Raw genomic sequence first — 112,549 nt, 5'->3', positions numbered from 1 at the left:
GCCTGGTACGCGAGAAACTGTCGAGCCGGGAGATCGAGTGCCTGCGTTGGGCGGCGGCGGGCAAGAGCAGCGATGAGATTGCCATCATCCTCGGCATCTCGGCCTATACGGTGGCGAGCTATTTCAAGAGCGCCACCCGCAAGCTGGACGCGGTCAACCGCATGCAGGCGATCGCCCTTGCCATGCGGATGAAGCTGATCTGACGGCGCCCACTGCATGTCTCCTTAAATCGACCTCGATTTAAGGACAAAGACATGCAGCGATTCAAAGTGCTACAGCGACCTTTGCGCGTCTGATAAGACGCGCGGCGCTGTAGTGCAGAAAGCACCGCACTTGCGGCGCGAAGCACAAGTTTCTATATGTCGCGGCACGTAAGCCCGTGGGAAAATGCCGTTGGCGAAAGCGCCTTACGGCCGCAAGCAAAGATTAGGGGCGGTGGCGGAGATCAGACCGCGCCCCGATGCCGGATTGGATCCCGTGAACAGTCTCGATTTTGATCGCAAGCCTGAAGATACGCGCGTCGTCGTTGCCATGTCAGGCGGCGTCGATTCCTCCGTCGTGGCAGGGCTGTTGAAGCGCGAGGGCTACGACGTGCTCGGGATCACGCTGCAGCTTTACGATCACGGCGCGGCGGTGCACCGCGCCGGCTCCTGCTGCGCTGGCCAGGACATCGACGATGCGCGCCGCGTCTCGGAAACACTCGGCATTCCGCATTACGTCCTCGACTACGAGGCGCGGTTCCGCGAAACCGTCATCAATCCCTTCGCCGAGAGCTACATCGCCGGCGAGACGCCGATCCCCTGCGTCGCTTGTAACCAGACGGTCAAGTTCGCCGACCTGCTCACGACCGCAAGGGAACTCGGGGCCGACGCGCTGGCGACCGGCCACTATATCCGCTCGCGGCCGAGCCCGAACCCGCGCTATGCGGGTCAGCGGGCGCTCTACCGGCCGACGGACGCCGAACGAGACCAGAGCTATTTCCTCTTTGCGACGACGCAGGAGCAGATCGATTATCTGCGCTTTCCTCTCGGCGGTCTCTCCAAGACCGAGACGCGGGCGCTTGCCGAAGAGATGGGCCTCGTCGTCGCCAAAAAGGCCGATAGCCAGGACATCTGCTTCGTACCGCAGGGCAAATACAGCGACATCGTCTCCAAGCTGAAGCCGAACGCGGCGCTCGCCGGCGAGATCGTCCATCTCGACGGGCGCGTGCTCGGCACGCATGACGGCATTTTGCACTACACGATCGGTCAGCGTCGCGGCATCGGCATTGCCACCGGCGAGCCGCTCTACGTCATTTATCTCGACGCCCGCTCGCGACGGGTCATTGTCGGCCCGAAGGAGGCCCTGGAAACGCGCCGCGTCTATCTCCGCGATGTCAACTGGCTCGGGGACGAGGAATTGCAGGCGGCGGCGGCCGGCGGTTTCGAGTGCTTCGCCAAGGTCCGCTCCACCCGCCAACCGGCGCCGGCGCTGCTGAAGAGCGACGCCGAAGGGCTTTATGTCGAACTTGTCGAAGGCGAGGCGGGCGTTGCGCCCGGCCAGGCCTGCGCGCTTTATTCCGGTACCGGCGAGAACGCCCGCGTCTATGGCGGCGGCTTCATCCGCAAATCCGAGCGCGAGCCCGCCGCCGAGGCAGCGCTCCAGGCGCTCCTGCAGGCGCCGGCGGCGGCCTGAGACTTGCAATCCGGCTCTCCGGGAAAAGTTCACGATTTCCCGAAGACATTGCTTGACACTAGCCGGAACAGCACCTTATAAGCCGCCCGACCAGCCGAAACGGCTTCGCTTGAGAAGCTTTGCGGCACAGGCGGCGGAGTAGCTCAGTAGGTTAGAGCAGAGGAATCATAATCCTTGTGTCGGGGGTTCGAATCCCTCCTCCGCTACCAAAAAATCAGTGTCCAGCCCTATCCAGCCCGGAGACATAGGTAACAGTTTGTACCTAAGACATGGGTGACAACCTCGTGTCGAAAGGGTTGTCGATGGTCTGCAAGGTTCTCTGCTCCAGGTCGATGTATCCCAGATCATAATGCATGAGGCTGACGGGCCAAATGCCGTCGTCGACTTCCTTGATTCCGAGTTTCTGTCCGGCCAGCACGGTCGAGATGTTGATCTTCTTGAGGTAGATGCAGATGCGGCCGCAATTGGTGACGAGCGCATCGTGAAAGGGGTAGTTGACGCCCGGCAGGCCTAAGCGCCAGCGCAAGGTCGTCAATCAACTTTTCGAGGGCTTTGAGGGCAAATTAACGTCGTCCAGGTGGGGTCAAGCTAACGCAGACCTCACCGGAAACCGCCCTGCGCGACTGATCTCGTGGGACGCGGAATTCTCATTCGGGAAGCAAGGGGAGGGCGAAGTATCAGCTACTCTCTGGCTGATGTTGAAGAGATCCCGGACTGGCCCTTGCGGATCGATCAGGAGGTTCTGGTTCCAAACCGTTCAACTGCACCATGCCAGTTCTGGCAGGCCTCCATGCTCAAGCGTTCCCGTAATCAGGTGGCTAGCTAAGCTACTTGACGGGATAGATCGCGGGCGGCATCGCTCCGGCGGTTCTACAGAGCACACACAGATGCACGCTCTACAAGTTTGCACGAGATGACACGACGATTCGCGCGCACCATTTCTTCAGAAATGATGCTGTTCAACCACTCGGCACCTTGGAAACCGAGATCATAGTACGGCAATGCCGCGGTGGTCAGTTCGGGCTTGAGTGCCAATGATACGGTTCTGAAATCGTCAAAGCCAACAATGCTGACGTCCTGCGGAATTCTAAGTCCCAACGTCAAAGCTGCAATATAGATTTGGATCGCCATTTCATCATTGCCGCTCATGATCGCGGTTGGACGGTCCTTTTGCTGCAATATTTCGGATGCCGCCGCAAATACATAATTCTCCTCCACTCCGACCGGTCCTTCCATTCCAAGGCGAATGGAGAGGTCGCTCTCGGCGAGGCCGAATTCCTTCGCAGTGCGGCGGAAGGCATCGAGGCGCAGTTCAGCGCCGAGCAGAATCGGGTTGAGCCTGACATAGCCGATCCTTCGATGTCCCCGTTCAAGCAAGTATTGGGTGAGGTCCCGGGCGCCCTGGAAATCGTCAGGCTCGATGGATGGCAAGAGTTCGCTCGTCTGCGGCCGGCAGTTGATCATTACTGTCGGTATGTTGACATCGCCGGCCTCGGGGTCCACGACGCGGTGGTACATCGTCACATAGAGCACCCCGTCTATACGGTGGGACTGGAACATCTTCCAGATATCCGCCTCCCTTTCGGGTAATCCGCCGGAGTTTGCCATCAGGATGCTTTTTCCATGCGTATTGGCCCAGTCCTGGATTCCGCGCACAATATCCACCGAATAGGGCGTCGTGGAAACATAGTCGGTGATAATCCCGAACGTGTTGGAGCGGCTTGAGCGTATTTGGCGCGCTGCCATGTTGGGAATGTAGCCGAGATCCCGAATGGCCTTTTCCACTCTTTCTCGCGTGTCCTCGGTTACATGCGGTTCGCCGTTTATTACCCGGGACACGGTCTTGTTCGATACCCCTGCCGCTTTAGCGACACTGACGATGCTGACCATATCGGAATCCTTTCTCTCCGAAGCAGTCTTACACCAAGGCAATGACAACGTCGACAATTTTTGTGACAACGTCGTCAATTGACGTTGACAACGTCGTCATGGCTCGAATATGGTGGCCTTCATCGGAGGCTGGAGTGAGAGCCTCACTGAAAGAGAGGAGGATCTCTATGAAGAATTTGCTTTCAGCCAGCGCGCTTGCGCTCATCTTCATGGCGGCGCCGGCGAATGCCGAAACCATCAATGTCCTGGTCGAAGGCGGTGGCGAGATGCTGCAGAAGGCCGTGGCCGAGAAGTTCACCGCCGAGACCGGCATCGAGGTGGAGTTCACGGTCGTTCCCTACCAGGGCGTATTCGACAAGTTCTCGGCCGAGATAGCCTCCGGTTCATCGGCGTTCGATGTTGTTACGATCGATGTTGTCTGGAACGCCAAATTCGCGGGCCATGTCGAGGATCTCTCACCCCTTTTCACCGACGCGGTTCGCAAGGATCTGCCACCAGCTTTGCTTGCCGACGCACAGGTTGGAGGCAAAATGATCGGAATGCCCGCCTGGGCGAATTCGGAGATCGTCTTTTATCGCAAGGACCTCTTTGAAAAACCGGAGGAGCAGAAGGCGTTCCGGGAAATGTATGGCTATCCCCTTGCTCCGCCGAAGACCTGGCAACAATGGCGCGACATGGCAAAGTTCTTCACCCGCGACACGGATGGCGACGGCAAAACCGACTTCTGGGGCACCGACACCATCGGCACCTTTTCCGAAGAATGGATGGCGCATGTGCTTCAGGCGGGCTCGCCCGGTGTGATCCTCGACAAGGATGGCAAAGTTATCATCGATAATGAAGCGCATAAGAAGGCGCTCGAATTCTATATCGCCCCGCACTGCACCGATCAATCGGTGCCGGAGAATGTGAATGAGATCGGTTGGGGCGAGGCTCAGAACCTGTTCTATCAAGGCAGGACGGCCATGATGAAATTCTGGGCCCACGCCTACAAGATGACGCCCGCGGATTCCAAGGTCAGCGGCAAGGTCGGCGTTGCACCGATGCTGGCGGGCGATGCCGGAATCGCCGCCATTCCGGGACCCTGGTACAATGTTGTTCCTTCGACGTCGCAGCACAAGGACGCAGCCAAGAAATTCATAGCCTTTGCGATCGCCAACAACGCATTGGGCATCGAAGCGCCGCTCGGCCTTGCCGCGACGAACTCCGCCTATCGCAGCTATTCCGGCAAGCCGGGATATGAACATTTCGCGCCGCTGCTTGAGACGTTGAGTGCGCCGGCGACCCAGGGGCGGCCGATGAATGAAAAATATCAGGAAATCGTCGATGAAGCTGTCCTTCCCGCCGTGCAGCAGGCCCTGACCTGTAAGGCGGATGTCGGCGAGGTGCTGACGGATGCCAAGGAAACGATCGAGGACATCCTCAACTAAGTCTATGTCCGCATCGCCGGCGGAGGAGAAAATCCTCCGCCCATCGTCAGCTTTCGGAGACAGCCATGTCGGGTGAAGACCGATTTGTGCTCTGCATGCTTGCGCCGGCGCTCGCCATCCTAGGGTTGCTGGTCGCATACCCGGTGGGGCTCCTGGTGTTTGATTCCTTTTTCAAGGTCGACACCATCACCCCTCACATAAGGGAGTGGGTCGGCCTCAAGAACTATATCGACGCGCTAACCTCCAAGCGCGTCGCCGAAAGCGCATTGAGAACGATTCAATATTCGGTGTTTGCGCTCTTCTTCGAGTTTGCCTTCGGCTTCTGCGCCGCTCTCTTGTTTTCGGCACTTCCTGGCCGATCGCGCTGGCATCGCACGATCTTCACGCTGCCGCTGATGGTGCCGCCGATCGTCGCCGGCCTGCTGTGGCGCTTCCTGCTGGTCGGCAACATTGGCATTCTCAATTATGGGCTCGTCCATCTGGGTATTATCAGAGACGCCGATGCGATCGCCTGGCTGTCCGACGAGGACATCGTGATCTATTCCGTTTCCTTCGCCGATATCTGGCTGACGACCTCCTTTGTCGCGCTCGTGTCCTACGCAGGATTGACCAACATTCCGAAAGACTTGCTCGAAGCTGCCCGGATTGATGGCGCGAATGCGTTCAAGCGGTTTTGGCACGTCACCTTGCCGCTGATGCGTCCGGTTATCGCCGTCATTGTCATCGTCCGCGCTGTCGATGCGGCCAAGACCTTCGACCTCATCTGGATACAGACGCAAGGCGGCCCCAATCACGCATCGGAAGTGTTCTCGATGAACATCTATCAGCGCATGGTTCGGTTTGGCGATCTTGGCGAGGCATCAGCATCCGGGACCCTGTTCCTGATCGTAATGATGGTTCTCGCCGCCGCGGCATATTGGAAGATATGGAGGCCGGCTCATGCGTAGGGCACGCCGCTTCAATATCAATGGCATGCTGGTCAACGCGGCAGCCCTCGTGCTCGTTCTGTCCTATGCGCTGCCATATGTCTACCTGCTCATGACCTCGATCAAGCCGGCGGCGGATGTCCAGCAGATTCCGCCAAGCTTCCTCCCTGCAGTGGTCTCGCTCGAAAACTTTCGCGAAGTGCTGCAATCGTCGGCTCTGCCGAAGGCATTCGCAAGCTCGCTCACGGTGGCGGTGCTGACAACCGTGCTGTCCCTAGCGGTGGCGGTCCCCGCAGCCTACGTCGCAACGCAGTACCGGCGTAGGATCACCACCCTGTTCCTGCTGTTTGCGCTGGTCACGCGCATGGTGCCGTCGGTGTCTCTCGGTGTGCCACTGTTCCAGCTACTAAAGGCTCTGGGACTTCTCGATACGATTCCGGGCCTGGTTCTCGCCCACACTTCGGCTGCCGTCCCGCTGGCGTTGTTGCTCATGTCCGCCTTCTTCGAAGGCGTGCCGAAGGAACTCGAAGAAGCAGCACGCATGGATGGCTGCACACGTTTCCAGGCATTCCGGAAGATTATCCTTCCGGTCATGACTGGTGGGATCGCAGTGACTGCGCTCTTCACCTTCATTACGAGTTGGAACGAGTTCCTCTACGCGTTGCTGCTGACTTCGGAGGCTACGAAAACGGCACCGATCGTCATCGCCGAATACAACTCAGTCTACGGGCTTGCCTGGGGAGCGATGACCGCAGCCGCGGTGCTCTATTCGCTTCCCGTGATCTTCGTAACGCTCGCACTTCAAAAACAGATCGTCGGCGGCCTGACATTCGGCGCTGTAAAGGGATGAGGGAGGCAGAAGCATGTCCGCCATAGAGTTGCACACTATCAACAAGGTCTACGGAAACAGCTTTCACGCTCTGCACGATCTGAGCTTCGACATCAGGGATGGCGAGTTCATGGTTTTCGTCGGCCCGTCAGGATGTGGAAAGTCGACGGCGCTCAGGATGATCGCCGGCCTGGAGAGCATTACTAGCGGTGAACTCAGGATCGGTGGCAGGTTAGTCAACGATGTCGATCCGAAGGATCGCGATATCGCCATGGTGTTCCAGTCCTACGCGCTCTATCCCCACAAGTCAGTGCGGGAAAATATCGCCTTTCCCCTGCATATGGCCGGGCTGCCGAAGGCCGAAATTGCGAGCCGCGTAGACGAAGTCGCACGCACCCTTGAATTGACGACTTTGCTCGACCGTCGGCCGGCACTCCTTTCAGGAGGCCAGCGACAGCGTGTCGCCATGGGACGAGCGATCGTCCGCAAACCAGCGGCCTTCCTGATGGATGAACCGTTGTCGAACCTCGATGCCAAGCTGCGCGTGCAGATGCGCGCCGAGATCGCTAGCCTCCAAAGAAAACTGAATGTCACTACGGTTTACGTGACACACGACCAGGTCGAGGCGATGACGATGGGTGACCGCGTAGCTGTCATGAAAGGCGGCGTGCTGCAGCAAGTCGACACACCGCAAAACCTGTACAAACGCCCTGACAATGTCTTTGTCGCCGCCTTTATCGGATCCCCCTCGATGAACTTGTACGAGGCCGTTCTGAATGGAAGGACTCTGACCCTGGGCAGCAACAATTTCGAAGTCCCGGAGCGAGTCTTCGAATATCGCCCCTCTCTCAACGGTGCGTCTCACCGTCAGGTGATTGTCGGTATACGGCCCGAGCACATGAACGACGCAGCAATCCGCCCCTCTTCGGCCGAAATCTCGGCCCCAGTCACTCTTGTTGAGGCGCTAGGTTCTGAATCCATGGTGCATCTGAATATCGGTGCACCTTGGGTGGATGCTGGCGACCCGGACGCCGTCGCCGATATTGGCGACGAAAGAGCTGCTGTAGCCCGTTTTTCTCCGAAGAGCACAGTACGAGCAGGTGACATTGCGCGAGTCGCTGTCGATGCCGAAGAACTTCACTTCTTTGAACCGGTCACCCGCACCAGCATCTGGTGATGGTATAGCCGGGAGAAAGCAAGAGTGACTAGCCCTCTGTCGCACCCATCGCCTGTGCTCCTTCGGATCTCCAGCCAGGAACTCAGACGGAGAGCTGGTTGAACGGGTTACACAGTCAAGCCAATCAAGAACATCAGTATACTGCCTCTCTGGAGTAAGAAATGTCAGAAAAGACATTAACAATGCTTAGCGAAAACTGTTACGACGTGACAAAGTATCCGGTAGGTAATCCCTATGAGGACATTGGAGCGGTCATCAATAGCATCATTGCGGATATTAAGGGCAGGCAAACTGTTTCCGATCTAAGTGATAGCGGGAAACCTGGCGCAGTCATCTATGTACCGCCGGGCGATTACCGTCTTGCCACACAAGTCGTTATAGACGTGAGCTATCTAAAAATTGTGGGCTCTGGACACGGTTTTACGTCTTCGAGCATCCGTTTCAACACACCCGCAAACGAGCTGGCACGCTGGCACGAAGTGTGGCCGGGCGGAAGTCGCATGCTTGTGGACCTTTCTCCAGAGGCCGCCGACGGTGAGGCTGCTGGAGCCGCTTTTTATGTTAAGCGCACTGGAAATCCTCGTATTAGCTCTGTGGAGTTTGCTGATTTTTGCATCGATGGCCTGCACTTCACTGGTGATGGTTCGGGGCAAAATGATGCAGAAAACACATACAAGAATGGCAAAACGGGAATCTATGTAGGTAGCGCCAATGACTCATTCCGAATAACGGGAATGGGTCTCATCTATCTGGAGCATGGAGTTATTGTTCATGATGCAGATGCGCTGGCGATAGATAACAATTTCATTGCAGAGTGCGGAAACTGTATCGAATTGAAAGGTATGGGGCAGGCCTCAAGAATAGCAAATAATTTTGTCGGAGCCGGATATAGAGGACATTCCATTTATGCTGAATATTATGGGGGCATTCTAGTATCCTCAAACAACGTATTCCCTAGAGGTGCCAGCAGTGTCTATTTTTCCGGCGTGGTGCGCTCCTCCGTCACAGGAAACAGATTCCATTCGTTTTATCCCGGAATGTTGGTTTTTGCTGCCAACTGTTGCGAAAATTTGGTTTCCTCAAATCACTTTTTGCGAGATCGCGAGCCATGGGCACCGATGCAGAAGTACGATAATGGCTTGGATGATCTGTTCGGTCTTTTGCAAATTGACGGCAGCAACAATTCGATAATTGCGAACCACATTTCAGAAACGATAGATACTCAATATATCAAACCTCTCGCCGTAAAGCCTGTGATAATTAATGTGGTTTCCGGTAGCGGTAATTACATCGCTAATAACCACGTCGTGGCGACAACAGAAATATCGCAAATCAATCATGCACCAAACAGCGCCTGTTTTTCTACACAAGTCGGCGCATTGCTTTCAACTAACAATTTGAACGCGCTAGAAGTAACTACTGTACTCGTGCAAAGGGGGTCTGCACGAAATATAGTCCTGGATTCAGGAAATGACGAACAGGTTGTAATGGACAAAACACTGAACGCATTTAGAGGTACTCCAGTTCCTGGGAAAAGTGGCGAAGTTTCAATATAGACTGAACGCATACTCCCGAAAGTCAGTGACTATTCGAAAAAATTATCAATGAGACCATCGAATGAAGAACAGGGTGCAATTGGATGCTGAGCACGGCGTGCGGTTGGAGATCTGGGCTCGGCAGAAGCCTGGAAAATCCGCTCCGGAAGAACACGCCAATGCCTTCGTACTGCGCGTCGGCGATTGGGTCGTTTACCGGATCGCGCGGCTGCCACCCTATTTTCAATTCTATTCCTATACTCATTATGCCGCCGGTCCGTTCACGGTAGAATGGGACGATGGCGCCATTGACATTCCACTGCTTTACAGCTTCAACCCGGATGATGTTGCTGAGAAAGGGGTGACTTTCCTGGAGTTGCGCGATGGCCGCGTCATCGCTCGACCGAGGACATCCTGGCCGGAGTGGTACGAGAGCGATGCAAATCGCCCGCAGCTCAGATTCTCGCCGTTTCAGGCCTGGATGAACGATCCGAACGGGCTGTGTTTCGTCGACGGCCGCTATCACCTCTTTTACCAGTTCCACCCCGTTGAATCCGAATGGGGACCCATGCACTGGGGCCATGCCGTCAGCGATGATCTCTACAGTTGGATCCATCTGCCGGTCTTCCTGCATCCGGAACAGAATCTTTGGTCGCTAGGCGCCACCGGCGGCGCCTTCTCGGGAAGTGCCTTCGTTGGCCCCGAGGGCAAGCTCAGCTTCTACTACACAGAACGGCTTCCGGCCTATGACCTGTTCAAGGACTACAAGGAGGTGCAGAAGCGAGTGCTGCCATCGGCCGATCTCCTGCGTCCGGATGCCAATAAGTTGGTGCTTGTCAACGGTCCCGACGGTAGCGCCCACGACAGCCGTGACCCCAAGGTGTGGTATGATGCGGCCCGCGGCACATATCGGATGGTCCTCGGCGCGGCGATCGATGGTGATCCGGCCGTCCTGCTCTATGGGTCCGAGGACGGAAAGGACTGGAAATTCTTGTCCGTCCTCTATCGCGCTCCCGAGCATTTTCGCCGGCACGGCGCACGCTGCGTGGAGTGCCCGGATTTTTTCCAGCTCGATGGTCATCATGTGCTGGTGATGGGCTTTGTAGGATACACTGAGCCGGAAACCGGCCGTCATAACCTGCTTTACGCTCAGGTCGGCACCTTCGAGAGCGACCGCTTCATGCCCGCGACTCCCGCTTTGCAGGAGTTGGATTTCGGCACGGATTTTTACGCGATGCAGAGCTTCCTGGCAAAGGACCGCCAGATCGCTTTTGCCTGGCTCTTCAACTGGGAATTCCGCAAGCCGGGAGGTTCGCCCTATAGCGGGGAGCTGTCGCTCCCGCGCGTGCTCGGCCTCGACACCCAACTCAATTTGACAATGATGCCGGAGAAGGGCTGTCAGCGCCTGCGCGCCCGCACTCTTCCACAGGCTGCACCTTTTCAATTCGCGTGCGAACCGGGGCGCCCCGTCGAGTTGTCTTTGGCAGGCGATCTGGATGGCGTTCAGATCATCGCGCGGGGCAGCGACGGGGAGAGCTTTAGATTGGCTCACAGCGCCCAGCGGCTTGAGCTGGCCGTGGCGGAGGATAATGGTGACATCAAGTACCGCTCAGCGCCGCTGACGCTCGAACGGTTGACGTTGTTCTTCGACCGCGGCGTCGTCGAGGTTTTCGCCAATGGGGGCGCGGTCTGCGGCACGCGCCGTACCTATAAGATCACGGACCTGACCTCGCTTGAAGTGAAGTGCGCCGACAGGGGCCGGATCGAAACGTATGAGGCATGGAGCCATGATTCCGCTTGGCGTAACTAGCATAGGCGGCGGCTGCTGAACCATATTCTATCGGCACGGCAGATGGTCCGATTCCCAAGGCGAAGGGCTGCCTGGCTCAAGGCTGTTCGCCTCGAATCCCGCAATGGCCGGCTTACTCCTCGATAAATCGCGGCGACCTGACGCACCGACAATGAAAGTCGCTGTCTCCGGAAGGAAGCTCATTTCCATAGGGAACGAAGAAGAAGTTCTCTGGTTGCTTGGCAGCATGCAGGGGTATTTCCAATTCGTGTCTCGTGGGCTTTGCCAGCGGCGTCACGCGCACGTTAGAAACAGTACATGGATATGCTTATGGAGTTGATTTGCAGCCAAAATGGGTTTGGCAGGTACAATCCGCTTGCATATTCGAATTTATGCTGCATCCACAAAGTGTCTTCGGTTGTATTCAGACGGAGACCCCGGCCTCGCGGAGTCCGTCCACCAGACGATCGAACAGATTGGAATTCCGGTAGGGTAAAGCCCGCTTGAGGTGATCAATGGAAAAGTTCGGGTTGACGTCAAGCATTTCACGCCAATATCGCCGCGCTTCTTCGTGGCGCCCGATACGACCATACAGGCAGGCAAGATAAAAACGCGTCATGTCCGATCGCGGCGCAAGCGCCAGCCGACGCTTGAAGGCGATCTCGGCCTCGTCAAAACGCCCGAGGCTCAATAGAGACCTCCCAAGGAAATGCAGCGACAGGTCGAATTGCGGGTCAAGCCGGTGAGCCCGCGTGTACAGTGCCAGGGCGTCCTCGTGCCGACCTTGGAAATCCCTTATGCTGCCAAGTGCTGTATAGGCGCTTGCCGAATTGGGGTCGAGCTCGATCGCCCGCTCTGCGGCGTCCTCCGCCTCGTCGAGACGCCGCATCCAGGAAAGGGCAAGCGAGAGTGCGTGATGGCCCAGCGGCTCGGTCTCGTCCGTATCAATTGCCTTTTGGGCCAGCTCGAGCGCCTGTTTGAGATTTTCAGGGGTTGCGCCGTTCCACCGATTGATAAAGTCCGACAAGGCAACGATCGAAAGTGAAGCATAGGCAGCTGCCATCGCCGGATCGATATCGATGGCGCGTTCCAGCATGCCGCGTGCGTCCTTGGACGATTGGGAGTTGAACTGCAGGATGGCCTGACGGGCGCGGACGAGCAGGTCATAGGCTTGCGGATCGACCTTGCCGCGGCCCTCGCGCCGCTGCTCTTCGCCGGCCGTCAGCTTCACTCTGAGCGCGTTGACGATAGTGCGGGTCACTTCGTCCTGAACCGCGAAGATATCCTCAAGTCCGCGATCGTAGCGCTCGGCCCATAGATGGCCGCCGGTCGTACCGTCGATCATCTGAGCATTGATGCGGATGCGGTCGGCGGCCCTGCGCACGCTGCCTTCCAGGACATAGCGGACGCCGAGTTCCCGGCTCACCTTGCGGATGTCCGGCGTCTTGCCCTTGTAGGCGAAAGAGGAATTCCGGGCGATCACGAAGAGGCCGGAAACCTTCGAAAGATCCGTGATGATGTCCTCGGTGATGCCATCCGCGAAATAGCCCTGCTCCGGGTCGCCGGACATGTTGTCAAACGGTAGAACGGCTATCGATGGCTTCTTTGGAAGCTGCGGCGGGGCTTCGACAGCAGCTTTGATGGGATCGTTGGTCAGGTCGGTCGGCGACCAGGTCCAGATGTGCACCGGACGTTCGATGTTCTTGACCTCGTGATATCCGCTGTCGACGAATTCGAGGCCGGTGCGACCATGCACATATTCATGAATTCCATCCGAAAGGGCCACGCCGCCAGGTTCGGCAAGCGCCTCGATTCGCGTAGCCACATTGACCCCGTCGCCATACAGATCGCTGTCGTCGACCATGATGTCGCCGAGGTTGACACCGACGCGGAGCACGATGGCCCGATCTTCCGGCATGTCTCTGTTCGCGGCCGCCATGGCGTGCTGAAGTGCTGCGGCGCATTCGACCGCGTTGACGGCGCTGCTGAACTCGACAAGCACACCGTCGCCAGTCCTCTTGAAAATGCGGCCCTGATGGTTTGCGACGAGCGGCTCCAGCACCTCTTTCCAGCGCGCCATGAGCAGCGTGTGGGTGTTTTTCTCGTCCCGCTCCATGAGGCGGCTGTAACCGACCACGTCGGCGGCCAAAATGGCAGCAAGCCGACGTCTGATGGATTCGTTGGCCATGCAATGGCGCCTTCCTAGCACCCATTGGGCAACTTTACTGCCGTCCTTCTTCCATGTCTATTCGGCGGGCCAAGCTGGGCTTGGTCGACATCCAACGTTCATTGCCGCGCGCGCAAGCAACCGTTGTATGGCGCATTGATGGCCTCAAACGCCGCAGAAGCAGACTTTGCGTGGCGCAGAGCTCAGCCGTGGTGCAAAAGTCCCCGCGCCAACTCTTCCCATTCCTCATCAAGCGTCAAGATCGACGGTGCGGCGCCGCAGCGGCGATACCAATATTCTGCGTTCGATTGATCACCTTCCTTGCGATGGAGGTAGGCATGTACACGCATGCCCGCCGCATCGTCGTCTTCCTGGGCGCGCTCGTGCGCCTTGTGCCAATCGCCCTTCGCATCCCACCATAGCGCTTGCAGCGCAGAGCTTAAACCGGCAGGCGGCTGTGGTTTCGCAAGCGAATCTCTGAAGGTCTGCAAATCCAAGCTCACCACCCTCGTAAATCCAAGGTTCCGATAATAATACCCGCGCCTGGAGCCGAGCGGTAGCGTGCATCGGGCGATATTCGGAATGACAGCGTACCTGTACATTTTCCGCCCTCCGCTTCCGAGGCTCCCGCTGCGGGCCGCGGGAACAAAACTTGGCCGAAATGGATTCCTTCGCAGTTGCAACCCATGGGAAACGAAGCTTGGTGTGGAAGAGCACACTTGCCGGAGGCGCGCGAAAGGGACGGCGCTCCGCCGTTCGGCCGATCATCAGAGAGGCGGAGAATGTCTGGCGCCGCGCGCTCGCCGAGCGGGTGTCGCTCCTTGTCGACGGGGCCGCCTTTTATGCTTGCCTGGAGCGTGCGATCGAGCAGGCGGAAGAACAGATATGGATCACCGGATGGGATTTCGACCCGCGCATCAGACTGCGGCCAGGGGTCCCGGACGCGGAGGCGCTCGGAACCATGCTGGAGCGCCTGGCCGCGCGAAAGCCGAACTTAAGGATCCGAATTCTCGTCTGGGCGATGGGACCGATCTACTCGGGAAAGTCCTTGCGGCTCTTTCGCAAACAGAAATGGTCGATGCATCCTCGGATCGAACTGCGCTTTGCGAACCACCGCGCCCTTCGCGGCTGCCATCACCAGAAGCTCGTCTCGATCGACGACCGTGTCGCCTTTGTCGGCGGCATCGATCTGACAGCGCGGCGCTGGGACACGCCGGATCATTCGCCGGAGAACGATCTGCGCCGCGATCCGGACGGAAAACCCTATGACCCGGTGCACGACATCGAGGTCGTCTTCGACGGCGAAGCGAGCCGCGCCATCGGAGATCTTTGCCGCTCCCGCTGGAAGTCGTCGATCGGCGAAGACGTCCTGCCCCCGAACTCGTCGAGCGTCGCATGGCCGGAGGGCATCGAGCCCGTCCTCACCAACTGCCGGCTTGCCATCGCGCGCACCGAGCCAGGCTTCGGCGAAAGGCGAGGACGCCAGGAGGCGCTGCGGCTGACCCTCGACGCGCTGCGCAGCGCCCGCCGCCACATCTACATCGAGAACCAGTACTTCGCCTCAGGCAGGATCGGCAAGCTGCTCGCTGAGAGATTGCAGGAGCCGGACGGCCCTGAAATCGTGGTGATCACCACGCGAAATTCGCACGGGCTCCTGGAAAAACTGGTGATGGGGGGCAATCGCGATCGCCTTATCCGACGGCTGAAACGGGCCGACCGTCATGGCAGGCTGCGGGTCGCCTATCCGGTGGTTCCCGCAATCGACGGATCCGAGCAGGAGGTGATCATTCATTCGAAGGTGGTCGCGATCGACGAGCGCTTCCTGCGCGTCGGCTCGTCAAACTTCAACAACCGCTCGGAGGGGCTCGACACCGAATGCGACGTTGCCGTGGAGGCTGCGGACGAAGAGCAGCGCGCGGCAATCGAGGGCATTCGCAATTGCCTATTGGCCGAACATCTCGACGCGGACCCGTCCGAGGTCCGAAGGATGCTGCGCGACACAGGCTCGCTCGTCGCCGTCATCGATGGGCTAAACGGCCATTCGCGTGGCTTGCGGCCCTTCAACGGGATCAAGGACAAGGGGGCGACGGCGCTAGTCTGGGGGACGGGCATCGTGGACCCGAACCGACCGCTACGGCCCCTGTCCGGCGTGCGCACCCTCGCCAGACGCTGGACGGGTCAGCTCTTCGCCTTGGTGGCGAGGCTTTTCGCTTCGTCGAAGCGGACGAATTCGGCAATCGAGAGCGACATCAATCCAAGCGGGAGTGGCAGGAAGAAATAGATCGCCCGGAACGCGATGAGCGCGCCGATGTTTGCGGCCTGGCCGAGCAGAAACGCGATCGTTGCTTCAAGGACGCCGATTCCGCCCGGCACGTGGCTGACAAGGGCAGCAACACTGGCGCCGACATAGGCGGTCGCGGTCTCCAGGTAGGCCGGGTTTCCGAATGCCTGCACGAGTTGGTGCAAGCAGGCGCTGACGCAAAGGTAATTGCTCGTACCGACGATCACCTGACCGGCCGCAATCGGAAGCGACGGCATTTCGAACGACCACCGCCAGATCCGAAGCGACCCACGCAGCACGCCCGCGAGCATGACGTAGCCGGTCGAGCCAGCAAGACAGGCGACGCCCAGAAGGAGGGCACCCGGTTCGGAAAGGCCGATGATTGCCGCGGCGCTCTCCGGCATGATCAGACAGCAAAGACCGGCGAGGGTGGCAAGGCCCAGGCCGACGGTGACGCCGCAGAAGAGAATGATCTTTGCGACCTCTTCACCGCTGAACCCCCAACGCGAGTAGAAGCGGTAGCGGACGGCGCCGCTGCTCAAGGCGGCAACGCCGACATTGTGGCCGATGGCGAGGCTGGTGAAGGAGGTGACAGCCACTCGGGGATAGGCGAGCTTTCGACCGACATAGCGCACCGCAAGCGTATCGAACAGCGTGAGGCATAAATAGGAGAGGAAGACGTAGCCCACTCCCGCCGCGAGGTGCCCGAGCGGAATCTGCATGACCGAGCGGGCGATCTCGTCCGGGGAGTATCGGTTGAGCGTGCGATAGATCAGCCACGCGGCGATGCCGATGGCGGCGACAATGAATAGTCTTGCAAATATCTTGGTGGGCATCTGCCGCGCTCCCATGTCCGTCATCGGAACGAAAAGCGGGTCCGACGTGTTCCCGATTGGAAGACCACAGCCCGGAGTGATTAAACAGGGATCATGCCTCGACGGCTGCGTTTCCTCACCTACAACGTCCATAGTTGTTTCGGCACCGACCGGAAGCTCGACCCTGGGCGTGTCGCGGCCGTCATCGGCGAATGCCAGCCCGACATCATTGCCCTGCAGGAGGTGGATGTCGGCCGCGCCCGCAGCGCCGGCATGGACCAGGCACAGATGATCGCCGCGCATCTGCGAATGGAGGCGGAGTTTCATCCGGCGCTCCACCTCAAAGAAGAGAAATACGGCGATGCGGTGCTGACGGCATTGCCGATGCGTCTGGTCAAGGCGGACGCGCTGCCGTCGTGCGGAGAGCCTCGAGGTGCTCTCTGGGTGGAAATAGACTTTGCAGGGGTCAAGCTCCAGGTCATCGACACGCATCTCGGATTGCGCGGTTCCGAGCGTATCCGACAGGCGACGGCGCTGTTGGGTCCCGGCTGGCTCGGGGCTATCAGGCAACCGGATTCGCGCGTGATCCTGGCGGGCGACCTGAACGCGATTGCACGCTCGACGACGTACAAGCTCCTGGCCGGGCAACTCAAGGACGTGACGAGCCTCTGCAATTTGAAGCCGCGGCCGACCTTTCCGTCGCGCCTACCGCTCTTGCGGCTGGACCACATCTTTGTCGGTGACGGGATCGGCGCCAGCGCCTGCCGGGTGCACAGCAGCGCGCTTGCGCGCGTGGCTTCGGATCATCTGCCGGTGCTCGCCGAACTTGAGGTCCAACCCAATGCCAGGCCGACCGAGAAAGGTCTTCAGCCCGCCTATGGAGAAAGCTTCCCACCGCTGCCGTGATTGCCCGACAGCGCCGCGCGTCCCATCAGACGCGCAAGGCTCGCTGTAGCGCCTTGATCTGCTGCATGTCATTGTCCTTTCAAGAAGACATGCAGGGAGGGCTGTCAGAGGATCGTGATGACCCGCACATTGCCTTTTCGCTCGATGACGTCGACGACCACCCGCGTGCCGGAGCGGTGTACCGCGACATGCACCGAGCCTATGCCGACCTTGAGTTGCTTTATCTCGAGCCTCTCTATGAACTCCGGCAGCACGGGAGTATCGAAGGTGATCTGCATGGATTTCGTGTTGAACTCCAGCCCAAGGCAGGACTGCACGAGCGAGAGGGGTGCTGCGGCCGCCCATGCCTGGGGGATGCAGGCCACCGGATAGAAGGTCGGCCCTTGCGCCCGCTGGCGAGGAAAGCCGCAAAAGAGCTCAGGCAGACGGCGCAGTTCGATATAGGTCGAGGCGGCGAACAGGCCCTCGAAGATCCGTGCGGCCGCGTGGCGAAAGCCGTAGCGCGCCAGACCGAGGGCGATCAGCGCATTGTCGTGCGGCCACACGGAGCCGTTGTGGTAACTCATCGGATTGTAGCGGCTTTCAGTGACGGGGATGGTCCTTATTCCCCAGCCTGAGAAGGAGGCGCCGGACATCAGCGTTTTTGCGACTGTTTCCACGCGGTCGGTCAAGGCGAGGCCGGTGAGAAGGGCATGGCCGGCATTGGAGGAGCGGACCCGACACGGCCGTTTGTCGCCGTCGAGCGCAAGCACGTAGGTGCCCAGCTCCTCATCGAAGAAGACCGAGTCGAACTGGCGTCTCAACTCCTCGGAGCGCCTGAGGAAACCGACGGCGCGGTCTTCCTGCCCGAGGTCCCGAAGCATTCTTGCCGCCGCCTCCCATGCACCGTAGACATAGGCCTGTACCTCGGCGATCGCGATCGGACCGCGGGCGAGCGATCCGTCCGAATGGAAGACGGAGTCGTGGCTGTCTTTCCAGCCCTGGTTGAGGAGGCCGTCCTCGGTGCGGCGGCCGTATTCGACAAAGCCGTCGCCGTCGCGGTCGCCATGATCGTCGATCCACGTCAGCGCCGCCTCGATGTTCGGCCAGATTTGGCGAATCGTCCCGATGTCACCGGTGCGCTGCAGGTATTGGCCGGCGAGCATCACGAAAAGCGGCGTCGAATCCACGCTGCCGTAGTAGCGCCGGAACGGCACTTCCCTGAGCTCGGCCATTTCGCCGAAGCGCACCTCATGGAGGATCTTGCCCGGCTCGGCGTCCGACAGCGGGTCGAAACCCGTCGCCTGGTTCGCAGCCAGATGCGCCAGCACGCCCCGGGCGATCTCCGGATCGAGCCATAGCGTCTCCATGGCGGTGATGATCGCGTCGCGACCGAAGGCCGTGCTGAACCAGGGGATGCCCGCATAGGGATAGGGCCCTTCCGGAGTTTCGGTGATGAGCATGTAGAGGTCGGACATGCTGCGTTGTGCGACCTCGTTGAAGACCTCGTTCGAACTCAAGATGCAGGCGGCCCGGCCGGAAGAGGCGCGCAAGGCGCGGCGGGCATCCCTCAGCGCGAAGAAATAGGAGCGATGGCCGATCGGGATCGCCGGTTCCCGTTGGCAGTTGACCTCCAGAAACAGGGTTCGGCTTTCGCCGGGGTCGAGTTCGAGTTGGTATGTGGCAGCTGCCGCCGTGAGGGTCGAAGGCGGCGGGTCGAAGCCTAAACGGGTGGTTCGTTCGAGGCCGTCGAGGCCAGTATAGGACAGGCGAACCTCGTGACGGGTGGTGGTTGGCGGATGCATTTGTCCGCGACGCTTTCGCTGCTTCCCACGGACTTCGAAAAGGTCGGCGAAATCGGCCGCAAAGTCGATGCGGATCTCGATCAATTGCGTCTCTTCGTGGAAGTTTCGCACCAGCAGCCGTTCGTAGCAGGTGCCGTTCCAAACGAAGCGTGATCGCCGCAAGTGGATCGAGTCGTGCCGCAACCGCCGTTCGCCGTTCTTATCGACGAAGTCGGGGTTCGTCAGGTCGCAGGTCAGCGTGGCATTGTCGTCCCTGAGGGTCGAGGACAGAAGCAGCGGCCGGGCGGAATTGATCGTCAGGCAAAGATGGGAGAGGTGACGGGTATCGCGATGGAAGAGCCCCTCGGGGCTGCCCGGTCCGGAATAGGCATCGCCGTTCTGGTCGAAAACGGCAAAGGTGTCCCCGTGCTTCAGAGTGTTCGGCCGCCGCTCCTGGAGGGAATTGGTTGCCGGGACGGAGTAGGGCTCGGTGACGGGAGAGTCGGCAGTTGCGGAAGCCATGGGCGCATTCCTTCGGAACGACGGATCGAACCTCGAAACGTCAGTAAGGTAACAGAGTGACTGGCAGAAATCGAATCGCGAAAGATTAACTCTGCGTTCTCGCGGTGAGTTCCAGCGGTATTCGATTCCGACTGCTGGATCGGGATGCACTCACATAGGTTCGCGCCGCCCGCGGAGCCGCAATGGAGGCTCGCAAGCCCACCTAACCCTTTCTCGCGAGTGGCTCCCCACTCCTCGGTGCTGTATCATGCGCCGTGCTCCTCGCGGGAGGCGAGAGAGCGAGGGAGGACCGAGCCATGCCTATGTCTTCGGTACTGCGCTTGCTACAGACAATTTGTCTCGCGGCGGGCGCTTCTTTCACACCTCAACTAGTGACGGCCACTGACGCGCTTCCGCCGGAGCTCGAAAAGCTGAAGGTGGCGCTCGAAAAGTACAAAGACCCGGTGGTCGCCGTGCGCGACGGCTATTTCTCGACGCTCGGATGCGTCAAGTATGCTTCGGGAACCATGGGGGTGCATTTCCTGAACCCCGCTTTGATCGGTCCAGAGCCCGATCCGATGAAGCCGACCTTGCTGCTTTACGAGCCGGTCGGCGACAAGCTCGAACTCGTTGCCGTAGAATGGCTGATCCCGCTTGCGACCGGCGTCAAGCCGAAGCCGGAGCTCTTCGGACATCCCTTCGATGGGCCGATGGAGGGGCATGAGCCGCTACTGCCGGCCGCGCTCCATCATTACGACCTGCATGCGTGGATCTTCAAGCCGAACCCAATGGGGGTCTTCCATCCGGTGAACCCGAACGTCAAGTGTCCCGACGGGCCTTATACATTCCTGGAAGAGCCGCCGAAAACGGTGCCGCATCCGAGCGAATGACGCACATCCGCGCCAACGGCGCGTCAGCCGCGCCCCTTTTGCACTTCGGTGCCGTCGGGGGCCCGGCGAGGCGCCGCGGTGAAACTGGGGAATTGATACCGGTCGAGGAGCGAGAGGCCTTTGACATCCCGGCGAGACGATTTTCGTTCCTGTTTTGACTGGATATCCTCGGCGAGGTCGTCGAGGTATTCGAGGGCTTGCACAGTTGCCTCTGCGGTGGCCGCGCTGCCATCGGCTTCGGCGGGGCGCTGCAATTCGTCTCTCGTCTTTTCCAAGACCTCTTCGATGAAGCGCCTCGGATCATTGCTGTTGGCGGCAGCCCACCTCAGCAGGCGGCACATCAGGATCTCGTTGACCCGCATCGCCGCAACGGTTTGGCCGAGCATGAGCGTCAGTTTTTCAAGTTTTTCGGGCGTAACCTTCCGGGACATCGAACAATTCCGTTCTTTGCTTTTTCTACTTCGTCGCGCTTGGCCAGTTGGCCCCGACGATGGCTTTCCCCGACCCGAAGAGAACGGCTCGGCGGGAGGAAATGTTCCGCGGAGCGGGGGTCGGCGATCGTTCACCTATGACTTGGAACAAAACCGATTTCGGCGGCGTTGATTTTGAGGAGCGTGGGAGGCGCAGGATGGAACACCCGGACACTCGGAAGCTCGACAGGACCCAGGCGAAGCATGTCTGGGACGTGGCAGAGTATTGCCGCCGAACCGGCATTCACAGGGCCGAGGAAAAGCGGCTGATCAAGGTGCTCGGTAGATATGCGACGAGTCACGAGCTCCAGATGAATATTGTGCGGCCACAAACGCGCACGCGTTAGGGCGTCTTGCAGTCTGGTGGATTCACCCGACGTTGCACAAAACAGATGGCGCCGTGCTGGAGGAAACGCCGTGGGGACGGTCCTGATCGGTGCATTTCTTTTCATCTTCGGCATTCTCGCGATGGTGTGGGAAGCCTTGGCCCGGCGACGCCTCAGTCGCCCGCCGAAGCAGGAGAACGATCGACAGACGCTCGAGCCGCGGCACCAAGGGCTGCGTTTCCTCGCCCCGACGCGGAACTGGCTCGGTGTGGGGCTGACGACGGTCGGCGGCGTGCTCCTTCTGTTCGGTGCGCTCCGCTATGCATTCGTCTAAATATCCCGCAGCCAGCAGGTTCGGTCAAACTCAACGTGATCGATCGTGAGGTGTTGGCAGGGATGCGGGGCGGCAACTTTTCCTCATCCCGCGCCGCTAAGCGGGTCAGGGAACACTGATCTCGATCAGAAAAACGTCTGAGGAAATCTCGGCTGAGAGCGTCAGGGCTGCCGGGTGCTGGAGCACCGCCGTATCCAGCGCATGCAAGGTGGCGGAAACCCCCGCAGTTGCCAGCGCCACACTGCCGCGGTGGCAGAAGAGCACGATCTCGCGGGCACTGGTGGTAATCGGCAGCGCGCCCTCGACATGCAGCCTTCGCACCCTGTGCTTCAGCGCATGTCGTCTCGTCATGACATTGAGATCGGTGACCGGGCCGTCGTTGAGCCTGGCCGATGTCGGCACGTCGGCGGGAAAGGAAAGCGGCGGATCGGCCGTCGTCAACAACTTCGGCGGCCGGCCCTCGATGAAGAGCGTCAGACCGGCGCCATCGAGGATGGAGAGGGTTCGGTCAATTCCGGAAAAACTGGAAAAGGCGCCATCGCTTGCAACCGTGGCCATGCTGATGCGCCAATCGAAGTCGGAGAGCGTTCCGCGCTCCGGGGAAACGGCGATCTCCACCGTCTCACCGCCACCGTTCTTCCACGGCATATGCTTGTAATCACTCGCGCGCAGGATTCGCATCATTGTCAGCCGAGCCATCCCATCGCTTGCCCGATCCAAACGATCGGAGCAGTAACCAGTATGCTCAAAGCAGCGCGGATATGCCAGATCATGAGCAGTGCACCGGCAAGGTCAACGAGACGAGCTGCCGCCGCGGCTATCTAAGCTTTTTCAGGACCCGCTGGAAAACGCGGTCGATCTCCTCCTCACGGGCATGGTGTCCATTGCGGATCGTCCATTTGCCGGCGACCATGACGTCGCGGACCGCCTCCCCGCCGACGGCAAAGAGCCAGCGGTCGAGAATCCGGTCGCCGCTCGCGGCGGCAATAAAAGGATTGGCGCCGTCGAGCACGAGAAGATCTGCGCGGGCGCCAGGTGAGATGCCGGGCCTGCCGAGACCGGCCGCTTGGGCGCCACCAGCAAGGGCGGTGTCGAAGACGGTCCTGCCGACGGAAGCGCCGGGGCCGGCTGCAAGCCGGTTGCGCCGGCGGTCGCGCAGCCGTTGGCCATATTCGAGGAGCCGCAACTCTTCCGCGACGCTGGTCGCGACATGGCTATCGGTACCGATGCCGAAGCGCCCGCCGTGGGCCAGGTAATCCGTTGCCGGGAAGATGCCGTCACCGAGATTGGCTTCGGTTGCCGGGCAGAGACCGGCGACCGCACCCGATTTCGCCAGCCGTTCGGTCTCATCCGCCGTCATATGCGTTGCGTGAATGGCGCACCAGCGGCCGTCCACCGGCATTTCCTGCAGCAACCATTCCACCGGACGCCTGCCGCTCCAGGCGAGGCAATCTTCGACTTCGCGCGTTTGCTCGGCGACATGGATGTGAACTGGACCGGAGCGCGGTAGGCCGGCGATGATCGTCCGCATCTCCTCGGGGGTAGCGGCGCGCAGCGAATGGATCGCATAGCCGAGTGCGGCGCCCGTTTCGGCGGAGGGGCGAACGAGGCGGTCGACGAGGGCAAGGAAGCTTTCCGGATCATGCACGAACGGGCGCTGTCCCGGATTGGGCGCTGCACCGCCGAAATTGGCATGAGCATAGAAGACCGGAAGGTGCGTGATCCCGATGCCGGTCGTTTCGGCGGCGTTCAGAATGCGCAGCGACATTTCCGCCGGATCGGAATAGGGCGTTCCGTCCGCGTGGTGGTGGAGATAGTGGAACTCGACCACCCGGCCGAATCCACCCTTCAGCATTTCGACGTAGAGCTTGGCGGCGATCGCCTCGACATCGTCGGGATCCACCAGTCCGACGGTACGGTACATTTCCTCGCGCCAGGTCCAGAAACTGTCGTCGCCCGCCCCCGCAACCTCGGCGAGCCCGGCCATTGCCCGCTGGAAAGCATGGGAATGCAGATTCGCCATTGCCGGAAGAAGGGGGCCGGCCAAGCGCTCGACACCGGTCGCCAACGGCTGATCAGCTTCGATGCCGGCGATGCGGCCGTCATCGCCTATCGCAATGACCACATCTTCCGCCCAGCCCGTCGGCAGGAGCGCCTGTTCGGCAAAGAGCCGTTGTGCGGGAGAGCTTGCCATGCGCCGTTCTCCTGTGCGTGGTTGTATATGGAACTATAGGTATTTTGGAGTGGCGCGCAAGGGCAAAATCGGGGAAAACATTCGCTACGTCTGTCCGGCTGCCGCCGCGGCAGGCGGAATGGAGCAGTGGATGACGGTGTCGGGGCGCAAGAACGTGTTGACTGAGAGCGGGAGAGAACCCCCCGCGGGTTCCCGCCCGCCCCCGGCAGTCAACTTTAGAGCCAGAGAATGGATGGAACTGGAATGACGCAAGAGGAATCGCTGAAGCGCCGCACCGAGCTTGCAAGGCCCGAGATTTCGGCCGACGAGGCGCAGGCGCTGATCTCCGAGCACTACGGGCTCACGGGCGAAGTCGAGGAGCTGGGCAGCCAGCAGGACCGCAATTATCGCGTCGACACGAACGAGGGCCGCTTTGTCCTGAAAATCGCAAGGGCTGAATATGCGCGGCAAGAGCTCGAAGCGCAGAATGCGGCGCTTGCCCATGTGGGCGGGAAGGCGGACGCGCCAAGGGTGCCGCGCGTCGTGCCCTCGGCTGCCGGCGAGGAGATCGTTGCAATCACCGTCCGCGGCGAGGCCTATCAGATCCGGCTCTTGACCTATCTTGATGGCACCCCGCTCACGCGTCGCAAGCATTTGGCCGCCGAGAGCGTGGCGGTGCTTGGCGAAGTCGCCGGGCGGCTGGCCGTTGCGCTTCAGGACTTCGACCATCCGGGTCTCGAACGGGAGTTGCAGTGGGATCTGAGAAGGGCTGGACCGGTCGCACTGCACCTGCTTTCGGCCATGGCCGACGAGGCGTTCCGCAAACGTATCGCCGAGGCGATGGTCGGCGCGATGCGGCGGCTGCAACCGCTGACGTCGGAACTGCGCCTGCAGGCAATCCACCAGGACGTCACAGATGACAATGTTGTCGGCCGCGCGGACAAGAGCGGCCGGCTTATTCCCGAGGGCGTCATAGATTTCGGCGACGTGCTCAAGGGATGGGTCGTCGCTGAGCTTGCCGCTACCTGCGCATCGCTGTTGCACCACGCCGATGGCGACCCCTTCTACATTCTGCCAGCGGTGAAAGCCTTCCATGCCGTCTGCCCGCTGACGGACGCGGAAGTGAGGGCGCTCTGGCCGCTGATCGTCGCGCGCGCCGGCGTCCTGGTCGCGAGCTCCGCCCAGCAGCTCGGTATCGACCCGGACAATGCCTATGTCCAGGGCAATGCCGCGCATGAGCGCGAAATCTTCGAGGTTGCCGTTTCGGTACCCCTCGAACTGATGGAGCATGCGATCCGCCACGCCGTCGGCATGGAGCTGGAAGAGGCGGCGGTAAGGGTGGAGCTTCGTTTGGTGCCGGATATCGATCCCGATCATGTCGGTGTCGTCGACCTGTCTCTGCTCGGACCGCACCTTCCCGCCGACCGCTGGCACTATGAGGATACGGAAGCGCTGCTTCTGCAATCGGCGGCAAGGGCGGCCGGCGCTGCTGCCACACGCTACGGCGAATTCCGGTTGACGGAGACGCGACTGCTCAAGGCGAGGGCGCCGCGGACCTTGGCGCTCCATGTGGACCTCTGTCTCAAGGGGCAGACCGAGATTCACGCCCCCTTTGGCGGGCGCCTGGTGCAGCGCCAAGGCCGGCTGATACTATCGGGCGAGCGATTGCATCTGCACCTGCTCGGGGTCGAACCTGCGGAAACGGAAAGCGAAACGGTCGGGGTCGGAGCGCAGATCGCCAAGGTTCCCGGCGACCCGCCGACGCTAGGCTTCATGCGGGTTCAGCTCTGCACCGTGGCGGACCTCGATCCGCCGGCGTTTGCGGTGCCGCACCAGGCGGAGGCCTGGCGCCGCCTTTGCCCGTCGCCCGCTGCGCTTTTGGGATTCGACTGCGACGCGCCACCGACCGACGCGGCCGGGCTCCTGGAGCGGCGCCTGCACCATTTCGCGCGTCCACAGAAGAACTATTACCGCAACCCGCCGCAAATCGAGCGGGGCTGGAAGGAGCACCTCTTCGACGTCGAGGGACGCGCCTATCTCGACATGGTCAACAACGTCACCGTGATCGGTCACGGGCATCCGCGCCTCTCGGCCGCCGTCGGGCGGCAATGGTCGCTGCTCAACACCAATTCCCGATTCCACTATGCGTCGGTCGCGGAATTCTCGGAGCGGCTCGCGGCTCTGGCGCCGGAGGGGCTCGATACGGTGTTCCTCGTCAACAGCGGCTCGGAGGCGAACGACCTCGCGATCCGGCTCGCCTGGGCGTCGTCAGGCGCGCGCAACATGGTTTCGCTGCTCGAGGCCTATCACGGCTGGACGGCTGCGAGCGACGCCGTCTCGACTTCGATCGCCGACAATCCGCAGGCACTGACGACTCGGCCTGACTGGGTGCATCCGGTCGTTGCACCGAACACCTATCGCGGGCCTTTCCGCGGCGCGGGATCGACCAGCGACTATGTCGCGACGGTTTCGGCGACACTTAGTGAACTCGATCGGCAGGAGCGTAGCCTTGCCGGCTTCATCTCCGAAACCGTCTACGGCAATGCCGGCGGCATTCCATTGCCGCCCGGTTATCTCGAAGCCGTCTATGCGATGGTCCGGGCACGGGGCGGGGTCTGCATCGCCGACGAGGTCCAGGTCGGCTACGGCAGGCTCGGGCATTACTTCTGGGGTTTCGAGGAGCAGGGCGTCGTTCCGGATATCATCACCGTCGCCAAGGGCATGGGTAACGGCCACCCGCTCGGTGCCGTCATCACCCGCCGCGAGATCGCCGACGCGCTGGAGAAGGAGGGCTATTTCTTCTCCTCCTCCGGCGGCAGCCCTGTGAGCTGCGTCGCCGGGCTGACCGTGCTCGATATCCTTCACGACGAAGAATTGCAGGAAAATGCCCGCACCGTTGGCGATCACCTGAAAAAGCGGCTTGAGGCGCTTGGACAACAATATGCTCTGGTTGGCGCCGTGCATGGCATGGGGCTGTATCTCGGCGTCGAATTCGTCCGCGACCGGGAGACGCTGGAGCCCGCGACCGAGGAGACGGCAGGCATCTGCAACCGCCTGCTAGACCTCGGCGTGATCATGCAGCCGACCGGCGACCACCTGAACGTCCTCAAGATCAAGCCACCACTGTGCCTCAGGCGCGAGAGCGCCGACTTTTTCGTGGACATGCTGGCGAAGGTGCTGGAAGAGGGGTGGTAGGCAAAAAGCCTCGCGACGGGCTACGGTATGTCTCCTTGAATCGACTCGGTTCAAGGGCAAAGACGTGCAGCAATCCAAAATGCTACAGCGACCTTTGCGTGCCTGAAAGACACGCGACGCTGTAGTTTCCTCATGCGGCACCGGACAGAACTGCCTCGAAGGTTTCGTCGAGCACGGCAACCAGATGGTCGGCGTCGCGCCTCGAAAAGATCATTGGCGGCCGCATCTTGAGGACATTGTCGTGCGGCCCCTCGGTGCCCATCAGCACGCCGCGCCGGCGCGCGCCATTGGAAACCGCGCGGGCGATTTCGGTCGCAGGCGCCTTGGTCCTCCGGTCGGCAACGAGCTCGATGCCGAGGAAAAGGCCTTGACCGCGAACGTCGCCGATCACATCGTAACGCTCCTGCATCGCTCGAAAGGCGGCGACGAGATAGTTGCCGATATCCAGCGCGTTGCGTCGCAGGTCATCGCGCTCGATCACGTCAAGCACGGCGAGCCCCACCGCGCAGGAGACCGGATTTCCGCCGAAGGTATTGAAATACTCCATGCCGTTGTTGAAGGATCGGGCGATCTCACGCGTCGTGACCACGGCAGCGAGTGGATGGCCATCGCCGATCGGCTTGCCCATGGTGACGATATCAGGCACCACGCCCTGTGTCTCGAAGGCCCACCAGTGACTGCCGACGCGGCCGAAGCCGACCTGCACCTCGTCGGCGATGGAGACGCCGCCCGCCTCGCGCACCATCCGGTAGACCTCCTTGAGATAACCCTCCGGCAGGAAGACCTGGCCCGCGACGCTGGGGATGGATTCGGCAAGGAAAAAGCCGGGCCCTTCGCCCCTTGCTTTCATCGCCGCGATCAATTCGGCGACGTTTTCGGCGAAGCGCCGCCCATGTTCCGCGATTGGCCAATCCGACGGCGCATGGTAGCTGTCCGGTATTCTTGCCACATGCACATGCGGCTTCTGGCCGCCCTTGCGGCGGAACTTGTAGGCGCTGAGATCGATCAGCTCCTGCGTCGTGCCGTGATAGGCCCAGTCGAGCACGATGGCGTTGTCGCGCGCCGTGTGGGTGCGCGCGAGGCGGAGCGCCAGGCTGTTGGCCTCCGAGCCGCTGTTGACGAAGGCGGCGACCGTCAAATCCTTCGGCATCGTCGCGGTCAGCCGCTCCGCATAGGCGATTATATTGTCGTGCAGGTATCGGGTATTGGTGTTGAGCCTCGCCGCCTGGCCCGCCATTGCCTCGACGACCGCCGGATGGGCGTGGCCGATGTGGCAGACATTGTTGAAGCAGTCGAGATAGGCGCGGCCGCGGTCGTCGATCAGCCAGACGCCTTCGCCGCGCACGAACTTGATCGGTTTTTCGTAAGAGATCGTGAGGTTCGGCAACAGCAATTCGCGGCGCAGCCGGACGATCTCCTCATGCGTACGGCCGGCCCGGGTGAAGAACTCCGGCGCAACGCCGGCGAAAGTCGCGGCATTCGGGAAAAGCTCGGCCCAGACATCCAGATAGCGCTCCTCGCCGACGCCAAGGATTTCGGTGGCGGGAAGGCGCGTGTCGGTGGAAATCTGCAAGTGGAGATGCGGCGCCCAGCCGCCATTTTCCTCCGGCGCGCCCATTTCGCCGACGAGCCCGCCGGCCTGCAGCCTGTCGCCGGGCTTCAGACGGCTGGCTGCTTCGTGGGCAAGGTGGCCCCAGAGCGTCACGAAAGGCGGGCAACCCTCGGGCTCGTGCCGAAGCGCGACGAGGCAGCCGTAGCCGAGCGGCTCTCTTTCGACCTCGGCGCTGACGACGGTGGCGGCAAGCGGCGTATGGAGGCTGGTGCCGGCCGGCATGAAAAGGTCGAGGCCGAGATGGCGCGTGCGGCGGGTATCGGCGATCAGGCGGGAGGCGAACATGTCGCCGGAATAGACGGTGCGGGCCTCGCCCCAGGGGCCAATACCGAGCGCCACACCGGCCGCACGGCAATGCGCTTCCCAGATCGCCTGCGCTTCATGCGGGCGTTCGCCCGCGGAAGCGACGGTCATCGGATGAGCAGGCTCGGCATAGGGAATGAGGTCGGCCGGATAGGTCGCAAGCGGCCGCTCCAAGATCGGCCACAGTTGCTTGCCGTGCCGTTCGATCCAGGCGCTGACGGCGCGCGCGCCGGCGACCGCCTCGAAGCCGCAGGCATGGCGCAGGATAGCGGTCGCAAAGCGCGGGTTCACGGCATCGAGCTTGCGCAGTAGCGCCCAGGCCGGTTTCTCACTGACGGCGAGATAGGGATTGCCGTCGACCTCCGCGCGGCGCGAGGCCGACATCGTCACCGACGTGACCAGCCGCATGGCGATAAGGTCGAAGAGCTGTTCGATCTCCTCCTCGAGAAGCGGATACTCCGCGTGGAAGCCGCGGGCGATGGCGGCGGCCGCGCCAATCGGATCGGCATGGTCGAGTCCGGCATAGGCGGCGGCGATCGCCACCTCGGCAATTACCGGCGTGTAGAGCGCGTCACCGAAATCGATGATGCCGGCAATGCGGTCGTGATCGCCTTCATCGACCAGCACGTTCCAGTCATTGGCGTCGTTATGCATGACACCTGCACGGAGCATCGGGAGTCGCGGCGCAACTTGCTCCTCAAAACGCGAAATGAAGCGCTCGAGAAGCGCCCGGTCGTCTGCATCGGCTATGTGATGCAACCGGTCGGCGGAACGGCCGCTATGACGGATGTCCCAATCGAGATCGCGCAGCGCGCCGGGATGCATGAAGCCCTTGAGTGCGGCATCGAAGCGGCCGAGGATCTGGCCAAGGGACTGAAGCGCCGCGTCGCTGTGCCGGGACTGGGCGAGCGGCAGGCCCGGCAGCCAGCTCACGAGCCGCAGCCGATGGGCGAGGCCGCGGGAGCCCGTCGCCTCCGCAAGGCTTGCGCCCGAGACCGTGGGGCGGAGATGCGGGACTGGAATGTCGCCGGCGCACTCGCCGAGGTGCCTGAGCAGCGCCGTCTGGAAATCGCTCTCGATCTCCGGCTCGGCCGCATTGACGATCTTCAGGATGTAGGTCGCGCCGTCGGCGGTCACCTTGAAATTCTGGTCGCGCTCGCTGTCGAGCGGCGCCAGCGTTCCTTTCAGGCCGAAATGCTGCACAAGGAGCGCGCTTGCCTCTTCGACTGAAAAGTCCGGCTTCGTCTTCAGCATGTCGTTCATGATGCCCTCACTCTCGCCGGGAGAGTTGCATGACAAATGAAGGTGCGCATCCGGCAATTAGCCGGTTGTGCCGGCATTTTGTTCGTTATAACCGTCGTTTTGCCGGCGCCTTTTCCTTGCCGGCCGTGGGAGGCAGCATTGCAGGATATCGACGCGACCGATCGGGCGATCCTCAGCATCCTGAGCCGCGAGGCGCGCATTCCGATGAAGTCCCTCGCCGGGCGGATCGGGCTGTCGCGCAGCGCCACGGCGGAGCGCGTCGGGCGACTGGAGAAGGCCGGCGTCATTCGCGGTTACCGCGCCGATATCGGCCAACTGGAAGAAGGTCAGATCGAGGCCTTTCTGCTGGTCACGCTCAAGCGCACCCCCTCGCTCGGCGTGCTCGACAGGCTCGCCGGCTTTTCCTCCGTCCGGCGGGTCTCCTCCGTCAGCGGCCAACTCGATCTTGTGGTCGAGGTCAGGGTGGCATCGATCAATGCCTTGAACGAACTGCGCAACGAAGTGGCCGGGCTCGACAATGTCGAGGACCTGACGACGTCGATCGTCCTTCGGCGTGAGATCGAGCGAAGTTGATGGGCTTTGGCCGGTTGACAGCCGCTATCCCTCGCTTAACATCTCCGTCTCACCGCTGAGGCGAGCGACCAGACTGCGGCGGACGCGGCCGACGTCTCGTGCCGGGGGCTCGCCGAAGTGGCGGGCGTATTCGCGGCTGAACTGCGACGGACTCTCGTAGCCGACCCGGTGGCCCGCGTCACCGGCGTCCAGACGCTCCTCCAGCATCAGGCGCCGCGCTTCCTGCAGGCGGAGCTGCTTCTGATATTGCAGCGGGCTCATTGCCGTAATCGCCTTGAAGTGGTGGTGCAACGAGGAGACGCTCATACTGACGCGGCTTGCAAGCTCCTCGATGCGCAGCGGCCGCGCATAGTGCTCCTTCAGCCAGGCAACGGCGCGACCGATCTGGTGCGGCTGGCTTTCCGCCGTCGCCATCTGCCGCAGCTTGGCTCCTTGCGGCCCGATCAGCAGACGATAAAGGATTTCCTGCTCGATGAGCGGCAGTAGAACGGAAATATCGTCGGGTCGATCCAGCAGGCGCAGGAGCCGCAGCGCCGCGCTTTCCAGTTCAGGCGCAAGCTTGCTGACCGTCATGCCGCGGGGCGAGGCGGGCGATGTCATCGGCTGGTCGCCGATCCGGTCGACGAGCGTTGCAATCTTGCCGGTATCGATCTGGAAATTCATGCTGAGATAAGGCTGTTCCGGTGACGCGAGGACCTGCCAGAGCACTGGCAGGTCGATCGAGGTCAACAGGTAGTCGGAGGCGCCATAGACGAGGGTCTCCTCGCCGAGCAAGACGCGTTTGGCGCCTTGCACGATAATCGCGAAACTCGGCTTGTAGGCGGCGCAGTTCACCTCCGTGGCGTTCGAGTGGCGATGAATGCTGAGGCCCGGAACGAGGGTTTGAAAGTCGCCATCCATCCCGGCGATCCGGGCAATGGTATCGATCATCTCCTGGCGCTGCATTCGCTGCGTATCTGTCATGTTCGGCGGTCTTTCCAACGGTTTAAGTCTCGTCTCGGGTGGGCAGCAGATAGGTTGACAAGGACGCTTCGCCCACCGCGCCGCGACCATTCTTGCAGGATCACGCAAGAATATTGCAGAATCGCACTAACGCAATCGGCCGCGGAAGAAGCATAGTCCGGCCTGCCGTCCGCAGTCCATCCGCGGGCGCCACTCCCACACATGAAGGACTGACCCATGGCCATTGCAAGAGGATATGCGGCGACCGACGCTTCGAAGCCGCTCACCCCTTTCACTTTCGACCGCCGCGAACCGCGCGACGACGACGTGGTTATCGACATCAAATATTGCGGCGTCTGCCATTCGGACATCCACCAAGCGCGCAACGAATGGGGGAATTCTACCTTCCCGATGGTGCCTGGCCACGAAATCGTCGGCATCGTTCGGGCGGTCGGATCCAGGGTCACCAGATTCAAGCTCGGCGACCGCGTCGGCGTCGGCTGCTTTGTCGACTCCTGCACGACTTGTGCGAGCCGCGACCTTGATCTGGAACAGTACCTGCCCGGCCTCGTGCCGACCTATAACGGCTTCGAGTCCGATGGACAGACCCCAACGCAAGGGGGCTATTCCGATCATATCGTCGTCAAGGAGGGCTATGTTCTCTCAATCCCCGAGAATCTGCCGCTCAATGCGGCGGCGCCGCTGCTCTGCGCCGGCATCACGCTCTATTCACCGCTCCGCCACTGGAAGGCCGGCCCAGGCAAGAAGGTGGCGATCGTCGGCATGGGTGGCCTCGGCCATATGGGCGTGAAGTTCGCGCATGCGATGGGGGCCGAAGTGACGGTCCTCAGCCAGAGCCTCTCGAAGAAGGAGGATGGGCTGAAGCTCGGTGCCGACCACTATTACGCGACAAACGATCCGGAGACCTTCACGGCGCTCGCCGGTCGCTTCGACCTGATCATCTGCACCGTGGCCGCCGAGATCGACTGGAACGCCTATCTCACCCTGTTGAAGGTCGACGGCGATTTCGTGCTGGTCGGAATTCCGGAAAATCCGGTGCCGGTGCATGCCTTCTCGCTGGTGCCGGCACGCCGCAGCATTTCCGGGTCGATGATCGGATCAATCAAGGAAACGCAGGAAATGCTCGATTTCTGCGGCGAACACGGCATCGTCTCGGAAATCGAAACCATCGGGATCGATGAAATCAACGGCGCCTTCGAGCGCGTCATCAAGAGCGACGTGCGCTATCGCTTCGTCATCGACATGGCTTCGATCAAGGCGTAAGGATCGCCCGCTGCCGTTCAGACCAGCGGCAGCGGGCCGTCGTTCTTGATCTCTTCCATCACAGCGTAGGTGCGCGTTTCCTTGACGCCCGGCAGCGTCCATAACACCTGGCCGAGGAAATTGCGGTAGGCGGCCATGTCCTCGAAGCGTGTCTTCACGAGGTAATCGAAGCCGCCTGCAACCATATGGCACTCGAGAACGGCGGGCGCCTGCTTGATGGCGGCGGCAAACTGGTCGAAAACCTCCGGTGTCGTCTTGTCGAGCATCACCTCGATGAAAACCAGGAGCCCGAAGCCGAGCTTGTGCGGATCAAGGCGCGCGCCAAAGCCAGAGACATAGCCCTCCTTCAAGAGCCGCCGGAGGCGCTCGCTTGTCGCGGTTGGGGAGAGCCCGATGCGGTCGGCCAGCTCGAGATTGGTGATCCGGCCGTCCGCCTGCAGGATCTGGAGAATTCTGCGGTCGGTCTTGTCGATCTGATGCATTGCCGCCTCCCGGTTGCTACTCTCAGGCGGCAAGTCGCGCTTCCGCGAGCTTCACCCAATAGGAGATTCCATGCGGGATCGCCTCGTCGTTGAAGTCATAGCCAGGATGGTGCAGACCGGCGGTGTCACCGTTGCCGATGAAGATGAAGGCGCCCGGGCGGGCGAGCAGCATGTAGGAGAAGTCCTCGCCGCCCATCATCGGATCGAGCGCAGGATTGACCTTCCCGTCGCCAGCAACGGTCGCGGCGACGGCGAGCGCATGGGCGGTTTCCGCCGGGTGATTGACCGTCACCGGATAATTGCGGTCATAAAAGACGTCGACGGTCGCGCCATAGGCGCCGGCGATGCTCTCGGCGATCTGACGGATCCGCTTCTCGCCGGTATCGCGCACCTCCGGTGTGAGGGCCCGCACCGTGCCTGCGAGAACTGACTGCTCCGGGATGACGTTGTGGGCGAAACCGGCATTGAACTTCGTGACGGAAACCACCACCGAGGCCAGGGGATCGACGGTGCGCGACGCGATCGTCTGGAGCGCATTGACGATCTGTGCGCCGATGGCGATCGGGTCGATCGTCTTATGTGGTTGCGCCGCATGGCCGCCGCGGCCCTTGACGGTGATGGTGAACTCGTCGGTCGAGGCCATGATCGGACCGACGCGGCTGCCGAATTGGCCGATGGGCATGCCCGGCATATTGTGCATGCCATAGACCTCCTCGATGGCGAAGCGTTCCATCATGCCGTCCCTCACCATCTCGTTGCCGCCGCCGCCGCCCTCTTCGGCCGGCTGGAAGATGACGGCGACGTTGCCGGCGAATTTGCGTGTTTCGGCTAGGTATTTCGCCGCGCCGAGCAGCATCGCCGTGTGGCCGTCATGGCCGCAGGCATGCATCTTGCCGAGCGTCGTCGATGCCCAGGGCTTGCCGCTCGTCTCGGTGATCGGCAGGGCATCCATGTCGGCCCTGAGCCCGATGGTGCGGCCGGGGCCGAGGCTGCCGCGAATGAGGCCGACGACGCCGGTGCGTCCTAGGCCGGTCACGATCTCGTCAACGCCAAATTCCCTGAGTTTCCTTTCGACGAAGGCTGCCGTATTTTCCACCGCGAACAGGAGCTCCGGGTTCATGTGGAGATGGCGCCGCCACTCCGTTACTTCGCTCTGGAGTTCGGCGGCACGGTTCAAAATCGGCATGGTATATCCTGTCGCTCTCTTCGGTGGATGGATGCGGCAGCCAAACAGCTGGGCTTTGCCATGTCCCGGCCATATAGGCTAAATAGCGGGACAATACGAGGCAACTCCGGAAATTCGAGGTTTGAGATCGTGGTGACTGTGGAATTCATGAGGCAGGGCAGGGGGAGGGCGCTGGTCGCTCTTGCGACCGCCTGTGCGGCATTGGTGATGTCGGCTCTGCCATCCTTCGCCAATCCGCGGCTCGTCATCGACGTCGACACGCTGAAGGTCTACGAGCATCAGGACATCTTCCAGAAATGGTACCCGGCATCGCTGACCAAGCTGATGACCGCCTATACGACATTTCGCGCGATCAAGGCAGGGCAGCTGACGCTTCAAAGCCCGGTAGTCATGTCGAAAAACGCGGCCGCCGAGCCGCCGAGCAAGATGTTCTACAAGCCCGGCCAGGCGATGACGCTCGACAGCGCGTTGAAGATGATGCTTGTCAAGTCGGCCAACGACGTGGCCGTCGCGATCGCCGAGGCGGTCGGCGGATCAGAACAGGGCTTCATCGATCGGATGAATGCCGAGGCGCGCCGGATCGGCATGACCTCCTCGCACTTCATCAACCCGAACGGCCTGCCCGGCAAGGGCCAGTACACGACCGCCCGCGATCTTGCCGTCCTGGCGGTCACGCTGAAGCGCGAATTCCCGGAATATGCCCCCTATTTCGCTCTGGAAGGCATCACCACGGGCAAGAAGGATTATGCCAATTACAACATGCTGATCGGCCGCTTCGACGGCGCCGACGGCATGAAAACCGGATTCATCTGCGCATCCGGTTTCAATCAGGTCTCATCGGCAATGAGGAGCGGTCGCCGTGTCGTTTCGGTGGTGCTCGGCGAGGAGAGCCTCGGTGCGCGCGCCGACGAGTCGGCCCGCCTCCTCCAATTGGCACTGACAACGAGCGGCGCCGGCAAGCCTTCGCTCACTCAGATCGCACCTTACGGCGAGAACCGCAAGCTGGTCGTCGACGTCAGCAAGCAGATCTGCTCCAAACAGGCGGCGAAAGTCAGAAGCGAAGGTCGCGACGAAGCCGGCCGCCAGAAGCCGCTCTCGCCCTATATCCGTGAGATCAATCGCCCGCTGAAGCTTGTTTTCGCCGGACTCATTCCGGGTAGCGGCGACAGTACCGCAAAGGCCGGGAACGATGCCACCGGGCAGGGCGATGCCACCGAAACCGCCAAGGTGCCGATCCCGGTCCCGCGTCCGAGCTTCTAAAACAGCGTCTACTGCATGTCTCCTCAAATCGATCGCGAGGAACAGGAACATGCAGCAATTCAAAGCCTTACAGCGGCCTTTGCGTGTCTGAAAGACACGCCGCGCTGTAGAAAGGGAGTGCTGCCATGAACGGTCCATTGCCGGTCGTGCCTGTATCGATCCTGACCGGCTTCCTAGGGGCGGGAAAGACAACCCTTCTGAACCGGCTGCTCAAGGATCCGGAACTCGCCGACACGGCGGTGATCATCAACGAGTTCGGCGATGTGGCGATCGATCATCTGCTGGTCGAGGCATCGAGCGATGGCGTAATCGAGCTTTCCGACGGATGCCTCTGCTGCACTGTGCGCGGCGAACTCGTCGATACGCTTGCCGATCTCATGGATAGAATGCAGACGGGTCGTATCAGGCCTTTGAAGCGTGTCGTGATTGAAACGACCGGCCTTGCCGATCCGGCGCCGGTCCTGCAATCTGTCCTCGGCAATCCGGTGGTCGCGCAGAATTACCGCCTCGACGGCGTGGTCACCGTGGTCGATGCGGTGAATGGCGCGCAGACGATCACGAGTCACGTTGAGGCGATGAAGCAGGTCGCGGTTGCCGACCGGCTGGTCATCAGCAAGGCCGGGCTCGCAAGGGACGGACAGGTGGATCGGCTCATGGCCGTGTTGCGTGAGCTCAATCCGCGGGCGCCGATCGTCGATGGCGATGGCGACGCGGCCGGACGCGCGGAGCTCTTTGCCTGCGGCCTCTATGACGCCACGACGAAGGTCGCCGATGTCGGCCGGTGGCTGCAGGACGAAGCCGAGGCGGGCCACGATCACGATCACGACCACGGGCATGACCACGGGCACGACCACGATCATTGCCACGAGGATCACGGTCATAGGCGTCACCATCACCATGATGTCAATCGCCACGGTTCGGACATCCGCTCGTTCAGCATCGTCCACGAGCGACCGATCGAGCCGATGGCTCTGGAGATGTTCATCGATCTCCTGCGCTCCGCGCATGGCGAAAAACTGTTACGGATGAAAGCGATCGTTTCGGTCGCGGATGATCCGGAGCGGCCGGTGGTGCTCCACGGCGTCCAGAGCGTCTTCCACACACCGGAGCGACTCGCGGCCTGGCCCGATCCCGCGGATCGGCGCACGCGCATGGTGATGATCACCAAGGGGCTTCAGGAAGCTTTCGTGCGCGACCTCTTCGACGCCTTTACCGGCAAGCCGCGCGTCGATCAAGCAGATGCCCAGGCGCTCGCCGATAATCCGCTTGTGGTTCCCGGGATGAGGTTCTAAAGCGCGTCGGGATTGAACGTAATCGTGCGTTTGATACGACGCGCGGCGCTGTAGGCTCAGCCGCCCTAAGCTCGAGCCAGCGCATATCCGTTCGCGGGCATCGCATCGCCCCCTCTCGGGGGCGCTCCAACACGTTCTGTATTCTTGCTATCATCCGCGCAGGTGTGAGGTGCGGAGGTGAGATGAACGAGGCGGGCGAAAACTTCCGTGACAGTCCCGGTGCAATAGTGCGACCGCCTATCGCCTGGGCGCTGGCGGTCGTAGCCGGGCTCGTGCTCGACTGGCTATACCCGCTGCCGTTCCTGCCGCCGGCCATGCTGGCCGTTTGGCTCGGCGTCATCCTGTTCCTTGCCGGCTTGGCGCTGCTGATCTGGGCGGCGACTACCTTCCGCCGAGCAGGGACGAATATCCAGACCACGCAGCCGACGACGACGATTGTCGACGCGGGGCCCTACCGCTACAGCCGTAACCCGATCTATGTCGGCATGCTTCTTGGCCTGATCGGCCTCGCCATCGGCTTCGACACTCTGTGGCTGCTTATCTCGCTGGTGGCGTTCTATGTCGTCATCCGCTTCGGTGTGGTCGCCCGCGAGGAAGCCTACCTCGAACGCAAGTTCGGTGACGTCTACCGTGCCTACAAAACCCGCATCCGCCGCTGGCTGTAGCGTATCCTGCCTATGGCTCCACGCGAGGCGATAGAATCCAGCCCTTGCTTGCATATCGCCAATACCGCTGCCCAGCTTTTGGGCGAGATGCCTTTTAAGCCTTCTTCCGAATGAGGAACCGATGCCCGCCTTCGACGGGGGTCGCCTCTTCGAGCCGGTGCCCGTCCTCATTGCAGAAATGCGGTATGTCGATGACTGCCAATGGGTCGGTCGTCTCGATCTCGATCAGGGCGCCCGGCGCGAGCGTCTCCATCCGCTTGCGCGTTTTCAAAACGGGAAGGGGGCATTTCAGCCCCCTCAGATCATAGACGATCTTTTTTTCCTGCGGCATCAATTGCCCCAGATCTTCCAGAACGGGCGCTTCTTCGGCTGTTCGGCAGGCGGCGCCTGGCCGTCAGCAACGGGCGCGGTCGCTATCTGCGAGCTTTCGCCGGTCGGCGCGGCTGCTGTAGCGCCGCTTGCCGCCGGCTGCTGAGCGGCCCCGGGTCCGGGTGGTACGGGCTGAGAGGCCGCCTGGCGCGGTTCCGGCGCCTGCGTCGCAGATGCTCCGCTGGAGAACAGATTCCAGAACGACTTCTTGGCAGGCGCCGGTTCGAGGCTCGCCTGCTGCACCGGCCGCTCCAGCGGGCTTTGCTGCGGCACCGGCACGCTTTTTCCCCCGCGGGTCGCCTTCTCCAGCGCCTCTTTTTGAATCAAGGCCGCCTGTCTCGCTTCTTCCGCTTCCTTCTGTCCCGCAAGCTTTTTTTCGAGGTCGCTCACCTTCATCAGCTTGCCGGCGTCGAGCGAGGTGCCGGTCGGGGCGTAGGCGAGTTCGCGGCCCTTGCGCTGCTCGGCGACGATCGCCTTGCGTTCGGCTTCCGTCGGTTCGTACCAGACCATGCCTTCAAATTTCTTCAGCGCCTTCTCGTAGTCGCGCTGATAGTCCTTCTCATAGTTCGCCATGGCCACCTGCAGTCCGGGCGGGGTCGACATTGCAGGGCATTGGCCAGCCGGATTGAAGGTGCTGTCGGTCTGCTGGTTGAAGACATATTTCCTCTCGCAGACATTCACCTGCGGAGGGCGCTTGGTCACTTCGAACTGGTCGTGACCGACCTTCAGCATCTTCCAGAACTCGATGTTCGGATTGTCGCGGTGGCGCGCCATGTTCTCCGCCGTCATGCGGAAGGGGAAGGCCTGGAGTTGCACGCTTTCCTGGCCGCCCTTGAAGGCGTCGCGCGCCAGCGCGAAGATCTCGATGATCTGCTCGTCGGTCATCGAATAGCAGCCGGAGGAGGAGCAGGCGCCATGAATCATCAGATGGGTGCCGCTGCGTCCGTTGGCCTTGTCGTAAACGTTGGGAAAGCCGGTATTGATCGCCAGATAATAGTTGGAATTGGGATTCATCTGGTGCGGAAACAGCGGGTAGAAGCCTTCCGGAGCCTGGCGGTCGCCCTCCTTGATCTTGGGGCCGAGCTTGCCGGACCAGGCGCAGATCTTATAGCTCTTCAGAAGCTGGAAGCGATCCGCCGTATTCGCCTTCCATACTTCCAACGTTCCCTCTTCCTTGAAGATCCGGAGCAGGATCGGGGATGTCTTCTGCATCCCCAATTCTCGCATCTTGCTGACCATCTTGCTGGAAAGCTGATACTCGGTCTTGCTCTTGACGTTGGAAATGTTGACCGAATCGAGCGTTTCGTTGGTGCAGCCGGAAAGCGCGGCTGCGACAATGGCGGTAATGACAAGATTCCTGAAATGCATCGGCACAAGCCCGCTCTAGCCACAATCCTTCCGTGCACGCCCATCCGCCAAATGAGAGGGCGTCAACGAATCACTACGTCATTAGTCTTCACGAAATCTTAACCCTGCAGGGACCGCCTGCGAATGCCGCTTTTTCATGACCCGATGAATATGGCCAAGGTTTGGCCACAGTCCGATTTCCGGTTGCCGAGCCGAAGATGTAATCGCGAAGGTTCAGCGCGGAAGCGGTGATACCGCGCCGTTTATCCCGCCATCCAGACCTTGGATCTCGATGATACCGGGTCGGACCCACCTACAGCGCCGCGCGTCTTTTCAGACGCGCAAAGGTCGCTGGAACTCTTTGAATCTGCGCATCGAGCTTTCTGAAGATCGGCCCGATCGTCGGGCCGATGCGCTAAAGATTGCGGCCCATGCTCAAGTATTTCTGCCGGCGATCGCCGCGCAGCTCCTCGCCGGTGCGCGCGGATAGCTCCTTGAGCGCATCAGCGATCACGGTGCCGGTGCGCTCGATCACGGTGTCCGGATCACGATGCGCTCCGCCGACCGGCTCGGGAATGATGCCGTCGATGATGCCGAGCGTCTTCAGGTCTTCGGCGGTGATCTTCATGCTGCTTGCCGCCTCCTTGGCGCGCGTGGAGTCGCGCCAGAGGATGGATGCGGCCCCCTCCGGCGAGATGACGCTGTAAATCGCATGCTCCAGCATATAGACGCGGTTGCCGGTTGCGATCGCGATCGCGCCGCCGGAACCCCCTTCGCCGATCACGACCGTGACGATCGGTACCTTGACGTTCAAACACATCTCCGTCGAGCGCGCGATTGCCTCGGCCTGGCCGCGCTCTTCGGCGCCGACCCCGGGATAGGCGCCGGCTGTGTCGATCAGCGTGATCAGCGGCAGGCCGAAACGGTCGGCCATTTCCATGACGCGGATGGCCTTTCGGTAGCCTTCCGGTCGCGGGCTACCGAAATTGTGCTTGATGCGCGACTTCGTGTCGTTTCCCTTCTCCTGGCCGATCACGGCCACGGGGGTGCCGCGAAACCGCGCAAGGCCCGCTTGGATGGCGTCATCATTGGCAAAATTGCGGTCCCCAGCAAGCGGCGTGAATTCGCTGAAGAGCGTGCCGGCATAGTCGAGGAAATGCGGCCGCGACGGATGGCGGGCTACCTGGGTCTTCTGCCAGGGCGACAGTTTGGAATAGATCTCGGCCATCGCGTCGCGAACCCGCCCTTCGAGCCGCGCAATCTCGTCCGACGTGTTCACGCTCTCGTCTTCGCTGGCAAGCTTCTTCAGTTCGAGAATCTTGCCCTCTAGATCAGAGATGGGTTTTTCGAAGTCGAGATAGTTGTGCATGAGATGCGTTTCCGATCGAATTTCGACAAGGACGCCCGGCAAAGCCAACCTGTCCGGCGGTCCTAATCCTGTTTTTTCGCCTGTTTGGCAAGGGGGTGATGGTTCTGCACCAACTCATGCAGCCGTTCTTCCAGCACATGCGTATAGATTTGTGTCGTCGAAATGTCCGAATGGCCGAGCAGTTCCTGCACCGCACGAAGGTCGGCGCCGTTGGCGAGGAGATGGCTGGCGAAGGCATGACGCAGCACATGCGGCGAGATCGCCGCGACCTTTATGCCGGCGCGGGCAGCGAGACTCTTCAAGTCGCGCGCAAAGACCTGGCGCGGCAGGTGGCCGGACTTGCCGTAGGATGGAAAGAGCCAGGGGCTCTCCTCTTCCTTCTGCCGCAGGGCATCGCCATAGGAGCGCATCGCCCGCATTGCAGCGTGCGAGAGCGGCACCAGCCGTTCCTTGCTGCCCTTGCCGCGGATGACGAGGAAACGGCCGTTCTGCGCAAGGACGCTTGCCGGCAATGAGACGAGCTCGCTCACACGCATGCCGGTCGCGTAGAGCAGCTCGATCAGGGCATGCATGCGCAGCTTCGCGAGGGTATCCTCGCCTGCGGCCGATGCTTCCGCCTCGGCCTGGCGGATGAGCCTGCTGACATCGTCGATGCTGAGCGTCTTCGGCAGCGCACGTGCCTTTCCTGGTGCGTCAAGTATGCCTGTCGGGTCGTCGCCGCGCAGGCCTTCGGCATAGAGGAACTTATAGAATTGACGGAGCGAGGAAAGACGACGCGCCTGCGAAGAAGACATGAAGCCCTGCCTGGCGAGGTGCGAGAGATAGCTTCTGAGATCGTCCGGCGAAGCGTCCGTGAGCTGCGTTCCGCGCGAACGCAGGAAGGCGAGCGCGTCCTTGAGATCGCGCTCGTAGGATTGAAGCGTGTTGACCGCCGCACCCCTTTCGGCGCTCATCATTTCGAGGAAGGCTTCGAGATGCGCTGCTGAGAAATCCGTCATTGAGGCTTGTTGACCCGTTCGGGCGGAATGCGCACGGTCACGTCCCGCTCCACCGGTTCGACGAAGGTGACGAGAGCCACCATCGTGCCGTAGATCATGCCGGCGACGACGGCGCAGAAGAACAGGAAGCGGAACAGCGTCGGCATTTCATCTCCTCTGCAGAGCATCTGGAACGGGAGCATTTGGCGTCATTAAGCCGTTCAAGATGCGCCCGTGAGCTCGCCAATGGGTCGCCAGCGAGTGCTGAGCCTATATGAACGGCCCTGTGGCCAAGTTCAAGAACCAGCCTTGCGGCCGGGCCGACTTGACGCCCTCCGCCGATTTGTCGATACCGGAATGGAATGGGGAATATGAACCGCAATGAACGATGTGACCGAACCGGTTTCCGCGTCGCTAGCCGAACGGGCGAAGCTCTCCCTCGGTAAACGCAATCTCATCTTCATCGGCCTGATGGGAGCGGGAAAATCGGCGATTGGTCGGCTGACCGCCCAGACGCTCGGCATTCCCTTCGTCGATTCCGATCACGAGATCGAGCGGGTCTCGCGGATGACGATCAGCGAACTCTTTGCCGCCTACGGCGAAGAGGAGTTCCGAGCTCTCGAAGCCCGCGTGCTGAAGCGGTTGCTCAGATCCGGTCCGCGCGTCGTCTCGACCGGCGGCGGCGCCTATATCAACGAGCGGTCCCGCCGCCACATCAAGAAGGGCGGGTTGACCATCTGGCTAAAGGCGGATCTCGATGTCCTCTGGGAGCGGGTGAACAAGCGCGACACCCGTCCGCTCCTGAAGACGGAGAACCCGAAGCAGACGCTCGAAAACCTGATGCGGGCGCGCTATCCGATCTATGCCGAGGCGGACCTTATCGTCCTCTCGCGCGACGTGAAAAAGGAAAGGATGGTGGAGGAGGTCCTAGCCGCCATCGCCGATTGCCAGAAAGCCGAAACGCCATGATGAGCCAAGTGAAGCCTGCCGAACGCAAGGTCCGTGTGAACCTCGGAGACCGTTCCTACGACATCCTGATCGGGCCCGGGCTGATCGCGGCGGCGGGCAGGGAGATCGCGTCCCGTCTCAAGGGGCGCAAGATGGCCGTCATCACGGATGAAAACGTCGCGCCGCGTTATCTCGAACCGTTAATGGCGAGCCTTGGGAGGAGTGGCATCGAGGCCGTCTCGCTTGTGCTCCCGGCCGGCGAGAAAACCAAGAGCTTCGAGCATCTCATTCCGGTCTGCGACGCCATACTGGGAGCGAGGATCGAGCGGAACGATGCGGTGGTCGCACTCGGCGGTGGCGTTATCGGCGACCTCACTGGCTTCGCCGCGGGCATCGTGCGCCGCGGCTCGCGCTTCATCCAGGTGCCGACATCGCTGTTGGCGCAGGTCGATTCCTCCGTTGGCGGCAAGACCGGCATCAACTCGCCGCACGGCAAGAACCTGATCGGCGTCTTCCACCAGCCCGATCTGGTGCTGGCGGACACGGACGTGCTCGATTCGTTGAGCCCGCGCGAGTTCCGCGCCGGTTATGCGGAGGTCGCGAAATATGGGCTGATCGACAAGCCGGACTTCTTTAAATGGCTCGAGGAGAATTGGCAGGCGGTCTTTGCCGGCGGCGCAGCTCGGATCGAGGCGATTGCCGTCAGCTGCCAGGCGAAGGCCGAGGTCGTCGCGGCCGACGAACGGGAAAATGGAATGCGTGCGCTGCTCAATCTCGGCCACACTTTCGGCCATGCATTGGAGGCCGCAACCGAATACGATAGTAGTCGGTTGGTTCACGGCGAGGGCGTGGCGATCGGCATGGTGCTCGCGCACGAGTTCTCCGCGCGCATGAATCTCGCAAGCCCGGACGACGCGCGTCGCGTCGAAGCGCATTTGAAGGCTGTCGGCCTGCCGACGCGGATGGACGATATTTGCGGCCATTTGCCCCCGGCCGAGCGGCTGATGGAGGCAATCGCCCAGGACAAGAAGGTGAAGGGCGGAAAACTCACCTTCATCCTGACGCGCGGTATCGGCCGGTCCTTCGTTGCCGACGACGTTCCCGCCTCCGAAGTGCTAGGCTTCCTCAAGGAAAAGCATCCGCAATGATCAGCGACGCGATATTGGCCTTTCTGGCGGATTATTGGCTGTCTCTAATTTCCGTCATCGTCCTGCTTATGCTTTCGGCCTTCTTTTCCGGTTCCGAGACCGCATTGACTGCGGCCTCGCGGTCACGCATGCACACGCTCGAAAGCAATGGCGACCAGCGCGCCGGCATGGTCAACCGGCTGATCGAGCGGCGCGACCGCCTGATCGGAGCGCTGCTGATCGGCAACAACCTGGTCAATATCCTTGCGTCTTCATTGACGACAAGCCTCCTGATCGGCCTGGTCGGCGATTCCGGCGTGGCGATCGCCACACTTGCCATGACGGTGCTGCTCGTCATTTTTTCCGAAGTGCTGCCGAAAAGCTGGGCAATCGCATCGCCGGATCGCTTTGCGCTGGCGGTAGTGCCGGCAGTCCGGCCCTTCGTTGCCGTGGCCGGCCCGATATCCTCTCTCGTCAACGGGATCGTCCGGCGCATCCTCAATCTGTTCGGCGTCAACCTGTCCTCCGATATGCCGATGCTCACGGCGCACGAGGAGTTGCGCGGCGCCGTCGACCTGCTTCATCGCGAGGGCGCGGTGATCAAGGCGGATCGGGACCGGCTGGGGGGCGTGCTCGATCTCGGCGAACTTGAAGTGTCCGATATCATGATCCACCGCACCGCCATGCGGGCGATCAATGCGGACGATCCGCCCGAGGTTTGCGTAAGGGATATCCTCGAAAGCCCGTTCACGCGGCTACCGCTGTGGCGGGGGTCGACCGACAACATCATCGGCGTCGTCCATTCCAAGGATCTCTTGCGGGCATTGGCCGAGCCGAATGTGGAGCCGACGAACCTCGACATCGTCAAGATCGCACAGAAGCCGTGGTTCGTTCCGGATTCGACCAATCTCAAAGACCAACTCAACGCATTCCTGCGCCGAAAGCTGCATCTCGCCATCGTCGTCGATGAGTACGGTCAGGTCCAAGGCCTCGTCACGCTGGAAGACATTCTCGAAGAGATCGTCGGCGACATTGCCGACGAGCACGACCTCGAGATCCAGGGCGTGCGGCAGGAGGCTGACGGTTCGATAGTCGTGGACGGTTCGGTGCCGATCCGCGACTTGAACCGTGCGCTCGACTGGTCGCTGCCGGACGAAGAGGCGACGACGGTCGCCGGCCTCGTCATCCATGAATCGAAGACCATCCCGGAAGAGCGACAGGCCTTCACCTTCTACGGCAAGCGCTTCATCGTCATGAAGCGGGTGAAGAACCGGATCACCAAGCTGCGCATCCGTTCCGCTGACGATACCGCGATCGTATAATACCGATTGAGGCTTCCCTCGTTTTAACCGATCACCAGCGCGTCGGCTCTCCCGGCGCGGCCGGTTCGACGGCGAGGGCATGCAATCCGGCGTCGAGTTCCGGTTTCAGGAGGTCGTTGATCGCGCGGTGGCGTGCCACGCGGCTCATGCCGGCAAAGGCGCTTGCGACGATGCGGATGCGCATATGGGTCTCGCCGGCGCCGTCGAAGCCGGGCTGGTGACCGGCATGGAGGTGACTTTCATTGATGACCGAGAGCCGCTCGGGGTGGAAGGCCTCCACAAGCTTCTGCTCGATCCTGCTCTGCAGCGACATGCTTCCGTCCCATTTCCCTGTTTGCTGACAGTCTGCGGCGCGGTTGCCTCGACGGTGCAAAATACCTGCAAAAAGCCAGCAACATTCCGCTTTGTCAATTCTTGTTGTGACCTGTCGCAAACCCCATAATGTGCCCCATGAAACTCGATTCAAAATACTTCGACCGTATTCGCACGCGCCCGAAACGAGAGGCGCGCGTCGAGGCGTCCCAGCCCCTGTGCCAGTGGGACGGTTGCGACAAGACGGGCGTGCACCGGGCTCCCGTCGGCCGCAACGCCGAGGGCGAGTATTTCCTCTTCTGTTTCGAGCATGTGAAGGAATACAACAAGGGCTACAACTACTTCTCCGGTCTTTCCGACTCGGAGATCGCACGCTACCAGAAGGAGGCTGTCACCGGCCATCGTCCCACCTGGACGGTCGGGGTGAACAAGAACGCCCGCAACGGCCCCACGCAATCGCAGATGCGATCCGGTACCGCCGGGGCTCAGGCGCGCATGCGCGATCCGTTCGGCTTCTTCAGCGAGGCGCGGGCCCGGCAGGCCCGGCACGAACCGCGGCTGCGCAAGCTGAAGACGCTCGAGGCCAAGGCCTTCGAGACGCTCGGGCTTGCGGCGTCGGCAACCGCCGCCGATATCAAGGCAGCTTACAAGGATCTCGTCAAGAAACACCATCCCGATGCAAATGGCGGAGACAGGGGCTCGGAAGAGCGCTTTCGGGCCGTTATCCAAGCCTATCAATTGTTAAAACAGGCTGGTTTCTGCTAACAACGCGGATTATGAAATAAGCACTTTTGCAGGCGAATGCGCGGGTGCCGTCCGGCGGCCGCTCTGGAGACATGATGAGTAAGATTGACCTTGATATTTCCAACCTCCCTGACACGACGATCTCGGTCCGGGAGGTTTTCGGTATCGATACGGATTTGCGTGTCCCCGCCTATTCGAAGGGCGATGCCTATGTGCCGGATCTCGACCCGGACTACCTCTTCGACCGAGAAACGACGCTCGCTATTCTTGCGGGCTTTGCTCATAACCGGCGCGTCATGGTTGCCGGCTATCACGGCACCGGCAAATCGACTCATATCGAGCAGGTGGCGGCAAGGCTCAATTGGCCATGCGTGCGCATCAACCTCGACAGCCATGTGAGCCGTATCGACCTCGTTGGCAAGGATGCGATCGTCGTCAAGGACGGGCTGCAGGTGACCGAGTTCAAGGACGGCATCCTGCCTTGGGCCTATCAGCACAATGTCGCACTCGTCTTCGATGAATACGACGCCGGCCGCCCGGACGTCATGTTCGTCATCCAGCGCGTGCTCGAATCCTCCGGCCGGCTGACGCTCCTCGACCAGAGCCGCGTCATTCGCCCGCACCCGGCCTTCCGTCTGTTCGCGACGGCCAACACGATCGGCCTCGGCGATACGACCGGCCTCTATCACGGCACGCAACAGATCAATCAGGCGCAGATGGACCGCTGGTCGATTGTCACGACGCTCAACTATCTGCCGCACGACAAGGAAGTCGACATAGTCGCCGCCAAGGTCAAGGGCTTTGCCGCCGACAAGGGCCGCGAGACGGTTTCGAAGATGGTGCGCGTCGCGGATCTGACGCGCGCCGCCTTCATCAACGGCGACCTCTCGACGGTGATGAGCCCGCGGACGGTGATCACCTGGGCGGAGAACGCCCATATCTTCGGCGACGTCGCTTTCGCCTTCCGCATCACATTCCTCAACAAGTGCGACGAGTTGGAGCGACCGCTGGTCGCCGAGCACTACCAGCGCGCTTTCGGCGTGGAACTGAAGGAAAGCGCCGCTAATATCGTGCTGGAAGCCACGACCTGATCGCTTCGTCTCAAGTCAAATAGGAACAGTCGTGAGCTCGAATTCCAAGGCGAAGCCGCAAACGAGAGAGAACGCCGCCGAACCGTTCAAGCGGGCGCTCTCCGGCTGCGTCCGCTCGATAGCCGGCGATGCGGAGCTTGAGGTCGCCTTCGCGAACGAGCGTCCGGGGATGACGGGCGAACGCATTCGCTTGCCGGAGCTCTCCAAGCGACCTACCCGGCACGAGCTCGCGGTGGCGCGGGGCCTGGGCGATTCGATGGCATTGCGCAAGGCGTGTCACGACGACCGCATCCATGCGACGATGTCTCCGCACGGGGCGGACGCGCGGGCAATCTTCGACGCCGTCGAACAGGCCCGCGTCGAGGCGATCGGGGCGCTGCGCATGCCGGGAGTGGCAGCCAATCTCTCCTCGATGATCGATGAGAAATATGCCAAGGCGAATTTCACGGCGATCGAGAACCAGTCGGATGCGCCGCTCGAAGAGGCCGTTGCGCTCCTCGTGCGCGAGAAGCTGACGGGCTCGAAACCGCCGGCGTCCGCCGGGAAGGTGCTCGACCTCTGGCGCGATTTCATCGAGCAGAAGGCTTCTGCCGACATGCGTAATCTGTCGGCCGCGATCAACGATCAGCAGGCCTTCGCGCGGGTCGTGCGCGACATGCTCGCTTCAATGGACGTCGCCGAGAAATACGGCGAAGATGATATCGAGCCGGACGATCAGGACAGCCAAACCGACGAGGACCAGCCGCGTAGCGAGCAGCGGGACGAGAACGCCAGCGAAGTGGAAGCGGGTACCGACGCCGCTCCCGCCGAGGAGAACCAGTCTGCCGAGGAGCAGATGGAAGAAGGCGAGATGGACGGCGCCGAGATCTCCGAGGATGATTTGCAGGACGAGGGCGACGAGGAGAGCGAGACACCGGGCGAGGTGAAGCGCCCGAGTCATCCTTTCGCGGACTTCAACGAAAAGGTTGACTACACCGTCTACACCAAGGAGTTCGACGAGACGGTCACGGCCGAGGAGCTTTGCGACGAAGCCGAACTTGACCGCCTGCGCGCATTCCTCGACAAGCAGCTCGCTCATCTGCAGGGCGCCGTTGGACGGCTGGCCAATCGCCTGCAGCGGCGCCTGATGGCACAGCAGAACCGCTCCTGGGAGTTCGACCTGGAGGAGGGTTATCTCGACACCGCCCGCCTGCAGCGTGTGATCATCGATCCGATGCAGCCGCTTTCCTTCAAACGGGAGAAAGACACGAATTTCCGCGATACGGTGGTGACGCTGCTGATCGACAATTCCGGCTCGATGCGCGGTCGGCCGATCACGGTCGCCGCCACCTGTGCGGACATTCTCGCCCGCACGCTCGAGCGCTGCGGTGTCAAAGTCGAGATCCTCGGCTTCACCACCAAGGCCTGGAAGGGCGGGCAATCGCGCGAGAAATGGCTTGGCGGGGGTAAGCCGCAGGCGCCAGGTCGACTGAACGATCTACGCCATATCATCTACAAGTCCGCGGACGCGCCCTGGCGCCGCGCACGCCGCAATCTCGGCCTGATGATGCGCGAAGGGCTCCTCAAGGAGAATATCGATGGCGAAGCGCTGATGTGGGCGCATGATCGGCTGATCAGCCGGCCGGAGCAGCGGCGAATCCTGATGATGATCTCGGACGGCGCACCGGTCGACGATTCCACCCTATCGGTGAACCCTGGCAACTATCTCGAACGCCACCTGCGCGCCGTGATCGAGCAGATCGAGACCCGCTCTCCCGTCGAACTCTTGGCGATCGGCATCGGCCACGACGTGACGCGATACTATCGCCGCGCCGTGACCATCGTCGACGCGGACGAACTGGCCGGCGCGATGACGGAACAGCTTGCAGCGCTTTTCGATGGGGAGAACGGCCAGGCCCGATCCGGACGCCTGCGCCGGGCCGGGTGAGCGGCGGCCGCCGCAATTCCGTCCGCTTCAGCAGTCACCCGGCCATATCCACAGGGTTCACCCGATGCTTCGCTGCACTCTAGCCGTCCTGTTTCTGCTGACACCGATTGCCGCCACCCGGGCCGAGGCACCGCGCGAGACCATCTCGGTTCACAGCCGCCAGATAACTGAGTTCAAGGTCGGCTCGGAAGCAACGACGTTCGGTGCGCTTGAATTCGTCGGCGGCATCGAGATGACCTCGGCCAATCGGCTCTTCGGAGCGCTCTCGGCAATCCGTTTCCGTCCGGGCGGGAATTCGTTCGTCGCCGTCATGGACACAGGTCACTGGATCGAAGGCGCCGTCATCCGCGATGAAGCCGGCAGGCTTGCAGGCTTGACGGATCTCATAGCCACATCGATGACCGATGCCAACGGTGTGGCACAGCACGAGAAATGGAAAGTCGATTCCGAAGGCTTGGCGCTCCGGCAAGGCGAGGTGATCGTAAGCTTCGAGCAGTCACCGCGCGTCGACATCTATCCCGATCCGGGCTTCTCCTCATCCCCGCCCATCGGTCAGTTGAGCTTGCCCTTTCCCGCAACGGAATTGCGCAAGAACGGCGGCCTTGAAATGCTCGCCATCGCGCCGAAAGACGGGCCGCTTGCCGGGGCGGCCATCGTCGTTTCGGAGCGCAGCGTCGACGAGGAGGACAATCTCCTAGCCGGGATACTGGAGGGACCGATGCGGGGCACCTTCACCGTCGTGCGCAATGACCCTTATGCAGTAACTGACGGTGCCTTCCTGCCGAGTGGAGATCTGCTGTTGCTGGAGCGCCGTTTCAATCTCGCTTCCGGACTCGGCATGCGGATCCGCCGGATACCGGCGGCCGAGATCCGGCCGGGTGCGGTTGTCGACGGAGAGGTGCTGCTCGAGGCGGATATGGGTTATCAGATCGACAACATGGAAGGTCTCGACGTCGTCACCACTCCCGGTGGCGAGACCCGGCTGATCCTCGTTTCGGACGACAATCACTCGATCCTCGAGCGCAATCTCATGCTCGAGTTCCGCCTCGGCGCTTATTCCAATTAGCCGACCTCATTTGCGACCACACGCGGCGCTGTCGCAGCTGGCATAGGTTTGATGACGCTCATCAGGGCGCCATACGGCAAGAGCAGGACCACGCCGCAAAGGATCTTCACCAGGAGATCGCCGAGCGCCCAGGAAATCCAGCGCGGTGCTTCAGGCGCAAGCAGACCGAGCAGGGGAGTCGCCTCCAAGGCAAAAGCGTCGTTCGGTCCGATGAAGGCAAAGACAGGTGCGAAGGCGAAGGAGAAGAACATTGCCGTGTCCAGCCCCGAGCCGACAAGCGAACCCGCAAGCGGAGCGCGCCACCATGTCTGGCGCCGCAGGCGATTGAAAACGGCGATGTCGAGGAGCTGGCCGAAGAGGAAGGCCGAGCCGGAGGCGATTGCGATCCGCGGCGTCGCCAGATACATCGACAGGGTGACCCCGGTGACGAAACCGGCAAAGACGACGCGCCGCGCGATTTGCGGTCCGAAGTGGCGGTTGGTCAGATCGGTGACGAGGAAGGCAAAGGGATAGCTGAAAGCGCCCCAGGTCCAGAGGTCGCCGAGCTGCATGCCGGCAATTGCACCGGGCAGCGGATATTGGACGAGGAAATTCGAGGCGACGACCACGAGGGTCATCAGCGCGACATAGACAAGGAACATACGACCGATCAGCATTTTTTTATCCTGGGTGATGCCACCAGTAGGTGAATAGATGGGGCGACACGAGAAAAAGGCTTGCCGGACGAGCCCGCAAGCCTTCGCGTTTCTGGCAGACGTGCCGGCGCCGATCAGGCGGCTTCGGCAACCTTCTTGACGATCTGGCGGCGCAGCAGACGGGCGCGCATGCTCAGCTCGTTCTCGTCGGACTTCAGCAGGAAAGCATCGAGGCCGCCGCGATGTTCGACCGAACGCAGAGCGGCAGCAGAAACACGCAGCCGGAAGCGCTGACCGAGCGCATCGGAGATCAGCGTAACGTTGCACAGGTTCGGCAGGAACTTGCGCTTGGTCTTGTTGTTGGCGTGGCTCACATTGTGGCCCGACTGGACGCCCTTGCCGGTCAATTCGCAACTACGGGACATGATACACCTATTTTCTTTTCGCCGCCGGACAATGCGGGTAGCGGGCCTAGAGCCCAGGCCGCGTTCCTACTGGCCATATTGGAAAGTCGCGGTTCTATAGTCAGTGACGGGCGGCCAGTCAAGCCAAACCTGTGCATTCCTGCAAAACCGGCATTTTTCCGAGAGTTGCCGTTCGACGGACCGGCGCTGGTTTCCTGCCGTCACGAGGGCCTCCTTTAGCCTATTCAGGGCAGGTCGGCGTTCCGCTATTCCGTCTGCTTTCGGATTTTGAGCAATTGGCGCAGAAAAGCCGCAAACCGTAGGCAATTCAAGGGATGGCGACGGCAAATTCAGGGGAGATTTCGGGCATGATGTGGCGCACTGGCTTGCGGGCGGCGGCCATGTTGGCAGCCGCCGTGGTTTCCACAACATCCTCCGCTGCGGAGGTCCAACATCAGACGGATTACAGCATTGCGCTGGCCGGCCTGCCGGTGGCGCGGGCTTCTTTCTATACGGAACTCAACAAGAATCGATACACGATTTCGGGCAGGCTGCAATCCGCGGGTCTTGCCGACATCATCAAGCGGACGTCGGGGCAGACGCGCGTTTCCGGAGTGGTCGCGGACGACCATTTGCGTGCCACGGAATACTCGATGTCTTACCGCAGCGGCAGCAAGTCGCGCGCGATCAGCGTCATATTCCGCAACGGCAATGTGGTGCGCGCCAGCATGGAACCGAAGCGCACGCCGTTGCCGAAGAACTGGGTGCCGGTCACCCGGCGCGACATGCGCAACGTTCTCGACCCGCTTTCAGGGCTGATCATTCCGGCGAAGTCTCGCGTCTGCCCAAAAACCTTGCCCATCTTCGATGGCGAATCACGGCTCGACATAAACCTGTCGCCGAAGGGGACGAGGAACTTCAGGACCAATGGCTTCGCGGGCGAAGCGATCGTCTGCGGCGTCCGCTTCGTCCCGAAGGCGGGCTACAGGAAGGGACGTAAGGACGTCGAATACCTGCGGCGACTGAACTCGATGGAAATCTGGTTTGCGAAGTCGGAAGCCGTCAATGTCTATGCCCCGGTCTATGTCCGCATCCCGACCAAGCTTGGGCCGGTCACCGTTTCCGCGACGCGGTTCGGCGGTTGACCTTTCAGCGGAGCTCTTCCGGAAATCGCGAAAGAGCGCTACTGCATGGCTCCTTACATCGACTGCGATTCAAGGACAAAGACGCGCGGCGATTGGAAGTGCTACAGCAAGCTTGTGCATCTGATAAGGAGGCGCGGCGCTGTAGATCAGCTGCATCTTGAAACAGGCGGGGCGGCGGCCGGATCCGCGGCGGCGAGGGGGCGGTGATGAAGCTCAAGGCAACGCTGATCGGTTTTTCCGCAATCCTCATGTGGTCGCTGCTGGCGCTGTTTACGGCTGCCTCCGGTAAGATGCCGCCATTCCAGCTTTCGGCGATCTGCTTCCTGATCGGCAGTCTCCCCGGCATCATCCTGCTCACCCTGAAGCCTCGGCGTTTGGCGCTTTTGAAACAGCCGGCGAAGGTATGGCTTACCGGCATTGCCGGTCTCTTCGGCTATCACTTTCTCTATTTCACCGCGCTTCGAAATGCCCCGGCTGTCGAAGCGGGGCTGATCGCCTATCTTTGGCCGCTGCTGATCGTCGTCGGCTCGGCACTTTTGCCCGGCGAAAGGTTGCGTTGGTATCATGTTGCCGGTGCTGTTGCGGGCCTTGCTGGGACGATCCTGATCGTTTCGCGCAACGGCATCGACTTTGACGGCGCCTATACGCTCGGCTACGGAGCAGCCTTTCTCTGCGCCTTCACCTGGTCGGGCTATTCGCTGCTCACGCGCCGGTTCGACGCGGTTTCGACCGACGTCGTCACCGGCTTTTGCCTGGCGACCTCGGTCCTTTCCTTCCTCTGCCATCTCGGTCTTGAAAAGACGATCTGGCCTGACACGGGCTTTGAATGGTTGGCAGTGGCGGGGCTCGGCCTCCTGCCTGTCGGCGCGGCCTTTTATGCCTGGGATTACGGCGTCAAGAACGGCGACATCCAGCTGCTTGGCGTCGCCAGCTATGCGGCCCCGGTGCTCTCGACATTGATCCTCATCCTGTTCGGCTTCGCGGAGCCGTCCTGGCGAATCGCGGCCGCCTGCCTGCTGGTCACCGGAGGCGCGGTGCTTGCGGCACGGGACATGATCTTCCGCAGGGCGCGAACTGCGATACAGCCCGCGGAGTAGGTGTGCGGCGTTTCCGCTCACCTCCACGACTGCCCCTAACCTGCAGGCGGCTGCCAATCCGGAGCCGCCATCTCGAAGGCGGAAAAATCGAAGCCGGGCGCGACTGTGCAGCCGACGAGAGTCCAGTTCCCAAGGGACTTGGCTGATTGCCACCAGCCTGCCGGGATGACATGCTGCGGCCTTTCGCCGGCGAGAAGGTCGGCGCCGAGGCGCATATGCGTGGCCGGCCGGCCGGGTTCGGCAAATTCCAGTTCGAGGGGTGCGCCGGCGTAGAAGTGCCAGACTTCGGCGGCGTCGTGGACGCGGTGCCAATGCGAGCGGTCGCCCTTTTCGAGCAGGTAGTAGATGGCGGTGGAATGGCCGCGCGGCCCGCCCGCGGGATCGCGGAAAATTTCGGTGTACCAGCCGCCTTCCGGATGGCGCGTCAGCCCAAGCGCTTCGATGATCGCCGCCGCCGTCAAGTCTCGCGCCGCCGTCATCAGAAGTTATCCTTGCGCTTGCGGATCTCCGCAAAGACCGCGGCATCACTCGCCTTTTCCATCCCGAGGTTGGCGCGGATCTTCGGATCGGCGGCCCGCAGGAAGGGATTGGTTTGCTTCTCCAGCCCGATCGTCGTTGGCGCCGTGAAGCCGCCATCCGACCGGGTTTCCTCGATTTCGGCGGCGCGCTCCTTCAGGGCCGGATTGTCCGGGTCGATCGTGACGGCAAAATGGGCATTGGCGAGCGTGTATTCGTGGCCGAAGTAAACGGCAGTGTCGTCGGGCAGCGCCATCAGCCGACTGAGCGACTGCCACATCGTTTCCGCCGTTCCCTCGAACAGCCGGCCGCAGCCAAGCGCGAAAAGCGTGTCGGCGGCAAAGAGCAGCTTGTCCTCAGGGAGATAATAGCAGATGTGCCCAGCCGTGTGCCCCGCAGTCTCTATGACTTCAACCGGGTGGCCGGCGAAGTCGAAGCGATCGCCGTCTGCCACAAGCTTGTCGATGCCGGGGATCTTGGATGCTTCGCTCTTGGGGGCGATGATCGTGACGCCGAAGCGTTCCTTGAGGCTGACATTCGCGGCTACATGGTCGCCGTGGTGATGGGTCGTCAGGATGTGCGTCAGCCGCCAGCCGCGCCGCTCCAGCGCCTCCAGGATCGGCAATTCCTCCGGCGCGTCGATCGAGGCCGTCGCGCCGCTTGCCGGGTCGTGAAGAAGCACACCGAAATTATCGGTGCGGCAGAGGAAGAGGTCGAGTTCGAGCGCTGTCATGGATTGATCCTCCGATCAGGCGTATCGATCTGAATCAACGGCGGGCGGCAATCCCCCGTTCGAGTTCCCGTCCGAATGTAGCGAGGCTCGCCTTGAAGTCTACCGCCCCGAGGCTAACATGTTGCGCATGCACACCGATATCGTCGATCTCCGCGAATTCTATCATTCCGAACTCGGCCGGATGGCGGAACAGGCCGTCAGCATGGCGCTGTCTTCGATCTGGGCCAAGCTCCCGGAAGAGCGGCTCGTCGGGCTCGGTTACGCGATTCCCTATCTCGAGCGTTTTCGCCCCGACACCGAGCGGACCTTCGCCTTCATGCCGGCGGGCCAGGGGGCGGTGAACTGGCCGATTGCCGAATTATCCTCGACGGCATTGGTCTTCGACGAGGAACTGCCGTTGCCGGACGCTTCGATCGATCGCGTGCTGATGGTCCATGCGCTGGAGTTCGCCGAAAGTCCGCGCGAGACGATGAAGGAGATCTGGCGGATTCTGGCGCCGGGCGGAAGACTCGTCATCGTCGTGCCGAATCGACGCGGTGTCTGGGCACGGATGGAGCATACCCCCTTCGGTTCGGGCCGGCCCTATTCACGCGGGCAACTGACGGCGCTCCTGCGCGAGACGAACTTCACGCCGGGCGCCAGTTCCGAGGCGCTGTTTTTTCCGCCATCCAGGCGCAAGCTGATTCTTCGTCTGCGCCATGGCCTCGAGCGCTTCGGCCGGAAACTCTGGCCGGTCTTCTCCGGAGTCATCATCGTCGAGGCGCAGAAGCGGCTCTATCAAGGCCTGCCGGTGGCCGTCCGCGCCTCCCGCCGCGTCTTCGTTCCCGTGCTGGCGCCGCATGGGGTTCCGAGCACGAGGAGTCGTGCAGTGGAGGCAGGAGTGCCGTAAGCGCAGTGCTCCCCTTCCTGTCCTATTGTATCTGCCGATGGCACGGACGTGCGATCTAAGCGACTGAGCCTCGGCGGCCGGGGCTCAGTCGCTTCCGTCGCAGGAAGTTTCTCAAGGGCAGACACAAGGGGCAAAAATCGAGTGCCTGCCAGGCGTAAGGAGGTCGCACTCGACAAACATCCGCGGCCCCGGTATTGGACCGCATTCTTCCTGCGAAAGCCGAGCCGATGAATCTTGCCTTGAAGAGCCCTGAGCCGCGCCCTGGTATCCTGGACATCGCCGCCTATGTGCCGGGCAAGGAGCATGCGCCGGGTGTCGCCAGGGTACACAAGCTTTCGTCGAACGAAACGCCGCTTGGTGCCAGCCCCCGCGCAATCGAGGCGTTCCAGCAGACGGCGGTCAGTCTCGAGCGCTATCCGGACGGGCAGGCGCGTGCGCTCAAAGAAGCGATAGCTTCCGTGCATGGGCTGAATCCGGCCAATATTCTCACCGGCAACGGTTCGGACGAGTTGCTCGGGCTGCTTTGCCACACCTATCTCGAGGCTGGCGACGAGGGGATCGTTACCGAGCACGGCTTCCTGGTCTACAAGATCCAGATCACCGCAGCCGGCGGTACCGCGGTCACCGTCAAGGAAAAGGATGCGCGTGTCGACGTCGACGCGATCCTGGCCGCCGTCACCGGGCGAACGAAGATCGTCTTCATCGCCAATCCCGCCAACCCGACGGGAACTTATATACCCGTCAACGAGGTGCGGCGCCTGCATTCGGGTCTCCCGGCCGGCGTGCTCTTGGTGCTGGACGCGGCCTATGCCGAATATGTCCGGCGCAACGACTACGAGGCGGGGCTTGAGCTCGTGTCCGCCAACCGCAACGTGGTGATGACGCGCACCCTTTCGAAGATCTATGGTCTTGCGGCATTGCGCATCGGATGGATGTATGCTCCGCGCGAGGTGGTGGACGCTGTGGAACGCGTGCGCGGTCCCTTTAATCTCAACGCACCGGCGATCGCCGCCGGTGCTGCGGCGATTCGCGATCAGACCCACGTCGCTGCCGCGGTGGACCACAACCTCACCTGGCTCGCAAAGGTCGGCGAAGCCTTGACGGCCATCGGCCTCCGTGTGACGCCTTCGGTCACCAATTTCGTGCTGATCCACTTCCCGGAGACGGGAAGGACAGCCGAAGACGCCGATGCCTTCCTGACGAGCCGCGGCTTCATTCTGCGCGCCGTCAGAGCATACGGATTTCCGAATGCTCTGCGCATGACCATCGGCTCGCAGGAAGCGAACGAGGGCGTGATCGCGGCCCTGACTGAATTCATGGGACGGAAATGATGGCTCAGCAGTTCGAAACCATTGCGCTTATCGGCATCGGCTTGATCGGCTCGTCCATCGCGCGGGAGATCCGCGAGAAGCAGCTCGCCGGCACGATCGTCGTTTCGACACGCAGCGACGCGACCCTAAAGCGTGCCGGTGAGCTCGGCCTTGGCGACCGCTACACGCTGTCGGCGGGCGAGGCGGTCAAGGATGCCGATCTCGTCGTTGTTTCCATCCCGGTCGGCGCTTCCGGCGCCGTCGCGGCGGAAATCGCCGCGCATCTGAAACCCGGCGCGATCGTCACCGATGTCGGCTCGACCAAGGGATCGGTGATTGCACAGATGGCGCCGCGCCTGCCGAAGACGGTTCATTTCATTCCTGGTCATCCGATCGCCGGCACCGAGCACTCCGGCCCCGATGCGGGCTTTGTCGGGCTGTTCCGCGGCCGCTGGTGCATCCTGACGCCGCCGCCCGGAACCGATGAGGAGGCCATCGCGCGACTGCGGCTCTTCTGGGAGACGCTCGGCTCCATGGTGGACGAGATGGACCCGGAGCATCACGACAAGGTGCTGGCGATCGTCTCGCACCTGCCGCACATCATCGCCTACAACATCGTCGGAACGGCGGACGATCTGGAAACGGTGACAGAATCCGAGGTGATCAAATATTCGGCCTCCGGTTTTCGCGACTTCACGCGTCTGGCGGCGTCGGACCCGACCATGTGGCGTGACGTCTGCCTGCACAACAAGGACGCGATCCTCGAAATGCTCGCGCGCTTCTCCGAGGATCTCGCCTCGTTGCAGCGCGCCATCCGCTGGGGTGACGGCGACAAGCTGTTCGAGCTGTTTGCCCGCACGCGGGCAATCCGCCGGTCGATCATCCAGGCCGGCCAGGATACGGCCATGCCGGACTTCGGCCGCCACGCGATGGATCAGAAATAGCGCTTTCAGCCCACGTCACAACGGCGGCAATACGCCGACCGGGACGAAGGCGAGGAAGGCGGTGCCGTCGCGCACGTTGAGCTTGACCGTTGCCTCGTCCTTGCCGCCAGCAAGCGCTGTCAGCATATTGGCAACGTTGTTGATCAGGTCGGTCTCTTCGGGGGAGGTCTTCACCAGGGTCTCGCGCCAGGCGCTGATGTTGGTCAAGGTGAGCGAGAATTCGCCGGACACGAGCCCCTGGTCGTTGATCGAGAAGGGACCGGAGAGCCTGGCACTCATTCCGGCGCCCATGTCGACCGTCACCTGCCGCAGCTCTCCCTTGCTGCCGCGTAGCATATGGGGAAAGAGGGCGCCTTCCCGCAGCCATTCGGCTTTGCCCGTGATCGTGAGGTCGGCCGCGAGATCGGACGGCGGCGCGGCGCTCGGGCCGTCTTCGGGGCGCAGGTCGAGCTTGTCCACGCTCATGGCTGCGTCCAAGTCCTCACCATTCTGGCGCAGATGCAGCTCCCCGTGATTGGCGCCAAAGCCCAGCGCGTGTTCGGTCAGCGGCGAGCGCACCGTACCCGTCAAATTGTCATAGGCAACCGAGGTCCGATCGACGCCCGAGAGGGTTGCCTTGAGGCTCGCATGCATCAGCGTCCAATCGGCTGAGATCGAAACGCCGGGCGAGAAGCGGATTTCGGCCGGTCCGTCGAGCTCCATCACAGCCCGGCCGGGCTGATAGACCTGTGCGGCCGTTCGCAAGGCGCCGAAGGAGGCGGAGGCACCGTAACGCGTGTCATCGAGGCGCACCTTTTCGCAGAAGAGACCGATGCGGAAGGGAAACCCGCGAACTTCCATGTCTGCGCATTCGCCGCCGAAGCCGCTCGCTCGCTTCTCCTCGAGATAAGCCGGCAAGCGTTTCTCGATGTGATCGGCTGCCAAGAACCAGCCGCCGGTATAGAGGCCTGTGACGAGCGCGATGCCCGCTGCCAACCAGAAAAACTTCCTGCCAACCGGCGATCCGTTGGCGATTTCGGTTGCCGTCATTCTGTCGTTCACTCCAATCCGCAGCTTCGGAAGGCTTCTTTGCAAGGCAGCTTCCGATTGCATACACTAACTTCCTGCAATGCCGTGCGATCTCTTGTTCGGCTCGCCTCGGCGCAGTTCCTTGAGAATAGAGCGGAATGCGGCAGAAACCGCTTCACAGCCCCGCTGATCCCGCTCTACAAGGCCACTTGGCCGTGTCGACCCAAATCTCGGCAGGCCGAAGCCAGCATCGGTTGAATGGCAGCGGATATGGACGAATTTTGGGTCTTTGGCTACGGGTCGTTGATGTGGAATCCGGGCTTTCCTTTCGAGGAGAAGCTGACGGCGCGCGCTTTCGGCTATCGCCGCTCGCTCTGCGTACACTCCTGGGTTCATCGCGGTACCGAACGGCGGCCGGGCCTGGTGCTCGGGCTCGACTATGGCGGCTCCTGCATTGGTACGGCATTTCGCATTGCGCCCGCGGAAAGGGCCGGCGTTATCGACTATCTGCGCGAGCGTGAGCTCGTCACCCACGTGTACAAGGAACGTACCATGCCGGTGCAACTCATGAATGGGCGCCGTGTACCGGCGCTTGCCTATGTGGTCGACCGGACCCATCCGCAATATGCCGGCGCAAGGACGGCAGCGGAAGCGGCAGCCGTGGTTGCAGGGGCAGTCGGCAAGTCGGGCCCGAACAGCGAGTATGTCCTCAACACGCTGGCGCATCTCCAGGAACTGGGCATTCGGGACCATTGGCTCGAGGAGGTCGCGGCCGAGTTGCCGATCGGCGCAGCGGTTTCGGTTCGGGCGTGACTGCTGCATGTCTCCTGATCCGTTTCAATCAGGACAAGGCATGCAGCGATTCGATGTTACAGCGATCATTGCGCGTCTCATGGATGGGCGACGCAGTAGCGGGGAGGGATGCGCGTAGCGCTCTACTGGCCTAGCTCGCGCAGTCGCTGCTTGGCCGTGGCGGGCAGCGGCAGATGAGGATTGGCCTTCACGGTTTCGACGAGAAGCTCGTCGCTCGCCGCCTCGGTCACCTGTACGAGCCTGTCCAGGAAGGCGTCCGGGTCCATGCCGGACTCGATCGGCGGAAGGATGCGCACCTTGAAATGGCCGGGGAAGCGCAGGAACTTGCGCCGAGGCCAGAAGAGGCCCGGATGCATGGCGATCGGGACGACCGGCACCTGCAGGTCGCGGTAGAGACGGGCGATGCCATATTTGTATTCCGGTGGCGCCCCGGGCGGGCGGCGCGTGCCTTCCGGGTAGATGATCAACTGACGGCCGGTTGCCAGTTCCCGCTTGGTTCGCTCCATCACGGCGGTCATGGCTTTGCCCCGAGCGGCGCGGTTTACCGGGACCATTCGCTGCTTGATGACATACCAGCCGAACAGCGGAATCCAGGTGAGCTCGCGCTTCAGAATGTAGAACGGATCGTCGAGCCAGGGCAGCAGCGCATAGGTGTCCCAAAAGGATTGATGCTTCGGCGCGAAGATGTAAGCGCCCTTAGGAATGTTCTCCAGACCCTCGATCTCGAAGGTCGTGCCGACGATCTTCTCCATCAGCCAGTGATTGCTGCGCACCCAATTCTTCGGCACGATCCAGGACGCCTTGCGAGGCAGGAGGAAATAGACGGGCGTCATCACGATCATTTGCGCGATCAGATTGGCGTAGAAGGCCAGATTGAAAAGGATCGAACGCAGAATGATCATCAGGCAGGCTCTCGAAGGGAAACTACGGCCAAGCGGCCGATTAGCTTCGCTGCCTACACGAATATGCTATCGAGGAAAACAGTCTCGCGGTCGCTGTAGCAGCGTCTTTTCCAAAATCGCCGCCTTTGCCCGCCTGCGGAGAACGGGCAGGCGCATTAGAGCACGATATGTCGCTACTCTTGGCCCTTAGCCATTTGTGTGGAGACGATTCCGACCCAGTTTGGACTAAGCGAGCCGATGACGTCGCGTAGCAAGGCGACGGAATACTTGGCGTATTCAAGTAGAATGGCTTTCAGGAAGAGCGGATTGCGCAGCCAATTGCTCGTCTTGAGATCGGAATTGACGACCGGAAAAGCGATGAATTCCGTTTCCGGCCGCGCGCGGCGCAGTTCGAGGAGACTGCGGGGCATGTGATAGTTGTTGGTGACGACGAGAATACTCCGGTAACCCCGATCGCGAATCCAGTAGGATGCCTCGGCGGCATTGCCGATCGTGTCGACTGCTTCTCGGCCGATGTCGACGCAGCATGTGAACAGGGCGGCCGAACCCTGCGTGTTGCGACGTATCTGGCTTCTGGTGGTCGTCGGGTGGACTCCGGAGATGAGCAGGCGCTTGCCGGCGCCGGCCTTCAAGAGTTCGACGCCCTGGTCGATCCGTTGAAACCCGCCGGTCAGCACGATGATCGCGTCGGCCTTCGGGGAGGGCGGCGGCTGCAAGGAGGCGACTTCGTCGGCGAATTGCAGGAAGCCGGCGACGAAAATGCCGAGGCATGGGACCAGCACGAAGAAACCTCGGCGCAGGATTTTCCGCAGCAGGCTACGGGACCGGCGACGGTGAGCGGCCTTGTCTCGCCATTTGCCCGTCCCGGCCATTTCGGTCCCGCGAAGCTCCTCAACCATCGTGATTCTCTCACATAGCCGCGGATTGCGGCAGGGACTAGTCCGATTTTGGCCGGTTCACCGCGTGCCCGCCTCCTATACGGGTACGAAAGCTCTAACCCTGGAAGACGTCGGTACGGCCGGGATCCGATCGAATCAGATCGATTTCGTAGATCGTCCGCATGACTGTAAGGCGGGCCGTCAGCGTCGTCAGCAGAGCGATGACGAGAATGATCGCGAAAATCCCGAGATAGCCGGTATAGCCGATCGAAAACGTGCCGAAGAGTGCGGTCGCCTGGTCCGTTTCGGGTGTCGCCAGCGTCTGCGATTGCCAGATGCTGGCGAGCGCGAAGGACAGAGCGGCAAGCAAGCCCCCGGCGCCGGCGCCTTTCAAGCTGATGCGCAGGAAGTGCTTCTGGAATTCGGAGGCGACGAAGCCGGCCTCCGCTCCGACGAAGTGCAGGACCTCGACGATGTGACGATTGCCGGAGAGGGCACCGCGCGTGGCGAAGACAACCGTCAGGATCATCGCCGAGAAGACGAGCATCAGCACGCCCGTGCCGATCATGGCAGTGGTGTTCGCCATCGCCACCAGGCGGTCGACCCAGGTGCGGTGATCGTCGAGGAAGGCCTGTGGGATCGTTTCGGTGAGCGCCTTTCGCATGGCGGAGAAGTCCGGGGGATTGTTCTCGTCTATCGTGATCACCACCAGCCGTGGCACCGGCAACTCGTCGAGATCCAGGCCGCCGCCGAGCCAGGGTTCGAGGAGCCGTGCCGTGGTCGCACGGTCGACGATCGTCCCGCTCTTCGTACCGGCGAACGTCAAGGCGAGATCGCGCGCGTCGGCGAGTGCCTTCTCCATGTCGAGATCGTCGTCCGGCTTGATCTGAATGGTGATTTCCCGGGAGATCTGCGACTGCCAGCTCTGCGCCGTCGCCCGCACCATACTGACGCCGCCGAGCGTCAGGCAGGCGAGAAAGGACATGATGGCGACAACGCACATCAAGGCATGGCCGGAGACATTGGCCGAGGGGACGATCGGCCCTGTCGGGCGCACGCGCATTTCGGCGCGGCGCTGCTGCGGCTGTGGGGCTTGTTCGCGGGGGCGGTGTTCATTCATAGATGTCGAGCCGCCCCTGTGACAGGATCATGCGCCGGGCCTCGACCTGGTCCATCAGCGACAGGTCGTGCGTGGCAATCACGACTGCGGTGCCGAGCCGGTTCAATTCGAGGAAAAGGTTCAGAAGCCGTCTCGCCATCGGCGGGTCGACGTTGCCGGTCGGCTCGTCGGCGAGCAGAATTTCCGGCCGGTCGATCAGCGCTCGAGCAATGGCCGCGCGCTGCTTCTCCCCGCCGGAAAGTACCGGCGGCAAGACATTGATCCGCTCGCCAAGGCCAACCCACTTCAAAAGCTCGAGCACGTCGGAGCGATAGGTGGTTTCGTCCTTGCCCCGCACCCTCAGCGGCAGCGCTACGTTCTCGTAGGTCGTCAGATGGTCGAGCAGGCGGAAGTCCTGAAACACGATGCCGATTCGACGGCGCAACATCGGGAACTCGTCGCGCGGAATAGAGGAGATGTTGCGGTCAAACATGCGGATCAGCCCGCGCGTCGGCTTCAGAGAGAGAAAGAGCAGGCGCAGCAGAGTCGTTTTCCCCGCTCCGGAGGGGCCTGTCAGAAACTGAAAGGAGCGGCGCGGAATATCGAAGGTCAGGTCCCGGAGGATTTCCGGTCCCATGCCATAGCGCAATCCGACATTCTCAAAATGGATCAATGGGAAAGCCCAGTCTCTCGTCACGACTTCGACATCCGCGTCTGTAGCGGTTAGCCTCCGGCATACCGCTCGCTTGGGCCGCCCGATGCTCAATCAGCTCCGATTGCCGGACCGTGCAACAGGACAGCGCGTCTGCCAAGGCGAAACCGAGTGCGGCAGCATGGTTAAGCGGCCATTAAAATTTCATGAAAAGACGCCGCTTTCGCGGCTCTTTTTCGAAACATTAACCATTTCCGTTTACGTGTCGTCAGGATTTGATGCAATGCCTGTTTCTTGCGAGATCTCCGTTGGGCGTTGCAAAAGCGAACACCGGCGCGCCTTGGTGAGGCGCGGCGCTCCGATGGGAGAGCCCATGCAGGCATTCCGCACGAAACGCACTGCTGCTATCGACCTGCTTCCGCCGGAACGCGAAGCGCGCCGCCCGAGCAGAGCCGCCCTTAGAGATCCCGACTATATCGATGTCGAGTTCGAGACCCTAGGCCCGTCGCCGCGGCGCGGCCCCTATCCGGTCTTCAACGACAATCGACGAACGGGCGCGCGCCTCGTATCGCGACCGATGACGTCAGGAGGGATGAGCCTGCCGCGGCAGATCCTTGCCCGGATGGCGGCAAGACTGGACGCGATGCCGCCGCGGCGTTTCGCTGGTCTGGTCGCCGGTGCGATATTGGCTGCATTTCTGGCGATTTCTGGCCTTGCGGGGCAAAGCGAGGCCGATGCGCATCCATTGGCAATTGAAGACGTCACGGCTGCGCTTCGCCGTTCCGGCGGAATGCGCGTGCTCTCCGTCTATGCCACGATCGGCAACCGGTCAGAAGTCGAGCAGCGCTTGCCCTCCGTCGTCGTGGATGTAATGAGCAACGGCCGCAAGATCACCGCGACACGCCTGCTGCCCGAAGGTGCCGCCATGGCGCCCGGAGAACGCCGCCATCTGGTCGCGCGGCTACCCTACGCGGGCGGAAAAAAGCCGGATGTCACGGTTTCTTTTGACGAAGACAGTGCCTCGCTTCGCTGATTGTGGTAATCGGCGGCTGAGAGAGCATGAGGAAAGTCGCAACGGACTTTCGTCGTGCTCCGCCAGCACATAAGGGAGGGCCTACGTTCTTCCTGACAGAACGGAGTAACAGGCATGCCCGTCGTCCGCGGCAAGAAAATCGAGGTGCTTTACAGCGCAGAGGTGATTGCGAAGCGCAACCGCGAAATGGCCGAGGAGATCATGCGTGGGCCGCACAAGGACCTGCTCGTCATCTCGATCCTTAAGGGTTCATTCATTTTTGCGGCCGATCTCATCCGTGCCATGCACGATGCCGGTCTTGCGCCCGAAGTCGAATTCATAACGCTGTCGAGCTACGGCACGGGAACCGAGTCCAAAGGCGTGAAGATCACCAAGGACATCGACAGCGATGTACACGACCGCGACGTGCTGGTGATCGACGACATTCTCGAGTCCGGCCGTACGCTGCGTTTCGCCAGGGATCTGCTCTACGAACGTGGTGCGCGCAACGTCACCGTAGCGGTACTTCTCGACAAGCGCTCGAAGCGCAAGGTGGATCTCGAGGCGGACTATGTCGGCTTCGAATGCCCGGACCACTTCGTGGTCGGTTACGGCATGGACGTCGCCTACGCCTTCCGCGAATTGCCTTTCGTCGGCATCGTCACCGGGGACGCCTAGCGCATCGGCCCGATATGCGAACCTGGAAGTCGGCACGGGATGCGGGCGGAATACCGCGCACTCCTCTCCTCATCCTGCCAGTAGACCTTATTGGTCCTGTAAAAACCGGTTCGGCGCGTTTACCGAAAGCAAACGAAAAGCTGGTTGTTTGGGGCGGCGTGGCGGACGAGTAGCCGTCACGCGTAGCTTCAATGAGATAGAGCCCAGCGCTCTATGCGAGCGAACACGGGAGGCCATGATGGCGAAAATCCTGATTACCGAGGATGAGGATGCCTTGCGCTCATTCGTTGCGCGGGCGCTGCAACTCGACGGGCACGAAACGGTCGAAGCGGGAGACGGAGCCGACGGGCTCGCCCGTCTCAAAGACGAGCCATTCGACCTCCTATTATCCGATATCCGGATGCCGGTCATGGATGGCATCGAGCTGACCCACCAGGCATCAGCCGCCTTTCCACAACTGAGGATTCTATTGATGACCGGTTTTGCCGAGCAGCGTGAGCGCGCCGACGACCTCTCCGGCAAGGTCGTGGATGTGATTTGCAAACCGTTCACCTTGCCCGACATCCGCAAGGCGGTTGCCCACGCCCTTGCGGCCTGACTGACTGCCGCAACGTCCTACAACGCCAGTGCGTCCTATCGGGCGCAATCAGAAGCACACAGTTCGATGTAGTGCTCTGTATCGCTGTATGCCTTGTCCTTCACGGTTCAAGGAGACATGCGGCGAGGGACGCGTCGCATGAAATAGCGTGGAGATATCTCTTTCGGTGTTGATACGCGTCAGCGCATGTCGAGCAGGCGTTCGAGATACTGGCGCTCTACATCCGGCGACAGGTTGTCGCCGAGCTTACGCCTGATCGCATCGAGGATCTGCCGGGCACGCTGGGTATCGATCTCATCCGGCACTTCTACCTGATCGTCGAAATAGGGACCGGCGTTCTGATGGCGCCGTCCAAGTGGATCGCGCCCGCTCTGCCCGTATTGCGGCATGCCCATTCCCGGGCCCTGTTGCTGTCCCTGGGCCTGCATCTGGTTCATCATGTCCTGCGCGCCTTCGCGCAGCGCCTGCAGTGCGCGGCCCTGGCTGCCGACGGCGCGCTCGCCTTGGCCCTCGCCCAAGGCGCCGGCGGCGTCTCCCATCTCCTTCTGCGCCTCGCCAAAGCCCTTGCCGGGCTTGATGCCGAGATCCTCGAGGCCCTTCTGAAGCTCGCCCAGCTGCTTGCCGAGTGACTCCTGCTGCTGCTTCAGTTTCCTGAGCGCCTCTTTCAGTTGCTCGGCGGTCATACCGTCGAGCGGATTCGGCTGTCCATTGGGATCGCTGCCCTGGCCGGGGTCCTGGGGCATGTCCTCATTGAAGAGCTCGCTGTCCTCGCCTTCGAGCGGGTCGCCCCGCTGCATTCGGTCTCGTAACGCCTGATCCAGCTTGAAGGTCTCGTCCATCAATTGCTGCTGCTGCTGCATCAGTTGCCCGAGCTTGTCCATCTGCTGGCGCATCGGGTTGTTCTCGCCCATCTGCTGCATCATGCGGGCGGATGGCAGATTGCTCATCATTCGCTGCAACTCCGACAGGAGCTGGCGGGCCTCGTCGCGCGAGCCGGAGCGTGCGAGATTCTCGATCTGGTCCATCATCTTTTCCAGGTCCTGCTGGCGCAGCACGTTGTTCATGTCCGGATTGCCGGCCATTGGCGGGTTTTTCGCCAATTGCTCGGCGAGCGCCTGCATGTACTCTTGCATCGCCTGCCGCAGCTCCTGCATCAGCTTGGCGATCTCCTCGTCGGGAGCGTTGCGTTCAAGAGCATCCGAAAGCGCTTGCTGCGCATCGCGAAGGCGCCGCTCGGCAAGCGACAGGTCGCCGTCCTCGATGCCGAGCGCGATTTCCCAGAGATGGTCGGCGGCATCGCGCAGCATGTCATCGTCGCGCGCGAGCTTCATCCGCGTCTTTGCCGATTGGAGCAACAGGAAATGCGTGAGCTTAGCGATCGTCTCCTCGGGATAGAGCGTCAGCGCTTCGTTGAGCTCGACCGCCCGCGGCAACTGATTGGCGTCGAGCGCGAAGATCTGCCGCTGTTCGGCGACGGATGCGGCGAGCGGCTCGAAGAACGGGCGCGCCGGCAGCACCATTTCCTCGGGCAGGCTGCGGCCTTCCTGGCCCGCGGCGTCCCGGGCAACGAGGGTGATCTTGACGCGCTTGCCCGAAAGCGGATGTTCGCTGAGATTGCGGGTCGTCGTTCCCTTGGCTTCGCGAGTGTTGCGCCGCGGCAGATCGAGTCGGTACTCGGGCGGAGCATAAAGCGGGTGGGCATTGCCAGGGGGCTCTTCCAGAGGCTCTATCTCCGCCCATGCCTGCGAGATGCCATAGTCGTCATGGGCGAGGAAGCTGATTTCGAGCGACGCGTTTGCCGTTCCCCGGGGCGGTTCACCGAAGGCAATGTCCGGAACGCTGTCAGGGGTGATCTTGAAGCTCCAGCTCTTTCCGGCGACGGAAAGCGTTCCGTCGCGGGTGATCTTGTAGAGGTGGTTGCGTGCGCCCCTCGCAATATCCGACTTTGGCTGCGATCCCGGCTTGCTCTCCGAGGCAGGAATGATGGTCGGCTCCCCCTTGCCCGTTTCGCTGTAACTGACTTCGGTCTCCTGGTCGGCGCCGGTTATCCGCACGGTGAGATCGCTGAACTGCGGGATGGTGACCGGTCCGGTCTCATCCTGAGCGGGGGTCATGTCCTGTCGGCCGGTCAGAAAGATCGGTGCACGACCGGTATGGGCAGGCGGCGTCACCCATGCATCGATGCGCACGTCCGGTGCAGCCATTTGCCGATCAGGCAAGCGGAACGCGTCGGACGGCACTCCCGCACGATTGGAATATGAGTAGGCGAAGGCGATACAGGCGATGAGAACCGGCACGGCTCTCATCGCAAAAGGGTCATGTCGCGCGATGTCGGGGCGCGGAGTGCCGGTTTCCAGGCCGCGGACGAGACGTGCCATGCGCACCTGGTGCTCGCGCCAGAGCGCAGCGCCGATAGAGCCTCCCGTCGCCGGTTCGTCGTCCTGGACACGGATCGCCTGATGCGGCAGCCGGTTGCGCTCCTCAAGCATCCTGTCGGCATCGGCAACCGCCGGCCAGCGGATGCGGGTCAGCGGGAGAAGCGTGAGGAGCAATCCGACGACGAAGCCGAGCAGTGTCAGAATGTGCAGCCACAGCGGCGCAACACGGAAGAAGCCGACCCAGCCGGCCGAGAGGAACAGGAGGACGATCGAAAGGGGGGCGAGTGCGCGGGGCAGCACCTGCTCGGCCGCCAGCACCAGTCGGGCCAGAAACCGCTTTGCAGCCAACATCCTGGCGAACGGCCTCGGTCGTGGCGTCTCATCCTGTCGGAACTGCGTCATGCGCCCAGATTCCTTAATTCGGCCCCGTCAATCGCAGACGATGGCTGGAGCGGGGCGCTCCTGCAGATCGGCACCACCGAGCCAGTTGTTTGCTTTTGCCGCACGCGTGCAGCGTCGGGTGACGCTACCCGAATGCAAAATGCTTTAGCGGCAGGATAACATTGTTTGTGGCGAAGGCGAGGGCGGGGCGAAAAAGAAAACGTGAACGCGGACTCGCCTCGCAATCAAAAGCCGTTCAATCGAGCCAGTCCGGCACCGAGTCGAGACCGATCAGGTCTTCGTAACTCTTGCGCTGCCGGACGACATGAAAGCGGTCGCCCTTGACGAGCACTTCCGGCACCAGGAGGCGGCTATTGTAGGTGCTCGCCTGGACCGCGCCGTAGGCACCGGCCGAGCCGATCGCGAACAGATCGCCCGGCTTCGGCATCGCCATTTCCCGGTCGAGTGCGAGATAGTCGCCGGTTTCACAGACCGGACCGACCACATCCGCCTTGATGCGGGGGGCGTTGGCGGCGGAAATCTTCACCGGCCTGATCTCGTGATAGGCCTCGTAGAGCGTCGGGCGGATCAGGTCGTTCATGGCGCTGTCGACGATGACGAAGGTCTTGTCGCCGCCGTCCTTCACGTAGATGACCTCGGTCACCAGAATGCCGGCATTGCCAACGATCAGCCGGCCGGGTTCGGTGACGATCTTGCAATCGAGGCCCCGGAGCTGGTTCTTGACGATGTCGGCATAGGCATCCGGCAGCGGAGGCGGGTTGTTGTCCTCACGATAGGGAATGCCGAGGCCGCCGCCGATATCGACATGGTCGATGGCATGGCCATCGGAGCGCAGCGTGTCCACCAACTCACGCAGGAGCTTGAACGCATCGTCGAAGGGCTGCAACTCGGTGATCTGGCTGCCGATGTGCATGTCGATGCCGGTCACCTTGATGCCGGGCAGCGTTGCTGCATGGGCATAGACGGCGCGCGCGCGTTCCCAGGAAATGCCGAACTTGTTTTCCTTCTTGCCGGTGGAGATCTTCGCATGCGTGCGCGCGTCGACGTCCGGATTGATGCGGAAGGAGACGTGCGCCTCCCTGCCGGCGCGCACGGCCCGCTGGTTCAACATCTCGAGTTCCGGTTCGGACTCGACGTTGAAGCAGTAGATTCGGGCCTCGAGCGCGAGATCCATCTCTTGCGGCGTCTTGCCGACGCCGGAGAACATTATCCGGCTGGCCGGAATGCCCGCGGCGAGCGCGCGGCGCAACTCACCTTCGGAAACCACGTCGACGCCGGCGCCGAGCCGGGCGAGCGTCTTCAGAACCGCCTGATTGGAATTGGCTTTCATCGCGTAGCAGACCATCGCGTCGACATCGGCGAAGGCTTGCGCGAAGACCCGATAATGGCGCTCGAGCGTCGCGGTCGAGTAGCAGTAGAATGGCGTGCCTACGGCGCGCGCAATGTCGGTCACCGGCACGCCTTCAGCGTAGAGGATTCCGTCGCGGTATTGGAAATGGTTCACGTTGTCGGCTCGTGTCAGAGAAGTGGATCAAGCAGGAACGGCCTGTCTTCGACCGTTCGCTCAGGCTCGGCTGTGCCGGCGGGCGCTTTCGTGTTGATCGGCGTCGTGGCTCCTGGCCGATCAAGATCGCCCTTGCGCCCGCAACCGGTGAGAACCACTCCCGATATCGCCAGCAGGACCGCAAGCCGGGCCGCCTTCCTGAATGTCATCGTCTTTTTTCCTTCGCCGAGGCTGAAGCTGATTGTCTTGTGAGCGTCAGGGGCGCGCGCGCCAAATTCTGCCGGCTCTGGTGCGATCTATTATCGGTTTTTCAGCCGCTTGTGCACCCCGTTTCTGTTTGCGACCGCCGCGCCTCGAACGCAGCGCGTACCGAGGAAGCGCTCGACGCGTTTTGGATTTTCTTGAGTAACCTTTCGTCGTCCGCAAGCCGCTTCACACTGTCTGGCGATACGCGTTAATTGCGCGCGCGCCACCAGGCGATCTGCTTGCGGACCTCCGCCGGCGCGGTGCCGCCGAAGCTGGTGCGGCTGGCGACGGAGGCTTCGACCGTCAGAACGTCGAAGACCTTCTCGGTGATGTCCGGATTGATCGCTTTCAGCTCGTCGAGCGAGAGGCCGGCAAGGTCGCAGCCTTTCTGTTCGGCAAGCGCGACGGCGCGGCCGGTCACGTGATGGGCGTCGCGGAAGGGCAGCCCCGCCTCGCGCACCAACCAATCGGCGAGGTCGGTGGCGGTCGAATAGCCGGACCCGGCGGCGGCCTTCATACGGTCGGCGCGCACCGTCATGTCCCGCACCATGCCGGTCATCGCGGCGATGGCGAGCTCGAGGTTTTCGGCGGCGTCGAAGACCTGCTCCTTGTCCTCCTGCATGTCCTTGGAATAGGCAAGCGGCAGGCCCTTCATCACGGTCAGAAGCGCCACCAGCGAGCCGTTGATGCGGCCAGTCTTGGCGCGCACCAGCTCGGCGGCGTCGGGATTCTTCTTCTGCGGCATGATCGAAGAGCCGGTCGAGAAGGCGTCCGACAGGCGGATGAAGCCGAACTGTGGCGTCGACCAGATGACGATCTCTTCCGCAAGACGTGACAGATGGGTAGCCGCGATCGCGGCGATCGACAGGAATTCAAGCGCAAAGTCGCGGTCGGAGACGGTGTCGATCGAGTTGCGGGTCGGCTCGCGGAAGCCGAGTGCCTTGGCGGTCATGTGGCGGTCGATCGGGAAGCCGGTGCCGGCAAGGGCGGCCGCGCCGATCGGACTCTCGTCCATGTGCTCGATGGCGTGGCGCACGCGCGCGCGGTCGCGGCCGAACATTTCGACATAGGCCATGCAATGATGGCCGAAGGTTACGGGCTGGGCGGTCTGCAGATGGGTGAAGCCCGGCATCACGGTATCGGCGTGCTCTTCCGCCCGGTCGAGGAAGGCGTCGATCAGGGCGGTCAGGGCCTCTTCGGTCTTCTGCAGCTCTTCCTTCACCCAGAGGCGGAAATCGAGCGCGACCTGGTCGTTGCGCGAGCGCGCCGTGTGCAGGCGGCCGGCGGCGGGGCCGATCAGCGTCGCCAGCCGCGCCTCGACATTCATGTGAATGTCCTCGAGGCGGCGCGAGAACTCGAAGGCGCCGCTTTCGATCTCTGACAGGATCGTGTTGAGCCCGTGAACGATCTTGTCTTTATCATCGGCGGAAATGATGCCTTGATGCGCGAGCATGGTCGCATGCGCTATTGAGCCGCGGATGTCCTGGGCATAGAGCTTCTTGTCGAAGCCGATCGAGGCATTTATCTCCTCCATGATCGCGTCCGGACCAGAGGCGAAGCGACCGCCCCACATCTGGTTGGAGGATTTCGTCTCGGAACTGCCGTCAGCCATGGGGAATGCCCGCCTTGGAGAATGAAATGCCAGACCAGAAGAAACATCCTCCGGCCGTGAAATTGTTCGCGCTCGCCGCCCTTCTGGGCGTGATCGCCGGTGCGGCTGCGGTATACGTGAAGGAGGCCGGGTCTGGCAATGGCAGCGTGGCGCTAACCGCCGCAGACGCGAGCTGCCCGCTTGCCGCCGAGAACGCCGCCGCCGTGACGCCGCTGATGCGCGGACAGGTCGCCGCGATGACGCCTGCCGTTGATGCGCGTAAGATCAACGGCCTGGAATTTGCCGGTCCGGACGGGAAGTCGCTGACGCTCGCGTCCTTTGCCGGCAAGACGTTGCTCATTAATCTCTGGGCGACCTGGTGCTTTCCATGCAGGGAGGAAATGCCGGCGCTGAACGCATTGCAAAAGTCCCTTGGCAGCGATCGCTTCGAAGTCGTCGCGATCAATATCGACACTGGCGGCGACGAAAAGCCGAAAGCCTTCCTCGACGAGGTCGATGTCGACGAGCTTCGCTATTACCGCGATCCGTCTATGGGCGTCTTCAATGAGCTGAAGAAGCAAGGCCTTGCCTTCGGGCTCCCGGCAACCCTGCTCATCGACGACAAAGGCTGCCTCATCGGCTCGATGAACGGGCCTGCCGTCTGGGACAGCGAGGACGCCAAGCGCCTCATCCAGGCCGCGATCAAACCGCCAGCGGGCAGTTGAGGTTGGTCGCGGATCAGCGCGTCGGTACTGGGACTTCGCCGCGATAATCGTAGAAGCCGCGGCCGGACTTGCGGCCGAGCCAACCGGCTTCCACGTATTTCACCAGAAGTGGACAGGGCCGGTATTTGGTGTCCGCCAAGCCGTCATGCAGCACCTGCATGATCGAGAGGCAGGTATCGAGCCCGATGAAGTCGGCAAGCTGCAGCGGTCCCATCGGATGGTTGGCGCCGAGCCGCATCGCCGTGTCGATCGCATCAACCGTACCGACGCCTTCATAAAGCGTGTAGATCGCCTCGTTGATCATCGGCAACAGGATGCGATTGACGATGAAGGCGGGGAAGTCCTCGGCGACGGTGACCGTCTTGTCGAGGCGCGCCGCGAATTCCTTGGCCGCCTGGAAGGTCTCATCCTCGGTGGCGATGCCCCGCACCAGTTCCACGAGCTTCATCACCGGAACCGGGTTCATGAAATGTATGCCCATGAACCGCTCGGGGCGGTCGGTCGCCGAGGCGAGCCGGGTAATCGAGAGGGATGACGTGTTTGTCGCAAGAATTGCGTCCGACTTCATCACCGGACAAACCTGGCCATAGATCTTGCGCTTGATGGTCTCGTCTTCCGTAACCGCCTCGACGACGAGATCCGACTGTGACAGGTCATTGATGTCCGTCGAGCCCTTGATCAGGGAAAGCGCTTTCTTGCGATCGTCGTCGCTCATCTTGCCGGAGGAAACCTGGCGGGCGAGATTGCCGTTGATGGTGGCGAGCCCTGCCTCGATCCGGTCCGCTGCGATGTCGTAAATCTGTACCTTATATCCGGCGGTTGCCGAAACATGGGCAATGCCGCAGCCCATTTGCCCAGCGCCAATAATTCCGACCGTCTTGATCATTGAAGCGAACATCCATCCTCAGGGGCTTCAGCAGTCGCGCTGCGGAAACCACAAAAAATACCGGGCCGGTCGGGCCGACCCGGTAAGATTGTTAATGCCAAGCCGGCGGTTTTTCCAGCTTTTTCGTGGCACCCGCAGCGCTAGAGCGCCTTTTCGAGCTCCGGCAGCACATCGAAGAGATCGGCGACGAGACCGTAATCGGCGACCTGGAAGATCGGCGCTTCCTCGTCCTTATTTATGGCGACGATCACCTTGGAATCCTTCATGCCAGCCAAGTGCTGGATGGCGCCGGAGATGCCGCAGGCGATGTAGAGGTCGGGCGCGACCACCTTGCCGGTCTGGCCGACCTGCCAGTCGTTCGGCGCATAGCCGGCGTCGACGGCAGCGCGCGAGGCGCCGACGGCAGCACCGAGCTTGTCGGCGACCGGCAGGATCACTTCCTTGAACTTCTCCGAGGAGCCGAGCGCTCGGCCGCCGGAGATGATGATCTTCGCCGAGGTTAGTTCCGGGCGGTCGGAGGAGGAGAGCGCATCGGAAATGTGGCTCGAAAGGCCCGGATCGGCCGCTGCCGATACCGTCTCGATCGCGGCCGAGCCACCCTCGGGAGCGGCGGCGAAGGAGGCGGTGCGGACGGTGATGACCTTCTTCGGTTCGCTCGTCTGCACAGTCTGGATGGCATTGCCGGCATAGATCGGCCGCCGATAAGTGTCGGCGGAGACGACCTCGATAATTTCGGATACCTGCGCGACGTCGAGCAGGGCGGCCACCCGCGGCATGACGTTCTTGCCGACCGAGGTGGCGGCGGTGATTATCGTGTCGTAGCTGCCGGCAAGCGAGACGATCGTCGCCGCCAGCGGCTCGGCGAGATTGTTGGCAAGGCTTGCATCCTCGGCGACAAGCACCTTGGACACGCCGGAGAGCCTGGCGGCCTCTTCGGCGATCGCCTTGACGTTCGAGCCGGCGACGAGCACATGCACGTCGGAGCCGATCTTTTGGGCAGCCGTCAGCGCCTTTGCGGTCTGATCGGAAAGGTGGCTGTTGTCGTGGTCAGCCAGTAGCAGAATGGCCATGATGAAATTTCCCTTTCCTAGAACTTACAGGACGCCGGCTTCGGTCTTGAGCTTCTCGACGAGCTCGGCGACCGACTTGACCTTGATGCCGGCCTTGCGGCCCGACGGCTCTTCCGTCTTCAACACTTTCAACCGCGGGCGCGTGTCGACGCCGAAATCGGCCGGCGACTTCTTGTCGAGCGGCTTCTTCTTCGCCTTCATGATGTTCGGCAGCGAGGCATAGCGCGGCTCGTTCAGACGCAGATCGGTGGTGACCACCGCCGGCAGCTTCAGTTCCACCGTCTGCAGGCCGCCGTCGACCTCGCGGGTGACGTTGACCTTGCCGTCGCCGATCTCGACCTTGGAGGCGAAGGTGCCCTGCGGCCAGCCCAAGAGTGCCGACAGCATCTGGCCGGTCTGGTTCGAATCGTCGTCGATCGCCTGCTTGCCGACGATGATCAGCCCCGGCTGTTCGGCCTCGGCAACGCCCTTGACGATCTTGGCGACGGCGAGCGGCTCGACCTGGTCCTCGGTCTCGACGAGGATCGCCCGGTCGGCACCCATGGCAAGTGCGGTGCGCAGCGTCTCTTCCGCCTTGGCCGGGCCGATCGAGACGACGACGACTTCGCTCGCCTTGCCGGCTTCCTTGAGCCTCAGAGCTTCTTCGACCGAGATCTCGTCGAACGGGTTCATCGACATCTTCACATTGGCAAGCTCGACGCCCGTGCCGTCCGCCTTCACCCGGATCTTGACGTTGAAATCGACGACCCGTTTCACCGTGACTAGGATTTTCATGGATACTTTCCCTCCAGGAACTTTCGCAGGAAAATGCGCCTTAACAGAGCGGCCTGATTGTCGGTTGGCGACATCGATACGCGTTTTTTCTCCAATTACAATCGCGGACTTCGAAGCGAGAGCGATAAAGGTCCGGCAGATCAATTAACGTTTACGTACACGTAACTAACGACCGTGGCAAGCGGCAGACGCGTTGGGCAGCGCCTTGGGAGGAAGCGCATGTTTGCGCCAGCAATCCATTGAGTTTACGTCATATTCTGCTTTAAAGAAAAGTTCGTGCCCGTGCACTCAGGTCGGGCGACCCCACGGAACCGGAGGCTTCTTGCGGCCTGGCAGGGGAGTGGTCGTACCCTCGATGGGCTCGAATTCATGTTCGACGGCGCGGGGTGTGACGATCGTGCGGTCGAAAAGCGGAACGCCGGGTCGTCGCAAAATGACCACAAGCAAGAGCCCAGCGATTATTCCGCCGACATGGGCGCTCCAGGAGACGCCGCCATTCGGCTCGGCGAAGAACATGAAGAATTGCTGGCCGATCCAGAAAGCGAGGGGGATGGCGGCCGGCAGCGGCAGCGGTATGCGGAACAGCACGAGCACCCAGACCCGTACCTTTGGATGCAAGAGGAAATAGGCGGCGACGACTCCGGAAACGGCACCGGAAGCGCCGATGAGCGGCGCTTCCGAGGCGGGGTCGATGAGCCCATGCGCAAGCGCGCCGGCGGCAGCGGTGAGGAGGTAGAAAATGAGAAAGCGGAAGTGGCCGAGCGCGTCTTCGACATTGTCGCCGAACACCCAGAGAAACAGCATGTTCATAGCCAGGTGCGAGATGTCGCCATGCAGGAACGAGTAGGTGACGAAGGTAAATTCGTCAGGGACAAAGACGAGGGCCGGGTCAAGGATGGCGTAATCGAAAACGATCGCGGGGATGTAACCGAAGCCGAGTACGGCTGCGTTGGCGAACTCTTCGGTGGCGATCGGTCCCGTGAGGAACCAGGCAAGGAAATTCAAGGCGATCAGCGCGACCGTCACATATTGCATTTCGATATGCTTCAGGTCGTTCCGGTCATGAAGCGGTATGAACATGCGACCTCCCGAAACGCGTCTTTCTGCGCGACCTTATCTATTCTTGCCCGGAACCCAAAGCACGTCGGCGCGCCCCTTGTCGTTTACCCAGCGGGCGGCGACGAACAGGAAATCGGAGAGCCGGTTGATATAGGCGATCGCCTCGCGGCTGACGGCCTCGCCTTCCGTCTCCGCGAGCGCCACCATCTGCCGTTCGGCGCGCCTGGCAACGGTTCGGGCGGCATGCAGCGCCGCGGCGGCCGCGCTCCCGGCGGGCAGCACGAAGGATCGCAAGGGTTCGAGTTCGGCGTTCAATCGGTCGATCTCGCCCTCGAGTCGCTCGACCTGGGCTGCGACGATCCGCAGCGGTTCGTAAGCCGGCTTTTCGCCGGTCTCGGGAGTCGCTAGATCCGCGCCGAGATCGAAGAGATCGTTTTGGACGCGCATTAGCATCGCGTCCATCTCGGCCGATGCTGCCGTGTGCTGGCGCGCAAGGCCGAGGAAGGCGTTCGTCTCGTCTACGCTCCCATAGGCCTCGACCCGGAGATCGCTTTTCGAGCGGCGCGGACCGCTGACGAGCCCGGTCGTCCCGTTATCACCGGTCCTGGTATAAATCTTGTTGAGTCTGACCATCACTGACCCGCGCTCTCAGCTCGGACGCCCGCCGCCGGTGACCCACAGCGTCAACATGATCAGCACGAGGGCAATCGCCTGGAACACGATGCGGGCCTGCATCAGCTTGTTCGAGGTGTTGCCGCTGCCGCGCCGGGCCATGTTCAACAGACCACGGATCAGCACGATCACGACCAGGCCCATGACGAACAGTGTCACGGCGGTGAGGAAACTGGGCATGGCGTTATTCCTTTTCTCGATCAGCCGAGTCGGCCGATGATGCGATAGAACAGGGCCGCCGGCAGAAGCCTCTTCAGGAGTGCGCCCTGTTTGGCGGGTGTCGTCACTATATAATGCGGCCTCGGACGGCGTGCCGTCAAAGCGTGTTTCAAGACATGGTAGACGGCATCCGGTCCGAGCTTGCCCCTCGCCGGTTTGCTGTCTCCACGCAGGCGCCGCATCTGACGTTCGTACTCCGCCCGGTGGACGGAATTCTTGCGATCGATGAAGCGCTCGACATAGGTGAGGGCGTTTACGGTGAATTTCGACCTTATCGGACCGGGCTCGATCAGGCTCACCTCGATGCCACTGCCGGCGAGTTCCATCCGCATCGTCAGAGACAGGGCCTCGAGCGCGAATTTCGAGGCGTTATAGGCGCCGCGCCAGCGGTAGGGGACGATGCCGAGAATCGAGGAACATTGCACGATGCGGCCGTGGCCACGGGCCCGCATTGCCGGGATGACGCGGCGCGTCAGGTCGTGCCAACCGACAACATTGGTCTCGAATTGCAGCCGGAGGGCCTCGGTCGGCAAGTCCTCTACGGCACCAGCCTGTCCGTAGGCACCATTGTTGAAGAGCGCGTCGATTCGACCGCTGGTCCGCGCCATCACCGCTTCGACCAGCGCGGCGATCGTGTCCGGCTGGGTATAGTCCATGATGAAAGTCTCGATGCCTTCCAGTTCCAGTGCCACCTGATCCTCGGGCCGACGCACGGTGGCAAAGACGCGCCAACCATCCGCCTTCAGCGCACGGGCGCAATAGGCGCCGATCCCGGAAGAGCAGCCGGTGACGATTATGGTGGGGCGATCGGACATGCACTTGATTCCTGTAGAAATCAGAACGTCGTTTCCCATATTCACCGTTGCGATACAATAACGGTGCAGCGCGTCTTCAGACGCGCAAAGGTCGCTGTAGCACTTTGATTTGCTGCATGTCTTTCCGTAAATCGAAGTCGATCCAAGGAGACATGCAGGAGGCTGCGCGGGACTTGAGACAGTGTTCACGCGCGAATTTGGAGACGGGATGCCGGCAATCCTTCGCATCATCTGGAAGGTCGCGTTCGACGCCTATTGGCACTTCAGCGAAGACGACGGCTGGGCCATGGCGAGCCACGTCGCCCTGTCAACGCTGATGGCCGTTTTTCCATTCCTGATCTTCGGGACGGCGCTCGGCAGCTTCCTTGGCGCCGATCAGTTCGCCGACACAGCGGTCCACTTGATCTTTGACGCCTGGCCGGAATCGATTGCGAAGCCGGTTGCCGACGAGATCATAGAAGTGCTGACCATCCCTCGCGGCGAAATTCTCACCATCTCGGTGCTGGCGGCCGCCTATTTCGCCTCGAACGGCGTGGAGGCGCTGCGGATTGCGCTCAACAGGGCCTATCGCGTCTCCGAAAGCCGGCCCTGGTACGTAACGCGGCTCGCGAGTCTTGGTTTTGTGCTTGCCGCCGTGCTGGTTCTCGCCGCCCTCAGCATCCTGCTCGTGGCCGTACCGCTTGCGGTTCGCAACGCCGACCAGTGGCTGCCGTGGCTCAGCAATGTCCTGGCCACCGTCGATAATTGGGGGCTGGCATTGGTACTGGTGATGCTGACCGCGGGGCTGCTTGTCTCCCACCTCTGGCTGCCGGACGGTCATCGCAATGTGATGGACGTGCTGCCCGGCGTGACCCTCACATTGCTTCTGTGGTCGATCGGCGCCTATGCCTTTGCGTCTTACCTTGCCGCATTCTCCACCTATGTCGCGACCTATGCGGGTCTCGCCTCGATCGTGATCGTGCTCGTCTTTCTCTACATGATCGGTGCTATTTTCATTATCGGCGCCGAGATAAACGCAGCAATCATCAAATTCAGGGTGAAGCGCATGGTCAAGCGCCGGTTTCAGACGCGAGGCGAGTGACCCGCTACTGCATGTCTCCTTAAATCGATCTCGATTTAAGACAAAGACATGCAGCGATTCAAAGGGCTACAGCGACCTTTGCGCGTCTGATAAGACGCGCGGTGCTGTAGTCTTCAGCGCCGTGCATTTTCTGGAATTTTGCTCTCCTCGGGGCACAAAAGCATCGCGCGGATGTCGGCCGGTTCGTGCCCGGCCGCTCTCAGCGCAGCAATGCCAGTGTCTCCGTTGCTTTTCGAAAGTTTCCGTCCGTCCGGCCCGAGGACCAGACGATGGTGGTGATAGACGGGCTCCGGCAGGTCGAGAAGCCGCTGCAGCAGACGGTGGATGGAGGTTGCATGGTAAAGATCGCGGCCGCGCACGACATGAGTCACGCCCTGCAGAGCGTCATCGATGACGACCGAAAGATGGTAGCTCGAAGGCGCATCGGAGCGCGAGAGGGTGACGTCACCCCAAACGGTGGGATCGGCTGCGATCAGCTCGCTTTCTCCTGAAGGCCCTGCTCCCGTTTCCCGCCATGTAAGCGATTCGCCAACGCGCGCCACAGCTTTGGCGACATCGATGCGCCAGGCATGGGCGCCGCCCGTCGCCGAAAGCTCCGCCTGCGCGGCTTGCGACAGCTCACGCTCGCGGCCGGGATAAAGCGGACTTCCATCGGGGTCGCGCGGCCAAGGCTCTCCCGTCACTTCCGCTGCTGCCACCATCGCCTTGATCTCGCCGCGGCTCATGACAGAGGGATAAACAAGCCCCATCTCCTTCAGCCGCTCGAGCGCTGCCGCGTAGAGATCGAGATGATCGGATTGGCGGCGGATCGGCTCTTCCCAGGCGAGGCCGAGCCAGGTCAGATCCTCGAAAATGGCCCTCTCGAATTCCGGACGGCAGCGGGTTCGGTCGATGTCCTCGATACGAACGAGAAAGCGCCCGCCCATTGCGGCCGCCATGTCGTGATTCACGATCGCCGAGAGCGCGTGGCCAAGATGCAGCCGACCGTTCGGGCTCGGCGCAAAGCGGAATACGGGTTGTTCCGGTCGTTCAATCGGCATCGTGTTCCTTTTGCACGGAAGCGGTATAAAGGTCATCCGCTTTCTACAGCCGTGCGTCCTTTCCAGACGCAGAAGGGACACATGCAGTGGAGGTCGCATGCGGATCATCCGGACACACGAGGATATCGAAGCTGGCCTGGCCGGCCTCCTCATGCTCGACGCCCGCCTGGAACACGTCATCGACAAGGCCGGGCCGGTGCCGCTTAGGCGAGCCGAGCCTGGCTATCGCGGCCTTGCCAACATCATCGTCTCTCAGATGGTTTCGAAGGCGAGCGCCGCTGCGATCTGGAAGCGAATGGAGGGCTCGCTTGGCGAGATCAGCGCCGCCGCCGTGTTGTCGCTGACCGACGACGATTGCAGGCAGTTCGGGCTCTCGCGGGCAAAGGCCGACACGTTGCGTCGTGTCGCGGCCGCTGCCGGTGCCGGCGAAATCGACCTCGATGCCATCTGCGACAGAGAAGCGCCGGCGGCAATTCTCGAGCTGACCGCGATCAAAGGCGTGGGCCGCTGGACGGCTGAGGTCTATCTGCTCTTCTGCGCAGGGCATCCGGACGTCTTTCCTTCCGGAGACGTGGCACTGCAGAACGCCGTCGGTCATGCGCTCGGCTTCGAACTCCGCCCGACAGCAAGCGAGGTCGATTCGCTTGCTGTCATCTGGTCGCCCTGGCGCAGCGTCGCCGCACGGCTCTTCTGGGCCTATTACGCCCAGGAAATGCGGCGCGACGCGCTCCCCGTGACGCCTTGAAGAAAAAAGCGAATCCCTTCTCGAGTTTTTCTTTGTGGCTTCACAATCCTGTTGCAACGCGCCTAATATAGAAGGTGCAGATGCCGAATCGATCAGGAGAAATTGCGCTTGACGATTGCAGTCTCACCTCAGGCCCTTCCGGCGCTTGTCTTGAACGCCGATTACAGGCCCTTGAGCTATTATCCCTTGTCGCTCTGGTCCTGGCAGGACGCGATCAAGGCGGTCTTCCTCGACCGTGTCATCATCCTTGCCGAATATGAACATTCCGTCTCGTCGCCAAGCTTCTCCATGCGGCTACCGAGCGTTGTCTGCTTGAAGAGCTATGTCCAGCCTTCGCGCTACCCGGCCTTCACCCGGTTCAATGTCTTCCTGCGCGACAAGTTCGAGTGCCAATATTGCGGTTCGCCGGACGATCTGACCTTCGACCATGTGATACCGCGGGCCCATGGCGGCCAGACGACCTGGGATAATGTGGTGGCGGCCTGTTCGCCCTGCAATTTACGCAAGGGAAGCAAGCTGCCGAAGCACGCCCATATGTTCCCCCACCAAAAGCCCTACCAGCCAACCGTGCAGGACCTGCACAACAATGGCCGGCTCTTCCCGCCGAACCATCTGCATGAAAGCTGGATGGACTATCTCTATTGGGATGTCGAGCTGCAGCCGTAGGGCCTAAGCCTTTGCGGCTCCTCTGAGGGCGATTGCCGCCAGAATGAGGCTCGCGATCACGTTCCAGCCGGCGAAGGAAAGGCCGAAGACCCGCAGCGCCGCATCCGTGCAGGAGGGGGCGTGCTTGGCGTCGAGGTCGCCGAGTAGATCACCGACATCGGAGGAGATGCCCTGCGCGGTCGTGGCGCAGGTCGAGGGTCCTTCCCAGAAATGCCATTCGACTCCGGCGTGATAGACGCCGATCCCGGCACCGATGAGCATCAGGAGGCCGACGAGCACGAGCAAGGTGCGCGTCGTCCAGGCTGGCAGCTTCATGACGCTGGTCAGGATGGCGATAATACCAAGCGGAAGGCCGTAATAATAAGGATCCCGTTGGAGCAGGCAGAGCGCGCAGGGGATGTATCCGCCGATATGCTCGAAGCCGAGGGCGCCGCCGACGGTCGCCGCCATTCCGAGGGTGACGAGCACGGCGAAGATGAACTGCTTACGTTGGGCTACCGACACTTCGACCTACCTCACGACGGCCGGGGGGATACGCTTGGCCGCCCTTCATTCGATCCCCCTTCTTATGTAGGAATGGTGCGGCTGTAAATCGCTCTAGCATGCGACCAAACGCACGCTTTTGCGATCTCTTGAGCGAATTTCGCAAGTTCCCGGTTGACCGGTGCGAAAAGCTTCGTGTAAATCGCAAGCCGCTGATATCGCCCAGCCTTATGCCCCATTGGCGGAATTGGTAGACGCGCTCGACTCAAAATCGAGTTCCCAAAAGGAGTGCTGGTTCGACCCCGGCATGGGGCACCAACCTTCAGACAGTCATTCGATTGTGTCAGCGTTAAGCCGCGAAGGACGCGTGAGGGGCTTGGGGCGCTAGCCAGAGGCCGTGCGATCCGTTCGACAAATCGCAGCGGAGTGGTGCGCGCATATTCCGCCCCGGTGGCTGATTGTCCATTGAAATCACCCGGTCGGAAATGCTAGCTGCCATGCAGCAAATATTCGCTTCGGCCCGCCATGTTGCCCAATATCGACACTTACGAGGATCTCTATCGCGAATTCCGTTGGCGGATTCCGGAGAGATTCAATATCGGCGTTTCCGTGAGCGATGCCTGGGCTGCACGGGAGCCGGAGCGGGTCTGCCTTCAGCATTTCAGCCCCGATGGCGCGCATCTTTCGTTGACCTATGGTGCCTTTGCGGCGAGGTCTTCCTCCTTTGCCGGCGGTCTTCTCTCACACGGCATCAAGCCTGGCGATCGCGTCGCCATCCTCCTGCCGCAGGGCTTCGAAGCGGCGATCGCCCATGCGGCGATCTACAAGCTCGGCGCCATCGCCCTGCCGCTGGCGCTGCTCTTCGGTGTCGAGGCGCTTGCCTATCGCCTGCGCGACGCGGAGGCGGCCGCGGTCGTCACCAATCGATTCGGTTATGAGCGGCTTTCCGCCATCCGGGACGAGCTGCCGGAGTTGCGGCTCGTCGTGCTTGCGGAAGCGGAGGAATTGCCGGGCACCGCCCGTTTCGATCGTCTGGCTGCGGGCGAGGGGCGCTTTGCCGCGGCAGACACGACGCCGGATGACCCGGCACTGATGATCTATACGTCCGGGACCACGGGGTTGCCAAAGGGAGCGCTGCACGGCCATCGCGTGCTGCTCGGTCATTTGCCAGGATTCCAGTTCCACCATCACTTCCTGCCGAAGCCCGGCGACCGCATGTGGACGCCGGCCGACTGGGCGTGGGCGGGCGGGCTACTCAACGCGCTGCTTCCGTCGCTGTTCTTCGGAGTGCCGGTCGTCTCCTCGCCGGCGCAGAAGTTCGATCCGCACATGGCCTTCCGGATCATGCAGGACATGGATGTGCGCAACGCCTTCATTCCGCCGACGGCGCTGAGACTGCTGAGGGCCGTCGAGCGGCCGCGCGAGCGCTATCGCCTCAATCTCCGCACGATTGGATCGGCGGGCGAGAGGCTCGGGCGCGAAACCTTCGAATGGGTGAAGGCCGTGCTCGGCATCGAGGTCAGCGAATTCTACGGCCAGACGGAGTGTAACATCGTCGTCTCCTCGGCAGCCGATCTCGGGGTGCTGAAGCCAGGCTCGATGGGAAGGGCGGCGCCTGGCCATGAGGTCGCAATCATCGACCCGGAGGGGCGTGTTCTGCCATCGGGGGTGATCGGGCAGGTCGCAGTCAAGCGCCCCGACCCGGTGATGTTCCTCGGCTACTGGAAGAATGAAAAGGCGACCGAGGCCAAGTTCGTCGGCGACTGGATGACCACCGGCGACCAGGCCGTGATGGACGAGGAGGGCTATTTCACCTTCTTCGGCCGGGACGACGACGTCATCACCTCATCAGGCTATCGCATCGGCCCGGGCGAAATCGAGGATTGCCTGGCCGGCCATGCCGATGTCCAAATGGCGGCCGCCATCGGCAAGCCGGATCCGGTACGAACCGAAATCGTCAAGGCCTATGTGGTGCTGAAGCCGGGAATCGACGCCAGCTACGAGACCGCCGCTGCGATGCGAGATTGGGTGAAGAACCGGCTCTCCATGCACGAATATCCGCGCGAGATCGAGTTCGTGGACAGCCTGCCGTTGACGACCTCGGGCAAGGTCATCCGCCGGCTATTGCGGGAGAAGGCGGCGGTGGAGGATATCGGCGACGTAGGAATTAGGACAGTGGAACGGCAGCCTGCCCCCTCAGGCCTGCCGGAGATTGACTCGCGGCCGGCTAATCATGCGATCAAAGCGCTTGAGCTTGACACATAGAGCCTGGAGGGACAGAACGCCTGCCCGTTGATGGGCACACGTGCGTGCCACATCGGCCCTCCCCGTTGTGGGGGAGATGGCCGGCAGGCCAGAGGGGGTAGATTCCCGATCCGTTAGTCCTCACATTCCTATCGCCCCGCCAGCGCCCGTATCTTGTCGCGCAGCATCCGCGCCATGTTGCGGGTGTTGCGATAGAGGTGAAGCTGCGTCGCCACCTGGCGCACGTCTCGGTCGCGGTCCTGCCGCAAGCCGATAACGAGGGTGCCCATCTCTTCGCGCTCCTGCCAGAAGCGCGCAAGCATCGGATGGTCGGGCACGGCGCAGGAATCGGAGCGGACGATGTTGGCGTCGTCGAGGTGCCATTCCGTCAGCTGAGCGAGCAGCAGCTTGCCGGGCGAGAATTTCGCGTAGCGTTCGTCGTAGGCGGTTTTCCATGTGTAGGCCTCGCCGGCCATCAGGAACACGACCATAGCGGCTATCGCCTTGCCGTCGAGATCGAGCGTGTGGATGCGCACGCAGTCAGCTTCGGCAAGATTGGTGATCGACTCTCTTGCGAAGGCGGCGCGATAGCGGTCCATGATCATGGCGCTGCGCTCGCGGCCCTTCCAGCCGGAGGCCTCCAGCGCCAGGAACTCTTCCGTTCGCCAGCGGATCTCCTCCGGCTGGCGTGCGACGCAATAGCGAAGCTCGCCGCATTTCTCGAGATTGGTCCACTGCCGCTTCAGATCCCTGAAATGCGGCCGGCTGATCGCCTTGCGCAGATAGGTCTGGCCGTCGAGCAGGCTCTCCAGCATTGGCCGCTCGAAGGTGTCGGTCACCGTTAGCGGCAGGTTCTCGCCGATCGCGACGGCGCGGGCGAGCCGCGCGAACTTGCCCTTGAGCCGCACGTCGGGCAGCACCAGCACCTGCGGCAGGCTGGAATCGGGTGCGGCAAGCGCCCGGTAGAAGTTGCTGATCGTCTCGGCCGCGCCTTCCGCGTCGAGAAGAGGAACGCCCATTGGTCCGAAGGAATTGGACCAGGCACGAATTATGGGCGCGCCGATCGAAAATCCCGGCTTCTCGACCGAAAACGGCATTACGAAACGCATGCGGCTGCTGCGCTCGTTCTCGTCGCGAATGACGGCGAGGCGAATGACCCGCTCCTCGAGCCGCGGCATCGCCGGTGCGAGGAACCGGCCGGTGAAGAAGACATTCGGCTCGATGGCGCGATTGGAAAGGAAGTCGAGCTCTCGCTGCAGCTCGTAGCCGGCGCGCGCCGGATAAATCGCGAGATGGCGCCCCGGCCGCCCCACCATCATCACCCGCTCGGCATGAGACGCATTGAGGTCCGGCCGCACCAATCCGGGGGGCAGGCGATTCGTCCTGCCACTCAACTCGCCGGGAAGCTGGATATTGCCGCTCATGGCCTGATCGCCTCCTTCTCGTCGCTAATGCTCCTTCCACCCGCAAACGCGAACAGCGTGAAGCCGAATGTGTGCCTCACCCCGACGTACAGGATGATCGCTTCCACAAACATCGCGCCGGCTGTCGCCGATGCCGCCCCTGTCAGGCCGAAGAGCGGCACGAGCGTCGCGTTAAGCGCGACATTGGCGGCGAGCGCCACCGCATAGAGAGCGACGCAAAGCTTCTGCCGCCCGGCCATGGTGAGGAGTGTTTCAGCCGGGCCCACGAAGGCCTTGGCGAGAATCCCGATTAGCAGGATCGCCATCAGCGGTGCACCGGCGGGGAATGCCGGGCCGAACAGCGAAAGCAGAAGGGGTCCGGCGAGGACGACCGTGCAGCCGATCGCCAGCGATGGCCAGAAGGACCAGCGCGCGCTTTCGATGGCGATTTCCGTCAGTTGATCAAGGTCGCGCACGGCCATCGCCCCCGACAATCGGGGACCAGCCGCGGCCTTCACTGCGAACATCACGAAATGCACGAGCGCCATCGTCTTGGCTGCGGCAAAGTAGACCGCCACGTCGTCCGGCTTCAGGTACAGGCCGACAATGACGACGTCGGCATTGGTGAGCAGGAAGCCGAAGCCATCGACAAGGAAGATTGGTACTGAGACGCGCAGCCATCGCCCGAGTTCGATCCTCATGGGGCCTGTCGCATATTGCCGGCCGAGCCGCCACACCATGGCGAGGAACTGTCCGAGCGCGGTGACATAGGTCGCCGCCAGCGCGGCCGCCATGGCCGTTATCGCGTCGTGCGGCAGGCCGGCGTGAATGGCACCAAGCATGAACGCTAAAATGAGCAGCGGTCGCACGATGAAGGTCGGGCTCAGCGCCGCGATCGGCCAGGCATGAGCACGCGCCGTGCCATCCATTACGTCGCCGAGCGCGATCATCGGCAGCGCGCAGAGGCCGAGATAGAGCGGAACGATGTAGTAGTTCTCGATGTCGAGTCCAAAGAGCCAGAGCCCGACGGCAGCGCCTGCGGCAAGCGTGCTCGCGGACACGAGAGCAAAAATGCGCGCCGTGGTCGTGAGCCCGCGGATTTCGGCAAGAGCCGACGTCGTGTGATATTCCGGCAGGAAGCGGATGACGGCCGAATGCAGACCGAGGCAGGACAGGTTTCCGAACAGGATGGCCATCACCCAGACGAAAATGAAGACGCCGTATTCGAATTCGCCCATGAGGCGCGCAAGCTCGATCTGCGAGACGAAGGCGATCGCGGCGCTTAAGGTTCTTATCGCGAAGGCGATGATCGCCACGCGTTGCGCCAGGCTTCTGGAATCGGCACCGGACACTATGACCGCAAGCCGTTCAAAGACAATCGACAGGTGGTCTCTCAGCGCCGGCGGCAGCATTCGTCCGGCCGATTGACATACCGCCATGAACACGAGGACACCCTGAGATTACGCAATACAGGGGCTCATCTTGCCAGATCAGCGTTAACAAAGTGTTCAGCGGCGGATGCGGGGCATGCCGAAACTCTGACCGCGTTCGGGTCTGGGGAGGCAAGGGTAGAAGTGCAATGTCGCCCCTTGCGTCTCACAGCAAAGGAGACATGTCGTAGAATCGTACGGCTCAAGCTTCCAGGTCGATCCGACCTTGGAAGCTTCGTGCTCTAGGCCACGTATGCGCCGTGGCAATGCTTGTACTTCTTGCCCGAACCGCAGGGGCAGGGCTCATTGCGAGCCACCTTGCCCCAGCTCGACGGGTCGGCCGGGTTGCGGTTCTCCGCGGCGGTTTCAAGCAGGGCGGCCTGGGCGAAGTCGTCCTCGCCGGTGAGCGGGTCGATGTGATGGGCTTCCATCGGCGGCAGCGGCTGCGGCTCTTGCGGAGTTTCCCGCACCAGCTCGACGCGCATCAGCTGCGCCGTCACGGCCTGGCGGAGATTGACGAGCAGGGCCTGGAACAGCTCGAAAGCCTCGGACTTATATTCCTGCAGAGGGTCTCGCTGGGCGTAGCCGCGGAACCCGATCACCGAGCGGAGATGGTCGAGATTGACGATGTGCTCGCGCCAGAGGTGATCGAGCGTCTGCAGAACAACCGAGCGTTCGACATATTGCATGATGTCCGGACCGAAGCGTTCCGCCCGTTCGGCGGCGGCCTTGTCGACGGCGGCGGTTATGCGCTCGAGGATATCGTCCTCGGCGATGCCTTCTTCCGCGGCCCATTCTACGACGGGAAGATCGAGGTTCAGATATTGCTGGACGTCCGCCTTGAGCCCTTCCATGTCCCACTGTTCGGCATAGGCCCGCTCCGGGATGCGCTTGGAGACGACGTCCTCGATGACCTCGTTGCGCATGTCGGCCACGGTCTCGCCGACATCGGCGGCGTCCATCAGCTCGAGGCGTTGCTCGAAGATGACCTTGCGCTGGTCGTTGAGCACGTCGTCATATTTCAGGAGATTCTTGCGGATGTCGAAGTTGCGAGCCTCGACCTTCTTCTGGGCGCGTTCAAGCGCCTTGTTGATCCAGGGATGGACGATCGCCTCACCTTCCTTGAGGCCGAGTTTCTGCAGCATGCCGTCCATGCGGTCGGAGCCGAAGATGCGCATCAGGTCGTCCTGCAGGGACAGGAAGAATTTCGAGCGGCCGGGATCCCCCTGGCGGCCCGAGCGGCCGCGTAGCTGGTTATCGATGCGGCGGCTTTCATGCCGCTCGGTCGCGAGAACGTAAAGGCCCCCGGCGGCGAGTGCCTTCTCCTTGAGCTTCTGGACCTCTTCGCGGATCGCCCTTTCGCGCGCCTCGCGCTCCGGACCCGGCTCAATCTCGGCCAGCTCCTGCTGGATGCGCATGTCCGGATTGCCACCGAGCTGGATGTCGGTACCGCGGCCGGCCATATTGGTGGCGATCGTGATGGCACCAGGCACACCCGCCTGCGCCACGATATAGGCTTCCTGCTCGTGATAACGGGCGTTCAGCACCTGGAACTTGGAGAAGCCGCTCTTCTTCAGCATATCCGCGAGCAGTTCCGATTTCTCGATCGAGGTGGTACCGACCAGCATCGGCTGGCCGCGCTCGTGCGCCGCCTTGATTTCGTCGATGATCGCCTTGTACTTCTCGCCGGCCGTGCGGTAGACCTCGTCGTCCTCGTCGGTGCGCTTGATCGGCAGGTTGGTCGGCACTTCGAGCACTTCAAGGCCGTAAATGTTGCCGAATTCCTCCGCCTCCGTCGCAGCGGTGCCGGTCATGCCCGCAAGCTTCTCGTACATGCGGAAGTAGTTCTGGAAGGTGATCGAGGCAAGGGTCTGGTTTTCCGGCTGGATCTGCACCTTTTCCTTGGCTTCGAGCGCCTGATGCTGGCCTTCGGAATAGCGGCGGCCCGGCATCATACGGCCGGTGAATTCGTCGATAATGACGACCTCGCCGTTGCGTACGATGTAGTCCTTGTCGCGCGTGAAGAGCTTGTGGGCCTTCAGCGCATTGTTGACGTGATGGACGATCGCGACGTTCTCGATGTCATAGAGCGACTCGCCCTTCAGGAGACCCGCCTGGCGCAGCAGGTTCTCGAGCTTCTCGGTGCCTTGCTCAGAGAAATTGGCCGAGCGCTGCTTTTCGTCGATCTCGTAGTCTTCCGGAGCGAGCAGAGGGATGAAGTCGTTGATCGTGTTGTAGAGGTCCGAGCGGTCGTCGAGCGGACCGGAGATGATGAGCGGCGTGCGTGCTTCGTCCACGAGGATCGAGTCGACCTCATCGACAATCGCGAAGAAGTGACCGCGTTGCACCATCTGCGAGCGCTCGTATTTCATGTTGTCGCGCAGATAGTCGAAGCCGAGCTCGTTGTTTGTGGCGTAGGTGACGTCGCAGGCATAGGCGTCGCGACGTTGTTCGTCGGTGAGGCCATGGATGATGACGCCCGTCGTCAAGCCGAGAAAGCCGTAGATGCGGCCCATCATGCCGGCATCGCGCTGGGCGAGATAGTCGTTGACGGTGACGACGTGCACGCCCTTGCCGGCAAGCGCGTTCAGATAGACCGGAAGAGTGGCCACAAGCGTCTTGCCTTCGCCGGTCTTCATTTCCGAGATGGCGCGCTCGTGCAGGATCATGCCGCCGATGAGCTGGACATCGAAGGGCCGCAGGCCGAGCACGCGGCGCGCCGCCTCGCGAACGACCGCAAAGGCCGGAACGAGGATGTCGTCGAGGGTCTTGCCTTCGGAAAGCTCACGGCGAAACTCGACCGTCTTTGCGGCCAGCGCTTCGTCGCTCAGGGCTTGCATTCCGGCTTCGAGGGCGTTGATGGCATCCACCCGACCCTGGTAGCCGCGGACGCGGCGATCGTTGGCAGAGCCGAACAACTTGCGGGCAAGGCCGCCGAGACTGACCATTCGAATGGTCCTTTCCTTATTTGTCGCATGGGGGTTTCAAGGTTCGGAGGTTCAGGTCGGGGCCTGAAAAACCGCGGAATGCCGTGAAACGCCCGGAAAACTGTTCTGGACGCGAGGTTGCGTGACAGATAAGAGGGGGGTCGGATTATGTCAACGCACTTGCACGGCCAGGCGGCTGCAGAACTGCCACATTCTGGTGTTGTGCAGCCCCTTGCGGTCCGAGGCAATCGCGCTGACGGTCAATCGTGAAAGGTTAGAGAAATGTCCAGATACAAGAGCCTGGCGGCTGCGGCACTTGTCGCGCTGGTGGCGGCAAGCGGCGCCGCCCTCGCCCAAGACACCGATCCGGTCATCGCGAAAGTCGGCGATCAGGAAGTCCGCCAATCGGAGCTTGACCTTGCCATCAGCAGTCTCGATCCGCAGCTTCAGCGCATGCCGGAAGAGCAGAAGCGTGCAGCGGCGCTTTCCTCCGTCATCGACGTCAAGCTCCTGGTCAAGGACGCCGAGAAGGAAGGGCTCCAGAACGATGAGACCTTCAAGCAGCGCGTCGCCTTCATCACCGAGCGCGAGCTTCACAACGCCTTTTTCAAGAAGCATGTCGTCGACGCAGTCACGAAGGAAGAGGTGAAGGCGCGCTATGACAAGGAAATCGCTGCGATCCCGCCCCAGGAGGAGGTGAAGGCGCGCCATATCCTAGTGAAGACCGAAGAGGAAGCGAAGGCGATCATCAAGGAGCTTGAAGCGGGCAAGAGCTTCGTCGAACTCGCCAAGGCCAAGTCCACCGATCCGAACAAGGACGACGGCGGCGATCTCGGCTATTTCACCAAGGGTCGGATGGTGCCGGAATTCGAGGCGGCCGCTTTCGCGCTCGAGAAGGGCGCCTATACCAAGGAGCCGGTGAAGACGCAGTTCGGCTATCACGTCATCCTCGTCGAGGATAAGCGGCCGCAGGCACCGCCGAAGCTCGAGGAGGTCGAGCCGCAGGTTCGCCAGCTCGTCATGCGCGACAAATACCTTGCTCTCCTGGCTTCGGCGAAAAAGACGACCGAGGTCGAGATCTCCGATCCGGAGCTGAAAAAAGCCTATGACGCGGCCAACGCAGCGCGGGAAGCCCGGTGAGCTTCCGCGCCTGACTTTGCTGGCGCCCGGCCCATGACCAGAACAAATGCCCGGCGGCTGAATGCCGTTCGGGCATTTCCCGCACCCTTCAAAGGCTCAAAAGCAGGTTCGTCCAATGTCCGGTTCCGTTTCTCCGCTCGCTCCGAAAACCTTCGCCGAGATGCCGGCGGTACGCGGAGTGCGCATGGCGACCGCGGCCGCGGGCATCAAATATAAGAATCGCACGGACGTGCTGATGATGATCTTCGATCAGCCGGCGGCTGTCGCCGGCGTCTTCACGCGATCGAAATGCCCTTCCGCGCCGGTCGATTTCTGCCGGAAAAACCTGCCCGGCGGGTTTGCGCGTGCCGTGGTCGTCAATTCCGGCAACGCCAATGCGTTTACTGGCAAGAAGGGCAAGGAGGCGACCGAGCTCACCGCGAAATCCGCGGCCGCGGCCACTGGCTGCAGCGAGAGCGAGGTCTTTCTGGCATCGACGGGTGTCATCGGCGAGCCGCTGGACGCGAGCAAATTTGCTGGCGTGCTCGATGAGCTTGCCAGATCGGCCAGGGAGGACTTCTGGTTCGAGGCGGCCAAAGCGATCATGACCACCGACACCTACCCGAAGGTCGCGACCCGAAGTGCAGAGATCAACGGCGTCCAGGTCACGATCAACGGGATCGCCAAGGGAGCCGGCATGATTGCGCCGGACATGGCGACCATGCTCTCCTTCGTGGTGACCGACGCCGATATTGCCCCGGCCGCCCTTCAGGCGTTGCTTTCGGCAGGAGTCGGCCCGAGCTTCAATTCCGTGACCGTCGACAGCGACACCTCCACCTCCGACACACTGATGCTGTTTGCAACTGGTGCGGCCGCAAAGGACGGGCAGGCACGGGTCGAAGACGCTGCAGACCCGCGGCTTCAATTCTTCCGCGTCGCGCTCAATGACCTTCTGCGAGACCTGGCGCTGCAGGTGGTGCGCGATGGCGAGGGCGCGCGCAAGATGGTGGAAGTGACGGTCGAAGGTGCCGAGAACGACGCGGCAGCCAAGCGCATTGCGCTTTCGATCGCCAATTCGCCGCTCGTCAAGACGGCGGTCGCCGGCGAGGACGCGAACTGGGGCCGCGTCGTCATGGCCGTTGGCAAATCCGGAGAGATGGCCGAGCGCGACCGGCTGGCGATCTGGTTTGGCGACGTGCGGGTTGCCGTAGGGGGCGAGCGCGATCCTGCTTATTCGGAAGCGGCGGCAAGCGCGGTGATGAAGGGCGAGACCATTCCGGTCCGTGTCGAGATCGGCCTCGGCTCGGGCCGCGCCACCGTCTATACCTGCGATCTAACCAAGGAATATGTGGAGATCAATGGCGATTACAGAAGTTGACCCGGCGCTGCATCGGGGCACAAGGACATGACGTGGAAAGACAGACAGTCAGGCGACCACCCGACGGCCGAAGCTGTGGTCGACCTTGCGAGCGTGCGGCGCCTGGAAGCGGTCGGCTTCCGCGCATGGCCGGCGAACACGGTGCATTATGATGGCAGCTGGCTGATACGGCTGACCGCCGGTCATCCCTCGAAACGACTGAACTCGGTCAATCCGCTCGACCCCTCGGACTACCGCGACATAGCCATCCGGCTTCAAAAGGCTTCGCAGCGCTTCGCAGAGCACGGTCGCTCGCTGACGGTTCGCCAGACGCCGCTAACGCCGCCGCAGATGATTGCCCATATGGACGCCGAAGGCTGGACCGTCTTCGGGCACAGCCTCGTGCTGGCGCTCGATCTCGCAGAGCGGGACTTCGGCGAAGGGATCGATCATTTGCCAATCAAGGACGTCAGGCGTTTTGCCGATGCGCGCATCCGGATAGGCAAGGAGGATCCGGGGAGCAATCAGGCGCTGGTGGACATCATAAGCGCGATAAAACCCGAAAGCGGGCTTTTCCTTTTCGAAGACCGCGAGATCGGTCCGACCGCGGTTTCGCTCGTCGTCCATGACAACGACCTCGCCGGCATCATGCAGTTCGCGATCGCTGCACCGGTGCGCCGCCAGGGCATTGGAAATGCGCTGCTTGGCACATCGCTGCGCTGGGCGCGCCTTCGCGGGGCGAAGAAGGCTTGGCTCCAGGTCGAGGCAGCCAATGAGGCGGCAATCGAGCTTTATCGCAAGGCCGGTTTCGCCGAGGTCTATCGTTACCTCTATCGCGCGCCGAGGGGTGTAGGACATGGAAATCAAGGATAAGAAGGTCGTGCTCGTCGCGGCTTGCGCGCTGATCGATTCCGATGGGCGTATTCTGCTGGCGCAGCGGCCCCAAGGAAAGCCGCTTTCCGGGCTTTGGGAGTTTCCTGGCGGCAAGGTGGAGGCCGGCGAGACGCCCGAGGAGACTTTGATCCGAGAGCTCGATGAGGAACTGGGGATCCGCACCAAGGTCGCGTGCCTCGCGCCTTTGACCTTCGCGAGTCATAGCTATGATAGCTTCCACCTGTTGATGCCGCTCTACATCTGCCGCCGTTATGAAGGCATTGCAGAAGGGCGTGAGGGGCAGGCGATAAAATGGGTTCGCCCCAAGGCTCTGCGCGACTACCCGATGCCTCCCGCCGACGAGCCGCTGATCCCGTTCCTGATGGATCTGCTTTGACCTAAACAGTGCCGATCTCGGCTCCGAGGCGCGCCATTGATCCGGTTGCGAGGAGTTCCGTCTCCTGAATTCAATTCCCCCGAATTTCGAGGTCTTATTAATCGAACATTTATCACCCGTGAGGCAAAGTCGTCCCAATCGGATTCGGCGCCGTGCCGTTGGCGCCCGTGTCGGCCGGCGTGGTCAGGTTGAAGCTGGGAAGGGTGTTTCACCGCTGCTCTTCAATGAGTTTCGTGAGGCTGGAATGGTGGACGAGGATTTCTGGAGGACAGTTCAGGACAAGGATCTGGTGACGAGCCAGTCCCGTCGGACAGGTGTGCTCAATCTTGCCCTGCTGTTCGGGACGGCGGTTATCGCGCTCACGCTGGTCCTGACGCCGATGCTGTCATCCAAGACAGACAAGCGGATGCTCGCTAACCGGCCGGTCGACTACGATAACATTTCCACCGGCTCGATTCCCTCCGGCACCGGTAAGCGCTATACCGTGCGCCGTAGCGTTCTTCAGGAAATGCCTGGCGCCGTGTGCATCATCGATGCCGATGGCACGAGGAGCGGATGTTGATCTGAGCGGCAAATTCCGCGCAGCTCCAGGACCAATGCAATGGCGAAGCCGTCAAGGCTCGTGGAGGACGCATGCGGAAGCTTAGATATTTCGTTCATAGGCGCGATGGCGCCACCGCTGTGGAATACGGCCTCATCGCGGCATTGATCTCCGTCGGCCTCCTGCTCGGCCTGCAGGCGTTTGCAGGCGAGCTGGAGGAGGTCCTCACCTTCATTGCGGAAACGATCGAAAACGCCTGAAGTGGCGATCAGGAGCCTTTTTCCGAATTCTTTACCGAATGCTCCCTCACGCCAAGGGCATCCGACAGCCTCCGTTGCGCCGATCCTGGCCTCAGCGGCTTCTGCTGACTTTCGTGCGGTGCCCATCCCGACGCATATATGACCGAAAAAGTCGCGCGGACCCGCCCGTCCGGGTCGGCAAAGCGGTCGCCATAGATCTCCGCCGCCTGCATGAAGAAGCGCCTGGACACCGGTATTCGGCTGCGGGCAGCGAGCGGATTGGTCATGCCCATGGCTCTCAAATCCTTCATGAGCCCGAAGAGCGAATCGTAGCGGACCGTGTAGGTCTCGGCGTCGGCCACGGGCAGTGCAAAACCCGCCCGCTGCAGAAGCGCTCCGATGTCGCGAACGTCGGCAAAGGGAATTACCCTGGGGCTTGCCCCGCCGGTCAGCTCGGCTTCGGCGACGAGCAGGGCTTCGCGAAGCTCTTGCAGCGTGCCGTGACCTGGGATCGCCGCAAGGAAGAGGCCATCCGGCTTCAATACGCGGCGCGCCTGGACGAACATGCCGGGCGTGTCATTCGTCAAATGCAGTGAAAGCGGCGAAATCAGCAGATTGAGCGAATCCGGCTCGGCGGGAATGCGTTCGAGGGGAGCAACCGTCACCGGCATCTTGCTTGTCCCAAAGGTGCGATCGGTTTCCACCCGCTCGATCTGGTCAACCTTCCCGGTCTCGGTCAAAAGCCGGGCGGCAGCACCGGTGTAGCCGTGCAATTCCATCGCCCTGCCGAAATGCCGTTCCACGACGCTGACGCGCTCGGCGAGTTCCCGCGCCACGATGTCAAGCAGGAAGGTCGCGCTCGGGTCTCCGCGGCGAAGGGCCCGCCGACGGTTCACCTCGACGAGGCTCTGGTCAAAGATAATTTCCACGATACTCTCTCCGGATCTCGGATTTGAGAGAAACCCAGCCGGGGACAAAGTCAACCTCATGGAATCTGAAAATTGGAGGACGCGCGGAGCGGTATTCTTCAGCCGACTTGGCGCGGCTGTGGTCAATGTCGTCTTCCCCCCGGTCTGCCGCGGCTGCGGCCGGTTGACCGGTGACGCGCATGCCGTCTGCCCTTCCTGCTGGGCGAAACTGCCCTTGATTGAGCGGCCTTATTGCGAGGTGCTCGGCTCTCCCTTTTCCTTCGACCCGGGGGAGGGTGCCATTTCGCCCGAAGCGCTCGCCGACCCACCGATCTTCGACAGGCTTCGCTCGGTCGCCCTGCACGAGGGCATCGCGCGCGATCTGGTCCATGGCCTGAAATATCGCGACCGCACCGATCTGGCGCCAATGATGGCCGAATGGATGATCCGTGCCAGCGATGGCGCCGTCACATCGGCCGACATGATCGTGCCGGTGCCGCTGCATGCCTTTCGCCTCTGGCGGCGGGGATTCAACCAAGCGGCGGAACTGGCGCGGGCGATCGCTGTGGCGGCAGAAAAACCCTATCGGCCGGAAACGCTTCGACGCCTCAAACGCACGAGACGGCAGGTCGGCCTCGGCGTCAGGGCACGCGAGGAAAATGTCCGCGGCGCCTTCGCCGTCCCGCGACGCGTGGGGGCAAGTCTGGCGGGCAAAGCCGTCGTGCTCGTCGACGACGTTTATACGACCGGCGCCACCGTTTCGGCCGCGGCGCGCGCGCTGAAGCGGGCAGGGGTGGGTGAGGTCACCGTTTTGACCTTTGCAAGAGCAATGTCCGGTCCTATATGACTGAAACGTGGTCGCCTTCGGGCGATCGCTGTAGCACTTTGAATCTCTGCATGATTTCCTCTCCAACGGCGATCCGGGAGGCATGCGGCGGCGGTGTCCGGCATATTGCCGGGATGGAAGGAGCAGTTCGAGATCATGGCTTCGGTCGTCATTTATACGCGTCAGTTCTGCGGCTATTGCACCAGGGCAAAGAAGCTTCTCGAAAGCAAGGGCGTCCCCTTTGTGGAGCATGATGCCACTTACGATCCGGCATTGCGCCAGACGATGATCGAGAAGTCCAACGGTCGCAGGACGTTTCCGCAAATTTTCATCAACGATGTCCCCGTCGGCGGTTGCGACGATTTGCATGCGCTTGACCGCGCGGGCAGGCTCGACGAGCTGCTGGCCGCTTGACACTTCGAAATGCGTCGGGCGCGCCAGGAAAATGAATGGAGAAGGTGGTCAGATCGCTTCGGCCCGTCCTTCTCATCCGGAGAAATAGCAATGACCTTCAAGGCTGCCGCCATTCAGATGTGCTCGGGCATCGATCCCGCCAGGAATGTGGAGACGATGGCGAGCCTGGTGAGCGAGGCTGCGTCGCAGGGTGCCGTCTACATCCAGACGCCCGAAATGACCGGCGCCATCCAGCGCGATCGCGAAGGGCTTCGCGCCGTTTTGAAAGACGAGGCGAGCGACCTCGTCGTCCGCGAGGCGGCACGGCTCGCCGGCGAGCTCGATATCTATCTTCACATCGGCTCGACGCCGATAGGTCTCTCGGACGGCAAGATTGCCAATCGCGGATTTCTCTTCGGGCCGGACGGCAAGAAGATCTGCGATTACGACAAGATCCACATGTTCGACGTGGATCTCGCTAATGGCGAGAGTTGGCGTGAAAGCGCCGCCTATCGGCCCGGATCCACGGCCCGCATGGTCGACCTCCCCTTCGGCAAGCTCGGCTTTGCGATTTGCTATGACGTGCGCTTTCCGGAGCTCTTTCGCCGGCAGGCCATCGCCGGAGCAGAGATCATGTCGTTGCCGGCGGCTTTCACCCGCCAGACGGGCGAGGCGCATTGGGAGATCCTGCTGCGCGCGCGGGCGATCGAGAATGGGCTGTTCGTCGTCGCCGCCGCGCAGGCGGGCGCGCATGAAGACGGACGTGAGACATTTGGCCACTCCATGATCATCGATCCCTGGGGCCGTGTATTGGCTCAAGCGGGTCCGGCCGGCGAGGCCGTTATCATGGCCGAGATCGATGTGGCGGCGGCACATGCCGCGCGAGGACGGATTCCGAACCTCAAGAACGCGCGCGATTTCGTACTGGAACAAGTGGTCCCGGCTGGGAAAGGAGGCGTTGCAGCTTGATCCACTACAATCTCATTTGTGACAATGGCCACGCCTTCGAAGGCTGGTTCTCCTCGAGCGATGACTTTGAACGGCAGTCCGAACGCCACCTGATCACCTGTCCCACCTGTACCTCCAGTACCGTCAGCAAGCAATTGATGGCACCGGCGGTCTCGACTGGGCGCAAGAAAGAAGCGCGGCAGGCTCTGGTCATGGATCAGGCGCAGAAGGAAACGATTGCAAAACTCCGCGAGATGGTGAAAACCATCCGTGAAAACGCCGAGGATGTTGGCGAGCGCTTCCCGGAGGAAGCGCGCAAGATCCATTATGGCGAGGCCGGCCAGCGCGGCCTGATCGGCAAGGCGAGCGCGGAAGAGGCGATCGCGCTTTTGGAAGAAGGTATCGAGATCGCGCCGCTGCCTGCGCTTCCCGATGATACGAACTGAGGCGCTTCAAAGAATTTCAAAACCTTTCTCAATCCCGCCCAAGGGCTTGGCGCCCGCGTCAAGCGAGTGCCCGCCTATGGCCGCGGAGCGGCGCGCAGAGGGTGATGGAACGCGGTCGGACGGAGGAGTTCCCGCTTAAATTGGCCGCCTGGCGACGATCATATAGTTGACGTCCATGTCCCTCGACAGGTTCCACTGATTGGAAAGCGGATTGAAGAATACGCCGGTACGGTCGGTGATCTCCATGCCGCTCGCCTGAAGCGGCTTCTCCAATTCCTCCGGGCGCACCAGCTTGTCATATTGATGTGTGCCGCGGGGCAGCCAGCGCAGCAGGTTTTCGGCGGCGAAGATCGCAAGTGCCGCGGCCTTCACAGTGCGATTGATGGTGGCAACGAACATCAAACCGCCGGGCCGTACCATGTGGGCGCAGGTGGTGACGAAGAGGTCGACATCGGCGACATGCTCGACCACTTCCATGTTGAGGATGACATCAAAACTCTCGCCGGCTTCGGCAAGCGCTTCGGCGGTCACCGCACGGTAGTCGACGATAACGCCGCTTCCCGCCGCGTGTGTCCTCGCGATGCCGATATTCCGTTCCGAAGCGTCGGCCCCGAGCACGTCGGCGCCCATCCGCGCCATCGGCTCGGAGAGCAGCCCGCCACCACAACCGATGTCGAGCAGCCGCAGGCCTTCAAGCGGTTGAGGTCTCTTGGGATCGCGGCCGAGATGTTCGCAGACTTTGTCGCGGATATAGGCAAGGCGTACCGGATTGAACTTGTGCAGCGGGCGGAACTTGCCGGTCGGGTTCCACCATTCGGCGGCCATGGCCGAAAAGCGATCCACCTCGCTCTGGTCGATGGTGGTGCGTGCCGTCTCGCTCATCGGGAGCCTCCTCGCCTGGTTTAAGATCCGGGCTTGCCCGGGCTTCGTGGTTCCGATCGTGAAGTCGGACGATCGACAGGCGATGTCAAGAGTGCACTTGTGTCGTGGTCAGGCGTCGGTGGGCTGATAGTGCACGATGGTGACGCCTGATTTCAGGGGGCGGACATGGGTGAGCCTCAGCTTCGTGCGCTTGGGGATGCCCTGGAAGAGCGGGGTGCCCTTGCCGAGCAGCACCGGATTGATGCCGAGGCGGTATTCGTCGACCAGCCCTCTGGCGGTAAGCGTCGCCGCGAAGTTCGCGCTCCCAAAGATGAAAATGGTGCCGCCATCGAGCCGCTTGAGGCGCTCTACCTCGGCGACGGCATCGCCGGAGACGAGCGTCGTATTGTTCCAGTCGGCGCTTTGAAGTGTCCTGGAGAAGACGAATTTCTCGACGCCGTTCATGAAGGTTGCGATGTCTCCCTCGGCCGACGGCCAATAGGCGGCCATCAGCTCATAGGTCACACGACCGAAGAGAAGCGTACCGGTTTGAAGCTGAGTCTCGCCAATATAGGCGGCGAGCTCGTCCTCGAAGACGAACCAGCCGATGTCATGATCCGGAGCTTCAAAGAAGCCGTCGACGCTGACCATGTCCCACATGATGACTTTGCGCATGATTTTCCTCCCGCCGTTTGAGTTCCATCGACGTTGCTGGGCAGAATGGCAGTGCTGGTTCAATTATGCAAGTGGTTTTATTATTGTATCGGTATGGGTTGGCCGTACCGGCGGTTTGTGCTATCCGGCACGCTCCGCCTGCGGAACGAGCGACATGGGGTGGCGATGGGGAATGAGCGGATCGGCTGGGCCGTGGAACTGCTTTCGCCCGAGCCTTGCGAAAGGATTTTGGAGATCGGCTGCGGCCATGGCGTCTCCGTCTCCCAGATCTGCGATCGCCTCGTTGGCGGCCGCATGGTGGCGATCGACCGTTCCGCGGCGATGATCGAAGCTGCCAAACGGCGCAACTCCGGCCATCTTGCTGCCGGGCGCCTCGAACTCCAGCTTGCCGAATTCGCCTGCGCCGAACTTGGCAGCGCCCGCTTCGACAAGGCTTTCGCCATGCGCGTTGGCGTCTTTGCCCGCGGCGATCCCGCACGTGAACTTGCGCGCCTGGCGCGGCATCTGTCGCCCTCAGGTCGCCTGTTCCTCATCCACGACGAACCGTCTCATGGAGCGGCCGACATTGCGCAAGTTCTCGGAGCGGCCGCCTGCCGTAACGGTTGGACCGTCGAGGCGACCCTCACGCGGGCGGTCGAGGGTTGCGACGTTGCTTGCGTGATCGCGCGACCTCCCGTCTGACGGCCATTGCACCCCGTTCCCTGATCCGCTAAGAGACGCCGCGACTTTCCGCTCCCGAAGCGGGACTGGCCGATGTCCAAGACGTCTGTTTAAAAGCTCTTCGAGCGCCAGGGCCCACGAGGGACGCTTTTCTGACGCGCGTTCGCGTGGGCAAACTTGTTGGTACGGTAGAGGCGAAATGGCACGCATCGTGATGAAATTCGGCGGGACATCCGTCGCAGATTTGGATCGCATCCACAATGTCGCCCGCCATGTGAAACGCGAAGTTGAAGCCGGCCACGAGGTCGCGATCGTCGTCTCGGCGATGTCCGGCAAGACCAACGAACTCGTCGGCTGGGTCGACAATATGCCGAAGGTAGCCGGGTCGAACGCCCCGTTCTACGATGCGCGCGAATACGATGCCGTTGTCGCCTCGGGCGAGCAGGTGACCTCCGGGCTGCTTGCGATCGCGCTGCAGTCCATGGGGATCAATGCCCGCTCCTGGCAGGGGTGGCAGATCCCGATACGCACGGATAATGCCCATGGCGCCGCCCGCATCCTCGATATCGACGGCACCGAGATAATCCGGCGGATGGGTGAAGGTCAGGTGGCGGTCGTTGCCGGCTTCCAGGGGATCGGGCCCGATAATCGCGTGGCAACGCTCGGCCGCGGCGGCTCGGACACCTCCGCCGTCGCGATTGCGGCTGCTGTCAAGGCTGACCGCTGCGACATTTATACCGACGTCGATGGCGTCTATACGACAGACCCGCGCATCGAGCCCAAGGCGCGGCGGTTGAAGAAGATCGCCTTCGAGGAAATGCTGGAGATGGCCTCGCTTGGCGCGAAGGTGCTGCAGGTGCGCTCGGTCGAGCTTGCCATGGTGCATAAGGTTCGCACCTTCGTGCGCTCGTCTTTCGAGGATCCCGATGCGCCGGGCATGGGTGACCTTCTGAACCCGCCCGGAACGCTGATTTGTGATGAGGATGAGATCGTGGAACAGGAAGTCGTAACCGGCATTGCCTATGCCAAGGATGAAGCCCAGATCTCGCTGCGCCGCCTCGCCGACCGGCCGGGCGTTTCCGCCGCGATCTTCGGCCCGCTCGCGGAAGCGCATATCAACGTCGACATGATCGTCCAGAACATTTCGGAAGACGGGTCCAAGACGGATATGACCTTCACCGTGCCCTCCGGAGACGTCAACAAGGCGCTGGCGGTGCTCTCCGAGAACAAGGAAAAGATCGGCTACGACGTCGTCCAGTCCGAGGCCGGCCTCGTCAAGGTTTCGGTCATTGGCATCGGCATGCGCAGCCATGCAGGTGTTGCCGCCTCCGCCTTCCGTGCGCTTGCCGAGAAGGGCATCAACATCAAAGCGATCACCACCTCCGAAATCAAGATATCCATCCTGATCGACGGACCTTATGCCGAATTGGCCGTTCGCACTTTGCATTCCGCTTACGGTCTGGATAAGAGTTAAACAGCAGGCATTCGATTTGGGATTCGCGACCGGGAGCGGACACGATATCCTGCCATGTGCCGACGTTGATTGTTATTCGGGAGACCCCACGCGATGAGAGACCTTTCCGCGGGTCCGCGCGTTCTCCTCAAGCGGTTGCGCGAGCTCATGGCGGAACCGCTCGAGCCGCAGGAGCGCCTTGACCGGATCGTGCGCCAGATCGCGCAGAACATGGTCGCGGAAGTGTGCTCCGTCTACGTGCTGCGCTCGGATGGCGTGCTCGAGCTTTACGCGACCGAGGGTCTAAACAAGACTGCGGTGCATTTGGCGCAACTGAAGATGGGCCAGGGTCTCGTCGGCACGATCGCCGCTTCGGCACGGCCGCTCAATCTTTCCGATGCTCAATCGCATCCCGCCTTCACCTATCTTCCGGAGACAGGGGAAGAAATCTACCACTCGTTTCTGGGCGTGCCGATCCTGCGCACGGGACGGGCGCTCGGCGTTCTCGTCGTGCAGAACAAGGCTCAGCGCACCTATCGCGAAGACGAGGTCGAGGCACTCGAGACGACCGCCATGGTGCTGGCCGAGATGGTGGCAACCGGCGAGCTCAAGAAGATCACCAAGCCCGGGCTCGAACTCGACCTATCACGTCCCGTGACGATCGACGGTAACAGCTATGGCGAGGGCATCGGCCTTGGCTACGTGGTGCTGCATGAGCCGAGGATCGTCGTCACCAATTTGCTCAACGAGGACACGGAGCACGAGTTGCAGCGCCTTGCAGAGGCGCTCGGCTCCCTGCGGATCTCGATCGACGACATGCTGTCGCGGCGCGACGTGTCGATGGAGGGCGAGCACCGGGCAGTGCTCGAAACGTATCGCATGTTCGCTCATGATCGCGGCTGGGTGAGAAAGCTCGAGGAGGCGATCCGCAACGGGCTGACCGCGGAAGCGGCGGTCGAGCGGGTGCAGAGCGAGACCAAGGCTCGGATGATGCGCCTGACCGATCCATACCTGCGCGAGCGGATGCATGATTTCGACGATCTCGCCAACCGGCTCCTGCGCCAGCTTTCGGGCTATGGCGCCAAGCTTTCTGCGGCTGATTTCCCGAACGACGCAATCATCGTCGCGCGTGCCATGGGTGCGGCCGAACTGCTCGACTATCCGCGCGAGAACGTGCGCGGCCTGGTACTTGAAGAAGGCGCCGTCACGAGCCATGTGGTAATTGTCGCGCGTGCCATGGGCATTCCGGTCGTCGGACAGGCGGCGGGCGCCGTGGCGCTTGCCGAAAATCGCGACGCGGTCATCGTCGATGGTGACGACGCCAAGGTGCACCTGCGCCCGGTATACGATCTACAGCGGTCTTACGAGGAGAAGGTGCGCTTCCGCGCCCGTCGTCAGGCCCAGTTCCGGGCACTCAAGGATGTCGAGCCGCTGACGAAGGACGGCAAGCGCATCACCCTGATGATGAATGCCGGACTGCTCGTCGACCTGCCGCATCTGAACGAGGCGGGCGCCGAGGGCATCGGTCTCTTCCGCACCGAGCTGCAATTCATGATCGCCTCGACCATGCCGAAGGCGGAGGAGCAGGAGGCATTCTACCGCAGCGTCCTTATGCAGACGGGCGGCAAGCCCGTGACCTTCCGCACGCTCGACATTGGCGGCGACAAGGTCGTTCCTTATTTCCGTGCCGCTGAGGAGGAAAATCCGGCGCTCGGATGGCGCGCCATCCGGCTTTCACTCGATCGTCCGGGGCTTCTTCGCACCCAATTTCGGGCAATGCTGCGTGCCGCAGCCGGTAGCGAGCTGAAGCTGATGCTGCCGATGGTGACGGAGGTTGCTGAGCTCAAGGCGGCACGCCAGCTTCTACAGAAGGAGATCGAGCGCCAATCGAAGATCGGTGAGCAATTGCCGCGCAAGCTGCAGTTCGGGGCAATGCTCGAGGTTCCGGCGCTGCTTTGGCAGCTCGACGAGCTGATGGCCGAAGTGGACTTCGTCTCGGTCGGCTCCAACGATCTCTTTCAGTTCGCGATGGCGGTCGATCGGGGCAATGCCCGGGTTTCGGATCGGTTCGACACGCTCGGCCGGCCGTTCTTGAGAATCCTTCGCGAGATCGTGCGCGCCGCCGAGCGTAATGACACGTCGGTGACGCTCTGCGGCGAAATGGCGAGCAAGCCGCTCTCGGCCATGGCGCTTTTGGGACTTGGGTTCCGCTCCGTCTCGATGGCGCCTACGGCCGTGGGTCCGGTGAAGGCGATGCTGCTTGCGCTCGACGCGAGCAAGCTCAGCCAAGTCCTCGAAGGCGCGCTCGACGATCGCGAGTCCGAGGCGCCGGTTCGGCAGCTCCTCGTCGACTTCGCGGCGGAAAACGGCATACCGGTATAGATTGATTATGAGCATCATTGCTCTCGTCCGATTGGTTCGGGCGGGGGCGGACGCTTTGAATTGGATTTGGTAGGTAAGACTTGGCGAAGCTTCCCGTTGAAAAGATGCGCGAACTCGAACGGCGGTTCGGGGAAATCGAGGCCCGCATGTCAGCCGGTCCGTCGGCCGACGTCTATGTGAAGCTCGCATCTGAATATTCCGAGCTGCAGCCGGTTGTGACGAAGATACGCGCTTACCAGAAGGCGCAGGGCGAACTCGCCGATATCGGAGCCCTCCTTGAAGATCGGTCGACGGACAGGGAGATGCGCGATCTTGCAGAAATGGAGCGGCCCGATCTGGAGGAAAGGATCGAGGCGCTCGAGCAGGAAATACAAATCCTGCTGCTTCCGAAGGATGCGGCCGACGAGAAGAGCGCAATTCTCGAAATCCGTGCCGGCACCGGCGGTTCCGAGGCAGCGCTCTTCGCGGGCGACCTCTTCCGAATGTACGAGCGCTATGCCGCAAGCAAAGGCTGGCGCGTCGAGGTGCTATCGGCGAGCGAGGGTGAGGCCGGAGGCTACAAGGAAATCATTGCGACCGTTTCGGGTCGCGGCGTGTTCTCGCGGCTGAAGTTCGAGTCCGGCGTTCATCGGGTGCAGCGCGTGCCCGAGACGGAGGCGAGCGGCCGCATCCATACCTCGGCGTCCACCGTCGCCGTGCTTCCGGAAGCCGAGGACATCGACATCGACGTCCGGCCGGAGGATATCCGCATAGACACGATGCGTTCTTCCGGCGCCGGCGGCCAGCACGTCAATACCACCGACTCGGCCGTACGTATCACCCATCTGCCAACCGGCATTGTCGTCACCAGTTCGGAAAAGTCGCAGCACCAGAATCGCGCAAAGGCGATGCAGGTCCTGCGTTCTCGGCTTTACGACATGGAGCGCCAGCGCGCCGAAAACGAGCGCTCTGCCGATCGCAAGAGCCAGGTGGGGTCCGGGGACCGCTCGGAACGCATCCGCACCTATAATTTTCCGCAGGGGCGCGTTACCGACCACCGCATCAATCTCACGCTCTACAAGCTCGACCGGATGATGGAAGGCGAAATGGACGAGGTCGTGGATGCGCTCCTTGCGGATTATCAGGCAAGCCAACTCGCGCTGCTCGGCGAGCGGCAGAATTGATCGAGATGAGCGATACGCTCGACAGGCTGCTCGCAGAAAGCCGTGACCGGTTGAAGGCCGTCGGGATCGACGGCGCGGCGCTTGATGCCCGGCACCTCGTTTCGGGTCTGCTCGGCCTGTCCCTGGCGGAATTGGTGACTCGGGGAGGGGAGGCGGTAAGCGAGGCAGACGCCGCGCGCATTCGTGCCGCGGTCGCGCGCCGCGCCACGCGCGAGCCGGTCAATCGCATCCTTGGTGAACGCGAGTTCTTCGGATTGGCGCTCAAGCTCTCGAAGGAAACTCTGGAGCCGCGGCCCGATACTGAGACGCTGGTCGATAGCCTCATTCCTTATGTGCGGCAGATTGCCGCCCATAAGGGCGGGTGCCGCATCATCGATCTCGGCACCGGCACCGGCGCAATCTGCCTCGCGCTTCTCGCCTCGGTACTTGACGCCCGCGGACTCGGTACCGATATATCGGAGGACGCTCTGGCGACGGCGCGTGAAAATGCCGATAGGAACGGCCTCGCCGAACGCTTCGAAACCCGCAGAAGCAATTGGTTTGGCGCCGTGGAGGGACGGTTCGACGTCATCGTCTCAAATCCGCCGTATATCCGGTCCAATATCGTTGATGAGCTTGAGCCGGAAGTGAGACTTTACGATCCGGCCGCCGCACTTGATGGCGGAAATGACGGGCTCGACGCCTACCGTGCCATTGCGCGTGACGCTGGCCGCCATCTTGAAAGGGACGGCGTGATAGGCTTGGAAATCGGTTTTGACCAGAAGCAGGCGGTTGCGGCGCTTTTCGAAGCGGAAGGTTTTCGTGTGCTTCAGAGCGCGACGGATCTTGGCGGCAACGACCGGGTTCTGGTATTCGAGCGGGACGTTGATCGTATCATCAACCGTTGAAAAAATGCTGCACCAGGGCCTCTCTTTTCTCGAAGAGCAAAGAAAGGGCTTGGAATCCCCAAGGAAGCGGGCTAGGTTCTGCCCGCGCACTGGGCAGAGGGTCATGGACCAGAGATTCGTTCCAGTATGACCTGGCCACGGGGATTGCTCTCAAGAAAGAGTTGCTAGGGTTCGACAGTGCCTTGTGCGGGTACCTGTTAATTTGACGTCAGCCGGCGCCGGGATCGCAAACAGGCGGTCTGCCGTGGCGCGTGTTTTCTCTGGTGCGGGCACGTCCGGCCGGAATGCGGAACCACATGATCATCAGTACAAAGAAAATTCAGGTGAATGAACTATGAGGCCAGGACAGCAAAACAAGCGCGGCCGTGGGCGGAACAACAATAACGGAAACAACAACCGCAAGGGCTCCAATCCGTTGACGCGGACTTACGACAGTTCCGGCCCGGATGTGAAGATTCGCGGTACTGCCCAGCATATTGCCGAAAAATACTCGGCACTGGCGCGCGATGCCCAGAGTGCTGGCGACCGTGTCATGGCGGAAAACTATCTGCAGCACGCCGAGCACTACAATCGCATCATCGCTGCAGCGCAGGCCCAGATGCAGGACCGCTTCCAGCGGGATGAGCGTCAGGATCAGGACCGCGATCTGATCGATCGCGATCAGGACGACCTGGATCAGGAATATATCGAGCCGGCACCGGCACCTGCGGCAGCGGCGCCTGTCAGTGAGCCGCAGCCGGTCATTGACGGTTCCGGACCGCAGCCGGTGATCGAAGGCGTGCCGGCGGAAGTGGCCTTGGAAGAGGAAACGCCGTCAAATTCGTCTGGACGGGCTTCTTCGCGCCGTCGCAGCGCATCGCGTCCGCGCCGCCAGCCGCGCCAAAAGTCTTCGGAGGAAGCAGGCGGTGGCGAAACCCCGCCAGCAACCGATGCGCCTGCTCTGGCGGCATCGGAATAAGCGGCAAGTTTTCGTGATCATTGCAAGCCCGGCCTCTCGGCCGGGCTTTTGTGTTTTGGGTCTCCGCCATCGCGGCGACTACACGCCGCTCTTTAATTTCAAAAAATCCGGCACCATATTGCGGCTGAAGAGTTGATCCCGCGCAAGGCGGGATTAGGACGCTACTGAGAGGCTTGCCGAATTCGGGAGCCTGATCCTGAAACACCGGCCAGCGCCGCGACGGGCTTGCCGGGCTATGGAGGTAAGTATGAATATCGAGAAATATTCCGAACGTGTCCGCGGTTTCCTGCAATCGGCGCAGACCTTTGCGCTGGCCGAGGGGCACCAGCAGTTCACGCCGGAGCACGTTCTGAAGGTCTTGCTCGATGATGAGCAAGGCATGGCGGCTTCACTCATTGAACGCGCCGGCGGCGATGCGCGCGAAGCAAGGACGGGCACCGCGCAGGCATTGGCCAAGCTCCCGAAGGTGACCGGCGGCAGCGGCTCCGTCTATCTCTCGCAGCCGCTCGCGAAAGTGTTCACGGCGGCAGAAGAAGCGGCGAAGAAGGCCGGCGATAGTTTCGTGACGGTCGAGCGCCTGCTTCTGGCACTGGCGATTGAAAGTTCAGCCGCTTCCGCTTCGATCCTCTCGAAGGCAGGTGTCACGCCACAGACGCTCAACCAGGTGATCAACGAGATCCGGAAGGGCCGGACTGCGGATAGCGCCAATGCCGAGCAGGGCTTCGATTCCCTGAAGAAATATGCACGTGATCTGACGGCGGAGGCGCGCGAGGGAAAACTCGATCCGGTGATCGGCCGCGACGATGAAATCCGCCGGACGATCCAGGTGCTCTCGCGTCGGACGAAGAACAACCCGGTGCTGATCGGCGAGCCGGGCGTGGGCAAGACGGCGATTGCCGAGGGCTTGTCGCTCAGGATCGTCAACGGTGACGTACCGGAGAGCTTGAAGGACAAGCGGCTGATGGCGCTCGACATGGGTGCCCTGATTGCCGGCGCGAAGTTCCGCGGCGAGTTCGAGGAGCGGCTGAAGGCCGTGCTCAATGAGGTACGCTCGGAGGAGGGTGAGATCATCCTCTTCATCGACGAGATGCACACGCTGGTCGGCGCTGGTAAAGCCGACGGAGCGATGGACGCGTCTAACCTCCTGAAGCCGGCGCTGGCGCGCGGCGAGCTGCACTGCGTCGGTGCCACGACGCTCGATGAGTACCGCAAGCACGTCGAGAAGGACGCTGCCCTGGCTCGGCGGTTCCAGCCGGTGTTCATCGATGAACCGACGGTCGAGGATTCGATCTCGATTCTGCGCGGGCTCAAGGAGAAGTACGAGCAGCATCATAAGGTACGGATCTCCGATTCGGCGCTCGTTGCGGCCGCGACGCTTTCCAACCGCTACATTACGGACCGGTTCCTGCCCGACAAGGCGATTGACCTGATGGACGAAGCCGCCTCGCGCCTTCGCATGCAAGTGGATTCCAAGCCCGAAGAGCTCGACGAGCTCGACCGGCGCGTGATCCAGTTGAAGATCGAGCGTGAAGCCTTGAAGAAGGAGACGGATGCCTCCTCCAAGGACCGCCTGGCCAAGCTTGAGCTCGACCTTGCGGCGCTCGAGGAGCAGGCGGCGGCCCTCACGGCGCGGTGGCAGGCCGAGAAGCAGAAGCTCGGGCGGGCCGCCGACCTTAAGAAAGAGCTCGACGAGGCGCGCAACGAGCTCCAGATTGCCCAGCGCAAGGGCGAGTTCCAGCGGGCGGGCGAGCTTGCCTACGGCGTCATCCCGAAGCTAGAGAAGGAACTCGCCGACGCGGAGAGCCACGACGGATCGGACGTCGATGCCATGGTGCAGGAAGTCGTGACCCCCGACCACATCGCCCATGTTGTGTCGCGTTGGACCGGCATTCCAGTTGACAAGATGCTGGAAGGCGAACGCGAGAAGCTGCTCCGGATGGAGGACGAGCTGGCGAAATGGGTGGTCGGTCAGGGCGACGCGGTCCAGGCCGTTTCGCGGGCGGTTCGCCGCTCGCGCGCCGGGCTCCAGGATCCGAACCGGCCGATCGGATCCTTCATCTTCCTCGGTCCGACCGGCGTCGGCAAGACGGAGCTCACCAAAGCGCTTGCCCGCTTCCTGTTCGACGACGAAACCGCTCTGATGCGGATCGACATGTCGGAATACATGGAGAAGCACTCGGTCGCCCGGCTGATCGGCGCGCCGCCCGGCTATGTCGGTTACGAGGAGGGTGGGGCGCTTACCGAATCCGTCCGCCGCAGACCTTATCAGGTGGTGCTGTTCGACGAGATCGAGAAGGCGCATCCCGATGTGTTCAACGTGCTCCTGCAAGTGCTCGACGACGGCCGACTGACCGATGGCCAGGGCCGCACCGTCGATTTCAAGAACACGATGATCATCATGACCTCGAACCTCGGCGCGGAATATCTGACGGGGCTTGGTGAAGACCAGGACAGCGACGTCGTCCGCGAGCAGGTGATGGAGGTCGTCAGGGCGGCTTTCCGGCCCGAGTTCCTGAACCGTGTGGACGAGATCATTCTCTTCCATAGGCTGCGGCGCGAGCAGATGGGCGCGATCGTCGACATCCAGCTGGAGAGGCTGCGCAAGCTGCTTGCCGAGCGCAAGATCACGATCGAGCTTGAGGACGAGGCGCGGAACTTCCTCGCCGAAAAAGGGTACGATCCAGCGTATGGCGCGCGTCCTCTGAAGCGAGCGATCCAGAAATATGTCCAGGATCCGCTCGCGGAAAAGATGCTGCAGGGCGAGTTCCCGGACGGTTCGGGGATCAAGATCGTCGCCGGTTCCGATCGGCTGAACTTCAACCGCGGCACGGCCACGGCAAAGGAAGCGGCTTAACGCCTCAACGTCCAGGCTCCAAGATATGCAAAGGCCGCCCAATGGGCGGCCTTTGCACATGCTCGCGCTGCGTAGCTATTTGCTCGCCACTTCGCTGACGTCGTCCTTGCCGAGGAGCTCGTCGATCCGCTGCCGCTCCTTTTCGAATTTTGCGAGCGCTTCGCCTGAAAGGGATTTTCCCCCTGGAAGGCGGATGCGCAGCGGATCCACCTTGTTGTCGTTGACGATCAATTCGTAGTGGAGGTGCGGGCCCGTCGAAAGCCCTGTCGTGCCGACCCAGCCGATCACCTGGCCCTGCACGACCTTGGCGCCCGGCTTGATGCTCTTGGCGATCGCGCTCTGGTGATTATAGGAGGACACGTAGCCATTGGCGTGGCGGATCAGCGTCTGGTTGCCGTACCCGCCCGAATCCCAGCCGGCTTTCTCCACGACCCCGTTGCCCGCAGCAATGATCGGCGTTCCGCGCGGGGCCGCCCAGTCGACGCCGGTGTGCATGCGAGAGAATCCGAGGATCGGATGGCGACGCATGCCGAAACCGGAACGGAAGTGGCCATTCGGGACGGGATTGCGCAACAGAAACTGGCGGATGCTCTTGCCGTCCTTGTCGAAATAATCGATCGAATGGTCATCCGGGTCCTGGAAGCGATAGAACCGGGTTTCCGCGTCTCCGAACTTTGCGTTGACATAGAGAAGTTCGGACTCCTCCGTCGCCTGGCCGCTTTCGTCGGTGACGGAGAAGAAGGCCTCGAGCGAATCCGTCGGCTTTAGCTGTGCCTGGAAATCGACATTGCTGGCGAGCAGCTTGATGATCAATGCGATCATTTCGCTGTTCATGCCGTAGGAGAGGGCGGCTCGGTAGATTCCATCATAGACGCGCGGCAGATCGTGTCCGCTGGTGACAGTCGGCGCCCCGGTGTCGTCGAAGGCGGATGCGACCGCATCGAGCTTTGGTGGCTCCGTACCGGGGATGAAGCTTCCGCCGTCGTTGACCGCCATCGTCAGAACGTGCCGGTTACCGGAGTAGATGGTCGCACGGACGATCTGCGCCTCCTCGCCCTTCTGGATGATGCCGATGCGCAGCACATCCCCAGCCGCAAGCTCCTTGGCGCCGAGAGCCTCTTCGATGTAGCCGGCAGCATCCTCGGCCTGCGCCTTGGCGTACCCTGCACTCTCCATCACCGCCGCGATCGCCATGTCGCGTCGCACAGGGATGACGTCGTCGGCATATTCGGTGCTCTGCTCGGTGATGTTCTCGTAGGTCGAGACGCTCATGTTCTCCTCGACGATGCGGGCCGTCAGGCCCTGCAGCAGGTCGAGGTTGCCGTCGTCGGAGGCAAAACGCTGCGGATCAACATAAAAGAGAGAAGCGAGTTGGGTACTGCCCTCTGTGAGCACCGAACCATTGGTGCGGACATTCTCCTCCACTTCGTCGAGCGACATCGAAGGTCCGAAAGTCAAGCCCGACCCATTCAGCGGAAAATTGACGGTCTTCAGCGCCACCTCGGATTCGACGTCCGATCCATAAATGGTGCCGGTCCTGACCGCGGTCGGTTCAGCCTCTCCCTCATCGGTGGAAAAAATCGCCAGCGGATCGAAGGTGGGATAGTTTTCCGAAGTCTGGTGGTTGGCCGCAAGCGCCATTTTCACGTGCACGAAGGGCTGACGGCGCACGACCTCTCGCTCTCCGTCATGGATCATCGTCGAGACTTCCAAGACCGTCTTGTCCGCCGGCTTGGCGACGACGTTGGGTGAGAGAATGCGGCTTCCTCGCTTGGCCGCGATGATCCCCGAAGGGTCAAGCGAGGCGAAGGCCTCGGCCGGAATTGCCAATTGCTGTCGGCCGTCGAGGGCTGCAAACAGCGCGACACCCATCAGGAGACTGGACGTGATGCCGGTGAGGAACGTACCCGAAAGCCAGCGCAGGGAAATCTCGCGCCGATCGGGCGCGCGGCGTCCATCCGCAAGGATCGGCGGTTGATCGCCGAGCGACCGCAGCATCTTCCTGTCATTGATCATGCCAGACTGGATGTCCCCGATTGCGTTTGCCGTATTCTTCCATCGATACGTTGCGCGAAGATGTGCATCTTCCGCGCTTCGAAGTCAAATCGCTGCACTGTGAGTCAGCTGACGCGCTCGCGAGAGCGAAACATTCCAACGACGCGTCAATCTCGCTTAGACCGGTGGATTGTGAAGAACTAAGGGCGAAATCGGTTATCCACAGGTGCCGAGATCGTCAGGCGAATGTATTCGCGGCCCGCGAAGTCCTGTGTTTCGGGGCTTTGTCAGAAAACTGTCATTTTTTTCGCCGACCCCTGTTGACGTGCGAATGGTGGCGGGTCTATAAGCCCGATCACTGACGAGGGCGGCGGCGCTGCTGGCGACGACGGCTCTCGCTCTAGGGTTTCCT

General features: G+C 61.8%; 103 protein-coding genes, 2 tRNA genes and 2 pseudogenes (1 of these 107 cut by a window edge). 59 read left to right on the top strand and 48 right to left on the bottom strand.

Annotation, left to right across the window (positions count from 1 at the left end):
- The 3 genes from J2Z31_RS18440 to J2Z31_RS18430 all read left to right on the top strand — a co-directional run.
- A protein-coding gene (locus J2Z31_RS18440) for a helix-turn-helix transcriptional regulator (protein ID WP_234939533.1) crosses the window boundary here: on the top strand, positions 1-203 show its 3' portion. The gene continues 496 nt to the left of window position 1, outside the view; only the last 203 of its 699 coding nucleotides appear in the window; the start codon falls outside the window, past its left edge; its stop codon occupies positions 201-203.
- 274 nt (positions 204-477) lie between these two features.
- Positions 478-1,674 (top strand): tRNA 2-thiouridine(34) synthase MnmA, encoded by a 1,197-nt coding sequence (gene mnmA, locus J2Z31_RS18435; RefSeq protein ID WP_209603193.1) that lies wholly within the window; start codon positions 478-480, stop codon positions 1,672-1,674.
- A gap of 132 nt (positions 1,675-1,806) precedes the next feature.
- Positions 1,807-1,883: transfer RNA gene (locus J2Z31_RS18430), tRNA-Met, on the top strand.
- 53 nt (positions 1,884-1,936) lie between these two features.
- On the opposite strand, the pseudogene J2Z31_RS18425 reads toward J2Z31_RS18430, so the two are convergent.
- A pseudogene (locus tag J2Z31_RS18425) lies at positions 1,937-2,185 on the bottom strand (IS481 family transposase); the annotation flags it as partial.
- A gap of 359 nt (positions 2,186-2,544) precedes the next feature.
- The gene (locus tag J2Z31_RS18420) at positions 2,545-3,564 is read right to left on the bottom strand and encodes a LacI family DNA-binding transcriptional regulator (protein ID WP_209603191.1); all 1,020 of its coding nucleotides are present in this window, start codon (positions 3,562-3,564) and stop codon (positions 2,545-2,547) included.
- A 167-nt stretch (positions 3,565-3,731) separates the two neighbouring features.
- Here J2Z31_RS18420 and J2Z31_RS18415 point away from each other — a divergent pair, with 167 nt between their 5' ends.
- From J2Z31_RS18415 to J2Z31_RS18390, 6 genes are all read left to right on the top strand, one after another.
- Positions 3,732-4,991, top strand: coding sequence for an ABC transporter substrate-binding protein (locus tag J2Z31_RS18415; RefSeq protein WP_209603189.1), 1,260 nt, complete (start codon positions 3,732-3,734; stop codon positions 4,989-4,991).
- 65 nt (positions 4,992-5,056) lie between these two features.
- Positions 5,057-5,938: a carbohydrate ABC transporter permease gene (locus J2Z31_RS18410; protein WP_209603187.1), complete on the top strand. Its 882-nt coding sequence runs from the start codon at positions 5,057-5,059 to the stop codon at positions 5,936-5,938.
- Positions 5,931-6,767, top strand: coding sequence for a carbohydrate ABC transporter permease (locus J2Z31_RS18405; RefSeq protein ID WP_209603185.1), 837 nt, complete (start codon positions 5,931-5,933; stop codon positions 6,765-6,767). Before J2Z31_RS18410 ends, J2Z31_RS18405 begins: the two co-directional genes overlap by 8 nt.
- A gap of 13 nt (positions 6,768-6,780) precedes the next feature.
- The gene (locus tag J2Z31_RS18400; protein WP_209603183.1) at positions 6,781-7,923 is read left to right on the top strand and encodes an ABC transporter ATP-binding protein; all 1,143 of its coding nucleotides are present in this window, start codon (positions 6,781-6,783) and stop codon (positions 7,921-7,923) included.
- A 182-nt stretch (positions 7,924-8,105) separates the two neighbouring features.
- Positions 8,106-9,479 (top strand): NosD domain-containing protein, encoded by a 1,374-nt coding sequence (locus J2Z31_RS18395; protein ID WP_209603740.1) that lies wholly within the window; start codon positions 8,106-8,108, stop codon positions 9,477-9,479.
- Positions 9,480-9,540: 61 nt separating this feature from the next.
- Positions 9,541-11,268: a GH32 C-terminal domain-containing protein gene (locus tag J2Z31_RS18390; protein WP_209603180.1), complete on the top strand. Its 1,728-nt coding sequence runs from the start codon at positions 9,541-9,543 to the stop codon at positions 11,266-11,268.
- Between the two features lie 403 nt (positions 11,269-11,671).
- Here the strand turns inward: J2Z31_RS18390 and J2Z31_RS18385 are convergent, their stop codons facing one another.
- Complete coding sequence (locus J2Z31_RS18385; RefSeq protein ID WP_209603178.1) at positions 11,672-13,435, bottom strand: adenylate/guanylate cyclase domain-containing protein; 1,764 nt, start codon at positions 13,433-13,435, stop codon at positions 11,672-11,674.
- A gap of 182 nt (positions 13,436-13,617) precedes the next feature.
- Positions 13,618-13,920, bottom strand: coding sequence for a hypothetical protein (locus J2Z31_RS18380; RefSeq protein WP_209603176.1), 303 nt, complete (start codon positions 13,918-13,920; stop codon positions 13,618-13,620).
- A 155-nt stretch (positions 13,921-14,075) separates the two neighbouring features.
- Here J2Z31_RS18380 and J2Z31_RS18375 point away from each other — a divergent pair, with 155 nt between their 5' ends.
- Entirely contained in the window at positions 14,076-15,695 is a 1,620-nt protein-coding gene (locus tag J2Z31_RS18375) for a phospholipase D-like domain-containing protein (RefSeq protein ID WP_209603738.1), read from the top strand.
- Here the strand turns inward: J2Z31_RS18375 and J2Z31_RS18370 are convergent.
- Positions 15,593-16,531 carry a putative bifunctional lysylphosphatidylglycerol flippase/synthetase gene (locus tag J2Z31_RS18370; protein WP_209603173.1) on the bottom strand — a complete coding sequence of 313 codons (939 nt, stop codon included), beginning with the start codon at positions 16,529-16,531 and terminating at the stop codon, positions 15,593-15,595. The two genes, J2Z31_RS18375 and J2Z31_RS18370, sit on opposite strands and share 103 nt — an antisense overlap.
- 93 nt (positions 16,532-16,624) lie before the next feature.
- Here J2Z31_RS18370 and J2Z31_RS18365 point away from each other — a divergent pair, with 93 nt between their 5' ends.
- Entirely contained in the window at positions 16,625-17,416 is a 792-nt protein-coding gene (locus J2Z31_RS18365) for an endonuclease/exonuclease/phosphatase family protein (protein WP_209603171.1), read from the top strand.
- 104 nt (positions 17,417-17,520) lie between these two features.
- Here the strand turns inward: J2Z31_RS18365 and J2Z31_RS18360 are convergent, their stop codons facing one another.
- Positions 17,521-19,701: an amylo-alpha-1,6-glucosidase gene (locus J2Z31_RS18360; protein ID WP_209603169.1), complete on the bottom strand. Its 2,181-nt coding sequence runs from the start codon at positions 19,699-19,701 to the stop codon at positions 17,521-17,523.
- A gap of 296 nt (positions 19,702-19,997) precedes the next feature.
- Between J2Z31_RS18360 and J2Z31_RS18355 the strand changes: the two genes are divergently transcribed.
- Complete coding sequence (locus tag J2Z31_RS18355) at positions 19,998-20,570, top strand: hypothetical protein (protein ID WP_209603167.1); 573 nt, start codon at positions 19,998-20,000, stop codon at positions 20,568-20,570.
- 23 nt (positions 20,571-20,593) lie between these two features.
- Here the strand turns inward: J2Z31_RS18355 and J2Z31_RS18350 are convergent, their stop codons facing one another.
- Positions 20,594-20,956, bottom strand: coding sequence for a hypothetical protein (locus tag J2Z31_RS18350; RefSeq protein WP_234939519.1), 363 nt, complete (start codon positions 20,954-20,956; stop codon positions 20,594-20,596).
- Between the two features lie 242 nt (positions 20,957-21,198).
- On the opposite strand from J2Z31_RS18350, the gene J2Z31_RS18345 reads away from it, so the two are divergent.
- Together J2Z31_RS18345 and J2Z31_RS18340 are read left to right on the top strand one after the other, a co-directional pair.
- A complete protein-coding gene (locus tag J2Z31_RS18345) occupies positions 21,199-21,387 on the top strand; it encodes a hypothetical protein (protein WP_209603164.1) in 189 nt (62 codons plus the stop codon).
- Between the two features lie 121 nt (positions 21,388-21,508).
- On the top strand, positions 21,509-21,700 hold the full coding sequence (locus J2Z31_RS18340) for a hypothetical protein (protein ID WP_234939531.1): 192 nt from the start codon (positions 21,509-21,511) through the stop codon (positions 21,698-21,700).
- A gap of 105 nt (positions 21,701-21,805) precedes the next feature.
- Here J2Z31_RS18340 and J2Z31_RS18335 read toward each other — a convergent pair whose 3' ends face one another.
- Both J2Z31_RS18335 and hutF read right to left on the bottom strand, forming a co-directional pair.
- Entirely contained in the window at positions 21,806-22,399 is a 594-nt protein-coding gene (locus tag J2Z31_RS18335; RefSeq protein WP_209603160.1) for a HutD/Ves family protein, read from the bottom strand.
- A gap of 118 nt (positions 22,400-22,517) precedes the next feature.
- Positions 22,518-23,894, bottom strand: coding sequence for a formimidoylglutamate deiminase (gene hutF / locus J2Z31_RS18330; RefSeq protein ID WP_209603158.1), 1,377 nt, complete (start codon positions 23,892-23,894; stop codon positions 22,518-22,520).
- A 243-nt stretch (positions 23,895-24,137) separates the two neighbouring features.
- On the opposite strand from hutF, the gene J2Z31_RS18325 reads away from it, so the two are divergent.
- Entirely contained in the window at positions 24,138-27,068 is a 2,931-nt protein-coding gene (locus J2Z31_RS18325) for an aminotransferase (RefSeq protein WP_209603155.1), read from the top strand.
- A 130-nt stretch (positions 27,069-27,198) separates the two neighbouring features.
- On the opposite strand, the gene J2Z31_RS18320 is transcribed toward J2Z31_RS18325, so the two are convergent.
- Entirely contained in the window at positions 27,199-30,246 is a 3,048-nt protein-coding gene (locus tag J2Z31_RS18320; protein ID WP_209603153.1) for an aminotransferase class III-fold pyridoxal phosphate-dependent enzyme, read from the bottom strand.
- A gap of 36 nt (positions 30,247-30,282) precedes the next feature.
- Here J2Z31_RS18320 and J2Z31_RS18315 point away from each other — a divergent pair, with 36 nt between their 5' ends.
- Complete coding sequence (locus J2Z31_RS18315; protein WP_234939518.1) at positions 30,283-30,819, top strand: Lrp/AsnC family transcriptional regulator; 537 nt, start codon at positions 30,283-30,285, stop codon at positions 30,817-30,819.
- 24 nt (positions 30,820-30,843) lie between these two features.
- Here the strand turns inward: J2Z31_RS18315 and J2Z31_RS18310 are convergent, their stop codons facing one another.
- Positions 30,844-31,782 carry an AraC family transcriptional regulator gene (locus J2Z31_RS18310; RefSeq protein WP_209603151.1) on the bottom strand — a complete coding sequence of 313 codons (939 nt, stop codon included), beginning with the start codon at positions 31,780-31,782 and terminating at the stop codon, positions 30,844-30,846.
- A 216-nt stretch (positions 31,783-31,998) separates the two neighbouring features.
- Between J2Z31_RS18310 and J2Z31_RS18305 the strand changes: the two genes are divergently transcribed.
- Positions 31,999-33,045, top strand: a complete 1,047-nt coding sequence (locus tag J2Z31_RS18305; protein ID WP_209603149.1) for an NAD(P)-dependent alcohol dehydrogenase — start codon at positions 31,999-32,001, stop codon at positions 33,043-33,045.
- Positions 33,046-33,062: 17 nt separating this feature from the next.
- On the opposite strand, the gene J2Z31_RS18300 is transcribed toward J2Z31_RS18305, so the two are convergent.
- Positions 33,063-33,527, bottom strand: a complete 465-nt coding sequence (locus J2Z31_RS18300; RefSeq protein ID WP_209603146.1) for an Lrp/AsnC ligand binding domain-containing protein — start codon at positions 33,525-33,527, stop codon at positions 33,063-33,065.
- 22 nt (positions 33,528-33,549) lie between these two features.
- On the bottom strand, positions 33,550-34,713 hold the full coding sequence (locus tag J2Z31_RS18295) for a M20 aminoacylase family protein (protein ID WP_209603144.1): 1,164 nt from the start codon (positions 34,711-34,713) through the stop codon (positions 33,550-33,552).
- A gap of 147 nt (positions 34,714-34,860) precedes the next feature.
- On the opposite strand from J2Z31_RS18295, the gene J2Z31_RS18290 reads away from it, so the two are divergent.
- From J2Z31_RS18290 to J2Z31_RS18280, 3 genes are all read left to right on the top strand, one after another.
- Complete coding sequence (locus J2Z31_RS18290; RefSeq protein ID WP_209603734.1) at positions 34,861-35,973, top strand: D-alanyl-D-alanine carboxypeptidase family protein; 1,113 nt, start codon at positions 34,861-34,863, stop codon at positions 35,971-35,973.
- Between the two features lie 125 nt (positions 35,974-36,098).
- Positions 36,099-37,265, top strand: coding sequence for a CobW family GTP-binding protein (locus tag J2Z31_RS18285; protein ID WP_209603142.1), 1,167 nt, complete (start codon positions 36,099-36,101; stop codon positions 37,263-37,265).
- Between the two features lie 182 nt (positions 37,266-37,447).
- The gene (locus J2Z31_RS18280; protein ID WP_209603140.1) at positions 37,448-37,930 is read left to right on the top strand and encodes a methyltransferase family protein; all 483 of its coding nucleotides are present in this window, start codon (positions 37,448-37,450) and stop codon (positions 37,928-37,930) included.
- Between the two features lie 94 nt (positions 37,931-38,024).
- Here the strand turns inward: J2Z31_RS18280 and J2Z31_RS18275 are convergent, their stop codons facing one another.
- The 5 genes from J2Z31_RS18275 to J2Z31_RS18255 all read right to left on the bottom strand — a co-directional run bounded on the left by J2Z31_RS18275 (position 38,025) and on the right by J2Z31_RS18255 (position 42,159).
- Positions 38,025-38,261, bottom strand: a complete 237-nt coding sequence (locus tag J2Z31_RS18275) for a sulfurtransferase TusA family protein (RefSeq protein WP_209603138.1) — start codon at positions 38,259-38,261, stop codon at positions 38,025-38,027.
- Entirely contained in the window at positions 38,261-39,667 is a 1,407-nt protein-coding gene (locus J2Z31_RS18270; RefSeq protein ID WP_209603136.1) for a L,D-transpeptidase family protein, read from the bottom strand. Before J2Z31_RS18270 ends, J2Z31_RS18275 begins: the two co-directional genes overlap by 1 nt.
- A gap of 394 nt (positions 39,668-40,061) precedes the next feature.
- On the bottom strand, positions 40,062-41,015 hold the full coding sequence (locus J2Z31_RS18265) for an acetyl-CoA carboxylase carboxyltransferase subunit alpha (RefSeq protein ID WP_209603134.1): 954 nt from the start codon (positions 41,013-41,015) through the stop codon (positions 40,062-40,064).
- A gap of 62 nt (positions 41,016-41,077) precedes the next feature.
- A complete protein-coding gene (gene xerD, locus J2Z31_RS18260) occupies positions 41,078-42,013 on the bottom strand; it encodes a site-specific tyrosine recombinase XerD (protein ID WP_209603132.1) in 936 nt (311 codons plus the stop codon).
- Positions 42,010-42,159, bottom strand: a complete 150-nt coding sequence (locus tag J2Z31_RS18255) for a hypothetical protein (protein ID WP_209603130.1) — start codon at positions 42,157-42,159, stop codon at positions 42,010-42,012. Before J2Z31_RS18255 ends, xerD begins: the two co-directional genes overlap by 4 nt.
- A gap of 214 nt (positions 42,160-42,373) precedes the next feature.
- Between J2Z31_RS18255 and J2Z31_RS18250 the strand changes: the two genes are divergently transcribed.
- Genes J2Z31_RS18250 through J2Z31_RS18240 form a run of 3 tightly spaced genes read left to right on the top strand, consistent with a single transcriptional unit; the run spans position 42,374 to position 45,389 of the window.
- Positions 42,374-42,961: a shikimate kinase gene (locus J2Z31_RS18250; protein ID WP_209603128.1), complete on the top strand. Its 588-nt coding sequence runs from the start codon at positions 42,374-42,376 to the stop codon at positions 42,959-42,961.
- The gene (aroB, locus tag J2Z31_RS18245) at positions 42,958-44,088 is read left to right on the top strand and encodes a 3-dehydroquinate synthase (RefSeq protein ID WP_209603126.1); all 1,131 of its coding nucleotides are present in this window, start codon (positions 42,958-42,960) and stop codon (positions 44,086-44,088) included. Before J2Z31_RS18250 ends, aroB begins: the two co-directional genes overlap by 4 nt.
- The gene (locus J2Z31_RS18240) at positions 44,088-45,389 is read left to right on the top strand and encodes an HlyC/CorC family transporter (protein WP_209603732.1); all 1,302 of its coding nucleotides are present in this window, start codon (positions 44,088-44,090) and stop codon (positions 45,387-45,389) included. Before aroB ends, J2Z31_RS18240 begins: the two co-directional genes overlap by 1 nt.
- Before the next feature lie 31 nt (positions 45,390-45,420).
- Here the strand turns inward: J2Z31_RS18240 and J2Z31_RS18235 are convergent, their stop codons facing one another.
- Positions 45,421-45,702 (bottom strand): BolA family protein, encoded by a 282-nt coding sequence (locus tag J2Z31_RS18235; protein ID WP_209603124.1) that lies wholly within the window; start codon positions 45,700-45,702, stop codon positions 45,421-45,423.
- Positions 45,703-45,830: 128 nt separating this feature from the next.
- Between J2Z31_RS18235 and J2Z31_RS18230 the strand changes: the two genes are divergently transcribed.
- The 4 genes from J2Z31_RS18230 to J2Z31_RS18215 all read left to right on the top strand — a co-directional run bounded on the left by J2Z31_RS18230 (position 45,831) and on the right by J2Z31_RS18215 (position 50,529).
- Entirely contained in the window at positions 45,831-46,466 is a 636-nt protein-coding gene (locus tag J2Z31_RS18230) for a J domain-containing protein (RefSeq protein ID WP_209603122.1), read from the top strand.
- 74 nt (positions 46,467-46,540) lie between these two features.
- Complete coding sequence (cobS, locus tag J2Z31_RS18225; protein ID WP_209603120.1) at positions 46,541-47,536, top strand: cobaltochelatase subunit CobS; 996 nt, start codon at positions 46,541-46,543, stop codon at positions 47,534-47,536.
- A gap of 31 nt (positions 47,537-47,567) precedes the next feature.
- Entirely contained in the window at positions 47,568-49,463 is a 1,896-nt protein-coding gene (gene cobT / locus J2Z31_RS18220) for a cobaltochelatase subunit CobT (protein ID WP_209603118.1), read from the top strand.
- A 64-nt stretch (positions 49,464-49,527) separates the two neighbouring features.
- Complete coding sequence (locus J2Z31_RS18215) at positions 49,528-50,529, top strand: esterase-like activity of phytase family protein (protein ID WP_209603116.1); 1,002 nt, start codon at positions 49,528-49,530, stop codon at positions 50,527-50,529.
- Here the strand turns inward: J2Z31_RS18215 and J2Z31_RS18210 are convergent.
- Positions 50,526-51,185 carry a VUT family protein gene (locus J2Z31_RS18210; protein WP_209603114.1) on the bottom strand — a complete coding sequence of 220 codons (660 nt, stop codon included), beginning with the start codon at positions 51,183-51,185 and terminating at the stop codon, positions 50,526-50,528. The genes J2Z31_RS18215 and J2Z31_RS18210 overlap by 4 nt on opposite strands.
- 113 nt (positions 51,186-51,298) lie before the next feature.
- Positions 51,299-51,589 carry a 50S ribosomal protein L28 gene (gene rpmB, locus J2Z31_RS18205; protein WP_209603112.1) on the bottom strand — a complete coding sequence of 97 codons (291 nt, stop codon included), beginning with the start codon at positions 51,587-51,589 and terminating at the stop codon, positions 51,299-51,301.
- A gap of 350 nt (positions 51,590-51,939) precedes the next feature.
- On the opposite strand from rpmB, the gene J2Z31_RS18200 reads away from it, so the two are divergent.
- Together J2Z31_RS18200 and yddG are read left to right on the top strand one after the other, a co-directional pair.
- Positions 51,940-52,713 (top strand): DUF3108 domain-containing protein, encoded by a 774-nt coding sequence (locus tag J2Z31_RS18200; RefSeq protein ID WP_408022046.1) that lies wholly within the window; start codon positions 51,940-51,942, stop codon positions 52,711-52,713.
- Positions 52,714-52,919: 206 nt separating this feature from the next.
- The gene (yddG, locus tag J2Z31_RS18195; protein ID WP_209603108.1) at positions 52,920-53,810 is read left to right on the top strand and encodes an aromatic amino acid exporter YddG; all 891 of its coding nucleotides are present in this window, start codon (positions 52,920-52,922) and stop codon (positions 53,808-53,810) included.
- Positions 53,811-53,845: 35 nt separating this feature from the next.
- Here yddG and J2Z31_RS18190 read toward each other — a convergent pair whose 3' ends face one another.
- Together J2Z31_RS18190 and gloB are read right to left on the bottom strand one after the other, a co-directional pair.
- Positions 53,846-54,289 carry a cupin domain-containing protein gene (locus J2Z31_RS18190; protein ID WP_209603106.1) on the bottom strand — a complete coding sequence of 148 codons (444 nt, stop codon included), beginning with the start codon at positions 54,287-54,289 and terminating at the stop codon, positions 53,846-53,848.
- The gene (gloB, locus tag J2Z31_RS18185) at positions 54,289-55,059 is read right to left on the bottom strand and encodes a hydroxyacylglutathione hydrolase (protein WP_209603104.1); all 771 of its coding nucleotides are present in this window, start codon (positions 55,057-55,059) and stop codon (positions 54,289-54,291) included. Before gloB ends, J2Z31_RS18190 begins: the two co-directional genes overlap by 1 nt.
- Before the next feature lie 118 nt (positions 55,060-55,177).
- Between gloB and J2Z31_RS18180 the strand changes: the two genes are divergently transcribed.
- The 3 genes from J2Z31_RS18180 (at position 55,178) to J2Z31_RS18170 (ending at position 58,202) form a co-directional block, all read left to right on the top strand.
- Positions 55,178-55,948, top strand: a complete 771-nt coding sequence (locus J2Z31_RS18180; protein WP_209603101.1) for a class I SAM-dependent methyltransferase — start codon at positions 55,178-55,180, stop codon at positions 55,946-55,948.
- Positions 55,949-56,175: 227 nt separating this feature from the next.
- Entirely contained in the window at positions 56,176-57,279 is a 1,104-nt protein-coding gene (gene hisC / locus J2Z31_RS18175) for a histidinol-phosphate transaminase (RefSeq protein WP_209603100.1), read from the top strand.
- Complete coding sequence (locus tag J2Z31_RS18170; RefSeq protein ID WP_209603098.1) at positions 57,276-58,202, top strand: prephenate/arogenate dehydrogenase family protein; 927 nt, start codon at positions 57,276-57,278, stop codon at positions 58,200-58,202. The genes hisC and J2Z31_RS18170 overlap by 4 nt, the downstream gene beginning before the upstream one ends.
- Positions 58,203-58,217: 15 nt before the next feature.
- On the opposite strand, the gene J2Z31_RS18165 is transcribed toward J2Z31_RS18170, so the two are convergent.
- Positions 58,218-59,231 (bottom strand): DUF2125 domain-containing protein, encoded by a 1,014-nt coding sequence (locus J2Z31_RS18165; protein ID WP_209603096.1) that lies wholly within the window; start codon positions 59,229-59,231, stop codon positions 58,218-58,220.
- A 237-nt stretch (positions 59,232-59,468) separates the two neighbouring features.
- Between J2Z31_RS18165 and J2Z31_RS18160 the strand changes: the two genes are divergently transcribed.
- Positions 59,469-60,023: a gamma-glutamylcyclotransferase gene (locus J2Z31_RS18160; protein ID WP_209603094.1), complete on the top strand. Its 555-nt coding sequence runs from the start codon at positions 59,469-59,471 to the stop codon at positions 60,021-60,023.
- A gap of 122 nt (positions 60,024-60,145) precedes the next feature.
- Here the strand turns inward: J2Z31_RS18160 and J2Z31_RS18155 are convergent, their stop codons facing one another.
- From J2Z31_RS18155 to ftsE, 4 genes are all read right to left on the bottom strand, one after another.
- Complete coding sequence (locus J2Z31_RS18155; RefSeq protein ID WP_209603092.1) at positions 60,146-60,925, bottom strand: lysophospholipid acyltransferase family protein; 780 nt, start codon at positions 60,923-60,925, stop codon at positions 60,146-60,148.
- 173 nt (positions 60,926-61,098) lie between these two features.
- Positions 61,099-61,797, bottom strand: a complete 699-nt coding sequence (locus J2Z31_RS18150; RefSeq protein WP_209603730.1) for a YdcF family protein — start codon at positions 61,795-61,797, stop codon at positions 61,099-61,101.
- Positions 61,798-61,918: 121 nt separating this feature from the next.
- On the bottom strand, positions 61,919-62,923 hold the full coding sequence (locus J2Z31_RS18145; protein WP_209603090.1) for a cell division protein FtsX: 1,005 nt from the start codon (positions 62,921-62,923) through the stop codon (positions 61,919-61,921).
- A complete protein-coding gene (gene ftsE / locus J2Z31_RS18140; RefSeq protein ID WP_209603089.1) occupies positions 62,916-63,599 on the bottom strand; it encodes a cell division ATP-binding protein FtsE in 684 nt (227 codons plus the stop codon). Before ftsE ends, J2Z31_RS18145 begins: the two co-directional genes overlap by 8 nt.
- A gap of 328 nt (positions 63,600-63,927) precedes the next feature.
- Between ftsE and J2Z31_RS18135 the strand changes: the two genes are divergently transcribed.
- The 3 genes from J2Z31_RS18135 to J2Z31_RS18125 all read left to right on the top strand — a co-directional run bounded on the left by J2Z31_RS18135 (position 63,928) and on the right by J2Z31_RS18125 (position 65,842).
- Entirely contained in the window at positions 63,928-64,587 is a 660-nt protein-coding gene (locus J2Z31_RS18135; RefSeq protein ID WP_209603088.1) for a hypothetical protein, read from the top strand.
- Between the two features lie 114 nt (positions 64,588-64,701).
- On the top strand, positions 64,702-65,244 hold the full coding sequence (hpt, locus tag J2Z31_RS18130) for a hypoxanthine phosphoribosyltransferase (RefSeq protein ID WP_209603086.1): 543 nt from the start codon (positions 64,702-64,704) through the stop codon (positions 65,242-65,244).
- Between the two features lie 238 nt (positions 65,245-65,482).
- Complete coding sequence (locus J2Z31_RS18125; protein WP_209603084.1) at positions 65,483-65,842, top strand: response regulator; 360 nt, start codon at positions 65,483-65,485, stop codon at positions 65,840-65,842.
- Between the two features lie 179 nt (positions 65,843-66,021).
- Here J2Z31_RS18125 and J2Z31_RS18120 read toward each other — a convergent pair whose 3' ends face one another.
- From J2Z31_RS18120 to argH, 4 genes are all read right to left on the bottom strand, one after another.
- Entirely contained in the window at positions 66,022-68,622 is a 2,601-nt protein-coding gene (locus J2Z31_RS18120; protein WP_209603082.1) for a TIGR02302 family protein, read from the bottom strand.
- A gap of 235 nt (positions 68,623-68,857) precedes the next feature.
- Positions 68,858-70,126 (bottom strand): diaminopimelate decarboxylase, encoded by a 1,269-nt coding sequence (gene lysA, locus J2Z31_RS18115; protein WP_209603080.1) that lies wholly within the window; start codon positions 70,124-70,126, stop codon positions 68,858-68,860.
- 14 nt (positions 70,127-70,140) lie between these two features.
- Entirely contained in the window at positions 70,141-70,335 is a 195-nt protein-coding gene (gene lptM, locus J2Z31_RS18110) for an LPS translocon maturation chaperone LptM (RefSeq protein WP_209603079.1), read from the bottom strand.
- Positions 70,336-70,580: 245 nt separating this feature from the next.
- On the bottom strand, positions 70,581-71,984 hold the full coding sequence (argH, locus tag J2Z31_RS18105; protein ID WP_209603075.1) for an argininosuccinate lyase: 1,404 nt from the start codon (positions 71,982-71,984) through the stop codon (positions 70,581-70,583).
- 26 nt (positions 71,985-72,010) lie between these two features.
- Here argH and tlpA point away from each other — a divergent pair, with 26 nt between their 5' ends.
- Positions 72,011-72,688 carry a thiol:disulfide interchange protein TlpA gene (tlpA, locus tag J2Z31_RS18100; RefSeq protein ID WP_209603073.1) on the top strand — a complete coding sequence of 226 codons (678 nt, stop codon included), beginning with the start codon at positions 72,011-72,013 and terminating at the stop codon, positions 72,686-72,688.
- 13 nt (positions 72,689-72,701) lie between these two features.
- Here the strand turns inward: tlpA and J2Z31_RS18095 are convergent, their stop codons facing one another.
- From J2Z31_RS18095 to J2Z31_RS18065, 7 genes are all read right to left on the bottom strand, one after another.
- The gene (locus J2Z31_RS18095; protein WP_209603071.1) at positions 72,702-73,574 is read right to left on the bottom strand and encodes a 3-hydroxybutyryl-CoA dehydrogenase; all 873 of its coding nucleotides are present in this window, start codon (positions 73,572-73,574) and stop codon (positions 72,702-72,704) included.
- A gap of 140 nt (positions 73,575-73,714) precedes the next feature.
- On the bottom strand, positions 73,715-74,644 hold the full coding sequence (locus tag J2Z31_RS18090; RefSeq protein WP_209603069.1) for an electron transfer flavoprotein subunit alpha/FixB family protein: 930 nt from the start codon (positions 74,642-74,644) through the stop codon (positions 73,715-73,717).
- A 24-nt stretch (positions 74,645-74,668) separates the two neighbouring features.
- Positions 74,669-75,418: an electron transfer flavoprotein subunit beta/FixA family protein gene (locus J2Z31_RS18085; protein WP_209603068.1), complete on the bottom strand. Its 750-nt coding sequence runs from the start codon at positions 75,416-75,418 to the stop codon at positions 74,669-74,671.
- Between the two features lie 288 nt (positions 75,419-75,706).
- Positions 75,707-76,498 (bottom strand): rhomboid family intramembrane serine protease, encoded by a 792-nt coding sequence (locus tag J2Z31_RS18080; RefSeq protein WP_209603066.1) that lies wholly within the window; start codon positions 76,496-76,498, stop codon positions 75,707-75,709.
- A gap of 33 nt (positions 76,499-76,531) precedes the next feature.
- The gene (locus J2Z31_RS18075) at positions 76,532-77,110 is read right to left on the bottom strand and encodes a cob(I)yrinic acid a,c-diamide adenosyltransferase (protein WP_209603064.1); all 579 of its coding nucleotides are present in this window, start codon (positions 77,108-77,110) and stop codon (positions 76,532-76,534) included.
- 15 nt (positions 77,111-77,125) lie between these two features.
- Entirely contained in the window at positions 77,126-77,329 is a 204-nt protein-coding gene (locus J2Z31_RS18070) for a twin transmembrane helix small protein (RefSeq protein ID WP_209603062.1), read from the bottom strand.
- 20 nt (positions 77,330-77,349) lie between these two features.
- Entirely contained in the window at positions 77,350-78,183 is an 834-nt protein-coding gene (locus J2Z31_RS18065; RefSeq protein ID WP_209603061.1) for an SDR family oxidoreductase, read from the bottom strand.
- A 208-nt stretch (positions 78,184-78,391) separates the two neighbouring features.
- On the opposite strand from J2Z31_RS18065, the gene J2Z31_RS18060 reads away from it, so the two are divergent.
- Complete coding sequence (locus J2Z31_RS18060) at positions 78,392-79,264, top strand: YihY/virulence factor BrkB family protein (RefSeq protein ID WP_209603059.1); 873 nt, start codon at positions 78,392-78,394, stop codon at positions 79,262-79,264.
- 113 nt (positions 79,265-79,377) lie between these two features.
- Here J2Z31_RS18060 and gluQRS read toward each other — a convergent pair whose 3' ends face one another.
- Complete coding sequence (gene gluQRS / locus J2Z31_RS18055) at positions 79,378-80,304, bottom strand: tRNA glutamyl-Q(34) synthetase GluQRS (protein WP_234939516.1); 927 nt, start codon at positions 80,302-80,304, stop codon at positions 79,378-79,380.
- A gap of 97 nt (positions 80,305-80,401) precedes the next feature.
- Between gluQRS and J2Z31_RS18050 the strand changes: the two genes are divergently transcribed.
- Together J2Z31_RS18050 and J2Z31_RS18045 are read left to right on the top strand one after the other, a co-directional pair.
- Positions 80,402-81,049: a DNA-3-methyladenine glycosylase family protein gene (locus J2Z31_RS18050; RefSeq protein ID WP_209603058.1), complete on the top strand. Its 648-nt coding sequence runs from the start codon at positions 80,402-80,404 to the stop codon at positions 81,047-81,049.
- A gap of 108 nt (positions 81,050-81,157) precedes the next feature.
- Entirely contained in the window at positions 81,158-81,715 is a 558-nt protein-coding gene (locus tag J2Z31_RS18045) for an HNH endonuclease (RefSeq protein WP_209603056.1), read from the top strand.
- A 3-nt stretch (positions 81,716-81,718) separates the two neighbouring features.
- Here the strand turns inward: J2Z31_RS18045 and J2Z31_RS18040 are convergent, their stop codons facing one another.
- On the bottom strand, positions 81,719-82,219 hold the full coding sequence (locus J2Z31_RS18040) for a disulfide bond formation protein B (protein ID WP_328243611.1): 501 nt from the start codon (positions 82,217-82,219) through the stop codon (positions 81,719-81,721).
- 211 nt (positions 82,220-82,430) lie between these two features.
- Here J2Z31_RS18040 and J2Z31_RS18035 point away from each other — a divergent pair.
- Positions 82,431-82,516: transfer RNA gene (locus tag J2Z31_RS18035), tRNA-Leu, on the top strand.
- A gap of 207 nt (positions 82,517-82,723) precedes the next feature.
- Positions 82,724-84,346, top strand: a pseudogene (locus tag J2Z31_RS18030) (AMP-binding protein); the annotation flags it as partial.
- Positions 84,347-84,591: 245 nt separating this feature from the next.
- Here J2Z31_RS18030 and J2Z31_RS18025 read toward each other — a convergent pair.
- The 3 genes from J2Z31_RS18025 to secA all read right to left on the bottom strand — a co-directional run bounded on the left by J2Z31_RS18025 (position 84,592) and on the right by secA (position 90,223).
- Positions 84,592-85,866: a GNAT family N-acetyltransferase gene (locus tag J2Z31_RS18025; protein ID WP_209603053.1), complete on the bottom strand. Its 1,275-nt coding sequence runs from the start codon at positions 85,864-85,866 to the stop codon at positions 84,592-84,594.
- Positions 85,863-87,257: a lipopolysaccharide biosynthesis protein gene (locus J2Z31_RS18020; RefSeq protein ID WP_209603726.1), complete on the bottom strand. Its 1,395-nt coding sequence runs from the start codon at positions 87,255-87,257 to the stop codon at positions 85,863-85,865. The genes J2Z31_RS18025 and J2Z31_RS18020 overlap by 4 nt, the downstream gene beginning before the upstream one ends.
- Positions 87,258-87,517: 260 nt before the next feature.
- The gene (gene secA / locus J2Z31_RS18015; protein ID WP_209603052.1) at positions 87,518-90,223 is read right to left on the bottom strand and encodes a preprotein translocase subunit SecA; all 2,706 of its coding nucleotides are present in this window, start codon (positions 90,221-90,223) and stop codon (positions 87,518-87,520) included.
- A 261-nt stretch (positions 90,224-90,484) separates the two neighbouring features.
- Between secA and J2Z31_RS18010 the strand changes: the two genes are divergently transcribed.
- From J2Z31_RS18010 to J2Z31_RS17985, 6 genes are all read left to right on the top strand, one after another.
- A complete protein-coding gene (locus J2Z31_RS18010; RefSeq protein ID WP_209603049.1) occupies positions 90,485-91,342 on the top strand; it encodes a peptidylprolyl isomerase in 858 nt (285 codons plus the stop codon).
- A 115-nt stretch (positions 91,343-91,457) separates the two neighbouring features.
- Complete coding sequence (argJ, locus tag J2Z31_RS18005) at positions 91,458-92,699, top strand: bifunctional glutamate N-acetyltransferase/amino-acid acetyltransferase ArgJ (RefSeq protein ID WP_209603047.1); 1,242 nt, start codon at positions 91,458-91,460, stop codon at positions 92,697-92,699.
- Positions 92,700-92,726: 27 nt separating this feature from the next.
- A complete protein-coding gene (locus tag J2Z31_RS18000) occupies positions 92,727-93,551 on the top strand; it encodes a GNAT family N-acetyltransferase (protein ID WP_209603045.1) in 825 nt (274 codons plus the stop codon).
- Positions 93,535-93,948: a (deoxy)nucleoside triphosphate pyrophosphohydrolase gene (locus J2Z31_RS17995; protein ID WP_209603043.1), complete on the top strand. Its 414-nt coding sequence runs from the start codon at positions 93,535-93,537 to the stop codon at positions 93,946-93,948. The genes J2Z31_RS18000 and J2Z31_RS17995 overlap by 17 nt, the downstream gene beginning before the upstream one ends.
- Before the next feature lie 244 nt (positions 93,949-94,192).
- Positions 94,193-94,510: a hypothetical protein gene (locus tag J2Z31_RS17990; protein ID WP_209603041.1), complete on the top strand. Its 318-nt coding sequence runs from the start codon at positions 94,193-94,195 to the stop codon at positions 94,508-94,510.
- Between the two features lie 71 nt (positions 94,511-94,581).
- The gene (locus tag J2Z31_RS17985; protein WP_209603040.1) at positions 94,582-94,749 is read left to right on the top strand and encodes a Flp family type IVb pilin; all 168 of its coding nucleotides are present in this window, start codon (positions 94,582-94,584) and stop codon (positions 94,747-94,749) included.
- An 8-nt stretch (positions 94,750-94,757) separates the two neighbouring features.
- Here J2Z31_RS17985 and J2Z31_RS17980 read toward each other — a convergent pair whose 3' ends face one another.
- Positions 94,758-95,657 carry a methyltransferase domain-containing protein gene (locus tag J2Z31_RS17980; RefSeq protein WP_209603038.1) on the bottom strand — a complete coding sequence of 300 codons (900 nt, stop codon included), beginning with the start codon at positions 95,655-95,657 and terminating at the stop codon, positions 94,758-94,760.
- Between the two features lie 58 nt (positions 95,658-95,715).
- Between J2Z31_RS17980 and J2Z31_RS17975 the strand changes: the two genes are divergently transcribed.
- From J2Z31_RS17975 to J2Z31_RS17960, 4 genes are all read left to right on the top strand, one after another.
- Positions 95,716-96,483 (top strand): ComF family protein, encoded by a 768-nt coding sequence (locus J2Z31_RS17975; RefSeq protein WP_209603036.1) that lies wholly within the window; start codon positions 95,716-95,718, stop codon positions 96,481-96,483.
- Between the two features lie 135 nt (positions 96,484-96,618).
- On the top strand, positions 96,619-96,876 hold the full coding sequence (gene grxC, locus J2Z31_RS17970; protein WP_209603724.1) for a glutaredoxin 3: 258 nt from the start codon (positions 96,619-96,621) through the stop codon (positions 96,874-96,876).
- Positions 96,877-96,966: 90 nt separating this feature from the next.
- Positions 96,967-97,824, top strand: coding sequence for a carbon-nitrogen hydrolase family protein (locus tag J2Z31_RS17965; protein ID WP_209603033.1), 858 nt, complete (start codon positions 96,967-96,969; stop codon positions 97,822-97,824).
- Positions 97,821-98,249, top strand: a complete 429-nt coding sequence (locus J2Z31_RS17960) for a DUF1178 family protein (RefSeq protein WP_209603032.1) — start codon at positions 97,821-97,823, stop codon at positions 98,247-98,249. The genes J2Z31_RS17965 and J2Z31_RS17960 overlap by 4 nt, the downstream gene beginning before the upstream one ends.
- A gap of 135 nt (positions 98,250-98,384) precedes the next feature.
- Here the strand turns inward: J2Z31_RS17960 and ubiG are convergent, their stop codons facing one another.
- A complete protein-coding gene (ubiG, locus tag J2Z31_RS17955) occupies positions 98,385-99,131 on the bottom strand; it encodes a bifunctional 2-polyprenyl-6-hydroxyphenol methylase/3-demethylubiquinol 3-O-methyltransferase UbiG (RefSeq protein WP_209603031.1) in 747 nt (248 codons plus the stop codon).
- 108 nt (positions 99,132-99,239) lie between these two features.
- Positions 99,240-99,785, bottom strand: coding sequence for a dihydrofolate reductase family protein (locus J2Z31_RS17950; RefSeq protein WP_209603029.1), 546 nt, complete (start codon positions 99,783-99,785; stop codon positions 99,240-99,242).
- A gap of 165 nt (positions 99,786-99,950) precedes the next feature.
- On the opposite strand from J2Z31_RS17950, the gene J2Z31_RS17945 reads away from it, so the two are divergent.
- The 7 genes from J2Z31_RS17945 to clpB all read left to right on the top strand — a co-directional run bounded on the left by J2Z31_RS17945 (position 99,951) and on the right by clpB (position 110,142).
- The gene (locus J2Z31_RS17945) at positions 99,951-100,466 is read left to right on the top strand and encodes a class I SAM-dependent methyltransferase (protein ID WP_234939528.1); all 516 of its coding nucleotides are present in this window, start codon (positions 99,951-99,953) and stop codon (positions 100,464-100,466) included.
- A 178-nt stretch (positions 100,467-100,644) separates the two neighbouring features.
- The gene (locus J2Z31_RS17940; RefSeq protein WP_209603026.1) at positions 100,645-101,919 is read left to right on the top strand and encodes an aspartate kinase; all 1,275 of its coding nucleotides are present in this window, start codon (positions 100,645-100,647) and stop codon (positions 101,917-101,919) included.
- A gap of 93 nt (positions 101,920-102,012) precedes the next feature.
- Positions 102,013-104,280 (top strand): phosphoenolpyruvate--protein phosphotransferase, encoded by a 2,268-nt coding sequence (gene ptsP / locus J2Z31_RS17935; protein WP_209603024.1) that lies wholly within the window; start codon positions 102,013-102,015, stop codon positions 104,278-104,280.
- 80 nt (positions 104,281-104,360) lie between these two features.
- Positions 104,361-105,443: a peptide chain release factor 1 gene (gene prfA / locus J2Z31_RS17930; protein WP_209603023.1), complete on the top strand. Its 1,083-nt coding sequence runs from the start codon at positions 104,361-104,363 to the stop codon at positions 105,441-105,443.
- A 5-nt stretch (positions 105,444-105,448) separates the two neighbouring features.
- The gene (gene prmC, locus J2Z31_RS17925) at positions 105,449-106,330 is read left to right on the top strand and encodes a peptide chain release factor N(5)-glutamine methyltransferase (protein WP_209603019.1); all 882 of its coding nucleotides are present in this window, start codon (positions 105,449-105,451) and stop codon (positions 106,328-106,330) included.
- Between the two features lie 334 nt (positions 106,331-106,664).
- On the top strand, positions 106,665-107,288 hold the full coding sequence (locus J2Z31_RS17920; protein ID WP_209603016.1) for a DUF4167 domain-containing protein: 624 nt from the start codon (positions 106,665-106,667) through the stop codon (positions 107,286-107,288).
- Positions 107,289-107,535: 247 nt separating this feature from the next.
- Positions 107,536-110,142, top strand: a complete 2,607-nt coding sequence (clpB, locus tag J2Z31_RS17915) for an ATP-dependent chaperone ClpB (RefSeq protein WP_209603014.1) — start codon at positions 107,536-107,538, stop codon at positions 110,140-110,142.
- A 75-nt stretch (positions 110,143-110,217) separates the two neighbouring features.
- Here clpB and J2Z31_RS17910 read toward each other — a convergent pair whose 3' ends face one another.
- Entirely contained in the window at positions 110,218-112,158 is a 1,941-nt protein-coding gene (locus tag J2Z31_RS17910) for a M23 family metallopeptidase (RefSeq protein WP_209603012.1), read from the bottom strand.
- Between the last annotated feature and the right edge of the window lie 391 nt (positions 112,159-112,549).

Source organism: Sinorhizobium kostiense, assembly GCF_017874595.1.
GTDB classification, from domain to species: Bacteria; Pseudomonadota; Alphaproteobacteria; order Rhizobiales; family Rhizobiaceae; genus Sinorhizobium; species Sinorhizobium kostiense.
Note: the sequence above shows the minus strand (reverse complement) of the source record. Positions and strands in the feature narration are given on the sequence as shown.

Bases quoted from the DNA above. Each gene is read 5' to 3' on its own strand.
- J2Z31_RS18420 (WP_209603191.1), bottom strand. From the start codon at position 3,564: ATGGTCAGCATCGTCAGTGTCGCTAAAGCGGCAGGGGTATCGAACAAG.
- J2Z31_RS18415 (WP_209603189.1), top strand. From the start codon at position 3,732: ATGAAGAATTTGCTTTCAGCCAGCGCGCTTGCGCTCATCTTCATGGCG.
- J2Z31_RS18410 (WP_209603187.1), top strand. From the start codon at position 5,057: ATGTCGGGTGAAGACCGATTTGTGCTCTGCATGCTTGCGCCGGCGCTC.
- J2Z31_RS18405 (WP_209603185.1), top strand. From the start codon at position 5,931: ATGCGTAGGGCACGCCGCTTCAATATCAATGGCATGCTGGTCAACGCG.
- J2Z31_RS18400 (WP_209603183.1), top strand. From the start codon at position 6,781: ATGTCCGCCATAGAGTTGCACACTATCAACAAGGTCTACGGAAACAGC.
- J2Z31_RS18395 (WP_209603740.1), top strand. From the start codon at position 8,106: ATGCTTAGCGAAAACTGTTACGACGTGACAAAGTATCCGGTAGGTAAT.
- J2Z31_RS18390 (WP_209603180.1), top strand. From the start codon at position 9,541: ATGAAGAACAGGGTGCAATTGGATGCTGAGCACGGCGTGCGGTTGGAG.
- J2Z31_RS18385 (WP_209603178.1), bottom strand. From the start codon at position 13,435: ATGGCCAACGAATCCATCAGACGTCGGCTTGCTGCCATTTTGGCCGCC.
- J2Z31_RS18375 (WP_209603738.1), top strand. From the start codon at position 14,076: ATGGATTCCTTCGCAGTTGCAACCCATGGGAAACGAAGCTTGGTGTGG.
- J2Z31_RS18370 (WP_209603173.1), bottom strand. From the start codon at position 16,531: ATGCCCACCAAGATATTTGCAAGACTATTCATTGTCGCCGCCATCGGC.
- J2Z31_RS18365 (WP_209603171.1), top strand. From the start codon at position 16,625: ATGCCTCGACGGCTGCGTTTCCTCACCTACAACGTCCATAGTTGTTTC.
- J2Z31_RS18360 (WP_209603169.1), bottom strand. From the start codon at position 19,701: ATGGCTTCCGCAACTGCCGACTCTCCCGTCACCGAGCCCTACTCCGTC.
- J2Z31_RS18355 (WP_209603167.1), top strand. From the start codon at position 19,998: ATGCCTATGTCTTCGGTACTGCGCTTGCTACAGACAATTTGTCTCGCG.
- J2Z31_RS18350 (WP_234939519.1), bottom strand. From the start codon at position 20,956: ATGCTCGGCCAAACCGTTGCGGCGATGCGGGTCAACGAGATCCTGATG.
- J2Z31_RS18345 (WP_209603164.1), top strand. From the start codon at position 21,199: ATGGAACACCCGGACACTCGGAAGCTCGACAGGACCCAGGCGAAGCAT.
- J2Z31_RS18340 (WP_234939531.1), top strand. From the start codon at position 21,509: ATGGTGTGGGAAGCCTTGGCCCGGCGACGCCTCAGTCGCCCGCCGAAG.
- J2Z31_RS18335 (WP_209603160.1), bottom strand. From the start codon at position 22,399: ATGGCTCGGCTGACAATGATGCGAATCCTGCGCGCGAGTGATTACAAG.
- hutF (WP_209603158.1), bottom strand. From the start codon at position 23,894: ATGGCAAGCTCTCCCGCACAACGGCTCTTTGCCGAACAGGCGCTCCTG.
- J2Z31_RS18325 (WP_209603155.1), top strand. From the start codon at position 24,138: ATGACGCAAGAGGAATCGCTGAAGCGCCGCACCGAGCTTGCAAGGCCC.
- J2Z31_RS18320 (WP_209603153.1), bottom strand. From the start codon at position 30,246: ATGAACGACATGCTGAAGACGAAGCCGGACTTTTCAGTCGAAGAGGCA.
- J2Z31_RS18315 (WP_234939518.1), top strand. From the start codon at position 30,283: ATGAAGGTGCGCATCCGGCAATTAGCCGGTTGTGCCGGCATTTTGTTC.
- J2Z31_RS18310 (WP_209603151.1), bottom strand. From the start codon at position 31,782: ATGACAGATACGCAGCGAATGCAGCGCCAGGAGATGATCGATACCATT.
- J2Z31_RS18305 (WP_209603149.1), top strand. From the start codon at position 31,999: ATGGCCATTGCAAGAGGATATGCGGCGACCGACGCTTCGAAGCCGCTC.
- J2Z31_RS18300 (WP_209603146.1), bottom strand. From the start codon at position 33,527: ATGCATCAGATCGACAAGACCGACCGCAGAATTCTCCAGATCCTGCAG.
- J2Z31_RS18295 (WP_209603144.1), bottom strand. From the start codon at position 34,713: ATGCCGATTTTGAACCGTGCCGCCGAACTCCAGAGCGAAGTAACGGAG.
- J2Z31_RS18290 (WP_209603734.1), top strand. From the start codon at position 34,861: ATGAGGCAGGGCAGGGGGAGGGCGCTGGTCGCTCTTGCGACCGCCTGT.
- J2Z31_RS18285 (WP_209603142.1), top strand. From the start codon at position 36,099: ATGAACGGTCCATTGCCGGTCGTGCCTGTATCGATCCTGACCGGCTTC.
- J2Z31_RS18280 (WP_209603140.1), top strand. From the start codon at position 37,448: ATGAACGAGGCGGGCGAAAACTTCCGTGACAGTCCCGGTGCAATAGTG.
- J2Z31_RS18275 (WP_209603138.1), bottom strand. From the start codon at position 38,261: ATGCCGCAGGAAAAAAAGATCGTCTATGATCTGAGGGGGCTGAAATGC.
- J2Z31_RS18270 (WP_209603136.1), bottom strand. From the start codon at position 39,667: ATGCATTTCAGGAATCTTGTCATTACCGCCATTGTCGCAGCCGCGCTT.
- J2Z31_RS18265 (WP_209603134.1), bottom strand. From the start codon at position 41,015: ATGCACAACTATCTCGACTTCGAAAAACCCATCTCTGATCTAGAGGGC.
- xerD (WP_209603132.1), bottom strand. From the start codon at position 42,013: ATGACGGATTTCTCAGCAGCGCATCTCGAAGCCTTCCTCGAAATGATG.
- J2Z31_RS18255 (WP_209603130.1), bottom strand. From the start codon at position 42,159: ATGCCGACGCTGTTCCGCTTCCTGTTCTTCTGCGCCGTCGTCGCCGGC.
- J2Z31_RS18250 (WP_209603128.1), top strand. From the start codon at position 42,374: ATGAACGATGTGACCGAACCGGTTTCCGCGTCGCTAGCCGAACGGGCG.
- aroB (WP_209603126.1), top strand. From the start codon at position 42,958: ATGATGAGCCAAGTGAAGCCTGCCGAACGCAAGGTCCGTGTGAACCTC.
- J2Z31_RS18235 (WP_209603124.1), bottom strand. From the start codon at position 45,702: ATGTCGCTGCAGAGCAGGATCGAGCAGAAGCTTGTGGAGGCCTTCCAC.
- J2Z31_RS18230 (WP_209603122.1), top strand. From the start codon at position 45,831: ATGTGCCCCATGAAACTCGATTCAAAATACTTCGACCGTATTCGCACG.
- cobS (WP_209603120.1), top strand. From the start codon at position 46,541: ATGAGTAAGATTGACCTTGATATTTCCAACCTCCCTGACACGACGATC.
- J2Z31_RS18215 (WP_209603116.1), top strand. From the start codon at position 49,528: ATGCTTCGCTGCACTCTAGCCGTCCTGTTTCTGCTGACACCGATTGCC.
- J2Z31_RS18210 (WP_209603114.1), bottom strand. From the start codon at position 51,185: ATGCTGATCGGTCGTATGTTCCTTGTCTATGTCGCGCTGATGACCCTC.
- rpmB (WP_209603112.1), bottom strand. From the start codon at position 51,589: ATGTCCCGTAGTTGCGAATTGACCGGCAAGGGCGTCCAGTCGGGCCAC.
- J2Z31_RS18200 (WP_408022046.1), top strand. From the start codon at position 51,940: ATGTGGCGCACTGGCTTGCGGGCGGCGGCCATGTTGGCAGCCGCCGTG.
- yddG (WP_209603108.1), top strand. From the start codon at position 52,920: ATGAAGCTCAAGGCAACGCTGATCGGTTTTTCCGCAATCCTCATGTGG.
- J2Z31_RS18190 (WP_209603106.1), bottom strand. From the start codon at position 54,289: ATGACGGCGGCGCGAGACTTGACGGCGGCGGCGATCATCGAAGCGCTT.
- gloB (WP_209603104.1), bottom strand. From the start codon at position 55,059: ATGACAGCGCTCGAACTCGACCTCTTCCTCTGCCGCACCGATAATTTC.
- J2Z31_RS18180 (WP_209603101.1), top strand. From the start codon at position 55,178: ATGTTGCGCATGCACACCGATATCGTCGATCTCCGCGAATTCTATCAT.
- hisC (WP_209603100.1), top strand. From the start codon at position 56,176: ATGAATCTTGCCTTGAAGAGCCCTGAGCCGCGCCCTGGTATCCTGGAC.
- J2Z31_RS18170 (WP_209603098.1), top strand. From the start codon at position 57,276: ATGATGGCTCAGCAGTTCGAAACCATTGCGCTTATCGGCATCGGCTTG.
- J2Z31_RS18165 (WP_209603096.1), bottom strand. From the start codon at position 59,231: ATGACGGCAACCGAAATCGCCAACGGATCGCCGGTTGGCAGGAAGTTT.
- J2Z31_RS18160 (WP_209603094.1), top strand. From the start codon at position 59,469: ATGGCAGCGGATATGGACGAATTTTGGGTCTTTGGCTACGGGTCGTTG.
- J2Z31_RS18155 (WP_209603092.1), bottom strand. From the start codon at position 60,925: ATGATCATTCTGCGTTCGATCCTTTTCAATCTGGCCTTCTACGCCAAT.
- J2Z31_RS18150 (WP_209603730.1), bottom strand. From the start codon at position 61,797: ATGGCCGGGACGGGCAAATGGCGAGACAAGGCCGCTCACCGTCGCCGG.
- J2Z31_RS18145 (WP_209603090.1), bottom strand. From the start codon at position 62,923: ATGAATGAACACCGCCCCCGCGAACAAGCCCCACAGCCGCAGCAGCGC.
- J2Z31_RS18135 (WP_209603088.1), top strand. From the start codon at position 63,928: ATGCAGGCATTCCGCACGAAACGCACTGCTGCTATCGACCTGCTTCCG.
- hpt (WP_209603086.1), top strand. From the start codon at position 64,702: ATGCCCGTCGTCCGCGGCAAGAAAATCGAGGTGCTTTACAGCGCAGAG.
- J2Z31_RS18125 (WP_209603084.1), top strand. From the start codon at position 65,483: ATGGCGAAAATCCTGATTACCGAGGATGAGGATGCCTTGCGCTCATTC.
- J2Z31_RS18120 (WP_209603082.1), bottom strand. From the start codon at position 68,622: ATGACGCAGTTCCGACAGGATGAGACGCCACGACCGAGGCCGTTCGCC.
- lptM (WP_209603079.1), bottom strand. From the start codon at position 70,335: ATGACATTCAGGAAGGCGGCCCGGCTTGCGGTCCTGCTGGCGATATCG.
- argH (WP_209603075.1), bottom strand. From the start codon at position 71,984: ATGGCTGACGGCAGTTCCGAGACGAAATCCTCCAACCAGATGTGGGGC.
- tlpA (WP_209603073.1), top strand. From the start codon at position 72,011: ATGCCAGACCAGAAGAAACATCCTCCGGCCGTGAAATTGTTCGCGCTC.
- J2Z31_RS18095 (WP_209603071.1), bottom strand. From the start codon at position 73,574: ATGATCAAGACGGTCGGAATTATTGGCGCTGGGCAAATGGGCTGCGGC.
- J2Z31_RS18090 (WP_209603069.1), bottom strand. From the start codon at position 74,644: ATGGCCATTCTGCTACTGGCTGACCACGACAACAGCCACCTTTCCGAT.
- J2Z31_RS18085 (WP_209603068.1), bottom strand. From the start codon at position 75,418: ATGAAAATCCTAGTCACGGTGAAACGGGTCGTCGATTTCAACGTCAAG.
- J2Z31_RS18080 (WP_209603066.1), bottom strand. From the start codon at position 76,498: ATGTTCATACCGCTTCATGACCGGAACGACCTGAAGCATATCGAAATG.
- J2Z31_RS18075 (WP_209603064.1), bottom strand. From the start codon at position 77,110: ATGGTCAGACTCAACAAGATTTATACCAGGACCGGTGATAACGGGACG.
- J2Z31_RS18070 (WP_209603062.1), bottom strand. From the start codon at position 77,329: ATGCCCAGTTTCCTCACCGCCGTGACACTGTTCGTCATGGGCCTGGTC.
- J2Z31_RS18065 (WP_209603061.1), bottom strand. From the start codon at position 78,183: ATGTCCGATCGCCCCACCATAATCGTCACCGGCTGCTCTTCCGGGATC.
- J2Z31_RS18060 (WP_209603059.1), top strand. From the start codon at position 78,392: ATGCCGGCAATCCTTCGCATCATCTGGAAGGTCGCGTTCGACGCCTAT.
- gluQRS (WP_234939516.1), bottom strand. From the start codon at position 80,304: ATGCCGATTGAACGACCGGAACAACCCGTATTCCGCTTTGCGCCGAGC.
- J2Z31_RS18050 (WP_209603058.1), top strand. From the start codon at position 80,402: ATGCGGATCATCCGGACACACGAGGATATCGAAGCTGGCCTGGCCGGC.
- J2Z31_RS18025 (WP_209603053.1), bottom strand. From the start codon at position 85,866: ATGAGCGGCAATATCCAGCTTCCCGGCGAGTTGAGTGGCAGGACGAAT.
- J2Z31_RS18020 (WP_209603726.1), bottom strand. From the start codon at position 87,257: ATGCTGCCGCCGGCGCTGAGAGACCACCTGTCGATTGTCTTTGAACGG.
- secA (WP_209603052.1), bottom strand. From the start codon at position 90,223: ATGGTCAGTCTCGGCGGCCTTGCCCGCAAGTTGTTCGGCTCTGCCAAC.
- J2Z31_RS18010 (WP_209603049.1), top strand. From the start codon at position 90,485: ATGTCCAGATACAAGAGCCTGGCGGCTGCGGCACTTGTCGCGCTGGTG.
- argJ (WP_209603047.1), top strand. From the start codon at position 91,458: ATGTCCGGTTCCGTTTCTCCGCTCGCTCCGAAAACCTTCGCCGAGATG.
- J2Z31_RS18000 (WP_209603045.1), top strand. From the start codon at position 92,727: ATGACGTGGAAAGACAGACAGTCAGGCGACCACCCGACGGCCGAAGCT.
- J2Z31_RS17995 (WP_209603043.1), top strand. From the start codon at position 93,535: ATGGAAATCAAGGATAAGAAGGTCGTGCTCGTCGCGGCTTGCGCGCTG.
- J2Z31_RS17990 (WP_209603041.1), top strand. From the start codon at position 94,193: ATGGTGGACGAGGATTTCTGGAGGACAGTTCAGGACAAGGATCTGGTG.
- J2Z31_RS17985 (WP_209603040.1), top strand. From the start codon at position 94,582: ATGCGGAAGCTTAGATATTTCGTTCATAGGCGCGATGGCGCCACCGCT.
- J2Z31_RS17975 (WP_209603036.1), top strand. From the start codon at position 95,716: ATGGAATCTGAAAATTGGAGGACGCGCGGAGCGGTATTCTTCAGCCGA.
- grxC (WP_209603724.1), top strand. From the start codon at position 96,619: ATGGCTTCGGTCGTCATTTATACGCGTCAGTTCTGCGGCTATTGCACC.
- J2Z31_RS17965 (WP_209603033.1), top strand. From the start codon at position 96,967: ATGACCTTCAAGGCTGCCGCCATTCAGATGTGCTCGGGCATCGATCCC.
- ubiG (WP_209603031.1), bottom strand. From the start codon at position 99,131: ATGAGCGAGACGGCACGCACCACCATCGACCAGAGCGAGGTGGATCGC.
- J2Z31_RS17950 (WP_209603029.1), bottom strand. From the start codon at position 99,785: ATGCGCAAAGTCATCATGTGGGACATGGTCAGCGTCGACGGCTTCTTT.
- J2Z31_RS17945 (WP_234939528.1), top strand. From the start codon at position 99,951: ATGGGGAATGAGCGGATCGGCTGGGCCGTGGAACTGCTTTCGCCCGAG.
- J2Z31_RS17940 (WP_209603026.1), top strand. From the start codon at position 100,645: ATGGCACGCATCGTGATGAAATTCGGCGGGACATCCGTCGCAGATTTG.
- ptsP (WP_209603024.1), top strand. From the start codon at position 102,013: ATGAGAGACCTTTCCGCGGGTCCGCGCGTTCTCCTCAAGCGGTTGCGC.
- prmC (WP_209603019.1), top strand. From the start codon at position 105,449: ATGAGCGATACGCTCGACAGGCTGCTCGCAGAAAGCCGTGACCGGTTG.
- J2Z31_RS17920 (WP_209603016.1), top strand. From the start codon at position 106,665: ATGAGGCCAGGACAGCAAAACAAGCGCGGCCGTGGGCGGAACAACAAT.
- clpB (WP_209603014.1), top strand. From the start codon at position 107,536: ATGAATATCGAGAAATATTCCGAACGTGTCCGCGGTTTCCTGCAATCG.
- J2Z31_RS17910 (WP_209603012.1), bottom strand. From the start codon at position 112,158: ATGATCAATGACAGGAAGATGCTGCGGTCGCTCGGCGATCAACCGCCG.